This window comes from Jiulongibacter sediminis (assembly GCF_001306455.1).
Classification (GTDB): Bacteria; Bacteroidota; Bacteroidia; order Cytophagales; family Spirosomataceae; genus Jiulongibacter; species Jiulongibacter sediminis.
The window spans coordinates 979,658-1,095,000 of the sequence record NZ_LGTQ01000006.1 but is presented as its reverse complement, the minus strand read 5'-3'; the positions used below and the strand labels follow the sequence as shown (position 1 = coordinate 1,095,000).

Below are 115,343 nucleotides of genomic sequence, written 5' to 3'. Positions count from 1 at the left end.
ACCGCAATAAGACGAAAGGTTTATCGATGACAGATTAATTGTCAGTACGGTAGACAGTGTATTTATTGAGGAAATCTTAAAATACTAATGAACAAGTGAGCCAGGAAATGGCAATGGGAATCTATACCCAAAATGACATTTCTCCGTCTTTGGCGATTTGACAAACCGAGCGGTCGGGGGTTTTCAGAAAGCCGGACGGAGAATACCCCTCCCGGAAAAATACTCAAACCCGGAAAATTAATTTAAACCTTAAACAGAACCGTTATGAGAAAACTTGTACTCAAAACACTTCTGACGATGTTTGTACTCTCGGCGTTCAAGTCGATGGCCATAGATATCTCAGGTGTAGTTTCAGCACCCGGAGAAGGCCCGCTTCCCGGCGTTTCTATCGTGATAAAAGGTACCACCATAGGTACTATCAGCGATTTTGATGGAAAATTCAAACTTCAGGCCCCTGACGAAAGCTCCACTTTGGTTTTCAGCACCATAGGTTTTGAAACTATGGAAGTGCCTGTAGGAAACAAAACATATTTTGAGATCAGCATGGTAGCTGATACGAAAGTATTGAACGAGGTGGTGGTAACAGCCCTCGGTATTAGTCGCGAGAAAAAATCATTGGGCTTTTCTCAACAGGAGATTGGAGGAGAAAGCCTTACGGAAGCCCGATCTAATAACGTTGTCAATGCTCTTTCAGGTAAAATTGCAGGTGTTAGAATCTCCAGCAATGGTGGCCCGGGAAGCGGATCGTATATACAAATACGTGGAGCTTCTTCAGTAAGTGGTAATAACGAACCTTTGATTGTAATTAACGGGGTTCCTATGCAGCAATACAATAATAACACCTTTGGGGGTGGCCTATCAGAAATCAACCCTGATAACATCAAGGAGGTTTCTGTATTGAAAGGACCAAACGCTGCAGCCCTGTATGGCTCAAGAGCAGCCAACGGTGTAATTCTGGTAACAACCAAGGATGGTAGCGGCACGAAAGGACTAGGTGTGGATTTCAACTCAAACTACACCGTTGAAAGACCATTCATAAAGCCTGATTTTCAGGACATCTACGGTGGCGGTAACGGCTACCGTACCTGGTATTCTGATGGTTGGAGTGGTGTTATACAACCGGATGCTTATGATCAATACTTTGCTGCCTACGGCAACGTAAGCCCGAGTACCACAGGAACAGCCGGAACGGATGAAAGCTGGGGTGCACCAATGGACGGTAGATTAACACGTCAGTGGTGGACAGGCACAGATGTAGCCCCTTTAGTACCTCAGCCTAACAACTGGGAGGAGTACTGGGATACGGGTACCACTTTAACGAACAGTGTGGCTCTTTCAGGAGGAAATTCTTCAGGTAATTTCAGACTCTCCTACAGCAATATGTTCCAAAAAGGAATCGCGGCATTCAACGATTTCAAAAGAGACAACTTCTCTTTAACGTCTGGATATAATATCAACAAATGGCTGAAAGCTAATGTAAACGCCGAATACGTAAAATCAGGAGGAAACAGAAACTATCAGTCTGGTTCTCAGTTCATCTGGTCTCACAGACATGTTTCATGGGATCGCCTCGCTCAGTGGGAAGACTATCTGGACACTCACATTCAAAGAGGAAATGATACAGACCCACCTAACTGGCAGCACACATACTTTACAAACCCATTCTTTATGAATGAGTTATTGCCAACTACTAACGACAAAGATCGTATTCTGGGTAATATTGCATTAACTGCTACTCTTACAGAGAACCTGAAGTTGATGCTCAGATCAGGTACTGATGTTTGGACTGACACCCGTATTAATATCTCAAATTTTGAGAGGGTTCGTAACGGAAACAGATCTCCGGGAAGATTCTCTGAAGAGGTGCTGAGAAGACAGGAAACCAACCATGACTTCCTGTTATCCTATGACAAACTCTTTGGCAATGACTTCTCAGTAGCTGCTCAGGCAGGTGGAAACTTGAGAACCAACTATTACAAAAGAAACTACACCAGTGTAGGTGAGTTGGTTGTTGATGGCGTTTATAACCTATCGAATGCAAACCCAAGCCTTAATACTGCGGAAAGTAGAATAGAGCAGTCTGAGGTACAGTCAGTTTATGGTTCTGCCCAATTCGGTCTCAAAAATGCTTTATTCCTGGATTTGACGGCCAGAAACGACTGGTCAAGTACACTTCCAACCAATAACAACTCTTATTTCTACCCATCTGCTTCATTAAGTGCAGTATTGAGTGACCTGATGGATATCAGCGGTCCGGTTCTTTCATTTGCAAAAGTTCGTGGAAGCTGGGCACAGGTAGGTAATGATGCCAGTCCTTACCAGCTAAGTCAGACTTTCCGTTCAGGAGGAAGCTGGAATGGCTCAGTACCTCAATATTACGAGAACACAGAGTTGGCAAACGCCTTCCTGAAGCCTGAGATTACCACTGGTCTTGAGTTTGGTGCAGATCTGAGGTTCTTCAAAAGCAAACTTGCTTTGGATGTAACCTACTATGATCAGACAACCAAAAACCAGATTCTTGGTGTCGAAATCTCAAAAGCAAGTGGTTACAACTCCAGAATTCTAAACGCCGGTAGTGTAAACAACAAAGGGATAGAGATAACGCTAAGTGGTACAGCGATAGAAACCCCGACAGGTTTCAAATGGGAAACCAGCCTGAATTATGCGAGAAACAGAAACAAGGTACTGGAACTTGCCGAAGGACTTGACACCTACACTCTTCAAACCAGAAGAGGTTTGGCATCAATTGCTACCATCGGGCAGCCATACGGTACTCTTTTCGGCATAGGCTTCGCAAAAACGGATGACGGTCAAATCATTTACTCAAACGGCCTTCCTGTAGTAGAAAGCACTCCGCAAATCCTGGGCAATATCCAGCCAGACTGGACCGGCGGTTTCTCAAACACATTCACGTATAAAAATATATCACTGAATGCTCTGATAGACGCCAGAATAGGAGGCGACTTCTATGATGAAGGAACAGCTACTGCCCGTTGGACAGGCCAGTACGAAGAAACAGCCATTGGCAGAGAAGAAGGTGTAATCGGCAAAGGCGTAATGAATGTAGGAACTGCAGAGGCACCTGTTTACGTGCCAAATGACGTAATCGTGGCTGGTAACCAATTCTATGGTTATAATAACCCGAGACGTTACCACGAGGCTGCTATTTTTGATGGTACCTACGTAAAACTGAGAGAAGTTTCTTTGGGCTACAAATTCAGCCCTGAGTTCCTTGCTAAAGTAAAGATTCAGAATGCTAAACTATCTCTGGTAGGCAGAAACGTGCTGATGCTCTTCTCCAATCATCCGCATATTGACCCTGAGGTAGATGCATACGGCGGAAACTCTCAAGGCTTTAACTACGGACAATTGCCAAACTCCAGAAGTCTTGGTTTCAATCTTTCTCTTGGATTCTAAACCATAAACAAGACAGAAATGAAAAAATTTAAATCAATATATTCCTTGCTTCTGGGATCAACTTTGATCCTGAGTAGCAACTCTTGTACAGAAGATTTCGGTCAGATGAATACTGACCCAAATAACCCGACAACCATTGGTTCTCAGTATCTCCTTCCTTATGCGATGGAAAACTCTATCGACCGTTACTGGGGAGGTACTACCCGATTTGAGCGTTTAAACCTGGACGGAGCCATGCTTTGGATACAGTATCTGGCCAGAAACATCTACTCAAATGAAGGAGATAGTTACGGGATTACTCCGGCGTTTTACAATAACACCTGGGAGTCGCTTTATAACGATGGTCTGACCAATTTCGAGCGTATCATTGTCCTTACCGGCCCTGAAGGTGTGAACCCGAACAGTAATTACGAAGGCGTTGCCTTAGTGATGAAAACATGGGTTTATTCCCTACTGACTGATATGTACGGTGCTGTTCCATACTCTGAAGCAGTTTCAGGCTCTGCCAGTGAACCGGTATATACCCCGTCCTATGATAGCATGGAGAGTATTTATGCAGGTATGCTGGCCGACCTGAAAACAGCCAATGAAAAATTGACCGTTGGTGGTCCTGTAATCGCCGGTGATATCGTTTATAATGGCGATATCCTGAAGTGGAAAAAGTTTGCCAACTCGTTAAGACTTCGCCTTGCAAACAGACAGGCCGCGAAAAAGCCGGCAGAGTCGAAGGCTATCATGGCTGAGATTCTGGGTTCACCTGCCACTTATCCGATCTTCACCAGCAATGCAGATAATGCAACACTTGCTCATACAGGCACACGCCCAAGCAATAACAGCTGGAATGAAGTAATGGTTTTCGGCGGTCGTACTGACTGGAGCATGAGCAAAACTTTTGTGGATCTTTTGAGCTCTACAGGAGATACCCGTCTGGAGGCAATTGCCACTGACGTAAATGGCACTTATAGCGGAATCCCGAACGGCCTTCCTGATGCGATTGCTACTACGTATCTGAGCTCGGCTTCAATTATGCAGGATCGTTTTCGGGACGCTGGGGCTCCGAGTATTCTGATGACGTATAGTGAACTCAATTTTATCCTGGCTGAAGCCGCCGTTGACGGAGACATCTCAGGTGACGCAGCGGCCTACATGGAAGAAGGGATTAAGGCTTCTTATGACTACTATGGAATGGCTGTTCCAGATGGATTTGTTGAAGGCCTCGGTGGTGCTACCAAAGAGACTGTTATGACCCAAAAATGGATCGCACTTTTCGGTCAGGGAGTAGAAGCATGGACGGAGTACAGAAGAACAGGCTTCCCGAATTTCCCTCCTGCTGACCCAAGAGCCATCTTTGAAAACGACGGTATTATCCCGACAAGACTACCTTATCCTACAACAGAGTATTCGCTAAACAAAGCGAGCCTTGATGCCGGAGTGAGTCTCAACGGAGGACCGGATAATATGAAAACCAAACTGTGGTGGGCAGAATAATTTCAAAACTTTTTAACCGACCAATCATCATGAAAAATAGTATAAAAATAATATTGGCAGTGCTCGCAGGGTTTGCATTTACCTCTTGCGAAGAGCCTGATCCCTTTGTAGACAGAGTTGTTTCACCGGTACTGGTGCAGCTTGTTGGAGAAAACGGAGCTCCAAGCTCAGGATTATCAACTGACCCTACCATCAGCTCAACTTTTGGTGAGAGTACCAGTTTTGGAATTCAGGTGTTAGAACTTGATAAGACTAACATTCTGGATTACACCAAGGGAATTGACTCTATTCCGGTAACGTCTCTTTCATTAACCATTAAATACCGTGGTGGTGGAGATATCTCAACGCTACCAACGGATGGTAGTGGAATGGCCCTGGTAGAACTTCCATGGTCAGATTTCGGAATCACCGGTGCAGGCGAATCGGTATCGCTGATGGTAAGCGGAAGCTATAAAGACCAGTCTTTCTCAAAACTGTTCAAGCTGGCATCAAACTAATTATTTAACGAATTGATCAATTTTTTAAAATAAATAAAACTATGGAGAATACAGTAAACCGTAGAAGCATGCTTAAGTCAGGTTTGTTATCCATAGGCGGAATGGCCCTTGCACCACATTTGGTGCAGGGGGCTTTTGCTAACCAGCCATTCTACCTGGATACTCATAACAGACTTTACTACAGCCCTTTATCAAGAGAGTATTTTCTTGACGACCCTAAGGAAACAAAACTATTTGCAAAGCTGAATGCCAACGAGAACCCTTACGGGCCACCGGCTTCAGCCAAAAAGGCAGTTGCTGAAGCCGTAGATGGTGGCAACCGCTATGCATGGCGTGAAATGTACTCATTGGTTGATAAAATTGCCAAAAAAGAGAACGTTGACGTTAAACAAATCATGATGGGGCCAGGCTCTTCAGATCTTCTGGAGAAGGTAGCCATCGTAAAATTCATGGAAGGTGGTAACATTGTTTCGGCAGATCCTACCTACATGTCAATGATCAGAGTTGCTGAAAAAGCTGGGGGGGAATGGAAACCTGTGCCTTGTACCAAGGAGTGGGCTCATGACCTGGACGCTATGGAAGCCGCAATTGACGAAAACACAAAGCTGGTTTACGTTTGTAACCCAAACAACCCCGTTGGAGCAATGACTCCAGCCGCCGATTTGGAAGCCTTCTGTAAAAGAGTCTCTAAGAAAGTGCCGATTTTCATAGACGAAGCTTACATGGAACTAGCTGAAGGCCCTGAAGCAAAATCAATGGCTCACCTGGTTTCTGAGGGCTACGATGTAGTCGTTTGCCGCACCTTCTCAAAAATCATGGGTATGGCCGGTTTACGTGTAGGCTACATGTTTGGCAAGCAAGAGTTCATCGACGATATCCAGAAAATAACCAGAGGTGGAATGGGCATTTCTTTGACCTCAATCATGGCTGCAGATGCCGCTTTTGGCGATGATTCGTTCCAGACGATGACCAAGACTAAAAACACGGCCTGTAAAGAATATGTGTCTGCCGAGCTAAAGAAAATGGGCTATGACCCAATTCCGTCTTACACCAATTTCATGATTTTCCCTATTGATATGGACGGAAAAGAATTCCTCAAAAAAATGCAGGATCAGGGTGTTGGTGTCCGTGCCTTTAACATAATGGATAAAGACTGGTGCCGCGTTAGTATGGGTACGATGGACGAAATGAAGATGTTCGTCAGTGCTATTAAAGGCATTAGCTAAGAAATAAACCTCTATAACCTTCGGAGAGATTTTTCTCCGAAGGTTCACTTCTCAACCTTTCTAGTAATAACCCATGAATGAAGCTGTACTAAAAACCTTGGTTCTTATTCTTTTGATCGGAATAGGACTTATTCTCAAGGGCAAATTTGTCTCAAAAGAAAAAACTGACGGTATTAAAGAACTTGTACTGTCCGTCGCCCTTCCGTCCACGATTTTCATAGCATTGATGAAAATCAATCTGGACATTTCTTTGCTTTTTGTGCCCTTTGTGGCTTTACTTTTCAACTTCCTTTTATTCTTCATTACTCCTCTGGCCCTAAATGTTTTGGGCATCTCCAGCGACAGTGCCAATGGTCGAACATTAAAAATGCTCATACCATCGCTGGCACCAGGCCTTTCCAGCTTCCCGTTTATCTCTGAGTTTCTCGGAGAAGAAAGCCTTGCTCTGGCTGCAATGGCTGACGTAGGTAACAAATTCTTTGTATTAATTTTCCTTTACATCATTGCGATGAACATGTTCATCAAAACCAGTGGAGAAACAGCCAGCAATACAGGCGAAAAAATAAAATCACTCTTGATCAGTCTGGTCAAAGAACCCATTAACATCATTCTCTTTGCTGCCATTATGCTATTGTCTTTCGGTTGGAATTACGACACTTTACCGAATGTGGTAACGGGCCTTTTTGACAAAACCAGTGCACTAATGACACCAATGGTTTTGATCTTTATCGGCCTTGCCGTCAAACTTAAAGAAGGCAATAAACGCGTTGTTCTCTCCATTTTAACCTTCAGAGCCGGCGTAAGTCTTTTATTCTCTGCCGCATTGATTAAACTGGCTGGTTTTTCAGACCCGAACCATGTTTTATTAGCCGTAGCCCTCCCATTAAGCTCAGTGAGCTTCTGGCCTTTCGCACACATTTCATTGTTCAATGCTAAAGAAGAAACTACAGGAAAGGAAAAAAGAACTTTCAATATGGAACTGGCCATCATGATTCTGGCGATTTCATTACCCCTTTCCACTACTCTCATCCTTACCATTTTGAGTGCCGGTACATATTTCGTGGAGTTACATCGTATTCTTTGGTTAGGTATTGGTCTTACAGCGGTGGGCATCGTCCCTCTCCTCGCCAGTCGAATTTATGTTAGAGTTGCTCAAAGAGCCACCCATTAATTCCATTCATTTTATTGATTCCCAAAAAGCCCTTACGAGGGCTTTTTTTGTTAATTTTGCGAATTCATTCAAAAGATGAGAGGCTTCCACCTCTCAAATGATCAAAATTAAGGCGAATGTTACTCAGCGAACAAGAGATTTTAAGAAGAGAAAAAAGAGAGAAATTAATGGCTATGGGTATAGATCCATACCCTGCCGAAGAATTTCAGACCAATACAACGTTAAGAGATATCCTCAAACACTGGGAGCATAATAAGTTTGATTTCAAAGATGTAACAGTGGCTGGGAGACTGATGAGCTTCAGAATCATGGGCTCTGCGTCTTTTGCGGAAATTCAGGATCAAACAGCCCGTATTCAGGTCTATTTCAGACGAGATGATATCTGCCCGGGAGAAGACAAAACAATGTACAATACGGTCTTCAAAAAACTCCTTGACATCGGGGACATTATTGGCCTCCAGGGTTATGTTTTTGAGACACAGACCGGCGAAATCTCAATTCACGTCAATTCTTTCAAACTGCTGAGCAAATCGCTGAGGCCGCTACCAGTTGTCAAAGTTGATGAAGATGGTAAAACGCATGATGGTTTCACCGATCCTGAGCAGCGTTTCCGTCAAAGGTATGTTGATTTGATTGTCAATCCTGACAACCGTGAGATCTTCATCAAAAGAGCCAAGATCATTCGAACGATGCGGCACATCTTTGATGACAAAGGCTGGCTGGAAGTGGAAACTCCAATATTACAACCTATACATGGTGGTGCAGCGGCCCGTCCGTTTAAAACTCACCACAATACGCTTGACATGCCGCTATACATGCGTATTGCCAACGAGTTATATCTAAAAAGACTGATCGTTGGTGGTTTTGATGGCGTTTACGAATTCGGAAAAATGTTCAGAAATGAAGGGATGGACAGAACACACAATCCTGAATTTACGGCATTAGAGTTCTATGTAGCCTACAAAGACTACCAATGGATGATGAATATCACTGAGGAAATCTTTGAAAAAGTAGCTTTAGCTGTACATGGAGACACCAAATTCACTTTCGGAGAAACCGAGCTGAATTTTGCCGGTCCATTTACCCGTCTTTCCATTACAGAAGCCATTGAGAAATATACAGGCGTAAATGTAGAAACGGCCTCAGAAAACGAGCTAAAACAAAAGTGCCAGGAATGGGGAATTGAGATAGACGACAGCATGGGTAAAGCCAAACTGATTGATGAGATTTTTGGGGAAAAAGTAGAAGAGCATCTTATACAACCAACCTTCATCATTGATTATCCGGTTGAGATGTCTCCTTTGACCAAAAAACATAGAAGTAAACCTGGTCTTGTTGAGCGTTTTGAGTTGTTTGTAATGGGTAAAGAAGTAGCGAACGCCTATTCAGAGCTAAATGACCCATTGGATCAAAGAGAACGTTTTGAAGATCAGTTAAAACTTGCCGAGCGTGGAGATGAAGAGGCCATGGCTATGGATGAAGACTTCATCAGAGCCTTAGAATATGGTATGCCTCCTACCTCAGGCATCGGTATCGGCATTGACCGTCTGACAATGCTTTTAACCAATAACACCAGCATCCAGGAGGTTCTTTTCTTCCCACAGATGAGACCTGAGAAAAAAGTAGAAATGGCTACCGTGGCTGATTATGTAAGTATCGGTGTACCGGAAGTATGGGTCCCTGCTTTACAAAAAATGGGATTCATGACACTTGACTCATTGAAAGGAGCAAACCCGAATAAAATCTTCAATGATTTAGGTGGTATGCGTAAGAAGCTCAAGATTGACGAAAAACTGCCTGAAAAATCAGTGGTAGAAAGCTGGGTAGCCTAGGCCTTATTTAACTCCAATTCAAAAGCCTTCAGAGAGATGCTCTCTGAAGGCTTATTTTTTATCTGGAAGAACATTTTTCCAAAAAATGCAACTTTTCGAGTCTTTTTCAGGAAACAGAGATTACATTTACCCTCTTTAAAGAATAATATCCTATGGAGAACATGGATCCGGTTGACTTGAAAATCCTCAAAATTTTGGTCAAAGACGGTTTAGCAACGAACAAAGAGATTGCGGCTCAACTTAACCTTACCACCACTCCCGTTCATGAGCGAGTCAAGCGACTAAGGCGAGACGGCATCATTGACAAATACACCATTGAACTCAATAGAAAACACCTCAACAGAAATCTGCTGGTTTTTTGCAATGTGAGTTTAAAAGAACATGCGTTTGAGTATCTGGAGCGGTTTGAAAAAGATATTCAAACGCTACCTGAGGTAGTCGAATGTTACTGCATCTCCGGCGGGTCAGACTTTCTGTTAAAAATCATCGTTGCAGATATCGACGACTACAAATCCTTCATATTGAACAAGCTTTCTATTCTTCCAAACATTGCTAATACGCAAAGTCAGTTTGTGGTAAAGGATGTGAAACAAAGCAGTATTCTGGATTGATTTTTTTATTTTGCACTGAGTTCTTCATCAAAACCCATTGAAATGTCTTCTACCAAAATCGCCGGAGTCGGCTTCTATGTACCCGAGCAGGTTGTTACCAATTTTGACTTAATGAAAGTCATGGACACCTCTGATGAGTGGATCAGAGAGCGTTCAGGAATTGTTGAGAGACGATACGCCAAGAAACATGAGGAAACGCCAACCACAATGGCGGCTGAGGCATCTAAAATAGCCATTGAGCGGGCAGGGCTTCAGAAAGAAGACATTGATTTTATCATTTTTGCCACTTTAAGTCCCGACTATTATTTCCCGGGATGTGGAGTTCTTCTTCAACGAGAACTTGGTATCACTAAAACTGAAATAGGAGCTTTAGATATTAGAAATCAATGTTCAGGCTTTGTTTACGGACTTTCAGTGGCCGATCAGTTCATAAAATCAGGCATGTATAAAAATATTCTGCTGGTTGGTTCTGAAATGCATTCGATGGGGCTTGATTTCACCACACGTGGACGTGGGGTTTCAGTCCTTTTTGGAGATGGTGCAGGTGCAGTGGTCTTACAACCAACATTTGAAGAGGGGCGTGGCATACTGACTACACATTTACACTCTGACGGCACCCATGCTGAAGAGCTCGCCATGCTCAGCCCGGGCTCACACGGAGGGTACCATTTGCCGGATGTTGACTTTGGTTTCCCCACTGCAGAAGAATTGGGTGAAATCTTTGTATATGATAATTTATTGAACAATAAGACTTATTATCCGGTAATGGATGGCCAATTGGTTTTCAAAAAAGCAGTGACCAAATTTCCTGAAGTCATCATGGAAGCACTCTCAAAAGCCGGCCATATCCCCGAGGATATTGATCTACTTGTACCACATCAGGCGAATCTCCGTATTGCCCAATTTGTGCAAAAGTCGCTGAAACTACCGGACGAGAAGGTCTTCAATAATATCATGAAATATGGAAACACAACTGCCGCCTCTATCCCCATCGCACTTTCTGAAGCCTGGGAGGCCGGGAAAGTGAAAGAAGGCGATTTAGTATGTTTAGCTGCCTTTGGTAGTGGTTTTACCTGGGGAAGTGCTTTGGTCAGGTGGTAGAAGGCCCGTTTTCTAATTCTTTGAAATCACATATGGCTCGAATCCAACTCAATTGATCTTCACATCAATTCGCACAAGCTTTTTTGAGGTTTCACAATGCCACTATTACAGGACTCCCCTATCTTTGAAGATAAACCCATGATCTTTGATTCAATCTTTACTCGCTCAACATAGTTTTATCGATTGGTCGCTTGCCTTTTTTGCCACTTTTGTACTCGGCATTTCTAAAGCAGGGCTTAGAGGCATTGACATCATGAATGTTACAATAATGGCTCTTGTCTTCGGGTCAAAGGCCTCCACTGGTATTGTTTTACCCATTTTATGCGTTGCGGACGTGATGGCTGTCACTTATTATAACCGTCATGCCGACTGGAAACACTTCAAAAAGCTAATGCCGTGGATGATAGCCGGCGTTTTACTTGGCTGGTACATTGGCAAAGAAATCAACGAAGTCTTTTTTAAGCGAATCATGGCAGTTATCATTTTGGTGGCTACGGTTCTCATGATCTGGTGGGAACGACGTAAAAGTAATACTCTTCCGAAAGGCGACTGGTTTTCCGGCATCATGGGTGTAGCCTCCGGTTTTACCACCATGCTGGGCAATCTTGCCGGGGCTTTTTCCAATATCTACTTTCTTATCCTTAGATTCCCAAAAAATGAGTTCATAGGTACGGTATCGTGGTTATTTCTTTTTATCAATCTTTTCAAAGTCCCATTCCATATTTTCTCCTGGGAGACCATTGACTCCAAAAGTATCTTTACCGATCTCATCTTGCTTCCGGCAATGTTTCTGGGCTTTTGGGTGGGTATTCGGGTAGTACGAAAAATTCAGAATGATAACTATCGAAAAATTATTCTGGCACTTACGGTTCTAGGAGCAGTGATAATTTTCTTCAGATAAAAGCATCATGTCAACACAAAATTCAAAAGAAGTAAAGACTGAATTCATCACAAAATTGGGGATTCCCTTCGGAAACAACCTTTATTTTCTCCACAATAGATTAACCACATTGCATGTAATTTTTGAAGAGTTCAATATCCTCTACCACGAAAAAAATGGCAATGTGGGCACAATTAATAAGTATATGCCAACTATGGGTTTATATCTTCAGAATATTCTTTGGGATTATATGTTACTAGAAATTGCAAAATTCATGGATCCTCCGGCGTCCTTACAGAAAAAGAACAAAAATATATCCTTAAGCTCTAGTTTGGAATTTATTGAAGAGCCGAATCTTAAGAAAAAATTAGAAGACAAACTAAAAAACCTTAAAACCCAAACCGGATACGTTAAAGAGAAAAGAAATAAGTCTTTATCTCATTTTGATTTTGAATATAATACCGGTATTAAGAAGATTCATAATACTTCAATCGCTTCAATTCGAGAAACATTAAGGCTCTTTAGCGAATATTTGAATGAATACCATAATTTCTACTTTAATAGCACTTTTCATTACTCTGGAGATTTTATTTCAGGAGGAGCCCGTTCACTTCTTTACCACCTAAGACTATTAGAAAAGATGTAACATAACTCACCAAAAAAGTATACCTAATGGTACACCTTTGTCCCACTATTTTGATAAATTCATCTAAAAATTAATACTATGTTCAATTTTTTGAAAAAGCTTTTCGGCGGCGAGACCGTTGATTTTAAAGAATTAATGGCCAATGGAGCCAAAGTAATTGACGTACGTACTCCACAGGAATTTGCCGGGGGCCATATCAAAGGAGCAGTGAATATTCCGTTGGATAGCCTTGATCGTAATCTGAAGAAAATTCAAGGTTATAATAAACCCCTGATCATGTGTTGTGCATCGGGCATGCGTTCTGGCCGTGCCACCTCATTTCTAAAAAGCAAAGGAATGACAGAAGTCTATAATGGCGGATCGTGGGTTTCGCTCAGATAATACGATTTTTGAAAAGTCTGTCATTTTATTTTATGTTGAAAGTCTCCTTTACGGGAGACTTTTATATTTTTGAGAGAATTAACAAACAAGTCGCCCTATAATGAAATATTTTAAAAAGTCTTTCTTTCTCCTCTTTCTATCCATAGCAGGCCTTGCACAGAACAATATCATTCCGGCTCCGGTAAATTACGAGCGTACGGATGCCATGTTTATGCTTGATCAGCAAACGGCCATTGATGTTAAATCAGAAAACGAAGAAGTAAGAAGATATGCAGAACTTTTTCAGGCTTTTTTGACACAAGGTGGGCTGCAAATCCCATTAAAAAGTGTGGAAAGCCCTGATCGAATGAATAAGGCTATTGTCGTTCAGCTAAGCCCAAATGCAAATCTCGGAGAAGAGGGATACACCCTTGAGGTTCAGGAAAATGTCATTAACCTATCGGCCAATGCCCCGGCGGGTATTTTCAATGGTTTCCAGACATTGAGACAACTACTACCAAGACAATTTGAAAACACCGGCGATGGAGCCGTGGGTCTTGGAATGATCATGGGTTGTAAAATCACTGATTATCCCCGTTTTGGCTGGAGAGGTCTTATGTTAGATGTAAGTCGCCATTTCTTTACCGTTGACGAGGTTAAAGCTTATCTTGACAAAATGGCTCAGTATAAATTCAATGTTTTTCATTGGCACCTGACCGATGATGAAGGCTGGCGAATTGAAATTAAATCGTTGCCAAAACTTACTGAAGTGGGTGCCTGGCGAGTAGAACGTTTCGGCCGTTTCGGCGATACACGCCCATATCCTCAAGAAGGTGAGAAAGCGACATACGGTGGCTTTTACACACAGGAGCAAATCAAGGATATTATCCGCTACGCCGAAGACAGAAACATCACCATTGTTCCTGAAATAGATATGCCCGGACATAGCATGGCAGCCCTAGCGGCCTATCCTGAATTATCAGTAAATAAAGAGCCAAAATTCGTAAACCCGGGATCAAAGTTCGCCGAATGGTATGGAGACGGACACTTTGAGATGTTAATTGAAAACACGCTGAACCCTGCAGATGAAAAAGTCTATGAATTCGTAGATAAGGTAATGACTGAGGTGGCCGAGCTTTTCCCGGGTAAATACATCCATATGGGTGGCGATGAGTGTTATCAGGGCTATTGGGAAAAAGATGCCGAGGTTCAGAAATTCATGAAAAAGAATAAACTAGCGGACACCCATGCTTTGCAAAGTTATTTCGTGTCGAGGGTTAATGAAATCATTCAAAGCAAAGGCAAAACCATGATCGGCTGGGATGAAGTTCTTGAAGGTGGTGACTTACCTAAAAGTACGGCTGTCATGAGCTGGAGAGGTATGAAGGGGGGCATTGAGGCTGCTAAAATGGGCCATGAAGTGGTAATGACTCCGACTACATTTGCCTACATCGATTACACACAGGGTGATAAAAGTGTAGAAAATCCTATATATGCCAGTCTTAGTCTTGAAAAGACCTATTCTTTTGAGCCTGTACCTGATGAAGTGGAGGCTAAATACATTTTGGGTGGACAGGGTAATTTGTGGACCGAAGTTATCCCTAATCTGCCTTTCGCCATGTACATGACTTACCCTCGCGGCCTTGCTCTTGCTGAAACTTTCTGGAGCCCCAAAGAGAAAAAAGATTGGAACAGTTTTATAAACAGAACAGAGCAGCACTTTATGCGTTTTGAGGTAGCGAACACCAATATTTCAAAAGCCGTTTATGAGCCTATCATCAAACTCAAAAAAGAAGATGGTAAGTTGATTTGTGAGTTGGAGAACAATGTACCCAACACTACGATTTATTACACCATTGACAATACCTACCCTGTTCATTTCGGGCAAAAGTACATGGGGGCATTTGAAATTCCCGAAGGAAACTTAGGTCTTAGAACACAGACTTATCGTAATGGCCAACCGCTCGGTCGGGAGTTAAGAATTCATAGAGATGATTTGATCAAAAGGGTTGAATAAAAAGAGATCTTAATTGAATTCTGTCCTTCGAGAGTAACGACAGAAGCAAAAGAGATTTATTAGCAGACAAATTGAAAGAGCCTGTCTCCCACCAAGAAACAGGCTCTTTTCATTTATTCATCGAATATCTGCCTCTAATCAAGGTATAGTTTTATTCCGAAGCACAAGAAGGTCTACAGCTTCTTTACGCCATTTTTGGTATTCTTCATTTCCTACCATCAAGGGGATCATATGAGAACCTAAAACAAGGTCAATATCTCCATCACCATCGATATCTCCTTTGTCAAAAACGAGGTACCTTCCACAATCAGTTTGGCTTGAGAGGTATGGCTCAAATTCAAATCCACCCAGCCCTTTATAAAGCACAAAACCCCGCTGAGGACGTTCAGAAAATCGAGCATAATTTGCTATCACCGCTAAATCCGTGACTCCATCCTGATCAAAGTCTGCCAGCTCTAAACCACTGGCTCCGTTTAACGGCAGGAACTTAGCCTCCTTAAAATGAAATTGCCCATCGTTTTCAAAAAAACGAACGCCATGATAGGGTTTTTCTATAAATGAATAGTCGGCATTATCCCCGCAGGCAACAACAATATCCTTGTTCCCGTCATTATTAAAATCATGCCATGCAAAAGCCGTACTGCCATAAACCGCCGGCAATTGAAGCCACTGCTGCGGTTTAAACTCACCTCTTCCCAAATTCAGGAAAGAAACCACAGATTCATTACCCTGAGTAAATAAGGCAATAATATCCAACTTTCCATCTTTGTTAATATCATCAAGCTCTACCTGAATGGCACCTGAAACCGGCATTAAAATGTGTTCAGTAAAATCACCGCTTTCAGTAGCTTCATACCAGGCGAGCTTACCAATATGGTTACCGAAATTACAAATGATATAATCCTCTAACCCATCACTATTGAGGTCTTCTTTAACCATAAACACCGGCCTGTAAAGCCCCTGAATTTTAGTGGATGGCTTTTCTACCAAATTAATCAAAGACCCTAAAGGCTCATTATTTGGTCTGATTACACCGGCAAGAAGCACTTTTTTCATACCCTCTTTTTCCGGGATGATTCCGACTGGAGAGCTTGACAAAAAAGTCGAATCAACTACCTCCAAATCAGTATTGAGAGTCCTGAGAAAACCATTTCTTCTTCCAGCGTAGATTCGGCTATTCTCCTCATCAATACTCACTAAAGTGTTCATGGCTTCTGAAGAGGGCTCTTTCAGTTTAACTTGCTCAAAATCAAAAATCCCAGCTAAATCCTTATAGGCCTGAGGTTGGGTTTTTACTTCCAGTTTTTCCGGTGCGTTATTAATATAATAGGCCTGAACCCTAACCCAATTCTCATCTGAAATTACCGGTGATGTAGGTATAAGAGCTGTTGCTTCACTTTCATTAAAAGCTGAATTCCCTGTCATATCCATTCTTAAGATACCAGCGTCCTCCACCCCTAGCCAAGCCCCCATTCTTGGCAATATATGCTCTTGCCAGGTAGCTTTATCAAGCATGTCAGGCGTTGGTGCCAAATGACAACCTCCACAAGTACGTCGAGCCAAAGCCTCGTCAGTATCAATTTCTGAACATGAAAAATTGATAAATAGAGCAAATACAAAAAGAAAGGAAATTACCCTTGTCATAGGTTCTGTTTAAGGGCACAAAAAAAATGAATTGCATTAACTGAAACCAGTCATTTCCGATCTTTTAACGGAATCACATATTTCGTGGCAGTCCATGTCTCGTCAATTGCCGAAACTTTGACATCCACCAGACCATATTTTGAGACTACACCCTTTACCGAGTTGTAGTTTAAATCTGTTGCGATTTTAGAAGACTTTTTAGGCCAGCTAACCCAAATCATTCCATTTTGATGAATGCGATTGCAAAAAGTAGAAATGTCTTTTCGAAGATCAATAAGCTCTGTTCCAAACCAGTGAACGAAATCAGCCAACTCACCATCCTCACATTCTTCAACTTCAGGAACCTCCACGAGCAGATCAAAGTAATTCTCAGGGAAATTCAGGAGAATCACCTTTTGACCATCTTTCAGTCCCAGTTTTTTGAAAAGAGGAGTTGACATGAACCAAAATCAAGTTGATATTCAACATTTTAATCCTCCGAAAATAAGAATTCCAAAGCAAAATATTGATCTTAATTCTGGTTGATTTTCAAACTATTACGCTAAAATCATCAATACCCAACGCTCGTATTTTCGCTTCGTGGATCTGACGCACCTTCAAGTAAACCATTCGGGTGAACCATAATACAGTCCATTCGGCCGAGACTTCTCCCTATTTCAACCTGATAACCTGTATTGAGCAGATATTGCAAAGCTTCCATGTCAAAGGTTTCCTCTTCAGTGTAGGTTTTATCCGGCAACCACTGATGGTGAAATTTACGTGCATTAACCGCTTGCTGCATACTCATCCCATGTTCCATCACATTAAGTAGCGTCTGGTAAACCGATGTAATAATTGTGCTTCCGCCCGGGGTTCCTGCCACTAAAAACAGCTGATCATCTTTCTCTACAATTGTAGGAGTCATGGAGGAAAGCATGCGTTTTCCCGGTTGAATTTCATTGGCCTTATTCCCGACCAACCCAAACATATTAGGCACACCCGCTTTTACACTAAAATCGTCCATTTCATTATTCATGAAGAAGCCACCGCCATCAACTACAACTTTACTTCCATATGCTCCATTAAGTGTTGTGGTAATAGAAACCGCCATTCTGTTCTTGTCCACAATACTAAAATGGGTGGTTTGGTCAGATTCATAGTACGGCACTTTACCTCCTTCGATTTCAGAACTTGGTGTTGCTTTTGCTTCATTGAAACTGGCCCAACGCTCCTCTAAATAAGGCCTGCTCATTATTTCTTTCACCGGAACCTTAACAAAGTCTTCATCCCCCAGCCATTTTGCCCGATCGGCATAAACCCTACGTTCAGCCTCAATCATCACCTGAGCCGTTTTACCTGAATTAAAACCCCACTCTTTTAAAGGGTAAGGCTCAGTTAGCCGAAGAAGCTGGATCAAAGCCACACCTCCGCTGGATGGTGGTGGCATTGAGATGATATTGAAATTTTTATAATCTCTTACGATGGGTTCACGCCAAACAGCCTCATATTCCTCCAGATCCTGATGACTGATGATTCCACCACCTTTTTCCATTTCTTTAACCAGCAAATCCGCAGTTATGCCTTTGTAAAAACCGTCGGCACCTTCTTTTTGAATTCGCTTCAAAGCCTCGGCCAGGTCTGACTGAACAAAAACCTCACCTTCCTCAAAATCAGAACCATCTGCTTTGACGTAGTATGGAGTTTCCTGACCGTTTACCTCCCTGAAAGTTTCTTTATAACGATTGAGACCACGTGCCTGCCCGGCGGTGAGTTCAACACCTTTCTCAGCCAGATCGATCGCAGGCTGCAATAAACTACTCCATGATTTTGAGCCCAATTTTTCATGCAGAGACACCATTCCATCAACAGCCCCCGGTACGCCGCTAGCTAAATGGCCCAGAGTACTTTTTCCTTTGATCACATCCCCATTTTCATCGAGATACATATCTCGATGGGCTTTCAAAGGTGCCTTCTCTCTGAAATCAAGACTGTGCGAATTCCCATCAGCATCTCTAACAACAGCAAAACCTCCGCCACCGAGATTACCCGCAAAAGGATGAACAACCGCTAAAGCAAAGAACGTAGCCACAGCGGCATCGGCGGCATTGCCTCCTTTTTTCAGAATTTGAGTACCCACCTCTGAGGCCTTAAAATGAGCGGAAGCTACCATTCCTGAGGAGTTAAAGACACCTTTTTTGTCGCTGACAAAAGCGTTTTGATTTTCATCTTCAACGAACAATTCAAAAAGGCCATCACCGCGTTTAATTTCGGAAACGGGCTTTTGTGTTTTACAGGAGGCAAAAAACACGAGCAACAAAAGAAAGCGAGCTATTTTCATAGAAGAGGCTATTGATAATACTGAATTACTGTAATAAAATGTCAAAACATTCTGAATACATATTATTCAATTATTATCAGATACAACTGACTCTGTCATAAGAAAATTGATTCGGTTACACTTTTCCCCAAAATCATTCAAAAAGAGAATAATACATCGTATTAATTATCTAGCAGACTTGACTTTGAAAGCCCAATAATCATTCAAATGAACCACTCAAAAGTAAAAGAACTCGCCCTTAACAAAGCCATTGTGATTTGACCGTAAATTTTCTTCCTTTACCTTAACAATAAACCCGATGCTAGCATGAAGTTTCTTCGAATGGTTCTTGAGAGTTTTCGTTTCGCCTGGCAGGCTTTACGCTCTAATGTCCTCAGAACCCTCCTCTCACTTTTAGGTGTTACTGTTGGTATCTTCTCCATAATTGGAGTTTTGACCATGGTTGATTCTTTGGAGGCAAACGTGAAAAATGCTCTCAGCAGCATTGGAGAACGTACCATTTATGTTGACAAATTCCCATGGCTTTTTACTGATGGAGACTACCCCTGGTGGAAGTACTTTCAACGCCCACGGCCTAAGCACTCCGAATATGAGTACCTCAAAAGTAGGGTTAGAAATGCCGAGGCTATTACCATTATGGACTACTCTGTTGCCAATGCCAAATACCTGAACAGCAGTTTTGATGCCCTTATTCATGGAATTACCTATGACTTTAACATCATCACCGAAGTACCTGTAATTGAGGGTCGTTACTTTACTCAAGCCGAAGTAGATGGCGGCAGAAATGTGGCCGTACTTGGTGGCGAAGTTGCTCAAACACTCTTCGGTGACGAGGATGGTATCGGGAAAAACATCAAAATCAAAGGCCAAAGATTTACCGTTATTGGCATTCAGGAAGTAAAAGGGAAACAACTCGTAGATGTGGGCGGCAACCCTGATCAGAAAATCTATATACCGTTTTTACGTCATAAGCGTATGTTCTCTTCGGGTAACCTCTTTGGTATGATTGCCCTGCAAGCCCGTGAAGACGATGAAAATATGGTTATGCTTGAAAGTGAAATTACCGGCCTCATGCGTACCACACGCGGACTAAGACCATCAGAAGAGGACAATTTTGCCCTTAACAGACCAGATGCTGCCGCCAGTGCCATGAGTACTGTTTTCGATTCGCTGAGAGTTGGTGGTTATATCATAGGAGCTTTTGCCCTTCTTATAGGTGGGTTTGGAATCGCCAATATCATGTTTGTATCGGTAAAAGAACGAACTAACATCATCGGTATTCAGAAGTCGCTTGGAGCCAAAAACTACTTCGTTTTGTTCCAATTCCTCTTTGAATCCGTATTTCTGTGTATTATCGGTGGTTTGGTCGGTTTGCTTTTGGTTTACCTCATCAGTTTCATTAATCTCGGATCTCTTGATCTCATCCTGACCACGGGTAATATGGTTATCGGGCTGTTGATTGCCAGTTTTATTGGCATTCTGTCTGGTATAATTCCGGCATCACAGGCGGCTTCACTGAACCCTGTTATTGCCATCAGAGCAAAATAATTGAGAAAAAATGTTTTGTTTTGCAAGACAATAAAATAAACCTCAACTCATGAAATTCAGAATTTTCCTTTTCTTGCTTCTCCTGCTGTTAATAGGAGCATTTTACTATATCAGCACCGGTTATTTTAGTTCAGGGGAACGAGCCGGTACACTCTCAAAACTGAGTGAAAGAGGTTACATTTTCAAAACTTATGAAGGTGTTTTAAACGAAGGCGGGTACTCAGGAGAAACCGGCACATTACAGCCACGCTACTGGGATTTTTCGGCCAAAGAGGATTCGGTGGTGACTAAGCTTCGCAAAGCCTTAAGTACTGGCGAAAGAGTAACAATTATGTATCAGGAGAAATTTGTAAAATTCCCATGGAATGGTGACACCAAGTACTTTGTGGTGGATGTCATTTTTCTTCCGCAGCCAAGAGAACCGCAATACCAGTCTTATCCTGAAAGAGTACCTTCACCAGAAAGCCCTCAAGAAGAGGTAGTTCCTCAAAGAATCGACTCAACAGTTACTACCGAGCCTGTTTAAAGCTTAATAAAAGACTTCACGAGGCTTTTACCTTCAGCATTGATATGAATAAAATACCTTCCTGCGGGGAGGTATTTTACATTTAGTACCTCTCTATCAAAAGCAACGGACTGTTTTCGACCTCTTTGGTCATAAACCAAAGGTGATTCCAGCGACTCTATACCTTTCAGAAAAATCAGATCTGTAGTTGGGTTCGGAAAGGCCTTAATATTATTAGAAAAAGAAGAAAGCGGCTGTAATTCAGTTTCTGTCACATCTTTCAGGATCCAGTTTTCAGGATCAAAAATGACAGCCAAAACTTCGCCCTGAAGTCCGTTGATCTCAAAGAGTTGTTCGTTTTGATCCACAAAAACTCTTTGTCGTTCTGTAGAGCCATTGGCATATTGAATTTCTATTTCAACCGGCTGAATGAAGGTTTGTGTTTCTTCAGTGCCGTAGTGTTTAATTTCAAGCATTAACTGATCACCTTCCTGCCCCCAGCCATAAGTATAAACCGGGTAGCCGGTCCCGAAAAGCCATTGGTCAAAAAACCACTGCAGTGATTCCCCATAAACACGCTCTGCCACCAACTGAAAATCTTCAATGGAAGCAGCTCCGTAAGCAAATTCAGTATTTTGAAATTCTTTCAAGGTTGCGAAAAAAAGGTCGTCTCCCATGACCCCACGAAGCATATGAACTATTATAGAGCCTTTTTGATACGTTTTGGGGTAATTAAAAATTTCATTGACAGAGCCAGTATTTTGAATCGCCACTGTACCCGATACTTGCTTGGCTCCTTCCATATGGTTACTCACCTCAGCCAGATAAGCCGAGTTACCCTGTAGCTGCTCCCGGGCATATAAATCTGAAAACTCAGCAAAACCTTCGTTGATCCAGATATCCCGCCAGGTTTTACACGTCACTTTATCACCAAACCACTGATGCCCAAGCTCATGGGCAATGAGGCCAAACGAAAAGGTTCCCATACTACTGATGGTTTGATGCTCCATACCTCCACCAAAACCAAACATGGCATGACCATACTTTTCATTGATAAACGGGTATTCACCATAGGCTTCAGAAAAAACTTCAAGCATATCTACAGTTCTGTCCAGCAAGGGTGCCAGGGCAGGATTACCCACCAATTCCGGATAAACATAATCCACTACCGGCATTGTACCTCCGGCGTGCTCAAAGCTTCGTTCCAACTTCTGATAATTGGAGGCCGCTATTGAAATAAGGTAATGTGCAATCGGGTAACGATGTTTCCATTTAGCCGTTTGCGTACCATCCTGATTACTAACCGTTTCCTGAAGAATCCCCTGTGAAACTGCCGTATATAAAGTAGGAAGCGTTATCCAAACATCGCAGGAGTCGGCCTTATTAGCCGGATTATCAATACATGGCCACCAGGAAGGTGTATCATAGGGCTCACTCAAAGTCCAGATGACCGGCTGCCCACCTCCATGAGTTGTAAATTCAATGGTATAATTTTGAGGCGATTGAAGTGGCACACCCTGATAATAAATGGTAGTTGTAAACTGTTGACCTTTCAACAGCGGCTCATCCAGCGAGGTATTGATTTTGCCAGAACTATGGGAATAACTTACTTTCTTATCATTCACAAATACGGAGTCAACCCTCAAACTACTACTGAGATCTAAAAAGAAACTGCTGATTTGATCTGCTTCTACAGTAAAGGCACTTTCTACTCTACCTTTCAGCCATTTAGAGGAAGGTTCAATTTTTAAATCAAGAAAGTAATACCCCGCGTCAATTGTGGCATCTCCGGGAAATCTAAAGTTCTTTTTACTCAGAAATTCTGAACCCAGACTTTGTTTTCCTGTGGCACAGCTTATACCGCCGTTCAGCAAATGCTGAGAATGTCCATAAAAACTTGTGAGCAAAAGAAGGAATATAAAGAAGATATTTTTCATGTCTTTCAAATCAATCCTAACTATCAACGAAAGAATAGACTAACTTGGTTTATTCCAGCCAGCGTGGTTATATGAAAAAAGCCCTTTTAATAGGGCCTTTTCTAAATTCATTATTTGATGCATACAAACATTATACACTCATAATGTCTTTTTCTTTCTCCTCGTACATTTTTTCAGCCTTGTCAACGAACGTATCTGTCAATTTCTGAACTCTCTCTTCACCAATTTTGATGGCATCTTCAGAAACTCCATCATTCTTTAGTTTCTTAAGCTCATCATTGGTTTCCTGCCTTACCTTTCTGATGTTGATACGGGCGGTTTCAATTTCCCCTTTGGCTTGCTTGGCCAATTGCATACGTCTTTCCTCAGTCATTGGGGGCAGGTTCAGACGAATGAATTCTCCATCATTTGTAGGTGCAAGTCCCAGATTGGCGTTAATGATAGCACGCTCAATTTCCTGAAGAAGGCTTTTCTCAAAAGGTCGGATAGAGATAGTTCTGGCATCGGGAGTAGTAATAGAAGATGCCTGATTCAAGGGTGTTGGCACACCATAATATTCAATCACTATACCATCAAGCATGGCAGGGCTGGCTTTTCCTGCACGTATTTTTCTCAACTCAGAAGCCGTGTAACGCAGGGCTTTACCCATGCCGTCTTCGGCCATTTCGAGTAACATATCTATTTCTTCCATATTTGTGATTTTCTAATTCTTGTGTTTAGTTTGCTCAATATAAGAACTTTAATCTTTGACCAAAGTTCCCACCTTTTCGCCGGACACTACTTTAAGCAGGTTACCCTCTCCGTTCATATCAAATACAATAATGGGCAGGCTATTCTCCTGACAAAGCGTGAAGGCCGTTTTATCCATCACCTTGAGACCCTTGTTAATAGCATCTGTAAAACTAATTTCATCATATTTAACAGCATTGGGGTCCTTTCGAGGGTCCGCGGTGTAAACACCATCCACATTAGTTCCTTTCAAAAGAACATCGGCTTCTATTTCATTGGCTCTTAATGCTCCACCGGAGTCCGTTGAGAAAAATGGATTACCCGTACCTGCACCAAATATAACCACACGCCCCTTTTCAAGGTGACGAATCGCCCTTCTGCGAATAAACGGCTCTGCTATTTGTTCCATTTTAATGGCAGAAAGCAGACGTGTCTGAATATCATGATTCTCAAGTACTGACTGAATAGCCATACCGTTAATGACCGTCGCAAGCATTCCCATGTAATCGCCTTGCGTTCTGTCAATCCCCGAATCTGCCGTAGCTCCGCGATAGATGTTTCCACCACCAATAACAATGGCGATTTCTACACCGGCGTCAACAACTTTTTTGATTTCTTTGGCAAATTTGACCAGGATATCTGAGTCAATTACGTGGCTTTTATCTCCGCCATTAAGGGCTTCACCACTAAGTTTCAGAAGGATTCGTTTGTATTTGATTGACATGTATGAGCAGGTTTCCGCAAATATAGCTGTTTCTCAGATTTTGCAAACGCAATCTTACTTCCTGTTGATAAGATAAACTCCGATTAAAGTGATTCCCATTCCTGCATAATGCCAAACAGAAACCAATTCTCCATCGAACAAACCGGCAATAACAGCCACGATTGGAATGAGGTAAGTTACCGAAGAAGCAAACACCGGCGTGGTTTTTTGAAGTAAATAATTGAAAACCACCAAAGCCAGAGAAGTATTAATACCTGCCAGACAAAACATATAAACAACAAGCTTTCTATTTGCCGGATCTATCAGTTTTGAGAAGAAATCAGTGAATGGGAGTACACAAAAGGCCATAAGACCAACGATCAAAAAAGCTACCGAAGTCAGATAAAGCGGCTTGACATTTTTCAGGTATTTACTGATGATATTGACATTAAAACCATACATCATGGTACCGGCCATCGCCAGTATAGCATATGGATTAGCAAAATTCAGTTTCCCGTCATTACCCGAGAGAACCAGCAATAAACTGCCAGCAAAACCTAGCAAAATTCCGATCACCTGAAATCTCTTGATGCTGGCCGCAAAAAACAGTGCACCAATAATCATCACAAAAATAGGCGTGGTGGAGTTTAAGGTACCCGCTAAAGAACTGTTTAATTGAGAACCTACTTTGGCATACACAAACGCCGGAATAAAGTTTCCCAGTAAACCTGACAAACCGACCCAGGTCAGTTTTTCCCTTGGGATGTTCTTCAAACCTCTGTAAGCCCAGGGCAATAAAAAAACTCCGGCCAGAAATACACGTGCAGCCCCTACTTCAATAGGCGTAAACTCTACAACGATTTTTTTGATAAATAGAAAAGATAAACCCCAAATAACACTCAAAAAGAGAAGAATAGCCCATGCTATAAATTCCTGAGAAACAGGCTTTTTTGTCTTAATTTTCGGCATTCAGTTTGACCCTTTAGACGGGAGCTTTCAAAAATAGACAAATAGTTTGAATCGGTAGATTGGCCAATGTGAAATCGATTGTAACGGCCATTATTATTCCCTTATTTTACAATTCAACCTTAACAAATAACAAAATCAATCCATGATGAAAAAGGCCTTATTCGTTTTTGGAGCATTCGCTTTTGCAGCTTGTAACAGCTCCGGCGAAAATGAAAACTCAACCGAAGAAATTGTTGAAGTACCAGTAGTTAACAGCAAAGAAGTCAAAACTCTGGAGGTGGGCTCCCCGGCTCCTGACTTTAAGTTAATGGGTGTTGATGACGAATACCATACACTGGCAGACTATGACGATGCCGATATTCTGGCTATTCTTTTTACCTGTAACCACTGCCCTACCGCACAGGCCTATGAAGACAGAGTTCAGGCTTATGTGAATGAATACGAACCCAAAGGTGTAAAGTTGGTAGCGATTCAACCCAATGCTGACAAGGCGGTAAGGTTTGACGAACTGGGATACACTGACCTCAATGATAGTTTTGAGGAAATGAAAATACGAGTGAAAGACAAAAGTTATAGCTACCCTTATTTATATGACGGTGCTACGCAGCAAACCGCCGCTAAATACGGCCCGGTAGCTACTCCCCATATCTTTCTTTTTGACAAAGACCGTAATCTGCAATACCAGGGCAGAATAGACAATGATGAACATATTGGCAAAGCCACAGAATTTGACCTCAAAAATGCTACGGAAGCCATGCTTAAAGGTGAAAAACCAGAGGTAGCCTCAACCAAGGTATTTGGGTGTTCCATTAAATGGATGGAGAAGGCCGAATCAAAAATTGCGGAAATGGAAGGCTGGGCTGAAGAAGATGTGAGTCTTGAAAAGGCAAATCTTGACAAGTTGAAGAGTATTATGGCGAATAAAGACAGTGACAACTATCGCCTTGTGAATGTCTGGGCCACCTGGTGCGGCCCATGTGTAGCGGAGTTTGAAGGCTTGGCTCAAACGGACAAGATGTATCGCAACCGTGATTTTGAGTTTGTCACGCTCTCGAACGATGAAGCAGATAATTTTGACAACACCCTTTCTTTTCTTCAAAAGAAGTTTGCAAGCAATAAGAACTACATTCTTGAAGAAGGCATTAATAAGTATGACATGATTGAGGCCATTGACCCTGACTGGCAGGGGGCTTTACCATACACCGTATTAATTTCTCCAAGCGGCGAAAAACTATACACCCAAATGGGCGAAATTGACATTCTGGATTTAAGGAAAAATATAGCCGACAATATTGGCCGCTATTTTGATTAAAAGTTCGATTTTTTCCTTTAAAGTCTCGATGCAGACTAATCAACCCGTGGTCTGATTATTTTTTGGGAATAAGTTGAAAATGTAAGTTAACTCACCTTCAAACTTCAGTTATTTGAAGGTGTTTTTTTAACATACCCGGGTGTATTTTCAAACCCATTGATTTCTGCAATTACAAGCTCAGTTTCTAAGAGCCATTCCGGTCTGATTTTATTAGGACAAATCTCAGGCAAAACCAGACGAAAAGTAAATTCACCTCAGTATTTTACAACTTTTTCTTACCGTTCCTACATTTTTTTTGTAGCCAAAATCAGTCTGTTGGTGCCTCAGGTTGCCTTATTAGACCTCCAAAAATGCCTTTTCAGTACTTAAATAGCCCACTTTTAGTCTGGTACGGAAAAATAGTATCAGAATGGATCATGGACAGTGCAGCATGGCGATGAAAACATTTTGAGATAAACTTGTATTTAAACAATGTATACTCAAACATATTCTTGTATGTTTGAGATGTAGATTCAACCCTTTAATTAACTCTACAACCCTCTTTCAAACCAATTTTTTATTTCAACTTAACTCTATTTTAAATGAAAAAAACTAGACTAAGAGACACTGCAGGTCTTCTGAAGAGAAGGCTATGGCAGTCAATGTTAGTAAGAAGCAGCCTCGCTCTCTGTTTCTTATTTTTCGCGATGCAATCGGTTGCTCAAGTAACCGGTACTGTAAGTGATGAATCAGGCGAGTCGCTGCCTGGTGTAAGTGTAGTGGTAAAAGGTACCACGGTAGGAACAACTACTGACGCAACCGGAAGCTACAGTATTCAGGCCAACCCAAACCAAACACTATCCTTCTCTTTTGTTGGATACGTGGCTCAGGAGGTTGTTGTAGGAAACAGAAACGTAATTAATGTCAGCCTATCAACTGACGCTGCAGCTCTTGATGAAGTAGTAGTGGTAGGTTACGGTACTCAGAAAAAGAGCCAGTTAACAGGTGCTATTTCAACGGTTAAGGCTCAGGACATTAAAGACCTTCCTATTGAAAATACACAGCAGGCCCTTCAAGGACGTGTTGCGGGTGTTGACGTTATGCAGGCAGGTAGTAAGCCGGGTACACAGCCGAGAGTTGTAATTCGTGGACGTCGTTCTCCGAACGCCAGCTCTGACCCTCTTTACGTTTTAGATGGTATTCCTTTAGCTGGTGGTATCGGTGACATTAACCCGAACGATATTGCTTCTATGGAAGTACTTAAAGATGCCTCAGCGACAGCCATTTATGGTGCCAGAGGTGCGAACGGTGTGGTTTTGATTACCTCAAGAAGAGGAAGTACTACTGGCAAGCCAACCATTTTCTACGATGCTTATTATGGTATCTCTGAGGCCTTGAACACATTTGAGTTTATGAATGGTGAGCAGTTTGCCGCCGCTAAAAGAGAAGCTTACAGACTGAAAAATGCCGATGGAACACTTGGTGATCTAAGACCGGACAGTGAAGTTTTCACGGATGTAGAGCTTGACGGTATTGCTGCAGGTCGTTCTACAGACTACGTAAATGGACTTCTTCGTCAAGGTAACAGAATGAATCACTCATTTGGTGTTGCTGGTGGTAGCGAAAAGACTAAGTATTACATGTCTTTAAACTATTACAAAGACAACGGTATTATTTACAATCAGGATTATGGCAGAAGTGTATTGAGAGTAAACTTAGACCATCAGTTATCTAAGAACATCTCTATGGGTATGTCTTCTTTCATTAATTACTCTGTAAGAAACGGTGAAAGCTTTAACCCACTTGGAGGTGCAATGCGTGAGAACCCATTGGGTGTGCCATACAATCCTGATGGATCACTGAACTTCCTTCCTACAGAAGATGGTCTTCGTTCAAACCCATTCTCAGAAATTGTTGAAGGTGCCAACGTGGACAGAAGAAGAACGAACAGAATGTTCTCTGGTCTTTATGCTCAGGCTCAGATTATTGATGGTTTAACCTATCGTCTGAACTTTGGCCCTGATTTCCAGATTGACAAGAGAGACGTATTCCAGGGAAGATTCACCAATGCCCGTCGTTTGGCTCCACCTAGAGCTTTAACTGACAACGCCACTCGTTTCAACTATACTATTGAGAACATTCTTAACTATAATAAGAATTTTGGTGGTAAGCATGACTTGAATATCACTGCTGTACAGTCACTTCAGAAAGATAACTTTGAAACAAACGGAATTACTGTTCAGGATATTCCTTCAGAGACTCAGCAGTTTTATAACTTCGGAAACGCTGCCATCATTGAAAACGTTAGATCGAATCTGGAGCAATGGGCGATCTTGTCTTACATGGGTCGTATCAACTATGGCTTTAATGATAAGTATTTGCTGACAGCTACTTTAAGAGCTGACGGTGCGTCACGTTTCGGTGCTAACACCAAGTGGGGTTACTTCCCTGGTGTTGCCTTGGCATGGAACCTATCCAGCGAGGAATTCATGAAGAGTGTTTCAGCTGTAGATATGGCTAAAGTCAGAGTATCTTATGGTACCATCGGTAACCAAGCCATTAGCCCTTATCAAACTCAAGGTTTGCTAAGCAAAGTGCCATATAACTTTGGTGATGCTGCTTACTTCGGTTATGCTCCAAGCACTATTGGTAACCCTGATTTGAGATGGGAGTCTTCAACCACTTTTAACGTGGGCTTAGACTTCAGCTTATTCAGAGGTAGAGTTTATGGTACCTTAGAGTATTATGATGTAACTACCAGCGACCTTCTTCTGTCAAGAAACCTACCACCTTCAATCGGATTTACGCAGGTAACTACCAACGTAGGTGCTACCAGAAACAATGGTATTGAAGGTACTTTCAGCACAGTGAATGTAGATAACAGAAACGGTTTCAAGTGGTCAACAGACTTCCAGTTCTTTAAGAACAAAGAGCAGTTCGTAGAGTTGCCTAACGGTGATGATGAAGGTAATGGTTGGTTTATTGGTCAGCCACTATCAGTTATCTATGACTGGGAGAAAATTGGTATCTGGCAGTCAAATGAGTTTGACGAAGCAAGATCTTATGGAGCTGAAGTTGGTGAGATAAAGATCAGAGATGTGAACGGTGACGGAGCATACTCTGGTGCTGACCGCGTAATTCAGGGATCAGGTATTCCTAAATTCTCAGGTGGTATCACTAATAGATTTAAATTCAACAATTTTGATTTCTCATTCTTTGTGTATGCTCGTTTAGGTCAGAAAATCAGAAGTAACTTCCATACCAGCAACAACACGCTGTTTGGTCGTTATAACAACATTGTTGTGGATTACTGGACACCGTCTAACCCAACAAACGAAACTCCAAGACCTAATCAGAACCAAGAGTTCCCTGTAAGAAACTCTGCTTTGAACATCTTTGATGGTTCTTTTGTGAAAATCAGAAACATTAACTTCGGTTACAGATTTGCTCCTGAAGTTGCCAACAAAATGGGTATGCAGTCACTTCGTCTTTACAGCTCAATTCAACAACCATTCATCTTTGCACCGTTTGTGTCTAAGTACAATGGTATTGATCCTGAGACAGACATTGACGCCAGCCTTGACGGTAACGTAACACCTTCAGCCTGGACAGCTACCGTTGGTATAAATGTTACATTCTAATTTTAAAGCATCTGAAAAGAAATGAAAAATAAAATCAAAAATATACTAAGAAAGTCGGCAAGAGTCGCAAGACTGGCAGTACTTCCTTGTGCTTTGATGTTAACCACTCAGAGCTGCCAGGATGTACTTGATGAAAAGGTAATCAGTAACCTTTCAAACGACTACATCAATACTCCGAAAGGATTCAATGATGCGGTATCTGCCGCTTATGGTTACCTGCGTACATATTATGCCCAGGAAATGGGTATGACGATGTCTCAAATGGGAACTGACACCTATACCAATGGTGCAGATGGTAGTTATAAGAAGTACAACCAGTACACCTCTAACCTTGATGGTTTTGATAACTGGGTTCGTACACTTTGGAGAGAATTCTACAAAGGTATCAACACTTGTAACGCCATTATTGACAGAAGTTCACAGATCGAAGGATTATCTGCTTCAGAAATCTCTTCGGGTGTGGCCCAAGCTAAGGCTTTGAGAGCTTTGTACTACTTCACCTTAGTTCAGCACTATGGCGGACTTGATCTTCGTACCGAGGAAACAAACGGACCGATCACAGAGATCACCAGATCTACTGAGCAAGCTGTTTATGATCAAATCATCAAAGATTTCAATGATGCTTATAACGATCTGCCTGCAAATGGTGGAGAGTGGGGTCGTTTCACTCAAATGGCCGTTGATGGTTTCCTTTGTAAGGTGTATATCACCAGAGCTACACGCGATTTCGGTTCTGCCGCTGACTATGCTACAGCTGAGTCTTACGGTAAGAAAGTAATCAATAACTATGACCGAGCTCTTGTCTCTGATTTTTCTGACCTCTTTGAATTAGGTAATGATCAGAACACTGAAGCAGTATTCTCGCTTCAATTCAGCTATGACCTGCTTTCTGCCGGTGGTTTTGGTAACAGATGGCACTTGTATTATCTAATGGAGTATGATACTCAGCCAGGTATGAGCCGTGTGCTTGAAGTAGGTCGTCCTTGGAAGCGTCTGCGTCCTACCGAGTATACTTACAATCAGGTGATGGTTAACCGTGATGTTGATGCTCGTTTTGATAAGAGCTTCAAGAAAGTATTCTATGCTACAAAGACCGGTACGTTCCCTACTTTCCTGGATAAGTCAAAACCCTCGATTACTGTTGCAGCTGGTGATACGGCCATCTTTATGCCGGGCTACGAAATGTCTGAAGAAGAAAGAGCGAAGAGACCTTACCAGGTTTATACGCCAAGCATGTATCAGGAGAAGCAATTTGGTGTCTTAGCTAAATTCTTGGATCCATTACGTGCAAGTATCAACGAAGTACAGGGTGGTCGTGACTTTGTCTTGATTCGTCTTGCTGATATTCACCTTCTTGTCGCTGAATGTTTAATTCAGCAAGGAAAAGCAGCGGAGGCCGTAGAGCATATCAACCTTGTTCGTAGAAGAGCTGCGTATCCTGGTCATGAGGCAGAAATGGAAATTACTGCTGATCAGGCTACAATGGAGTTCATTTACGATGAGAGAGCTCGTGAGCTATTAGGCGAAGGCCATAGATGGACTGATTTGAAGCGTTGGGGTAATCTTGTGGAAAGAGTAAAAGCTTACAACCCTGAAGGTGCTCCTAATATTCAGGATAAGCACATGTACAGACCTATTCCACAGGAGCAAATTGACCTTGTGGATGGTGGAAGTTCAGCTTTCCCACAAAATCCTGGCTACTAGTTTAGTTAGTTTTATATTGAAAGAGTGAAAAGCACCCTCGGGAAACCGAGGGTGTTTTGTCTTTAAAGGAGTTCCAAGAATCTTTTGAATACGCTCCTTTCGTCTAATATTTATAAACTTTTTATGACCGTCCATTGCTAGTGAATTTTCCGTAGCTTTTACTTGCACCTAATATTCAGCCCATGGAGAATGAAGATATTAGTGATCGATGATGAGCCTAAGCTCACCGCGTTTCTGAAAGAAGGTTTGGAGGAGTTTGGTTTTAAGGTTACAGAATCAAATGATCCGGAAATTGGGGAGGTCCTCGCAACATCAGGTAAGTTTGACTTCATTATTCTGGATATCCATATGCCGGATATTACAGGCTTTGACATCATTAGAAGAGTAAGAGCCAAAGAAGTCTCAAGTGCTGTTATTATCCTTTCGGCTATGTCATCTATTGAAGACAAGGAAGAAGCTTTTGAGGCCGGAGCTGACGATTTTCTGGTTAAGCCATTTGAGCTCAAAGAGTTGGTTTTGAGAATAAAAAATATTTCAAAAAGAACCGGAGCGTCTACCTCAAAAAAAATCCTAATGATGGCCGACCTCGTTTTGGATCTTAACCTGAAAAAAGCAAAACGAAACGAAAAAGAAATTGCATTGACGAACCGCGAGTTTGAGCTTCTCAATTATTTATTTCAAAATCAGGGTAGAGTAGTTTCGCGGGCTGAGATCGCTGAAAAGGTGTGGGGCCAAAATTTTGATACCGGCACCAATACCATAGACGTTTACATCAATTTCCTCCGTAGGAAAATTGACACACACTCTGAAAAGAAACTGCTCCATACCGTTGTAGGCATGGGTTACCTGCTACATGAGAAATGAGAATCACTGAAAAAAGACCTCTTCAGGCTGGCTTGGTGGTCATCTGTACAATGAGCCTCTTTTCGTTCATCATCTATCGAATTTACGAAAGGCACAAAATCTCAACTTTTTTTGAACTTCTGGAAGAACGGGCCGACCTCCGCATTGCCCAAATTAAGGAAGATAAAGGACTGATCTCCTCCAACTTTCTCCCTTTGAGAAGTGAGCAATTCGCCATCTATAACGAGCGGGGGCAGGTTAGCTACTGTTTAGACGATGAGCCTAAAGAAATAGACCTGCCAATAATCCAGAGAGTAGCCACTGAAGGCCGCTTTTTCCTTACGACAGATAGTACACAGTGTATCTATAAATTGACCTCTAATAACGAGTCTTCCCTAATTGTTTACGAATCAGCCTCAGACCGCCTCGGTAACGCCAGACTCGCCTACCTCAGACAATTGCTGCTTATTGGGAGCATCCTGTGCAGCTTGCTTACGTATATTATAATGCGTTTCGTGGTTCATCAGGAGATGCAGCCTTTCCTTTCAATCATTCAAAAAATGAGACGTATTAATACGGAAAACCTTGCCGACAAACTGGATGAATCGGAGGTCCCAAATGAGGTTGGCGAAATGGCTCAAGTTTTTAACAACCTAACAGATAGGCTGAATAAAAGTATTAAACAACAGAAAAGCTTCATTTCTTCGGTAAGTCATGAGCTTCGCAATCCTTTGGCCATACTTCAGGGTATAACTGAGGTAGCCCTTCTCAAAAAACGAGAGCCCGAAGATTATGTCCTGAGCCTGCATAGGATTGGTAAGGAGATCTCAAAAATGACCCGACTAATCAATAACCTTCTTCTATTAAGTAAAACTCAGTCAAACCCTGAGGACATTAAATTTGAAGCCGGAAGAATAGATGAGGTGGTATGGAAAGCCAAGGACCAATTGATCAAACAAAACCCGCAGTACCAGATTCTGGTGACGTTTGAGGAGAACCCTGAATCTGATCATTCACTGATTTTACCCAAAATGAATGAGGATTTACTAGTGCTCGCATTCACCAATCTCATGGATAATGCCTGTAAATACTCGCCAGACAATTCGGTTGATATAAGCATCGCAGCCCTCAATACCAGCCTGAATCTCCTTTTTCATAATTCTGGTCCGGGCATTTCTGTCAATGATTTAGAGAATATTACAAAACCGTTTTTTCGCTCCTCAAATGCATCAAGAACTGAAGGTTTCGGACTCGGTCTTTCATTAGTTTCTCAAATTCTAAGTCTGCACGATGCCCCGTTTGACATCACCTCAAACCCGGAAGAGGGAACATTAGTTACTATCAGCTTCCCCATTTGAACCTTCTTTCTCCTCTATAATTACGACGAACAAATTGAGTTAAATCAGACATTTTAACTCAGAAAACTTCTTTGACACCAAGTCAAAACATTCCGAATTCAATTCAATATTAAAAAGTGATTAAAGAGCAATTAATGTTGCTTTAATTTTGAATTAAATAGTAGTTAAATTATTGATTAGCAGTACGCTACATAGAATATCGTTGAGTACTTTTCGAAGATTTTTTAAGACAAATCATTTAGTAGACAACCCTATCTCTTTTCAACCTATTCAATCACTTTTAACTTAACTTTTTTATTCTATGAAAAGAACTGAACTCAATCAGCCCAATTCAAACGGGCTTCTGATTGCTTTCAGAAGAGTCAGACTTTTGCTGATTCTTCTTGCCTTTGCTGCCAGTTCAGCAGTGGCTCAAATTAGCGGAACCGTCAGCTCAGACGACGGCTCTGTGCTTCCCGGTGTGAGTATTCTGGTGAAAGGTACAACCAACGGAACTTCGACAAATGCTGACGGTCAATACCAAATTAATGCCCCGTCAAACAGTACTCTTGTTTTTTCATTTGTAGGCTTTATGCCACAGGAGGTAGTTGTAGGAAATCGCAGTAAAATTGACGTAACAATGCAATCGGATGCAGCTGCTCTCGAAGAGGTTGTAGTAGTTGGTTATGGTGCTCAGAAAAAAAGCCAGACCACAGGTGCTATTTCTCAGATCAGCTCAAAAGAGATTACTGAAATGCCGATTACCAATCTTGGCCAGGCTCTTCAAGGCCGTGCTGCGGGTGTAGATGTTTCTCAATCAGGTTCAAAACCAGGCTCTGCTCCTCGTATCCTGATTCGCGGCCGCCGTTCTTTCAATGCCGGGAATGATCCACTTTACGTAGTTGATGGTATTCCTTTAGCAGACGGTTATGATGATTTAAACCCTAATGACATTCAATCCATTGAGGTTTTGAAAGATGCTACTGCCACAGCCATTTATGGTGCCAGAGGTGCAAACGGTGTTATCCTTGTAACAACTAAAAGAGGAGCCAGTAAAGGTAAAACCACAGTTTCTATTGACACTTATGGTGGGGTTTCAAATGCCTACAGCCAACTTGAGCTTTTCTCAGGAGATGAGTTTGCCGAATATGTAAGAGAAGCTTACCGAGCAACCGGACTTTACAAGGACGCTAACGGTAATCCGGTCCCTACCGGAGTGGCTGATGCTGCTGCCGATGCAAAGGTCGCTGTATTGGGGGGAGACCCTAACGTTGCTGCGGGGATTGCTGCAGGAAGAAACACTCAGTATCAAGATCTAATTCTACGAACAGGTACTATTCAAAATCATACAGTGGGTGTTCAAGGTGGAAATGACAGAACTTCATTCTATATCTCAGGTGGTTTCTTCCAGGATCGTGGTATTACTAAACTTCTTGACTTTACCCGTAATTCGCTTAGAGCTAATATTGATCACTCAATTAATAAGCGGATTAAAGTAGGAGTATCATCTTACATGATGTACTCCATAAGAAATGGTGAAAACCTGAACCCTTACGCCAATACTCTTAATGCGAACCCACTGGGCACACCTTATAATGAAGATGGTTCCTTGATTTTTGAACCTACCAATGACGCCCTTCTTTCAAACCCTCTTTCAGAAGTGGAGCCGGGCGTAAACATTGATAATACCAAAAGCTATAGAATCTTTAATTCCATCTATGGTGAAGTAAAAATTCTTGATGGTCTTACTTATCGCTTAAACCTTGGCCCAGATATCTCCATTTCTCGCTGGGGTAGATTTATTGGTTCACGTACCAATGCCCGTCGTAATGGAGATGCTCAGGCCTTCAATGAAAACAGATTTGGTCTTAATGTGACCATGGAAAACATCCTGAATTATAATAAGACTTTTGGTAAGCACTCATTAAACCTTACTGGGGTTCAGTCTATCCAGAAAGATAATTTTGAGTCATACAGAACAGAAGTACAGGGTATTCCTGCTCAAACGCAATCATTCCATAGCTTTAACTCGGCACAGTCTGTTTTGGGTGTAAGATCAAACCTGATTGACTGGACTATTAACTCGTTCATGGGTCGTGTAAATTACGCCTTTGATGACAAATACCTTTTGACTGTTACGATGCGTCGTGACGGTTCAAGCCGTTTCGGAGAAAACACCAAGTATGGTAACTTCCCGGGCTTTGCAGTAGGCTGGAACATCACCAATGAGCCATTCATGAAGTCTTTGACCTTCCTTGACCTTTTGAAACTTCGTGCAGGCTGGGGTAAAGTGGGTAATCAGGGTGTTGCTCCATATCAGACTCAGGGTCTTCTGGGCCGTACCACATACGCTTTTGGTTCTACAGGTGCATTTGGTTACAGACCTAACACTATCGGAAACCCTGATTTAAGATGGGAGTCTTCAGCGAACGCTAACATTGGTTTAGATTTCTCTGTTTTCCGCGGAAGAGTACAGGGTTCATTAGAGCTGTATGAAACCAATACAACTGACCTCTTATTGTCAGACTTTGTACCGGGTTCTACAGGCTTTGATGCTGTAACCAGAAACGTGGGACATACGCGTAACAAAGGCGTTGAATTTGGTGTAACCACCATCAATGTTAACTCAACGAATGGTTTCAGATGGAGTACTGATTTACAATTTACCCGCAACAAAGAGGAAATTGTAGAGCTTTATAACGGTGCAGTTGATGATGTTGGAAACAGATGGTTTATCGGCTATCCGCTAAATACCTATTTTGATTTCAAAAAAGAGGGAATCTGGCAATCAGACGAAGCTGACCAAGCCAAGGCATACGGTTCTGAAGTGGGGCAGATCAAAATTCAGGATACTGATGGAGACGGTCGTATTACTGCTGCCGACCGCGTGATTATTGGTAATGACGTGCCAAAATGGTCAGGTGGAATCACAAACCGTTTCTCCTACAAAGGTCTTGATTTGAGCTTCTTCCTGTTCGGTCGTTTCGGAAACACTATACTATCCGGGTTCCACCGAAACCAGCTTCAGTTAGCCGGTCGTTACCAGCAGATCAAAGTTGATTACTGGACACCGAACAACCCGACCAATGAATTCCCTCGTCCAAAAAGCAATCAGGAGTTTCCGGTGTATAACTCATCATTGTTCTACTATGATGGAAGTTTCATCAAGCTTAGAAACGTGAACTTCGGTTATACATTTAGTCCGAAAATCTCAGAGAAAATAGGTGCCGAGTCTTTGCGTTTTTATACCTCAATTCAGCAGCCTAAAATCTGGTCGACTTATATGTCTAAATACAATGGCGTAGACCCAGAGGCAGCTATTACAACTTCTGCTACAGGTACTACCGAGGTAACAAGTGGAATAACGCCATCTAAAACCGTAACCACGTTTGGATTAAACATTAAATTCTAATTCTCTGATTAAGATGAATATTAAAAACTTAAAAGTACTGGCATTTGGAGGCCTAATGCTCTTCAGCACCTCCTGTCAGGATTTACTCGAAGAAACCGTCGTTTCTAATATTGGAAACGACTATATGAATACCGCAGCCGGTTTTGAGGACGCCACCAAAGCCGCATACTCTTCTCTGAGAACATTCTATGGTACTCAGCTTGGTCTAACCTTTACCGAATATGGTACCGATATATATGCTACCGGTGCTGACGGAGGCTATAAAGGGTTTCATTTCTATGATTCTCAAATTCAGCCCACGGTAAACTATCTGGCCATTCTATGGGATGAGCTTTATAAAGCCATTAATACCTGTAATGCCATTATTGAGAGAGCACCTAATGTAGCGGGAGTTTCTGATGCCACCAAAACATTGAGAATTGCCGAGGCGAAATTCCTGAGAGCTCATTACTATTACATTTTGCATGAGCAATTTGGCCCGCTTGATTTGAGATTGACCGAAACAAAAGGACCAACCAAAGAAACCTCAAGAGCAAGCTCAGCAGAAGTTTACGCTCAGATTATCAAAGATTGTAATGAGGCTATTCCGAATTTGGAAAACAGAGCTCATTCAAATGATTATGGAAGAGCCACCAAAGCTTCTGCAGAAGCCCTTTTAGCCAAAGTATATCTTGCCAAAGCTTATGGCCCTTCAAAAGGTGCTGATGACTTCCAGAGAGCTGCTGACCTGTGCACCAGCCTGATCAATAACTATGGCTTCAGCCTGTTAAGCGATTTTGCTTCGGTACATGATGAAAACAATCAGCTGAATTCAGAGGTAGTTTTCGCAGTACAATACACCACAGACATGATCACCAACCTGACTAACGCCGGTGGTGAAGGCGGTGGAGGAAATAACCTCCACCTATATTTTGGAATGCAATACGATACCCAGGCCGGTATGGTACGCGATGTCTTGAATGGTCGACCGTTCAAGCGTTTGAGACCTACAGCTTACTGTGTTGACGTCGTTTTTGGAGAAAGAGAAAATGATAGCAGATACAAGAAGACCTTTAAGGACACCTGGTACTCAAACAACCCGGGCACTTTCAACACTTCTTTTGACCCATCAAAAGCAAAGGTTACTTATGCTGCCGGTGATACCACTATTTTCATCCCTGGCTATGAAATGAGTGCAGAGGAGAGAGCCAAGAGACCTTATCAGGTATTAGTACCAAGTGCATATAATGAGGCTCTTTTCCCAACACTTAAGAAGTTTTTTGACACCAAGAGATCTGATAGAACCGAGCCCCGTGGCTCAAGAGATTATTTCGTTTGGAGACTTGCGGATATCTATCTGATGCGTGCTGAAGCCAATCTTGCCCTTGGCAAAAAAGCCGAAGCAACCGCTGACGTCAACATCATCAGAGAAAGAGCAGGCTGGCCAGGTAAAAAGGAAAATATGAGAATCTCAGAATCTCAAATGACTTTCGACTTCCTTGTAGAGGAGCGTGCACGTGAGCTTGCCGGGGAGCAGATGCGTTGGTTGGACTTAAAACGCTGGAGACTATTGGTTGACAGAGTAAAGAAATATAATCCTCAGGCTCAGGCTGTGGCCGAAAAACATTATCTCCGCCCGATTCCTCAAACGCAAATCGACCGATCGGAGGTCGGATCGTTTGCTCAGAACGACGGATATTAAAGATAAACTCGAATAGAGTTAAGTTGAAATAACAGATAGGAGCATTCCTGAAAATTGGGATGCTTCTATTTTTTTTACTCAAAATGCACCCCTTCCGTCACGCCTTTCCAATCATCCGTTCGGAACGGGGAAGCAGGGAGATCAAAAGAGTTATACAAATTGGCATCAATCGGAGAATTTGACCATCCATATCGGACAGCTTTGGGGCTTTTGACTTCAGGATGAGAAACCACTACCGAATTGCCAACAATTTCGGCATTTGCAAAGTGAAACTTCTGATCTGCTCCAGCAATTTCAAAGCCCTCCAGATAACCGTACTTATTCGAAGACTTCAGGTAGTTCCCAACATAGTCGAAATCCAGTATTGCCCTATTTCCTTTGACTTTCATCGAATGATACCTTGGCCCAGAGCCCATAATTGGTTTAGCATATGTTTTCATCAAAGCATTTAAAGCCAGGCGTAATCCTACATCCTGTTTGTTTGTTGGGTGAATGTCGTTCGGATTGCCGATGTCTATAGTCACTGCCTCCCCGGTTTTGGGCAGCGAAAGCGTCATACTTTGTGCTTCACGAAGCTCGGCCCAATCAGAACCAGAATTGCTATCATTAAAGTCTCCGTAGCTCGATAATTGTACCCAGTAAAAAGGAAACTCTTCACCCCACTGGTTTCTCCAATCTTTAATTAAAAGAGGAAACGACTTGCGATAATCAGATGCCCGACCGGCGTTAGATTCGCCCTGATACCAAAGGGCTCCTTTGATGGAGAGATTGGTCAGTGGAGCAATCATGGCGTTATAACAGAGTGTGCCCTCATTATTCATCCATGGTTTATACTTTCTGGAGGATTGCCAACTCGGTCTGGCATACCAATCTTCCTCCATAAGAGGAATCGTTTTACCAATCACTTTCAGATTATAGTTTGACCGATTGCCGTATAATCCAACTCCCCAGCCCTCAGGATTTGTATTTTCAGAGAACTTCACCAAAATGGAGTTTTTGCCAATATTTAATACTCCTTCCTGAATCTTAAAATGAATCGGCTCTTCATGGTAGCCTTGGTGCACCAATCTCCCGTTAATATAAAACCACATTTCCCCACTACATTGACCAAAATTCATTTCTGTTACCCCGCTTATTTGCTCTTCAGTCAGTTCTATATCTTTTTGAATAAAAACCGTACCTCTGAATGACGGTACGCCTTTCCAATCCCACTGATACATGGGATGAATTTTGGTCCACGAACTAAAGTCATAGGACGGAGTCAGATAGTCATTTTCGTTTAGATTATAGATATCAAAATCCTTACTTCCATGAAAACGCTTTATGGTCAGCTTCTCCATTTTGGCGTCAGAATCTTCCCAGTTTGATGGCATATTTTGGGCATAATCTTTCAATACCTCAGAATCTAACATAGCCTCCTTACTGATCCAGGTTTCTACATGTGAGCCGCCCCATGAGGAATGTACCAAACCCACAGGAACACCGAGTTCTGCACTTAATTTACGGGCAAAGAAATAGCCTACAGCCGTAAAACCTCCAACGGTTTCAGGGCTACACACCTCCCACTCCCGATCTTCGAAATCAAATTGAGGAACAAACTCAAGGGCCTTAGGGATTTCAATGTGCCGAATCAAAGGGTGATTAGCATTTTCTATTTCTTCTTCAGCATTATCCACGCGGTTCACCTTCCATTCCATATTTGACTGGCCACTGCAAAGCCATACTTCACCCATAAGAATATCGGTAAACTCCACCGACTCATCCGCATCACTTACTTTCATGGTTAAAGGGCCACCTTCCGGGAGGGAAGCCAACTCAATAGACCAGTTACCATAAGCGTCTGACTCCGTATTCACAGACTGACCATTAAACTCAACACTAACCTTCTCTTTGGGATCATTCCACCCCCATACTTTGATAGGTTCATTACGTTGCAAAACCATATGATCGCCGAAGATATTGGCAACTTTGAGTTGTGCATACAATGAAGGACATATCAAAAAAAGGAGTACTATTGGTGTCAGTTTCTTCATGACAAGATTCTTGTTATTCATTCAATGCTATCCAATTATAACTTGTTTTAATCATCAATCGTTTGAAAAACCAACTGACGGAACATATCCCCTGTGTAATCGCCACCAACCCGCTGGGTTTGTTTCATGATGATACCGATAACTTTCTCCTTGGGATCAGCGAAATACTGCGTATTGAAATAACCGCCCCAGCGGAAAGTGCCCTCGCTACCCAGACCACCCATAGCGGCACCATTAGCGTTCAAAACCTCATACCCTAAGCCAAAACCAGCATGGTTACCAAAGAGCTCCCCGATTTGATTCGATAGCATAAACTCAACCGTTTTACGGCTCAGTAGTCTTACACCATTGGTTTCTCCTTGATTGAGATACATATTCAGAAAGATGGCATAGTCTTTTGCTGTGCTTGAAAGACCCGCTCCACCGGAGAAAAAGCTTTTTGCACCGGTTTTAGGATAATTGACATCGTAAAAAGCGTCGGTGAAATGAACCCAGTTTCCGTCTTTGTCTTTGGTCTGAACCTCCACCAAACGATCGGATTTTGCCACCGGCAGATAAAAGAAGGTATCCTGCATATTGAGTGGCTCAAAAATGTGCAGCTTCAGGTATTCATCAAAAGACTGACCAGACCATATTTCAATCAGGTAGCCAAGAACATCAAGTCCTTCAGAGTAGGTGAACTTCTCACCTGGCACATGATGAAGTGGCAGTTTTGCGAGTTTTTTTACACTTTCTTCAATAGTTACAGGCTCAGTAGTAAAAAGATCTGTGATACCTGCCTTGGCATATATGGCTTTAAATCGTTCGTCACCGTCAATTACCCCATAACCCAAACCAGAGGTGTGAGTAATCAGGTTTCTGATGGTAATTTCTTTTCCTGCTGGCTTTGTTGTGAACGAGCTATCAGCCATTCTGAAACGGTCAAGCACCTGAGGATTGGCAAACTCCGGAATGTATTTAGAAACCGGGTCATCCAAGCGAAATTTGCCTTCTTCCCAAAGCATCATAGCCGCCGTAGTAGTGATGGCTTTAGACTGTGAAGCAATTCTGAAAATGGAATTCTTCTCGAAAGCCTTTCCTTTCTCCACATCTGATTCTCCAAAAGCTTTGTGGTATACAATTTTCCCATTCCGGGCTACCAAAGCCACGGCTCCAGGTATCACATTATCATTAACAGCCTGCTGAATCATATCTGAAATGCGATTTAATCGCTCGGCTGAAATTCCGGCCGAAGCAGGCTTTGCTTCTGTTAATGGAGGTGTATTCTTTAAAGAAGGCGTTTGAGCCGAAGCTGCAAAAGAAATAGCGGTGAATAGCAGAAGTATTTTTTTCATGAGAAGAGGGTTGGTCTATTGACCAAAAATAAAGAAAAATATCGGTCAGTCAGGTCTCAATAGTTCAAACACTCGCACTCAAAGAAATAAGTTGTAATTTTGGCGAACTTTAACCTCGACCGATGACGCATTTTATGAAGACGAAAGTCAAAAAAACCGTGCTTTACGGCTTGGCTTTCATGGCTTCAAAATGGACGATAATTTTCCTTCTTTACCACTCCGGCTTCTGGACCTACTGGTTTCTTTTGCTCTTCCCCATCGCCGATACGGTTGCGGCCATTACGGCCGTTATTTACCTCAAAGGTAACTTCAAAAAATATTTTGCGGAGGAACTTGAGCGGGAATACCCGAACACATTCAAATTGATCATTGAGGAGGTTAATGAAGCCTTTGAATTAATTGAAGACAAGTCTAATCTCAAAGAAAAATCAAAAAATCCACTGGATAAAAGACTTCGTTTTTCAGCTTATTTTCTGGCTTTCATTCAGGTAATGGAGAAACGAAATTTGAGTTTTGACGAAATCAAAAAGCATTGTCTGTCTATTGCAAAGGAGTATGTCAAGCCTAAGAACAGGATTCACAAATGGTATCTCAAACTTGTCCCAAAACTTCTGGGTTTTCCGTTTTATAAAAGAATTCTTAAAAAACTAGACGACAAAGTAGGCTCTAAACAGCGGGAAGGGGGTTTCAGAGCCAAAATTCTAATTGATAAGAATGAAACGCTGGGCTTTGGTTACGGCATTGACATTCTGGAATGTGGAATTTGCCACCTTTTCCAACAAAACCAAGCGAGCAAATATCAAAATATCCTATGTGAAGTGGATCATTTGACTTCAGAACTCGCGGGACTTCAATTGATTAGAACTTCTACCATTGCCGAGGGGGCATCAAAATGTGATTTCCGGTTTCAAAAATTGGCGACTCAGTAGCCCAAATTCTTTTAAACATCCAGGTATTAATAGGCTACCGTTCCGGGCTTCTCATAGCCTTTTGAGGCATCATCCACCACCAGAATCCAGTCGTTACCTGATCCTGATGAAGGACAAACAGCACTGAAAGAGCCGAAATTCTGCGTTTGCCCAAGCATGAAAGTAGCTCCGGTTCGTGGATCATACCACCACACATTAAGCACCTGACCTCTGAGTTCTTTCGTGTTGATATTGATGGTTTTACCGGTGGGTACATAAACGAAGGCATAGGTTCCGCTTTCATCACGTGTACCGATGGCGTAAGTTTCATCATCTTTCTGCTCGCTCTCAATCAGTGTCTGATCAGGAATCCGGTCAAAAAACGGACGGGAAAGCATGAGATGTTTCAGGTGTTTCATTTGGTTCGCCATTGGCAGATTCAAAGCCACATCCCACGGGCGAAGCGGACCATTAACGCCCTTATCTTCCACTCTGTGCATTTGCCAGACATCATGGCATCCGTAAGTCTGACCAAAAGCCCCCGCGAATACATTCCAGTACATAATTCTCCGGATATCGTCAGGCACAGAATACCCTTTGTGTTTGGCATCAAAACAATAGGGATGATCTTCGTACAAAGGTTCACCGTCAATTGTCGGTTTCACAGGTGTTAATTGATAATCATGAGCAATTTTCTGATAGCTCTGCCCCGGGCAATGTCCGGTTTGATGCATATTAAAACTCAACCATTCGTCTTTATGAAACCAGTTTGAGCTGCCACCCGGTGAGGTAGGTTGAGGGTGAAAAGAGAAAATTCCATCTACAAAAAGGCCCAGACCTTCCTTAATACCCTTTGCCATAGATCGCCAAACCTCCACATCTTCTGAACCTTCCCGAGGCAAACGGTCGCCGCCTAAAACCCAGATGATATTGGATTGTGAACGCAATCGCAAAGCCAAAGACTTTCCGAATTGATAAGCCTTTTCCTGATCAAAAATCTCAGGTCCGTCACCCCATGAATCTTTAAACAGTTTATCACCCCAGGTTGGTAAAAAGGCAACATAGATACCCAAAGAATCCGCCTTTTGCATGACCCAGGCCACATGATTAAAATATTGGACATTAATTTTTACCGGGTCTGTCTTATCCAGTGGTTTATAACCGTAGGCGTTTGGCGTATTCAGGCCATCAAGCTCAGCCAAACCCACAGCCTGAATCACATTAAAACCTTGTTTAGCCCGGGTTTCAAGGTAGTAGGCGGCCTGTTCTTTATCGAGTTTATGAAATAATTCCCAGGCCGTATCGCCAGTCCAAAAGAAAGGCTTTCCTTCTTCTGTTTGAAGAAACCTTCCGTTGTCGGAGACTTTCAGACGAGGAAGTTGAGCAAAAGTGGTGATGGTACACAGTAAAAGAAATAGCGAAAAAAGGCTTTTATTCATGAGCTTGGAAAGTTTTCAAACTGCACGAAGATAGCCGAATTGAGAAAATGCAGGAAGTTTTGCTGCGATTTAACGACTCTTTTTATTTGGCGGCTGATACTCAATCACCATATCAGTAATTGGATTTTTCTTCACCATTTTTACTAACAAGCCATTCTCAAAATGGTATTCATCAAAATTTTTATCCAATTCGCCAAGGTAGGCGTTCGGTTTCAGGTCTTTTAGCTCAATAAAGTCTGCATAAAACTCGGCATAGATATTTTTGAGTTTACCTGGCTCATTGAAAAATAGATGAGCAAAAGTGCTGACTATGGGCAAGTCAATAGTTTTGTTCACTTTCTTCTTTTCCAATTGATGTGAGAAGACTCTATAGCCATCGCCTAACCTTTCTGTTTTTGTGAAATAATTGCCGCGATTGGAGATCACTTTTACTTCGGATTTTTCAAAACGATCGTTCAGGAAGACGCTTTTCACCCGGTAGTCCACTTTGAGGTGATAAACCAGAAAGTTTACATCCACTTTACTCGTCAGATTATAAATTGTCGAATCCAGTTTTTGAGATTTGGTAACATGAATTTCTCCAACCTTCAGCCCGATGACCTTAACCTGGTAGGTACGGGTTTGGGCAATGGCACCAAAAGACCAAAGCAAAACAATAATAGTGATTGTCAATTTTTTCACAATGAACTTACGCCCAACATTAAGAAAAGGATTTATAGTTCATAAAGAAAAGAGTAAGCTAGTCGATCCCCGCATACTCCACCTTCTTAGGAATCTTCTCCAGAAAGTAGCCGTCAAACTCTGCGAGGACTTCATCAAGAATAGAGAAGAGTTCATCGGGTTCAAGGCTTTGAACAAGTCGCATGCGGTAATCTTTAAAATGTGGCAAGCCACGGAAATAATTGGCATAGTGCCTTCTCATTTCCAAAACACCCTGCCGTTCATTTTTCCATTCAATAGAAAATTTCAGGTGGTTTTTAGTAGCCTCTACCCGCTGACGAATTGTTGGTGGCGGAAGATGTTCACCTGTAGCAAAAAAGTGCTTGATTTCATTAAAAATCCACGGATAACCGATGGCTGCCCGACCAATCATGTGGCCATCCACGCCATATTTATTACGATATTCTAAAGCCTTTTCGGGCGAGTCAATATCACCATTCCCAAAAATAGGAATCTTGATTCGTGGGTTATTCTTAATCTTTGCTATGAGTGTCCAGTCAGCTTCACCTTTATATAACTGGGCCCGTGTACGGCCATGAATAGTCAAGGCCTGAATACCTACATCCTGCAATCTTTCGGCTACCTCCTCGATATTTTTAGTTTCCTCGTTCCAGCCTAATCGGGTTTTGACTGTCACCGGTAAATCTGTAGCATCTACCACGGCTTTGGTCATTTCCACCATTCGGGGGATATCTTGTAAAAGACCAGCACCGGCACCTTTGCAAGCTACTTTTTTTACCGGGCAACCGTAGTTGATATCGATCAAGTCAGGATTAACAGCAGCCGCAATTCGGGTACACTCCGCCATGGTTTCCACATCAGAGCCAAAAAGCTGAATTCCGATAGGCCTCTCGTACGGAAAAATGTCGAGCTTCTGCTTGCTTTTCCAGGCATCACGTATGAGTCCCTCTGACGATACAAACTCCGTGTACATCATGTCTGCTCCGTTTTCTTTACACACCTGACGAAAAGGAGGATCGCTCACATCTTCCATAGGTGCAAGTAAGAGAGGGAATTCACCGAGTTCTATGTTTCCTATTTTGACCAAACCGAATAGGTTTTTTGTTTTCTAAAACGCAAATTTACACCAAATTAACCGATTCGTATGTCATTTGATTCCATCCTTGATAAACTCAAAAATGAAAGAGGGGCTCTATCCTCCATTCTTATTATCATCGGCATTCTCCTTTTGGCCATGGTGGTGGGTAATATCATCGCTGCAGTCTTTATGATTCTGATAGGTGGAATCGGCGTGGATGACCTGACTGATATTAACGGTGCCTTAATGAGTTCATCCTCTGGCTGGTGGGCCTTGATGATCGGGCAGGGTGTGGCTTCTATTCTGACTTTTATTCTGGCCGGTGTTTTTTACTGGAAAGTTGTTGAGAAAAAAAATCTTGACGAGCTGAATTTTGAAAGCGTTAACAATCTCAAAGTTTTTGGACTGGTCATTTTAACTCAACTCTGTTTTCTTCCTTTAAACAGCTGGTTTCAGGAAATCAATGCAGCCATGCAACTCCCTGAGGCTCTTTCAGGTGTAGAGAAGTTCATGAAGAGCATGGAAGATTCTCTGGCTGAAATGACGGAATACCTCACTCAATTTGACACCCTTCCTAAAGTCATTTTTGGCTTCTTTGTGATTGCAATTGTAGCCGGCGTGGGTGAAGAATTGATCTTCAGAGGTTTAATCCAGCGAAAACTTTATAAAGGATTAAAGAACCCACATACAGCTATATGGCTCGCAGCCTTTATTTTCTCAGCCATTCATTTTCAGTTTTATGGCTTTTTGCCGCGTTTGTTTCTCGGGGCAATGTTTGGCTACTTTTTCTTGTGGACAGGTAATCTTTGGGTGCCGATAGTTGCTCATATTTTCAATAATGGTTTCGCCGTAATCATGTATTATCTGGCCAATACTCAGGTCATGGATGCTGAAGTAGCTGAGATGGAGCACTTCCCTACCAGTATGGTTGTCGGCTCAGCTTTTCTTACCGGAGCCTTACTATGGTATTTCAATAAGATGGCTAAAGAAAGCCGAGTATAAGGTAAGGCCCTATTTTCCAGAAAATGGAACTTCTTCCGAAAATTATCCAGATCAAACTCACCTTCAATTTCAAAAAGGGCTTACTATCAAACACTTATATGTCTTCAACCTATTGGCACAGAAGTTGAAATTTGTAACTCATTAATATTTGTTCAGGAAAATAATGATGAATTACGAAATCAACTCTACCTATCTCTCAGTGCATTATGGTGAAAACCCAGCCGCTTTACAAAAAGCTTTTGACAGCTTTTTAAATAACACCAGACTCAACTGGGTTGAAGTGGCTCAGCTCATGGAGCATGGTCAAAAATCAAAGGCTGTGGAAAAACTAAATGCCTTACAACCTGCTGTTAAGAAGGTTGGCTTTACTGAACTGGCCGGAAAGATCACTCAATTTTCTCAGGCTATCAGAATGAATTTACTTGGCCCGGAAGCTACTCAAATTCGGTATGAAACCATTGATTCAGAAATAGCCGCTGCCCGTAGCCGGGTCAAAACGGAGTTAAGCTGTTTGCTCTAACAAATAAAGAACATCTAATCAACGGAAATTACCTCCTAAGGAACCTCAAAGCTTTCTTGTAGAAGATTTGTATTGATTTTCAGCTCAACCTTATAAGTGCCTTTTGGAAGACGGTTTGTTGGAAGATACTTGGTGTACGTTCCCAAAACTTCGAGTTCCTCATCAAGAATGATGACGATGGTATTTCCTGAATTGTCTTTCAAAGTCAACTGCACATGGCCAGGCTCATTGAGCCTGAAAATCACCTCTTTTCGCTGACTGACCTCCTCTGAAGAAGACAAAATACCCCCAGAAGTCTTCTCATCTCCTTTCTTACCTGTCAGTTGATTTTCTACGAAAGCCTCTTGCAGACAGTTGGCGATTTCTGCCTTGAAGACTCCTTGATTTGAAACTTCAAAACCAGGAAGCAGTACGATACTATTTCCTGCCGTAAAGCTGATATTTTCGGTAGACGGCACCAGAGCCTGTGCCTGAATGTGCATTTTAGCTTTAAACTCGGGGTCTGCCAGCGTTTCTCTGGCCAAGTGAATAGTATCTGAAGCACAGCGAATATCTACTCCTTTACAGTTACAATCAGCATCAAACTTATCGTATGAGGTCAATGGATCATTATCGTCACATGGAGTATCCTTATCATCGCAATGAATAGCATCAATTGAAATATCACTGAAACCCGAACAAAGCGGATCACCGTGATTATTGACTGAGGAAAGTAAAATGTAACGAGCTTTGACATCATTGAAATTTGGTCCGATAAATCCTCCGTAATCTACATTTCCCGGGGCTTGCGGCCAGTTGTAAACTCCTCCTAAAGCAGTCCAGTTCACTCCGTCCACTGAATAATCAACATATACCTGACGGAATCCCTTGTCGGTCTCTCCAGTCACATTATAGTTCCAAACTCTACTGCCCTGAAACTTATACTTCTTATCAAAGTCATACATGATCCAGTGCGAATTCCCAGCTCTGGCCAAATTGGGGTTTGACCCCAAACCTGTCCCACACGACTCCCATGAGTTCTCGGTAGTGGTAATATTATTTCCGGTGGTACCTGCCGGATCATAAAAGCTGTATTTAGCAAGCGTATCGTCACAATCAGGGCCTGAGCATGGTGTTCCTACGCAATTACAATTGGCATCGTACTGGTCGTTATTGGTATAAATATTACCATCATCGCAAGGCGTCCCTTGAGTTATACAAGAGATTTCACAGTCGTAATCGAAGAGGTAGAATTTCGGAATTCTCTTCCAGTTTTGCTGCCATGGAGTTTTCCAGTGCAGACTAAAAAAGTCTCTCCAGCCATTTTCTTTGTGTCTGAATTCGTAATAATAGTATTTACCCGCCTCCATGGTCAAAGGACCAATCGTCTGAAAGCTTGAATTCGCATGATCAGCCTCACTAATTCCATAAAAAACGAGAGCTTGGTGGCTTTGTTTATTGGCAATATTATGATCGCTGCTGAGATAGAAAAAAGTTTGATTGTCACCCGTAATATTAAAAGAGTACTGACCGGTAACCGGTACTGTCAAATAACCCTGAACGAGGGAACCATATTGATCACGGGTATAGGGCTGCAAAGGGCCGTAGGCACCTGCCAGAGTCTCAGCCCTATCAGGAACCAATGGAAAATTGGGAGAATTAACGAGATCATACTCCACATAATTTCCTTCAATATTGTCAAAATAATAGGCCTCTACTTTTCCAGATTCCCCTACGCATGAAGAAGGCTTGGGATATTCACCAACACAATTACAGAAGCCGTCCTGACGGTCGTTGGTCGTTTGAGCATTACCATCATCACAAAGCGTACCTCTGGGCGGGCAACTGCCATCGCAACTATAAGCTTTCAGATAATTATAGTCAATGACCTGCCAAACGGTGTCAATATCAGGGGTATCAGGAATTCTCCAGTAAACGGTGGCGTGATCTGAGCCGCCCCCTTCGTAATGATGTAACTCAAAATAATAGTTCTGGCCCGCATTTAAAGTAATCAACCCTGAGGTTTGTTCAGGGTATTTATTATGCTGCCCCGAGCTCGTGTACCCGGTAACTCTTGCTCTTTCAATCAGATTATTTCTGCTCTCATTTGAACTCAGATAAAAGAAGGTATCGTCATCACCCACTACATTGAAATAGTAAGTGGCTGTAACTGGCACTGAGATGTAGCCTCTTATCAAAGATGCGTAATAATTATTGAAATTGGCCGGTGTTTGTAGCGAGCCCAAAATATTTTGCTGATCAGGGTATTCCGGATAGTTTTCCATAACCGACAAATCAGCGGAATCAGGCTGACTGGAAAAATTCATCCATAAACTCCAATTAACATAACCTGACTCGCCAACGCAACTTTGAGCTGAAAGCGAATGAGCAAAGCCAACCAATAAAAACAGACTGAGTAAGGTTCTTTTCATGGCTAATAAGTCAGGCAGTTTTGAGGTTGATCTACGGTAGATATTCCACCGGACATGTTCATTAAGCCAAGCGGATAGTTGCCTGCAGAATAGGAATAGAAATTACCAATATTCGGCAAAGCATAACACAAATCAGAAGGGCTCACACCATACCAGAGAGCCAGCTCGGCGTAAAGTTCATCAGTAGAAACTGCCGGAATAAAGTTTCCCCGATTTGAAATGTTCCTTGCATTCGTTTCGATTTCCATTTGAGGGTAACCACCGTAGATTTTACGCCCGTTTACCGAACCACCCATTACTATAGAATTACCACCCCAGGCATGATCAGATCCTTGCTGAGTACCTGTACCGTTTGAAGTCAATGTTCTCCCAAAATCAGAGATTGTAATGGTAGTCACCTTGTCTGCAATACCTAATTCCACGGTGCTGTCATAAAATGCTTTAAGAGCCTGACTAACCACAGGTAAACGTCCATTCAAACTGGCGATAAGGTTGTCGTGCATATCCCATCCACCATAGGTTACAAAGAAAATCTGACGCTTCACACCAAGCTCATTTCTGATACTCATCACTCTGGAAACAGCAAAAAGGTCTTCTGCCAAACCAGTTTGTGGAAAAGAAGTTGTAAATGAAGGCACCTTCAAAAGGGCCTTTTTGAAAGTCTCAAACGCCGCAATAGACGACTGAGTATTTACACCATAGGCCGTATGCAAAGCATTTCTGTATGTTTCAGCCACCAGATTATCTACAGCCTGATTTCTTAATTGAGTCATATATCCCGAGTTTGACCAACCGCCCGGCAAGCCTTCAAAACCTACATTATTGGCATTGATGTTATTGCGAATTGCGTATTCAGAAACTTCTTTGCCTCGCTGAAAGATATTTTTACCTCCCAGAGAGATATTCATACTCAGGTTAACATTGTCGTTTCCGGCATGTAGCAGATCAGCAATTCTCCCACCGAAGCCCAAAGAATCTCTACTCTGTGGCACACTCGTTTGCCACTGCTGAATCTGATCTGAATGAGAATAAATTCCCAGCGGCTTTTTCTTCAAGTCATTATCATAATCGGCTTCATTAGCCAGAGGTTCTACCAGTGTACCGATGTTTGACATAAAGGCCAGATTACCGGCATCGAATAATTGCTGTAACTCCGGCATTTGAGTATGTACCGCAAAAGAATCGTAGGCATTTGTTACACCTCTTACACCCACATGCTCCAGAATATTCAAATTGTGAAGAGCGTTTACATCCTGAAGTGCCAAACCACCCCTAACGGTCTGATAATTAGCAAAACCGTTATCGCCTCCACTACCGGTTCCGTTCGGAATAAGCATGTTGTAAGAGTCCATCCCGCCGGCCAGCAAGACACAAACAATGGCCTTATAATCATCAGGAGGAGCATTATGAAACGACTTATTAGCCATGGCACCATTGACCACACCAAGATTAGCTAAGGTGCTCAGCAAAGTGGTAGAGCCCATAGCTCCGCAACCTACATTTCTAATAAAATCTCTTCGGTTCATTTTTCAACGGTTTATAATGTATTCAGGGCTTGACATGATCAAAAACAGAGTCAGGGCAACTCTTCTGCGAGCATCAATTTCATCTATTTCTCCATTGGAGTCATAGATATCCGGCATAGCTTCTATCGCCGTTTTGATATGATTGATGTTCGTTTCGGATATGCTGCCATGAGCCAAAAGCATATTGTATTTATCCAGAAGAATTGGAAGGTTCTTATTGCTGGCAAAGAGATAATCCCCTGAAAAGTCAAATTCAGGCACTTCATCTTCTTTGTAAACGGTATCTCCTCCATACCAGTAATAATCAATGGGATCATTGTCTATCAACCATTCAGCAAGGGCATTGAGATAGCCTGTGAGCGTTATTGAATTAAGAATTTGAAACTCAGGAGCCACCTTACCCTGTTCAGCCAGTTCTCCATCAGGTGTATATGAAGTCTGGAAAAAGTTAAATACTGACGGTGACTGAAGCGGTCGCTGTCCCATCTGCTCATAGACCTCATCCATGTCATTACGGTAAACACCAATAGAAGAAGTCAGATTCAAAGCATTAACAAGGTTGGTATATCTCACAAAAGGTTCACGAAGCATTCCGCTGTACCGCTCATTTCTTTCTTCAATAACACGTGCTTCACGATCAAGCAAAATGGCCTGCAGAACCGCTTTGAAATCTCCACGAACTCCCGAACCATTATTATTGAAAACTTCAGCTACTCTTTGCACATAAGAAGGAGAAGGGTTCGAAGTCACCATTCGCTGAATCAATTGCTTGCAAATGAATGGACCCACATTCGGGTGATTAAAAATGACGTCTATAGCATCCTGAAAATCCTGTAAACCCAAAGAAGGGTCTCTTGCCGGAATGGTTTGACCTAAAAATGTTTTGGGGCCACGATCATGACCATCCACGATATCAGGCTCGCTTCTCCACGGTCTACGGTATGCATCACTGCTATCAATCGGAAAAAACTTCAGCGGATGCGTGTAAGCTTGTTCATTGCTGGTATTATCACCCAGATAGTCGCTATTATGCCAGGAAAGGCCTGTAAATACTTTGGCCAGGCCGCCAATGTCGTCATTATCATACGTCGGAATCGGATTGCCATTGACGTCTTGCTTTTCGGTTCCGTCCGTATTTAGTTCAAACAAACCTATACTAAACAGCTGCATAACCTCCCGGGCATAGTTTTCATCCGGGAAAACGTGATTACCTCCCACGATGCCTTCTGCATGATTATTCATGTACGTCAAATAAACCGCCATGGTAGGATGAAAAGTTACGGCCTCCAGCAGGTCGCGATAATTACCGAGAGAATGCTCCAGCAAAACGTCATAATAGCTCGCTAAGGCATAAGGATTATTATCGAAAGAAGAAATCCGAGAAGCCACAAAGATCTCACTGAGGGCAAAGGCCATTCGCCACCTGAGACGATCCGGTGAAGTCATACTCCCCTGAAACCATGCGATGTCAAAGTAATCATGGTTCAGGTTGAGGTTTTCAACAGTATACGGCTCCTCTCTATTAGGGTCCTGTAAATTTAACGTATCCGCGACTTGTTGAGCAATAGACCGGATGTAGGCCTCAGTGCTAAAGGAGTTTGGCAATGCAAGCTGTTGATTCATCCAGGCCTCCTCTCCTATTACAGTTACGTTTTCTATTTCAGCCGGCCTAGGGCCCAGAGTAGCCTGCGATAAAAATCTGGAAGCGGAATTATGATTAGGCAGAAACCCATCAAGCGTTAATGTTTTAATACCGTTAGGAGAATTAGAACTGGCAGTAACGCTCACATTACCAACATGCCCAAGACCAAAAGTCTCGGTTTTCTGAGCAAAACAGGAATTTAAAGCAAATAGAATTGCCAGGGGTAGAGTTAGTCTCATAAAACGGTACTGGGTATTGCTTTAACAATTTCAAAAACTATGCCCTACTACCACTTAAAACTAAAAAACGGGATTCTCGGTACGAAAACGCGTTTTAACAATTCCTGTTCAAAAAAGAGAAAAAATTTGGTGAATAATTTTGAGGAACGGTTTCCTCAAAAAGCCCCAAGAGCTTAGTACTCAAACGTGCCAAACTCACTCTTTATCGTCAGTTTCTTTTCAGATGAAGCTTCTACCCGACCTACTATTTGAGCATCGATATTGAACGATTTTGAGATTTCAATCACCCGGGCAGCATGCTCTTCAGGCAAATAAACCTCCAGGCGGTGGCCCATATTGAAAACCTTATACATCTCTTTCCAGTCGGTCTTGCTTTCCTCTTGAATGAGTTTGAACAAAGGCGGAATAGGGAATAGATTATCTTTAATTACGTGAACATCATCCACAAAATGTAATACCTTGGTCTGGGCACCACCACTGCAATGGACCATGCCGTGTATCTGTGAACGTAACTCATCAAGCAGCTGCTTGGCTACCGGGGCATAGGTACGGGTAGGAGAAAGAATAAGCTTTCCAGCATCTATTTTGACGCCATTACCAATATCAATCTTTTGCGTGAGGTTCTTACTACCTGAATAAACCAGAGAGCTGTGAATTTCAGAGTCATAGCTTTCAGGATATTTTTCGGCATACGCATTATCTAAAACATCATGACGAGCAGAGGTAAGTCCGTTACTCCCCATGCCTCCGTTATATTCGGTTTCATAGCTGGCTTTACCGTAAGAAGCCAAACCAACAATGACATCACCCGGCTGAATATTATCATTTGAGATGACCTCAGAACGTTTCATTCTGCCGATTACTGTTGTGTTTACCGTGATGGTTCTCACCAGGTCTCCAACATCGGCGGTTTCGCCACCGGTGCTGTAAATTTCAACACCGTTTTCCCGAAGCATTTCAAGAACCTCCTCACTACCATTAATCAAAGCCGCCAGTACTTCGCCCGGGATTTTATTTTTATTTCTGTCAATAGATGAAGACATCAAAATCGGGCCGGTAGCTCCCACACACAGCAGATCATCCGTATTCATGATGATGCTATCCTGAGCGATGCCTTTCCAAACACTCAAATCGCCGGTTTCTTTCCAATACAGGTAAGCCAGCGAGGTTTTGGTACCAGCTCCATCGGCATGCATGATATTGCAATAGTCCGGATCGCCGCCCAGCGTGTCAGGAGAAATCTTACAGAACGCTTTCGGGAAAAGGCCTTTATCCAGTTTTTCAATGGCTTTATGGACATCTTCTTTTGAGGCCGAAACGCCCCGCTGCATATATCTTTCAGACATGCCGGTCTTCGTAGTTTTGATTAAGGGGCAAAGGTAGCGAAAAATGAGACTTTAGTTTTGCTTCATGACTGCGATTTGCGGATGTTTTTGAGCCTCAAAGATCAATTTGAGTTTATGCAGACTTTCGGGCAAAAACCTGAATAAAAAAGAACGCATGATCAGGTTTCTGCGAAACCAAAAGAGGATTTCAAACAGGCTTTTATTAAAAATTTGAGTCCGCCAAAGTGTCTTATTGAGTAACTTTTGAGGTAAAAACGCTTTGTAAACAAACTTCAAAGCCCCAAAAGTGAAAGAACCAAGATTCCTTTTGTAAGCATCAAAAAGCTTGTCCGATTCGTGGCTGAAGCTATAGTTTGCTTGCATTGCAATAGCTCTCCATTGTTGACATTCTTCCCAAGTGTTTGGCAAATTCTGAATTTGCATTCCTTCGCCGATACTCCTGAACTCGAGGAAAATTTCTTCTTTTTCAATTTCAGAAAGCTTCTCAAAGCAGGTTTCATACGCCTCAATAGTTTGAAAAATCAACATATTCAGCACATCCATAAAAGCTTCATTCGGGATTTGAAAACCTCTTTTTTGACCCACTCCTGCATGAACTTCAACCAATTGCTGAAGGTGTAATTTTCGAGTTTCAGGATCAGTGAAGAGTAATTTTTGAGCATAGCTCAATGTAGAAACCATGCGGTCAATCGGCTGGTTTGGAATTTTACCCGTGAAAAACAGCCAATCCACATGTTTGCTCAAAGCAAATTCAGCAGAGCAACCGGCGAAAATCAACAAAATGGCATCCGGGTCAGACCAGACTCTTTTGATAGGATCTGGCCCGCCATCAGCCCGGATACCTGAGGAGACATCCAGACTAACAGCCAGCAGACCACCGATAGCATAAGCCCACAAATCGGCAACAGAAAATGAGCTACCCAACACTGTTCTCAACCAACGGATATCATACAAACCGGCCCATTCCAGGAAGTGTAGATATTGCAAAAGCTCAATCACAAAAGATATCGATAAAGCCGAAAACAGACTTTTTGCTTTAGAGAGATCAAAGATTCTCAACAGGCAATATACTCCTGCAGTAGCCAGCACATCACCGACAAAAGGCCGAATGAATCGGTCATGGAAAAACAGGGCAATGCACAACTCCAGACAAAAAATGAACAGAGCTATCAAGGCATAGTTTCTTTGGAATTTCAACTTCATTTTTCAGGATTTAATAGTGAGAACGGCTTTTAAATGCTTTTCCAATCCACCTTTCGGGAGAAATACATGGTGAGAGCCAGAATACAGAAAAGTCCCAGACTACCGACCAGCAAGGCACGATCTTCCAACTGAATGATGGAAAAAACATAGGTGTACAAACCCGTCATGATAACGGTTACTAAGGTGGAAAGCCTGAATGCTCCAAAAACTGATTTGGCATAGAGCCAAATCATACCTAGAATCATCAATGAGCTGATCAGGTAAGCATAGTTGAATAACAGAACCTCCGAAATAGCCACGAGCAAAACGTAGAATAAGCAAAGAGCCACTCCCACCAAAACGTACTGAAAAGGATGCACTTCAAGACCATTTAGAAGCTCCACAAAGAAGAAGCTCAAAAACGTCAGGGCGATCACAAGCAAGGCATATTTGGCTGATCGATCGGCTTTTTGGTAGTTATCATTGAGTTGTAAAAGCGACACGCCGAAAGCAGCCAGCTCGTAGTCCTGTTTTGCTTCTTTTTTCCAGGTTTCAGGCAGGTTTCTGTTAAGATGTGAAATGCTGTATTCGGCAGAGAAGCCATCTTTTTTCACCTCATGGGTATCCGGTAAAAAGGCTCCGTCAAAACCCGGATTTGACCAGTTCGAGGTCGCGAGAAATTTATTTTGTTTGGCCAGCGGCACAAAACTTAACCGCTCAGAGCCTTTGACAGAAAAATCAATTTCAAAATTGAGTTTACCGTTCTCAGCCAACGTTTTGATTTCGGTTTTTACGGCAGAGCCAAAATTGGCATCAACCGCTCCACTACCTGAAAAAGACAAATTTTGACCATTCACTTTTATTTGAGAATCAGATTTCAATCCTCGCAGATCAGATAAACCGATGTAGAGCTCAGTTTTCTGCCAATCAATGCTTTCTGGTTTAAGAAAATAAAGTCGGTCTTTCAAATCGCCGAAATTACCTTTCATCGAGAGATCAGCATTATAAATAACCGTCTCAAAAATGCTGATATTTCTGATGGAAGGATTGATATTGGTTTTGACCCTTAGGTTTTCGGGTATGAGGTAGGTGACCTCGGGATCGGTCTCAGTGCGGGTATGAGGCTTTCCGTCCCGGTCTTTATACTCTACAGTGTTTTCTTTGGTGTGATGAATTGCCAAGATCGGGCCTTTGATTTGCTGCTCCAGCCCCCATTTTGAACCGATTTCGGAGACGACTTCCATCTTTCGTTGCTGGCGTTCTCTGATGAGTCCGCGAATCATACCCATTGGTAAAAGTAAGAGCAAGAAAAGGCCCGAGGTGATGAGTCCTTTTGTCAGGGTCTTTTTTCTGTTTGGACTGAATTGATCGTTTTGAGACATAATTATATTATTTAAAAGCACTTTGCATTTCAAAGTTAAGTGATAAAAAAATTTACAGGTGTTCTTTGATAAGCTTTTCTAAAGCGGCCAGATGCTCCTCAAAAGCAGTCTTTCCGGCCCTTGTTGACAAATATGTGGTGTTGGGCTTACGGTCAATAAACTCCTTTTTGACCTCAATGAACTTAAACTTTTCAAGGGCTTTCAGGTGAGAAGCCAGGTTGCCATCGGTAAGTTCTAACAACTCTTTGAGTTGATTGAAACTCACGGCGTCATTGACCATCAGCACCGACATAATGCCGAGACGAACCTTGTTCTCAAAAGCCTTATGAAAATTGTCGAGATTCATTCTTACTTCCTATCGTATTTCAGATGCATAATTATACCATATAAAATGTGTAAAAGTCCGAAGCCCATCGTCCAGAGCAGTAAAGAATAACCATTGATACCAAGGCCCAGAACCCCCAAAATAAGCTCACAAAGCCCAAGATAAAAAACATCACGATAGGTATATTGAGAAGCACTGATCAGGGCCAGCCCGTAGAAGATGAGCGTTAGCTCAGGAATCAGAAAATAAACATGGTTAGCCAAAAGAGCCAGAATAACAGCTCCACCGGACAATAGAGGAATGGCCATATTGAGTACCAGCTTTTTAGACACCGGATTCCAGAGCGAGCTTATTGATTTTTTGGCTTTTCGCCAAGTAAAGAAAATTCCGGAGACAATGGCCAGAATCAAAGTGATAACAGCCAGTTTAATCAAAAAGTCCACATAGGCTGGTACCACTTTGCCTGCATAGGTAAAACCCTTGCCCACCAAACTACCCATGAGTTCTTCTCTCTTGAAATAGGCTAAAGCAGCAGCCACAAGGGCCACCACACCGGCAGAAACACCTGAAAGGCCACTTAGGGAGAGAAACCGTGATGATTTCTCCATCATTTTTCTAATTTCCTGGAGATCGTTTAAATGACTGGTCATAGGGTAAAAAGTTCTGATTCTAAAAGTCGTTTTCCGAACACAAAAAAGGCCACTATCAAAGCCCCTACGGCGGTAAGCAAAACACCCGTAGCCGCAATATCCTTTATATCTTCAATTTCCTGTAATCGCTCTTTGCTCACAAGGTCGCAAAGTTTCTCAATAGCGGTATTAAAGGCCTCGGCTGTAAAAACAGCCGCAATACTGATACAAACTACCAACCACTCCCACCGGGCCAAGTTGCACAGCGAACTCAACACCAAAACCAGCACCGCCGCCAGAGCGTGAAACTGAAAATTATTCTCAGATCTCAGTAGTTTGGTAAAACCCACCCCCGCATAGCGGAAACTCTTTAGCATTTTAGGCAGATTCATAGCTTTTATCTTTTTGTAACCAATAGGCGAAATAAACTACAAACTGCATGGCCGCAAACAACATCGTCATTTTAATGGCTAGTGGATTTCTCAAATGTAAAACGGATGTCAGCAGCAGCTCGCTCGGCGACGAAACGATATCCCAGGAATTAAACCGCAGAAAACGGCCGAGATAGATGCCATAACCCGAAAGTCCCATAAAAAAAAGAATAACCGGCCAGATAAACGCCGGAGAAAGTAATTTACTGAGTACCCGGGTGTGGATGATCCAGACCGAATACAGACCCAGAATAAGGCCGGTCAATGCGGTGTGGAAAATCCCGAGCGAATCAAACCACCAAAGCGATTTGGGCAGATGGTCGAGGTGAATTAAATCCGTAATGATATAGGCTGAATTGGGATAAAACAGCAGCCATAAGGCTGTAAATAGGTAGGCGAATTTGTGTTTACCGGCCTTCGTAAACCGACCGGCAGCTAAAGCAAAAGCCACCGGAACACCAGCCAGAAAGAGATTCCACAATAAACCAAAACCCACATGATCTGAAGTCCGCAGGTATCTCACTCCCAGCAATAACACACTAAAAGCGGTTAGAAGAATAAATCCTCTGGTTTGACGACTGATTTGCATTCAATAAAAGTACTTTGAAATTCAAAGTAAATAAATGAAAATAAGCTCACCAAACAATTGACAAAAAAAATGCCCTGCCGCCGAAGCGACAGGGCCTATGGATTCAGGGGTTATAATCCCTTTCTTATACTATTGAAACAGTTTAGCTTCACGCTTCTTTCAATATTAAGACGAAAGCCTATGAAGAAGACACGACAGTTTTCAAAAATCAAAAAGAGTGTGGTCTTCCCGATAAAATTCTAGTTTTGTAAAAACACCTCAATCAAATGCCAAAACCGAAAAAAGTCTCTGAGAGCCTATCCATAAAATCTGAAATGATCATGCCCAATGATACCAACACGCTGGGTAATTTGATGGGGGGCAATCTGATGCGAATGGTAGATGTGATTGGGGCCATTGCCGCCCAAAAGCACTCAAACCGTATTGTGGTGACGGCCTCCATAGATAATGTGTCTTTCACCAATGTAGTGCCACTAGGTGATGTGGTTACGCTTGAAGCCAAGGTGACCCGCTCTTTTAATACCTCAATGGAAGTAGTAGTAACTGTATATACTGAGAATATTCCGGCCGGAACTAAGAAACAAACCAATCAGGCTTTCCTGACTTTTGTGGCCGTAGACCAAAGCGGAAGACCCATAGAAATAGCCGAGGCCATTCCCGAAACTGAAGAGGAAAAAGCATTCTATGAAGCGGCTTTGAGAAGGCGTCAGCTACGTCTTATTCTTGCCGGACGAATGAAGCCCAATGACGCCACCGAACTCAGGGCTTTATTTGACCTGAAATAATTCTGGTTTAAATAATCCTGTTAATTTTGCAGCCTCATGGATGGCTCCGTAGTTCAATGGATAGAATGTGGGTTTCCGGTACCCAAGATGAAGGTTCGATTCCTTCCGGAGCTACAAAATCTCAGGCGAAAGTCTGGGATTTTTTTGTTTAGCACAAAGAAGTACATCCTAACCGAAAGTTCGAAGGTAAAACATCAACCACCTCCCGCTCCATCAGTGCTCTTTGATTTCTCCGATTTTATCCTATCCATATTTATGAACGGACTTTTCATCAGATACAAAAAAGATTGCCTCTTTTCTTCTTCAAATTCAATTAAACCATACCGCATTTGATCAACTGGTATCAGTTTAAACGTACCAAAAATTCTATCCCAGAGTATAAAAATATCGGCAAAGTTTGAATCTGTGTAAAACTGTTCTTTATGATGATGTACTCGATGATGATCAGGCATTACAAAGACCAGCCCTAAAGTGTGATTTAGCCAATTTGGGTAATTAAGGTTTGAATGTTCAAGAAAGAAGAAAATATAAACGACGAAATAATAAAGTGCCAGCGAAGTTATATCCAGTCCAAATAAACCTGCAACAACGATGTTACCGGCTTGGTATACAATGGCCAATTCAACCGGGTGAAACCTGAACGTGGTGGAGGAATCCATCGTGGTATCGCTATGATGTACTCGATGTAGCCTCCATAAAAGAGGTATTTTGTGCGAAGCCCTGTGTAACCAATAGGTAGCAAAATCATAAAGGACTACGCTCAAAAATAATTTTACCCAAAAGGGCAATTCTACAAGATATAAGAGACCTATTTCTCCGGCATTTAGTCTTTCGATCAGATAGACTAAAATTGAAAAGAAGAATAAATTAAGGCCAAAAAACACAAGCTGAAAAAGTATGTTTTGAAACAAATGCCTCCCTCTTTGCTTGAATTGAAAAGGATTTCCGGCGACCTGTTCCATGGTAAAGAAAAATGCCAATAACCCGATTATGATATAATTAGGGTCCGTGTCTAAAATAGTATTTAGTACTTCCATTTTCTTTTCCTCCGTGTAATAGATATCCTCCAGATATCAACTTACAAATAAAAATCTAACTATTAAATAGTTACAACCTTCACAACCTAACAATTATGGTTTAGCATCAGTCTTTACTTTAAGTTCATATTATTACCTTCTCAATTGTTTACCGTATTATTTGCCACTGAAGGGTTTACTGAAGAAAACGAAGGCTCTTCTACTTGTAAATTGAACAAGAAATAAGGGTACATTCTGATTTCTGATCAGGGAGTAAACAAATTCCACATTTTTAGGAGAAAAGGCTCAAGAGATAACCGCCATAAGCATGAACTTCTCAAAACCATTGTAGTAGACGCCAAAGAAAGTGATGGATCGGAGACTATAGCGGTCCGTTTGATTGATACATTCAAACATAGGTTATTTGTTACCATAAGTAACGACAGCACTTTCCATTTCTACAGGCGAGAAGATATTACAAAAAAAAATGAGTTGAAAATGATCAAAAAGTAATGGAGAAAACGATAAAAACTATTGATCAAACCCCATTAGTTAAATTCAATTATGAATAACAGTTAAATTATCTTTCAAACTTAGTCTCCAGCAAAAGCTTCTCTGTGTACACGCCTCCTTCAGGCACATCACTTCTCAGCTTTTCAATTTCGCTGGCTCTGATACGTTTACCTTCTTTCGCAAAAGCATTTTGAAGGAAGCCTATTATATCAGCAATATCCTGATCGCTAATATCCGGGTTATTAACCAGGCCTGGCATATCATTATTAAGCTCGTAGAGTTCGCCGTTGACATGAAGTGGTCCACTTATTCCGTGTAACAGAACAGAAGCTAATCGTTGGACAGAACCATCGATATACTCCGAATTTTTCAACGGCGGGGCAAGATCCGGAATCCCGGAACCATCAGCTCCATGACAGGCACCACAAATGGTACGGAAGAGCTTCAGTCCATTGGTACGGCCATCGTCTTTTCTGCTCTCCACCACATAAATGGAATTCATGTCGTTTTTCTCACGGCTCTCTATCGCCTGGCTTAGGTATTTGCCAAGCACAGCATTAACATCAAAATCTTCATTGAAATTCTGCTCTTTGCCATCCAGACTGCTTACAATTACCTCCTGCACTACATTATCATCCGGGTATCTGGCAGCGATTTCGTTCAGCTTTGGCAGAAAAGTTTCTGGTGATAAATCAATCCATGGCTTCAGCGAAGAGGCCAGATAAAGATCAACCAACACATCATTTTGGGTCAGAAGCTCTGTACTCGATGCAGCCATTTGAGTAATGTATTGAGGCGAAGCAAAACTTTCCATTAATCTCAAGATATGAGCAGAGGTTTCGCTGTTCGGGCTCACTTTGAGCAAAGCGTTTAACTCCTCAAAAGAGAGAAGATTGAGCCCCTCAAGGGTGTAAAGAGCGTGAACAGCCGAGGCGTATTGGTTATCGGTTTTAGTCAATTGCCAAAGTTCATCCTTCACTTTTTTGCCTTTACCACGAATCAGCAATTGCTGTGCACGGTCTCTCAACCAGCCATTTTCGTGATTCAGATATTTGACGAGGTCCTGCGGTTTTGCTTTTGACAAATCAGGAATACCTTTATTCGAATTCCCTGTAGCGGTAACCTTCAGAATACGCCCCTGATGTTGTAGTGTATCCAGCTTTCTGTCAGAGAGCATTTGAGTCAGATATTGAGAAATAAAGGCTTTATGCTGGATAATTCCGCGGTGCATATCCACGATATACATGGCACCATCCGGCCCATTGAATAAATTAACCGGACGGAAACCTTCATCTGTTGAAGCCAGAAATTCTTTACCGTCCCAAGCCTGGTCGGCTGAAACCTCTGTCGGCTTAATGGTTAATAAGTTTCTTTTGATAAGGTTAGCCTCCGGCACACAGACAAAAGCATTCTGATCATACCCTGCGGGGAAAGAACCACCACGGTAAACCATTGGTCCGCAAGAAGCGGTAACGGTCGTAAGCTTGCCTTCTTCATCTAAAACTCCCTTCATGTAACCGCGGTTTACCGCCGTGGCATGTAAAGGATATACTTTTTGATTGGGTGTCAATCGCTGATTAACCGAATATCTCGGCTTAAAAAACGGATTGCGAATTACAGTGTTAGGCAACACATGATCACCCTGCAGCTGGGTCGAGTTATTATTGACATACAAGCGACCAAAATTGTCTTTTGAAATTCCCCACTGACCACGGTATGACGTCGGCTCCTTTATCCATTCTCCATCTACCATGCGGTATCTGAAATGGGTATTCGCATTATAAATCCAGTTGTCAATATTCATCATCAGTCCGTTCGGCTGATGTTCTACATTTCCGCCATCGGCGTAAATAGGGTCTACCAAAACGCGTTTGCCCGGTTTGTCATTTTTTATTTTCACGAAATACAAAGCCGGACCATCCGTATAAAGTAGTCCGCCATAGACATGGGCAAGGGCTCGTGGCAGTACCAGGCCATCCAGAAAGACCTTTGAGTTATCCACGATACCATCTTTATCAAGATCTTCGAGAATGGTAATCCGGCCGTTTGGCATATCCTCCCCTATGCCCTCAAGATTTGGCATATAACCTCTCATTTCCACAACCCAAATTCTTCCCTGATCATCAAAATCCATGGTAACGGGTGCTTCAAAATGCGGGGCTTCGGCCACCAGACTAAGGTCAAAACCTTCTTCAATTTTATAGTCTTTCAATGAAAACTCAGAGCCATCAAAAAAGAGCTGTCCAACGAAGGAGAATAAAAGAAGAGATGAAAAAGTTATACCTAAAAACTTAATTGTTTTTGCGATTTTCATAAGGTTGAGAATAAAGACTTTTGGTTCAATCTATGCGGTAAAGATACCAACTGATTTACGGCAAAAATTTGCAATTATTGTCAAAAATCTGTGCTATACTCTCACAATCGCCCAATCAAAGCGATAAAATAATAGCCGAAAACAAATAAAGAAACGAGCAAAAAAATAAGGCCGGTCAAAAAGTTGACCGACCCATTTTAACTTAAACTTAATTTTCTATATCACCTTATTTCTCAAAACTCCAATTCCTTCAATTTCAAGCTCTACTACATCACCCGGCACAATGGGCCTGTGAACGCTGAATTTATTTTCAATCAGACTACCCCACCCTACTGTTCCTGAACCCAGAATATCACCGGGCATAAGCTGTACACCATTCTCAGAGGCTCGCTCTATCATCTCACCAAAAGAGTGGTAAACTGTTTTATAATTACCTTCACAAACAGTTACACCATTTATTCTGGCTTCCATTTTTACATTGAAACGATCGGCTTTGCGTTCAGGAGTTCGCAACGGCTCATTGAAAAATTCTTCAGAAAATGGTACCCGGTATTGTTCGAATTCATCGGCTGTTACAATGCAAGGACCAAAGGCATTGGCAAAGTCCTTCCCCTTGCAAGGCCCTAAAGGCATTTCCATCTCTCGTTTTTGGATGGCCCGGGCTGTCCAGTCGTTAAAAATGGTATACCCGAAAATATGAGCATCTGCCTTACCGGCTTCGATGTCCTTACCTCCTTTACCAATAATAGCTGCGATTTCCAGCTCCAAATCCATTTTGGTTTCTTTTGGAGGCCGTGCAATTTCATCCTCCGGTCCGTAAATCGCCTGATGATTGGTGAAATAGTAAATAGGCATTTCATACCATACTTCGCTGATGCTATGTCCAAATGAACGCGAAGCATTCAGCATATGCATTTCAAAACCAATATAATCGCGTACACTTCGCGGGTTTGGTAATGGCGGAAGCAATTTTACCTCATCGATTGAAAAATGAGGCTCAATTTTGCCAAGCTTTTCGATGATATCAAAATATGTTTCGTGATGATCAATAAACGTCAACATATCACCCGGAAGCTCCGGACTTGCCTTTTGCATATCCACAACATCATTTCCCTGAAGCCATCCTATGCTGGTTTTATTGTCTTTCTTACGAAATGTAATAAGTTTCATTTTTTTGTTTTTTTTGCCCTTCAACAAGCTCAGGGACCTCGGATTCAAACACTAAATCGGTGCCCCCAAGGCTCCTACAGTTCTCCCGATTAAAGCTCCGGGGTTAGCACCTTCGGGCAAAGGCTTTCCTTCAAATTCTAAAAGCTCCCATTCGCCGAGGGTTTCGGAAGCATTGACCACCATCATACATCGATCATAACGACGTTTCATGAAGGCTTCTAAAGCTATGTTTACTTCCGGATTCTTTTGTAACTCATCTGCTAATACTACTGCATCTTCAATAGCTAGAGCCGCTCCTGAACCCAATTGAGGAATGGTGGCATGAGCCGCGTCTCCAATAATAACCACCCGGTTTTTATACCAGGGGTTCGAAAGCCGAAGAGCCTCCAAAGGCCGATAATTGACAAGCTCAGCCCTTGTGACTTCTTTGATGGCATCCTGAGCAATTTTCACCGGGTACTCAGACATGTAATCCACCAGCTTAGGCACCAATTGTTCTTTGGGAATCGAGGGGTCTACACCTTCTGCAGAAACTAAAAACATGTACATGCTCTCTTCATTCATGGGGATAAACCCAATCTTGCTCCTGCGACCGTAATAAATATATCCTGTGTCTAAATCTTCATGTCTTTTGAAGGGGTATCGCCAAACCGAAAGGCCGACGTACCGCGGTTGCAAATCTTCAAAGACCATTCCCCGAACTTTCGAATTGATACCATCAGAAGCTATCAACAAATCATATTCTCCTTCAGAACCATCTGTAAAAGTGACGCTTACTCCATCTTCCCGGTTTTCAAGGTTTTCAACAGTTAAACCCATTCTAAAGGGAACTCCAAGTTTAGATGCTTCCTCAAACATCACTTCGTGAAGTACTCTTCTTGAAATACCGTTATGGCTCGGATATTTTTCATTGGCCGGAGCACCTGCCAGACCCACAGGATGCCCTCCTGCTGTAAACATTTTCACCTGACCATAAGGTGATCCTCTGCGAAGGGCCTCCTGCCCAATGCCCAGATCATCAAGTGCTCTTAGTGCATTTTGCTGTTGGATAATTCCAACACCATAAACATTGAATTCGGGAAGAATTTCAGCAATTTCAACATCAATACCGGCACGTCTGAGACCAATGGCTACAGATTGTCCTCCAATGCCACCTCCGACAACAAGTACTTTTTTTACAGCATTCATTTTTCAATTCTGGGTTGAGTTTGAGATCAGGCTTTTATTTTTTCTGCAATCCAATCGTACATATCTAACGTGGGCATAAAATCATCGACCTGACAGTGTTGAGCTCCGCTTTGCCCTTCGGGCACTATTTTCATTTCATGTTCACAGGTCAGGTGTTTCTCTAATTCAATGGCATGTGACACAAAATTCTGTTTATCTCCACCACCGTGCATAATGAAGGTCGGCATGGAAATTTTTTCAGCAACACCATTTTCCAAAGTGTATCCCTTGAGTTTCTCAAGTACTTCTTCGTACGACTCAGCATCCATGATATGCATGACAATTTCAGCCAGTGGATGTTTCCCGCTGCGACCGGCCCATACCGAATAGTAAGACCAGACTGCACCAAAAATCATACATACCTTAAATCGAGGCTCAAAAGCTGCACAACGAGCCGCCATATAACCTCCCATAGAGACGCCGGCAATACCAACACGGCTGGTATCCACTTCATCTCCGAGATTTTCCAGAATCCAATCAAGTACGGCAGTTCCTGCAACATTAAAGTCATAACGCGAATGAATATGATTTAGCCTTAATGCTGCTCCTTGTCCCGGCCCGTCTACGGCTAAAAGAGCAATCCCCCGCTCATTTAAATGATTTCCAATGCCAAAATACAATTCCTCCGCCAGGCTATCCAGACCGCCAAACATCAGCATCACCGGTGGATTTTTAACACCCGTAGGTTTGAATAAATACCCGGGCAAAAAAGAACCTTCAAAAGGAACTTCTATCTGCAAAGGCTTTTCGTCAAAGTATTTGATCGCTCTTAAAAATGCCTCCCGGGCTTTGATATAAGTTTCGTTTTTTCGCTCATCATGCAGATTCATAAAAAACTCTGCACTTCGTAAATAATTGAAAGCCCTCAGGTAGGTTCTTCGAGCTGAAACGAAGGCTTTTTTTTTCTCATACGCCTCTGCCCACTCAAAAACCTCATTGCCTTTTTTAAGCCAGGCGAGATTAAAAGTTTCTCTGTTTTCGGGATCAATTTCACTTGCAACTTCCAGTATTTCTGCAAACTCACCTCCACCATAATGGGCCTGAGTAAGAGCTCTGTTTACCTGATAAGAAGGCATGTAATGCCCGGGAAAATAATGCCACATATATTCTTGATATTTTGAATTTCTATTGTGTAAAAACAGGTTGACTTAAATGTCAACCGGCTTTACGGTTCCATCCTCTGAAAGCCCCAGTTTTTTCCCTTTCCCCATTTCTGCAAACGGGTTGGCCGATCCCCAGGCGTCATTCGGATTATCTTTGAGATAATGAACATCCAGATGGTCAGGAGCAAAAACCAGGCGGGCACAAGCGTAATACTCAAACAGAATTCCGCTTCCCGGATCAGTGATGTAAATGAAGAAACCTTCGTCAGCCTTATGGCGGGTAGGTGCTCCCATCACACTTTTGAAGCCCTTTTCGATGAAATAGTCGAGAGCCAATAGCACTTCTTCACGGCTATCAACATTCCAGCAAATGTGGTTTAGAACTGCCTCGTTTTCGCCAATATTTGGATCAGTAAAGACAGCAATATCATGAGAAAGGTTAGCAATTGTGTGTAACCCCCCGATAGGTGGCATGTCATCTGTCATTCTGATTTCATCCGGATTTTTCAAACCCATTCCCTTCCAAAAGGCCTTTTCTGCCGGGTATTTCCCTTTAGCCACCATATAAGTGACGTGGTCAAACCTTCTCGGGTTTGCACCTTTCAGTCGATTGCTTGAGTAACGGTCCGCATAAATACTTCCTCGTTCACCTTCTTCTCTCAACCAAACCACATCCCAGAACACCTCGTGCATGTGGCCGTCCGGCGATTGAAACCGATAGGCCTTCCCATGCCCCAAATCACCATCATGCCAGCCGCGACCAGCACCAATATTTTCAAGATAGGCGACACATTCTTGCAAAGCTTCCGGGCTATCGGCACGCCAGCCAATATGTCCAAGGCCGGATTGTTCACTTTGAGTTAATTTAAGTGTATGATGAAAGTAATCTCCCCAGGCTCTCAGGTAAACTGAATTTTCCTCTCTACCGGTCTCATCCATTCCTACAACGTCTCTAAAAAACTCAACAGACTTCTCCAAATCTTTTGTGAGTACCTCAACATGGGCCATTTGAGATAGGAAATGCGGGTTCTTTGCCATATAAATGATACTATTTGCTTTTTGAATTGTACAAATTTAAGTCATAGACCTGTTTCTTTTGAATCAGATTCATTCCTAAAATATTCACTATCAATCCAATTTATTTAAATAGTTTTCATTTTGAGCCTCCTGATATTCAATTTTGGCTTTAACTAATCGAAACTTCTATTTCAGAAATCTATGACTTATGAGTATTGAGTCAACGGAGAAAAGAAACTCAGATCTTACTCGGTTTTAAAATAAACCATCCCTTTCCGTGTGAAGAATGAAATCTTCCATGATTACCGTATATTTCATGGCTCAAAATTTTCAAGCCAAGGCCCCGCCATCAGCGGCAAAAGCTACCCCGGTTATAAAGCTTGATTTCTCGGAACAAAGCCAAAGAATGACATTTGCAATTTCTTGTGGGGTTCCCATTCGCTTCATGGCCTGAAAATCAATCGCTGCCTGACGGGCCTCCGGGTTATGGGCGAGTTTTCGACGTCCTTCCATGATCATTGGAGTTTCAATTGCTGTAGGACAAACAGCGTTAACCCGAATATGATCAGTTGCGTATTCTTTGGCCGCAGTTCGGGTTAAACCAACCACCCCATGTTTGGAAGCGGCATAAGGAGAGTTTTCGGGCTGAGCAATCAGCCCCGCAGCAGAGGAAAGATTGACAATGGAACCTCCGCCATTGACTAACATCTGAGCAAGTTGATATTTCAAGCAATACCAGGTTCCTGTAAGATTTACCTCGATCTGTTGTTTCCAAAATTCTTCAGGGTACTCATGAATTCTTTTTGAAACCGGCCCAGCTATACCAGCGATGTTGGCCGCACAGTCTAATCGGCCAAACCTCTCAACCGTTTGCTGAATCGATCGCTCAACTTCGTCGGGACGGGCAATATTTAAGGGAAGACAAAGGACTTCTCCTCCCATATCCGAAATTTCCTTTCCGGTCTGGGAAGCACCTTCAGCGTTAATATCACAAACAACAACATGAGCTCCATCTCGTGCGAATGCTAAAGCCGTAGCTTTACCAATACCTGAACCCGCTCCCGTTACGTAACAGACCTTATTCAAAAATTCCATACAAATACGAATTTGACCCCATTCTTTTTAATGCTCCATTACCTCGGGTAATGGCAATCCATTGACTTCAAAAGCTTTGGCCTCTGTGAGCACAAAAATGATTCGGCAAATATTATTATTACTTGGATTCCTCCATTTATGAATGGTGCCCCTCTGAACAATAACCTCCCCGGCATTTACGGTCTTAAAAACACCGTGATCTAACTCCAGCTCAATGGAACCAGAAATTACTATTCCATAATCTATACTACTGGTGCGATGCATTGGAGAAGAAGCTCCCGGAAGCATATCTACTACTCGAAGTACTGAACCTTGCTGAATGGTTGTCCCGGCATCCCGAAGTCGGCCATCTGTTTCGTCATTACAGTCTGCAGGTAAACTTTCGGAAGTCCAAAGAGTGGCCATGGCTGCATCTCCAGTAGGTATGACTAAAGGTTCAATTAAATCATCATCTCTGAAAATTGCTGATCCGTCACTATCATGACCTGTTACAATTCGTCGAATTTTATCCATGACTTTACTCCAAAGAGATCAATTTCACTTTTCCTAGAATACCCGCTGGATAAAGAGGGCTGTTTGGAGCATAAAATGGCATGGTCGTAAACGTCTCCTTTTCTTCACCTTGTTTCGCAGCATCGCCAACCAACTTGTTTACCCAGGTGTTGGTGACTTTAATTTCCAGCGTGTTTATTCCTTTTTTGATAGCTCCGGTTAGGTCAGCTTGATAGGGCTTCTTCCAGATGGTGCTTACAACCTGACCATTCAATGAAACCTCAGCAATATTTTTCAAATCCTCCAACTCTAACAAATAGGTCTCATTGGAATTAATTTTCTTCTTTTTGAAGCTTAAGGAGTATACTGCCGTACCGCTGAAATGTTTAGTATTCTCGTCTTCCGTCCACGAAACCAGATGCGTCATTTGTTTTGAGAGTCCATCAAAATTGACATTCCACTGACCAGCAATCACCTGCTCCGATTTTTTAACGGGCAAGGCCACAGCTACCTGATTTTGAGCCGAAGGCTCATCAAAAACAACAAATACGGCATCCCAGGATTTCAAATGAAGAGGCACTTCCGTTCTGCCATCTTTTTGGGAATACGCCAGTTCCGTAATTTCACCTGTTTCCGCATTCCAAAGTTTTGGAGTTTTGTTACTAACATTGAAGCTAATCGTCGCTTCAGTTGGCTCTACATTTCGGTTATTCAACCAATAAATATCAGCATCTTCTGTTTTTCTATGACGGAACAAAACCTTATGATCTGTTCCGTTCACTAAAACATCCGGCGATGAATCTATACTTACATTTGGCCCTACATTACTTCTGCTCCAAATAGCATTGGCCAGTTTTTCAAAATACCACTGATTATCAACCAGAGATGGAGATTTTACAGGTTTTTTACCAATAATTTTTACCCCATTGGTAGCCAACTCTCCAATTTTCTGCAGAGTGGAAAGTGTCATTTCGCTCGTACTTTCATCCAGCATTAAAACCTTATATCGATTTCCGGAAGGAGCTACCAATTCTCCCTGATCATTGGCCTTGATCGCCTCTTTCAAGATAGAAGCACTCACAAAATCCCATTCATACCCTTCAGGGGTTTCAGGAAGTTTCTCACGACTCACCCATGTGGCATTTGTATTTTCTCCATACAGATAAAGGATGTCAGCGACATTCTGACCTTGTTGCATCATGTAGGAGCTTCTGCCCAGATAACCTATCCAGGCTCTGGCACCTGCTCCACTCCAGGTTTCCAAACGACTGAAATATTGCCCGAATGGTCCTAAAGAAAAACCCGGGCCTTTATCCAGAGGCTGGTGAACTGAAGTGTGAATTACAAAACGATTCAGACCGGAAGCCAGCTCGAGATCAGCCGTTCTTTTGAGCTTCTCCGGGTATTCCTGAAAAGACTTACCAACAGAAGTCATCGACTCTGCCGCTACATACGGTTTACCATAAATATTGGCCACAGATGCTGCCTCACGAATATCAGCCTCACTGCGTGGTTCTTCATCTTCTCCTCCGGCAAGGCTGCCCGGAGTCCACATGGCTGACATAGGAATGTCTGCATTCTTTTTCACATCCATACCGTCAGCCAAATAAATCCGTTTGTTTTCGTGTGATTCGGTATAACGTTTCATCCCTCTTTTATGCAATTCTTCACCGATCACCTCATAATGATTATCAACAATCATTTCACCAATGGTTTTACGGAAATCCCAAAGGAATTTTTCGCTGGCTTCCATGCTTTTGACCACCCGGCCGGTTAAAGCAGGCAGCCATGGAAGCAGATCATATCCTCTTCTTCTTTTAAATTCTTCAGGAAAATCATGCGTCCAGTTCATATGACCTGCTTCGTAGCTATCCAAGATCATATAACCCAAACCATTCTCTCCCATTTGATTTCCGGTGGCATCCTGATACATATCTAGGTAAGCATTGATATAGGTTCTCACCGCGTTTTCATCCAGCTTATCCACTTCCAGACCTGTAGCTTCGGGTGATGCCGGATGATTCTCACGCCCGGTCAGGGAATAGCCCAATCTCAGAATCATCCATTCTCCCGGTGGAACCTCCCAGGTTAAACTACCATCTTCCGCCATTTTGGAGCTAAGGTTAATGATATTTTGTGGAGCAATGACGTCATCTGATGCTGAACCACTTTCCAGACCTGTTTCTGTCCATGGCATAAATCCGGCCTTATCTTCCCATTGATCAATTCGGCTTGTATTAAATAGGACAAACTCCCCAACTTTTACTCCTTGCGGCTTGGCCTCGGTAACGCCCATCATTCGCATAATCGGGCTCAGCTCAGGCTTCATGGTTGTAAAACACATACGCCAGTATTTTGCCGTGGTTTCAGGAATTGACATCGTATTGAAAGCCACATAGCTGCCGGTCATCCGAACCACCTCTCTGAAATTAATCCCATCATCCGAGACTTTCAGAGACCTGTTCAATGGAACTCCGTTAAACTGAGCCAGACGATCTTCTGATGCCCCGGCAACTCCAAATGCTTTGAATGTTTGTGGTTCATCAAAAGCATATTGAATATACATATCCTGACCTACTTCTGTTGGTGGAATTTCAAATCGGGTGACAATGTCATGATCCAGCAATTTACTCACATCAAAATCACCTCCGCTCACAGAAATTTTAGGATGAGCATCCATCAGATGTTTTTCCGTTTCAGGTAGTTTGTAGGCGATTACATAGGCATCCCTGTAAAAATGTGGCAGTTGATGATTGCTCTCATCACTCAGCACCGCTTCTCCAACCATGGGCACATCCTGAAAAGGTCCCGCCACATCAGAAGGTTGAGGTATTTTACCCGAAAATGTTTGACCACCTTTCAGTAAAACTTCTGACCAGACATATTTCTTCATACCGTGCTCCGGCTTTACCCAAGGGCCTCCGGTAACACTCCAACCCGGTGAGCCGGCGATGGCCATTTCCAAATCTTTTTCTTTGGCAAGATCAGTTGTGAACTTAAAAGCCTCCTTCCATTTGGGTGTCATGAAAACAAGCTTTTCTTTCACCACTGGTGGAGTCATCAGGTTGGCATCAAAATTTTGGAAGCCGCCTATGCCTGTTCGTTCCATCCAGTCGAGGTCTTTTTGAATGCCTTCTTTGGTGACGTTGCCATTCATCCAGTGCCACCATACTCGAGGTTTGGCCGAATTTGGCGGGTTTTGGAAATTTTCAGGTGATTGAGCTGTGGCCGTAAGAGCCAGCAAGGTCAAGGCCAATGCTGATTGTAAATTTTTCATAGGTTAAGGTTTTCATTAGGTCATAGCAAAACTACGCATTCCCCCTTCTTAAGCTGTCCTGTACTGAACCGTATTTATTAAAACAAAAAAGCACCGCCAATGCAGTGCTTTTTATCGATAGTTTTATCGGATCAAATATCTGAATACTCTGTGGGATAGAGGTAATACTGCGTGTTCTTTGACACATTATGCTGGTATTTCGGGTCAGATTTTAGTTTGTCCCAAACCGGCGAATCTACGAATGACTTCCAATGAGCATCACGGTCTTCCTTATTTTCAAAGGTGGTCATATACATTAGGTTTGGCATATGACTACCGGTAACCACCTCACCGTAGAAAACGGCGTTAAAGTTCAAATCTTTAAATAAAACGACTTCTCCGCCCGCGTTAAACATATCCACTTTGTTCCGATACAATTTTTCAGTCGGGCCTTCGTAACTTCTCAATTCATAGAATCGCTCACTTTTAGGCCCCTTTAGGTTCGGAACAGCCATTTGAGGAGCATCAACAAAGGCTTTCAGAATAATTGACTCAAAACGATCATAAGGGGCATCATTATATGCGGCATTGATATAGTCATTTCCGGCGGCCTGATAGGCTTTATCCACGGCCAGCTTTTCTTCAATTTTCATCACATCAGAAGGAGCTTTAAGTGGTGTAAAAACATACACTTTTTTGCCGGCATCGTCGGTATCTTTTCTGGGCTTAAAAACACCAACAGTACTGATACCCATTCGGTGTAAGGCTGGCAAATAGGCCTCCGAGAGGTAGGCATCCAGGCGGTCTTCCTGGTCTTCAGAACTAATTGAATAAATTTTGATTTCGTAAAATTCTCTTTTGGCTGCCTGCGTAACCAACACACTACTGATCAGCAAAAGGATTGTCAGACCTAAAGACTTTTGAATTATTTTCATCGGTTTCAATATGGGTTTATTTTCTACTTTAAGGGAGGACAAGTTAGTCATCTCCTTTCAAGAATCCATGACAGGCAGGCATCTATCCATTGCACTTTGGCTTCAGGGTTGGTCATTCCGAAACCGTGTCCCCCTTTTTCGTAGAAGAAAGATTCTACCTCAACCCCATGCTGCAGCAGTGAAGAAATGAATAACAGGCTATTTTCGACGGGCACCACTTTATCATCAACGGCATGCATGATGAAAGTAGGCGGGGTATCTTTTGTCACCTTAAGTTCATTTGAATACTCTTCAATTTGATCCAGTGCCACTGGATAATATTTCAGCGACTTGCCAAATTTTTGTTCATAAGAACCAAGGGCCATTTCTCCAACAAGATTATATCGTGAACCGTTATGTGCTACTCCATCCTTAAAACTGATGACTGGATAATTCAGAATCAAAAAACCTGGCCGAAGGCTAGTGTTCAGCGGATTAGATATTTGTGCTTTGCCAAAATGGGTACCTACCGTAGAAACCAGATGCCCTCCGGCAGAGCTGCCCATGATGCCGACTTTCGTTGGGTCAATACCCCATCCTCCAGCTTTTTCACGTACAAGTTGAATAGCCCTTTGAGCGTCCTGCAAAGGCACAACTTCTTTGTTTTTTACATACTTAGGGTTCGGGAGCCGGTATTTCAAAACAATGCCTGCGATTCCGTTCTCCTGTAATTTTTTGGCGATATCATGACCTTCATGTTGCATCGCCAGCCCGGTGTATCCGCCGCCCGGGGAAACGATAACCGCGGTGCCTGTATTTTTACTTTGCTCAGGCAAATAAAGGGTCAATGTTGGAGTCAAAACGGTGGTAAACCATCCCGGATTTTCTGCTCCGGTAGACTCCTCATCTGTTGTTTCCAATGAATTGGGTGGCAGGCCATCGTATAGGGGAACTACTTGCTGGGCAAAGGTAATTTCAGTTGCCAGTAGTAATAGAATGATTAATTTTTTCATGTTCGTCAATTTAGTCTCAGTATAACTCTTTTCGTCGAATTTGGAAACACAGAGGACACCATGGAGGCAAGGAGGGCCACGGAGTTATTTAAGAGCTTCAAGGACCAGTTTTTCCATGATTTTGAAGCCTTCGGCGGTAGGGTGCACACCGTCTGCGGCCAGTTCAGGGCTAAGGCCGTTTGACTCATTTTTCATGGCAGAGTGGTAGTCGATGTATTTCAAAACTCTCTCCTTAGCCAGGCTTTTCAGACGTTCATTAAGCTTTACGATTTCTGCGGAACGGTCACCCAAGGCCAACCTCCACTCAAATTTGGTTGCGGGTAATACCGAAGCAATCAACACCTGAATACCGTTTTGTTCAGCAATGTCAATCATGGATTCGATATTGCCGATGGTGAAATCTTCATCATACGGACCGGTGTTTTCGGCAACGTCATTGGTTCCGATGTGAATGATCACCTTCTCAGGATGTAAATCCACAACATCCTGTCTGAAACGAACGAGCAGTTGCGAGGAGGTTTGACCACTGATCCCACGACCTACAAACTGATTTCGTTTAAAGAAATCTTCATCCTGACGGTACCATCCTTCGGTGATGGAATTACCGAGAAATACGACTTTTTGAGCTTCACCATTGAGTTTTGCATTAGCCTCTTTGTATCGATCCATTCCTCCGAAATTTCTTCTCAATCTTTCGGCTGCCATTCGTTCACCTTTCTCTACTTCAGCTTCGCCAAATTGCTTTTCGTATTTGCTGGGTCTGATTTTATCTCTCAAACCTTGATCCCTTAGCCAGTCACCGAAACGATCATACCAGCTATCTACCGGCAGCTTCTGCTCCCGCATCCCGAAACCATGGCCTCCTTTCTCATAAATATGTAGTTCAGCCGGTTGGCCAGCATCAAACCACTTTTTATAGATGGATATACTCATAGGCATCATTTTTAGTTGATCATCACCGGCTACACAAACAAAAATAGGTGTTTTCTCTACCGGGATTTTTGAACCAATCACTGCTGGCTCATAGGCATAAATGGGAGCCACAAAATTAGGTCTGTCTTTCTCGGTGCCATTATATACCACCGACATGGTCAGCGTACCACCGGCAGAAAAGCCCATGAAGCCAATTTTATCAGGATTAATCTCCATTTCTTCAGCATGCTTTCTCACATATTCAACAGCTTTAAGACCATCGGCTGTTGCCAGCCTTACATAGGGTTCATTTTCTTTATCCAAAGCATCGAAGTTTGCCATTTTTGGCATGAGCTCTTTAACCGGATCATCCGTAAAACTGGGAGCAACCCTATATTTGAGCACGAAAGCAGCTATTCCTTTACTATTGAGCCATTTGGCCACATCCACTCCTTCATTATTGATACTCAAGGTGTGGAATGCCCCTCCGGGAGCTACAATAATCGCTGTGCCGGTATTGAGGTGTTTTTCGGGAAGGTAGGCCGTTATTGTTGGTTCCTTCACATTATACACCACCTCCGTGTTAAACATATTTTTCGTAGAAGTAGCTTCACTCCAGGTGGCATTTTCGGAACCGGGAGGTACGCCATCGTATAGCTTGATAACTTCCTGAGCATTGACAAATTGACTTCCGAAAAGAAGAAGCAGACATAGAAAAGATCTCATTATTTTAAGATAGAGTTGATTTGGAGTCCAATTTAAAAGAAAAAAGAAAGGTTAACACGGCTAAAGCCGCAGCCACCCAAAGAAATGCCGAGGCATCATAGGTATCTGAGAGCATTCCGGCCAAGGCTGGCACCAAAACTCCACCAATGATTTCGCCCACGGCGGTGATTAATCCAATGGCCTTCGCTTTTAGCCGTCCCGGAACAGCTTCTGATGGAATGACGGCCGCAGCTACCGGGATTAATCCCATCATAAAATAGGTCAAGAACATTGCAGGTAAATGAAGACCTGACCCACTCAAAGAATAAACAGCAAACGGATAGAAAGCTCCAATGAGACTAAAAATGAGTAGGATTTTTTTCCGACCAAATTTATCAGATAAACCCGGCACTAAAACTGATGAAAGCAGGCCTGAGACCCCGAGAAGCCCCATTGTTTTTCCCATTTCATCGCCGGTCATCCCTTGTTGATTTACAAAATAGTTTGAAATAAATGGCAGAGTGGCAAACCACCAGCCAAAAACACAGCAGGCAATGGCCATACCCCAGCGAACATTGGTATAGCTCCATAATTCTTTAAGATTCAGGCCCTGGTCACGCTCCGCTATTCCTTCACTTTCTGTGGTTGATTTTTTCAGTAAGAACCAGCTTAAAAGACCCATCATCAAACCGGGAACACCAGCGATATAAAAAGCCGAACGCCAGCCCATATTCTCGGCAATTTGAACCAGAATAACCGGTGCCAGAATAGACCCGAAGAGAGCTGAACCTACCGCCTGCAAAAGGCCGGTGTTCAGTCCAAGTCGACCCGGTGAAGACTCTTTCTCAACAAAATTCTGAGCCAAAGGAATGACAGGCCCTTCGGCAAAACCCATTACCATTCTGGCCAGCAAAAGCCCGCCAAAAGTCATGGCTAAGCCGGAGCCAAAAGAACAGAGCGAAAACACAAAAACCCCCGCAAGAAAAACCAGCCGTTTTCTGTTTTTTGCCTCCGCCCATGCGGTAGAAAAGAAACTGGAGAAGGCCCAAGCTAAAGACAGCACTCCGGCTAAAAGGCCTATCTGTGTGTTGTTCAGATTCAAATCCTCTGACACATAGGGCATCAGAAAATTGAGCGAGAGTCTGTCAAAAAACAAACAACCGAAGGTGAGTGCCATCAGCAGCACCACCCTGTTTTCATAGGTGAAAAGTTTTTTCATTTCAATTAAGGGTTGAAGGGTGCAAAGGGTGTGGAATTGGTAGCTTCAGGAAGTCACAACTCTATCTGAAGAGCAAGGGAGCTAAATCCAGCAGGTTTCTTCTCCACTCCCTGAACGTATGGGCATAGCTTCCATTCTGGTATTGATAGCTAATACCGAAGCCATCAAACATTTCCATCATATTCAGATTGTTTTGATAAGCGATGTCTGTCTCCCCTCCCATGTAGATTTTGAAGACTTTGAAATTATTAATTTCCTTGTTCGTCATCACATCTACGTGCTTATCCTTTATCTCTTGAATATTAGGCGGGAAATACCCCGTACTCATCGGGAAGACATAGCTGAATAATTCTGGGTTCCATAGGGCCGTATTCAAGGTTTGAACTCCACCCATTGATAATCCGGCAATAGCCCGATGTTCACGATCTGACAAGGTTGGATAATTGGAATCAATAAAAGGAATTACAGTATGGACCAGGTCCCGGCAAGCAGGATCTTGCCAATAACCCGCTCCCATAAAGAAGCCCGGGATACCGGTATGCCCGGCAGGCATTACAACGATCATGGGTTCAATTTTACCTTCGGCATAAAGGTTGTCCAAAATCAAATTGGCCCGGCCAGCGGTTGTCCAGCTGGCATCATTATCGCCTCCGCCATGTAGAAGATAGAGTACCGGCAACTTCTGAGTTTTGCTTATTTCGTCATAATTTGGCGGGAGATAAACATGAAGTCTGCGGGTAACACCATCTAAGGTTTCAGATTTGTACCAAACTTTTTCTACCCTTCCATGAGGCACGTCCTGCAGTGTTTGAAATTCATTTTCCTCACCTGATATCTCAAAAAGATTTGAGTAGCCGCTGTTACTTTCTTTTGAAAGAGAATTCTTTGGATCAAAGACCTTCAGGTCATCAACATAAAAATCATAGGTGTACACATCAGGGCTTACAGGCCCTGATGTGGTCGCTGACCAAACTCCAATTTCTGACTTCTCCAGAGTTAAACCCGGAAAGCCGCCGGTAAAATCACCGGAAACCCTAACTTCGGAAGACTTTGGGGCATAAATGCTGAATTTCAGTTTACCATCTTCCTGAATCTGAACTGATTTTAAGGTATCATTAGGTGTTGGAGTACGGTTGGGAAATTGGGCAAAAGCCAATGAACCCAATAAAAAGAATAAGGCGGTTAAGGTATTCTTCATTGATATTTATGTTTTAAAAACTTGTCAATCCTTCATCAAACTTGAAAAACTCATAGCCGGCACCTTCCAGATAACCTGGTACATCCGACTTTTGATTTTGAGCGGCTTCATCATTAACAGGGGTTGAGAATGGCATTTTACCACCCGGTGTAAACTTTCCGGACACCACATCTAAAATGGCTTCAGGTGTATTACCAAAGGTGGCCAGCACTGCCGGAATATTCTCTTCGCCGCCTGTGTATAATTCATCAATCGCCCATGGATTGGTATAATTGACCACCAAAACAGTTGGCTTCTCAGTCAGTTTTTTCAGATAATCCAAATCGACCCCATTATTGGAGAGATTGACATGAAGCGGATCACCCTGCGATTGAAACAGAGAAGGAGCTTTAGGAATCAACCAAAGTAATACCACATCAGCCTCCTCAGCAGTGCCTACAAAGTCAACATCCCAGCTGTTATTTTCCGGTTGATAAACATTTGATGGTGAGCCATCTCTACTCTGCATATAAGTCTCAAAATAGACCTTCGTTCTGGCCTTAATTGGTAAAGCCTCTTTTTCGTTTCTCAAAAGCACAATTGACTTTCTCAAAGCCTCATCAGCCGCCTTTTGAAAGACTTCATTTCCAACAATTTTACTCGCTTCAGCCTCATCTACGTAAGGGTTTTCAAAAAGACCCAAACGGAACTTTTCAGCCAGTATTTTCTGAACTGACTCATCGATAAGAGGCATCAGCTCCGGATAAGTATGAATGGTTTCAATCAAAAGAGTGGGGTCTGCTGTTCCCGAAAAAAGATTAACACCTGCTTCCAAAGCCTTTTTATATCGCTCAATTATAGACAAATCTTCTACGCCCCAAGGCATCATTTCAATAGGACCTGTATCCGAGTTAATAATCCCTTTGAAGCCCAATTCCCCTCTCAGAATTTCCTGAAGGATTCGCTTATTGTAGGCAAAACCAACCTCTTCATATTCTGTTCCTGAAGGCAAAGAATAGTAAGGCATTATGGCCGAAGTACCGGCGTCAATAGCCGCTTTAAAAGGAATTATGTTGTTATCAAACATTCCACCCGGGTAAACCTCTCTTTTACCCCAATCAAAATGCGGGTCTTGTCCGCCTTCTCCCGACCCCCCTCCGGGGAAGTGTTTCGTCGTCAAAGCGACAGAACCAGAGCCCAGGCTCACGCCCTGAAAACCCAGAACTATTTCACGCATTACTTTGGCCGAGAGTTCAGCATCTTCACCAAATGTACCTTCGATTCGCTGCCAACGCGGTTCAGTGGCCAAATCAGCCATGTACATATAACCCTTGTTTATCCCAACAGCTCTCCATTCCTGCCGTGAGATATCCGCAAACTCCCTAACCATGTCAAAATCTCGCATTGCGGCCAATCCCAGTTCTCCGGGGAAAGCCGTAAAGGCAGTTCTGCCCATGGTCAAACCAATGGAAGCGTCAATAGAGATATGATTTCGTGGGTTAGACGCTATCGTTGCAGGAATTCCGAAATCGTCCTCCTCACAAAGTGCTTGTAAGTTATTCGCCCATTTAGCCAAGGTATCAACGGCTGTATTGGCCCTTAGAATAAAACTTCTTTTGTAAAACTCTGTAACGTCTTTAGTCGTACCTGCCGATGACATCATGGGCACAGGAAGTGGCTTTCTGGTAAAGAAATTCACCTCACTGACATTATCATTTTCATTAAAATTGCTTGTAACCGGCTTTCCGGCCTGGCCACGGCCAAACATAGCATCATTTTCCAGCTGAGTGGTACTAATCAGCATCAAGCCCACTTTCTGCTCCGTGCTTAAACGGGCAGTTAGATCTGCACTTCGTTCTTCTGCTGAAAGCCTCCAATCTTCATAGGCATCCAGCTCTCCGTTCCGATTGAGGTCTTTAAACTGTAAACCTTCAATTTCGATAACGTTTACCGACCGGGAACCTAACTCAGGCTGTTCCACCTTGTCTGTGCCATTATTCTGGCAGCTAAAAACACCATAACTCAGGGATAAACTCACAAGAGCTATACTTTTAATTCTCTTATTCATGTCTTATTTCTATAGGGTTATAACCAATTCTATGAGCAACTACTACAAACTCCTTCCCAGGCACCGCATCAACCGGTTTGTGATAGATATTCCAATGCTGATTGTCAGGATTTCCCCCTCGTTCCACAATTTTATAAGCCAGAGTAGCTCCGGGAGTAGAACAGGTTACAATAAACTGACTTCCGGAACCATCAGCTTTGGCCACTTTCTTTATTTCCGGGGTAGCTGTTTGCGGCTTATGACCTTCCGGCCAGATTTTGGTCAGGAGTGAATCTTCAGGGATTAAGTTGAGGTCATTGGTGGAGCTGATCCAGTTTTCCAAAGCCTTTTTTAATTCAGTTTTCTTTGCCTGAAGAGCAGCCTCTCCGGCAATATCATGCAACTGATGGGGATCATTCCAGGTATCATACAGTTCCTCCTCAGGCTTTGTTTCAGCAAACCAAAGAGCTTGCTCCGGAGTCAGTTTTCCTTCATCCCGCAGGCGATAAAGCTCCTGCATGATTGGCATTTGGTCACGATAGCTGACATGAAGAAAACGGGGCAACTCAGGTTTGAAATTTCTGACATACAGATACCGGCTATCCCGAACAGCACGAAGGGCGTCAGTCGACTCATCATAACGATCTGATGCGGCATAAATGTATTCTCTTTCTTTAGCTTCATAAGATCCGGCAAATGCTTTTCCATTCATGTAGGCAGGCGGCTCAATTCCAGCCATTGACATCGCAGTAGGGGCGAAATCAACAAAACTGATCAGTCGGTCTTCGCGGGTTCCTGCTCTTTCTTTATTGGGGTATCGAATAATCATGGGTACCTGCAAACCGGAATCATAAATCAGCCTTTTCTGACGCGGAAGCGGACCGCCATGATCCGTAAACCAGACGATAATGGTGTTCTCCAATTCACCGGCATCTTTCAACTCCTGAATCATTTCTCCTACCTGAGCATCCATTTCTTTAATATTGGAATACATCCGTCGGATATCTTTTTTGGCAACCTCAGTATTTGGCAAATAAGGCGGAACAGGCACTTCCAAGTCCTCATCTACCCAGAGAGAATCTTTGGCTTTAGCCCAGATTTGGGACTCATGCGTGACCATAAAAGTCTTCATGGCAAAGAAAGGCTGTCCTTCCTTCCTGTTTTTCCAATGAGCCTGAGGGCTGCATTCATCCCAGGCGGTAAGGGTACGTCTGAACTGGTAATCTTCCTTTGAATTATTGGTACAGTAGTAACCGGCTTTTCTCAAATACTCGGTGAACATCTTCACCTCAGGAGCCGGGACGGCCTCATAAAAACGAGCTCCATCTTTTTCCTGCTGTTCAAACATTTTTTCAGCAGCCGGTGGTAAAGGCCACATAAACCAAGGGCCTGTACGCATATGATTCGCCCCCATTTGCGTCGGGTACATCCCTGTCGCCAGAGCAGATCTGGAAGGAGCACAAACCGGGGAAGGAGAAAATACATTTTCATATACCACACCCTCACTGGCCAGCCAATCAAGGTTAGGTGTAGAAACTGTGGAGTCTCCGAAGGCTGCAATATAAGGACTCAGATCCTCTGCCACCAGCCAGAGAATATTAGGTGGCTTCTCCGAAGAATTTGGTTTCTCACTCTGATTAAAACTAAAAAAGGCAAACGCAAGCAAAAAGAGGACGAGTGCCTGTCGGATTGATTTCATTATTCAATAGGTTATTATTCCAAAACAGTTGATTACAACTAAAATACAGCATTCTCACCAAGGGGCAACACCTTTACCAGCCCAATCAACAGAATACTCTACCACCATTCACTTTTGAAGGACTCTTGGAGCCTCCTATGCGTCAAATCAGCTCGTTTGATAGGCCTTGGGGCTATAGCCGGTCTGGCTTTTGAAAAAACGAGAGAAATTACTCGGGTTTTGATTACAGAGCCTCACAGCCACCTCTGCTACCTGCAAGTCAGTATATTTCAACAGACTTTTTGCTTCCATAATAATCATCTCGTTCAGCAACTCCTGAGCCGTTTTATGCGTGATTTTTTTGACACATTTATTCAAATGATTGGGCGTAACGTTCAGCAAATCGGCATACTCCGAAACCTTTTGCAACTGATAAATCTTTTGAGACAAGGCATCTTTATAATGGTTCACTAAATACGCAGCAGCCGTCTTACTCACTTCGCCTTCCTCCTGGTAAAAGGCATTGGCCTCTGTCAGGATATCAAGAATTTTAAAAATCACCTGATCGTAACCTTTCCGGTTAGGATCCTGATACACCTGCAGCAAGTCATTCAGACTACGACAGATTCTTTCTTTGGCAGCCTGGTCAACCTCTACTAAAGGATACGTCAGAAAATCATAGAAACTAAACTGTTCAATGACCTTCATCTGGCCGGACTCCTGAAAAATATCGGGACTGAAATGCACGTAAAAACCTTCGACATCTTTACTCATCGACCGATGCTCCGTTATTTGGTATGCAGGCAGAAAAAAGAAGCTGTTTGCTGTGATTGTAAATTCTGACAATCCCTTGCTGCGAACTGAACTTCCTTTAGTCAGAAAAATAAAATCATATGTGATTTTACGGTGAGGTGGCAGAGGAAAAACCAGTTTATCTCTATATGTTTCCACCCGATTAATATGGAAAAGATGATGCCCGGTTGACCTTACAAAAGAGGACTGATTGTCTCCAAAATGAAAACGATCTGTCTCCTCAAGGGTTAAAACCGGAACTTCGTTTCTGTTCATCTCTTTCAATCATTTAGAATAGCTACGGCCCGGGTCCATCCGGCACTTGCATCTTTTATTTTGGCTGGAAAACAAGCTACTTTAAAGCCAAAAGGAGGCAATTGATCAAGATTTGCCAATTTCTCAATTTGACAATATTCCTTTTCAATTCCTACATAATGAGCTTGCCAAATGATGCCCGGTCTTGGGTTTGCTTTATAATCCTCTGCCTGAATGTGAAGCGGAATATCCCAGCCCCAACCGTCGGTTCCCATTACTTTGATACCCTGATCAATAAGCCAGTGGGTAGCTTTGGCCGAAGCTCCGACATGAATTTTCACATAATCATCGTCATGAAGTCGCTTATCCGCGTCGCAACGAATCAAAACGATATCATAAGGTTTGAGGGTGTAATTAATAGCTGCCAACTTTTCAATGAGATCCTCAGGCTCAAACATAAAACCATCAGGTTTATCTGTAAAGTCAAGCACCACTCCATCATGAAAAAACCATTCGAGTGGCATCTGGTCGATAGTCCTTGCGGGTTTGCCCTCACTGGTCGGAAAATAGTGATAAGGTGCATCAACGTGCGTACCGCAATGACTCGTCACCGTCAACATTTCACCTGCTGGCCCTTTGTTGTCAATAAAGCAATCTGTCATACCACCAAAAAGACCGGCTCCGATTTTCTTAGCCCCTTCCTCATGATTTTCGTAAACAATCTTTGTCGGCAAAGGCTCCTTTACTTCTTCAGAGATGGTAATGGAGAGGTCAATAATTTTCATCCGGTGTAATGTTATTGGTTAAAGTATTAATGAAGACTTGCGTATTCATCATTTTCATTCATAAATATCTACTTCAAAAGTCTTCCTCCGTCAACCGTAAGAATTCCCCCGGTTGACATTTTAAGATGATCAGCCAGAGCAAACACAGCATTTGCCACATCTTCTCCTGTTGCAAAACGCTCCATAGGTGTATGGTCAATTTGATTTTGCAAAAATTCTTTTGGAAAGTTCTTAGTGTATTCTCCCTCTACAAAACCAGGCGAAACAGACATGACCCTGATTTTTGGGGCCAGTACCCGGGCGAGCGATCTGGTCATTGAATCCAGAGCAGCCTTTGAGGCACAGTAGGCAACATTTGACCCGATACCGAAAATTCCGGCTATGGAAGAGATGTTGACAACTAAAGAGGCATTTTGAATTGAGATTTCCGATTGTTGATTTTTCGAAACCGCTTGTTCCAGCAAACCTCTCATCGCCCTTACCATTGCAAAACTACCCCTGAAGTTGGTTTGCATTATTTTGTCTATCCATTCATCTGTCAATCCTTCCAGGTCGTCATGTGCTACAGGTGTGGTGATACCGGCATTATTCACAAGCACATTTAAATGCCCGAATTTTTCGCTAACAAAATCGACCAGTTCGAGTAAAGCCTGTGCATCTGTTGAGGGGGCCTGAATAACAGCATGCTCCGTCCCGGGAAGGGAACGGAGCAGCCTTTCGGCCTTTTCTCGGTTAGCATTATAGGTAGCAATGACCACATACCCGTTCTCGGCAAATTTCTGACAAATTGCCGAACCAATCTCTCCTGCCCCTCCGGTTACGAGTACTGTTTTCATTATTTATTTAGTTCACTGGTTATTGGCTATTGGTTGATTAGTTATTGGTTTACCCATCACATAACGAATCACCAATCACCAAGTCTTCTCACCCGAATATCCGCTTGCTCTTTATGACCGGCAAAGTTTTCAATTTCGCAAAGGCGGGAGCAATATTCACCAATCATAGCACTGGCTTCCGGAGTTCTAACCTCCTGATAGGTGCATGTTTTCATAAACTTCCCAACCCAAAGGCCGCCCGTGTATTTGGCTCCATGTTTAGTAGGTAGTGTATGATTTGTTCCTATAACCTTATCGCCATAAGCAACATTGGTATATTTCCCTAAAAACAAGGCTCCGTAATTGGTCATATTTTCGAGGAAATACCTCGGATTTTCAGTCATTACCTGAACATGCTCACTTGCAATCCGATCTGCCTCTTCTACCATTTCTTCAAGCGTATCTACCACAATTACTTGTCCGTAATCTCTCCAACTGATGCTGGCCACATCTGCCGTAGGCAAGGTTTTTAGCTGTCTTTCTACTTCGGCTATCGTCTCTCTTCCCAGCTTTTCAGAGTTTGTCAGTAAAATAGCCGGTGAGCCGGGCCCATGCTCGGCCTGACCCAGAAGGTCAGTTGCACATATTTCGGCATCACTGCTTTCATCAGCGATGACCAAAGTTTCCGTTGGCCCCGCCAGCAGGTCAATTCCAATTTTACCAAAAAGCTGACGTTTTGCCTCGGCAACATAAGCGTTTCCGGGACCCACCACCATATCCACTTTTTCAATGGATTCAGTACCCAGTGCCATAGCTGCGATAGCCGGAACACCTCCTAAAAGATAAATCTCATCAGCTCCCGCCAGATGCATCGCAGTAACCGTTTCAGCCGGAATTTTCCCCTGAATTGGCGGGGTTAATGCCAGGACCTTTTTCACTCCGGCCACCTTTGCCGTTAACACGCTCATATGAGCCGAGGCCACCATCGGATAACGACCTCCGGGAATGTAGCAGCCTACTGAATTTACGGGTATATTTTTATGCCCAAGTATTACACCCGGTAACGTTTCCACCTCAATATCCTTCAAGGCATTTTTTTGATGAGTGGCAAAATTCCGGATTTGAGTCTGTGCAAACTTGATATCTTCTATTGTTTGTGGATTCACCGAAGACACGATTTCTTCAATTTCCTCTTTCGAAAGCTTGAAACTCTTTGGTGACCACTTATCGAAACGCTCTGAAATCGAACGAACAGCTACATCACCGCCAGCTCTTACCTCCTCTATTAATCCCTCGACTGCGTCTCTGACCTTCCGATCATTGGTGTCCGCCTCAAAAAGGCCAATGGCTTCCTTTAATATTCTTTTCATTCAGACAATTGAAAAATGTTCAACTTCAGGTGCAGCACTAAAAAATGGAGAAATCACAGCCCTCCATTGCGGAAAAAGATCTGATTCCCGAAAGCCAATGGTATGATCCTCCAAAGTCTCCCATTCAATCAGGGCGACTACGGTATTCGGATTTTCAACCGAACGTTTAAAGTTGATCGCGATGAAACCTTTGGATTGAGAAATAACGGCTTTCGCCTTCGGAATGGCGGCCAGAAAGCTTTCCATTTTGTCCTCAAGGATAGAAAGCTTAGCAAATTCAAGAATCATTCTTCGACAGTTTTTGAAGTGGTACTTTACCTATTTTAACTAGGACAAATTTAACCAAAGTTAAAACCTGACATTTATCATAAATGATCTATTATTATTCATTATCAATCCATATCAATGAATATCATCAAAAATAGGTGTAAAAATTTGTCAGTTAACCTCTATAAGAGGTATCCAAAGTCAACTCACCTTCAAATACCCTCGATACGCAAGCACAGAGTTTTTTGTCACAAGCTCGCTCCTCTGAGCTAAAGAAGGCGTCACGGTGATCTATTGTGCCGCTGTATTCTATAATATCGACCTGACACAGGCCGCATTCGCCTCGTTTGCAGTCGTACATGACTTCAATTCCTTCCTCTTCCAGAGCATCCAATAAGGTTTGGTTGGCACTGACCTCCACGGTTTTGTTAAACCTTGGCAGGTTTACTTTAAAGGCCACTGTAGGATATAAACCGGTGGTACCGAAGGTCTCGTAGCGTAAGTCTTCGGCCGGCAGGGCCGACTGGAACCAGGCCAACTTGGCCGCCTCCAACATGCCCATAGGGCCGCAAACATAGAGTTGTGATCCTTTTTTCATCGAATTCACCAAGGCGGGAATATCGACCAGGCCGTGCTCATCTTGCACAAACAATTGAAGTCGATCACCCAGAAGGGTATTCAAGTCCTCCGAGAAAGGCATATCACTGCGTTTTTGAGCCGCATACACAAATCTGAAATTTTCACCTTTGGCCAGTAACTCTTCCGCCATTGAGACCATTGGCGTGATGCCAATTCCGCCGGCAAGAAGCACATATTCGGAACTTCCGTATGTCAGTTCAAAATGATTTTTAGGTTGAGAAACCCTTATTTTCTGCCCTTCTTCCAGCGTCCACATATAAGCAGAACCCCCTTTACTTTCGGGCAATAATTTGACCGCAATTTTCAAAACCGAAGTACGACGAGGCTTTCCCACAAGCGAATAACTTCTGATCTCGGGATGCCCTTTAAAATACACCTCCACATTGATATGCGAACCAGCCGAAAAAGAAACCTCAGCCGGAATGTCAATCTCAAACTGCCTGACCGTTTCGCCGACCTGCTTTATGCTTTTGATTCGGCCCTCAGACCATTCATTGGAAAATCTCATCAGCTTCTTTCTTTTTCTACCAGTTTGTCAATGATACGACGTGTCCACATGGCTCCGCCATCAATATTGAGATTATAGAACTCCCGGCCCGGATTGGCCTCAATGGCCTTTTGCTGGGCCTCTAAAATATCCTCGTCCTGACTGAAAATGCGGGTAACCCCTGCCCTAAGCTGATGTGTTCGGGCCACGTTTTTTAAATTATAGTTCCGGCAAAAAGCCCAGAAATAGTGGCATGTGGTATCGGTCTCTGGAGTGATGGTATTCACCACGCAACCATTAACACCCTGTGAGCGATCGCCCTCGGGAGCACCCGTACCTTCCGGAGCTACACCCACATCGATAGCAATGCTCGCCGGAGCAATGAAATTGATGATTTGCCAGCGATCTACCTTTACGTCTTTCCCCAGCTGAGCCACCCAGAAAGGCGGTGCATCAATATTCTTCATCCATCGGGTTACGGTAGCCGATTCATCGGTATGGGTTACATCAAACGGGGCCTCGGCCACTGCGTCGTTCCCGATACTCTCACTGTGCACGAAAGTCTCGTGGGTGAGATCCATCAGGTTATCAAGCACCAGTTTATAATTGCATTTCCCGTAGATCACATCACCGTCGCCGGTCCATTCGGGATGATCATTCCAGAATAAATCCGGCACCTTGGATTCATCGGCCTCCGCCGGATTACCCATCCAGACCCAGATATAGCGGTGACGCTCCACCACCGGATAGCTCTTGACACAAGCCGAAGGATTGATGGTTTCCTGAGAAGGCATGAAGGTGCACCGCCCGTCTTTATTATATCGCAAGCCATGATAGCCACAGCGTACTTCGTCATTGATCAGTGTTCCTTTGGAAAGCGGTAACAGACGATGCCAACAGGCATCCTGAAGTACCACAGCCTTGCCGGCTTTATTGCGGTACATCACCAAAGGCTCATTGCAGATTTTTCTCGGGAATAAAGAATAGCCAATTTCCACATCTCGGGCCGCGGCATACCAGGCATTTTTCGGGAAACTGTAATTCATTGTAAACTTTGACTGATCCATGTTCAAATTTTCTATATTTGTTCGCAATTCGCACACATGTTCGAATAACAGCTTAAACTTAACAGATCAATTGCATTATTCGCACTTGATTTTAAACTTTTAATTGAAATATGGAGATCAAAGCCTCAGATTATGTGCAATCGTTGGACAAAGGATTGCGGGTTTTACTCGTCTTTTCAAAAGAGCAACGCCCTCTTACGCTCTCTGAAGTAGCCGCCCAAACACAGATGAGCCGGGCCGCGGCTCGCCGTTTTTTGCTGACGTTTACCCACCTGGGGTATATGCAAACCGATGGAAAGCGTTTCAGCCTGACTGCCAAGGTGCTGGATCTGGGCTACAGCTATATTTCGTCGATGGACATCATTGATATCGCCAAACCCTACATGTTAAAACTTTCTCAGGAGCTGAACGAATCCTGCTCAATCGGCGAAATTCAGGATACCGACATCGTGTACATTGTACAGGAACAAGTGGCACGCGTGATGACAGTTTCGCTCAAAGTAGGCTCTAGGATTCCTGCCCATGTGACCTCGATGGGCCGAATGATTCTGGCCATGAATGAACAAATGCAGGAAGAGCTGCTGGACAAAATTGACTTTACAACCTACACGAGCCACACCATTACCGACAAAGACAAACTCAAAGCCGAACTGGCCATCATTAAAATACAAGGCTGGGCCTTTGTGGATGAAGAGCTGGAATATGGCCTCCGGGCTATTTCCACCCCTATTTTCTCAAAAAACGGTTCGGTAAAATATGCGATGACCATTGTAAGTACCACCAACCGCACCGGCAAAGAAGAAATGATCAACCGTTTTCTCCCCGCCATGCAAAAAACCTGTCAGGAGATCAGTTTAGCATTGGGGATGATGTGAGCGGAGTTAAAAAGACGAGTATCTGTTCGTTACGGATTTTTAGGCGATCAGGTGGTTTATTTATGGCTTTTCCTGCACCTACTAAGACCTATCGCCCACCTTTCTTAAGCCTACTCACGCATACATTTCAAAGTAGCTGGAATAGCAGTAAAAGTAGAGGCAGAAGTCTTCCAAAACACTTTACTTTGTCATCTTCATGCCTCCGAAGAGAACAATCCTTTTAAAGAAAATCCTTTTCTTTGATTATTAAAATATCAGGACAACAGTACATGAAAACATTTTATATCTTTCTTTTAATATTAGCTGTTCCGCTCATTTCAGTATTCTCCCAGAATTTAGACATCAGTGGAAAAGCCAGAGTCAAAGTTATGGAGCCCGCTAGTAATTCAGCCAAAATAGTGACCAGAGAACCGGATGGCACCTTATCTCAGTTGACTGAAAACTCAGCAACTTATACAGTTGGAGATTTTGCTCAGGGAGGAATAATTTTTTGGGTAAGCCCGGACACGAAACATGGCAAAGTAATAAGTCTTTATGACGCCGGTTCAACGACCTGGAGCAACATCACAAATACTCAAATTGGGTCCACTGCACAGAGTTTAATTAATGGAGCAGGCAATTCCGTGGCGATAACATTACAGGATGGCCATATAGTCTCCGCAGCAGAACATTGCCTTAAACTTTCTTACAGCGGCTATAACGATTGGTATTTACCATCACTGAATGAAATGGGTTTGGTGGACAGCGTAAAGTCAGTAATTGATTCTTCCTCCACGGCCAACGGAGGAGAGTCATTATCAACAAGCAAGTTATATTGGACTTCAACTGAATACTCCTCCACTGTATACTATTATGATTTTTCTTTGGGATTTGCATCTTTGGCGGTAAAATCAACCAATCAGCTTGTTAGAGCGATACGTAGTTTTTAGCCATTTATCTACCCTCTACGAAACTCCCCGGGCGGCACACCGACCTTCTTTTTGAATAACCTGTTAAAATAGGCGGGGTCATTGAAATTGAGGAAATAAGCAATTTCTGCGATGCTGTATTGTGTGTTGAGCAGATAGTTTTTGGCTTCCTGTAGGAGCACTTCCTGCACGACTTCCAAAGCCGACTTACCCACCACCTCGCGGCAAACCCGGTTTAGGTGCACCACTGTAATACCAACATCCGCCGCGTAAGCCGATACCGCTATTGATTGGTTCATTTGTCTTTTCACAGAGGTCAGAAACTGCTGGTAATAGGCCAACGAGCGGTGGCTGGTCAGCAATTCCAGGCGTTCGGCCTCAAAACTACTACGGTATAATTCGGTGAGAATTAACTCCAGCAGAGATCTCACCACCGCCCACTTTTCAATTTTATGCTCGGGCAGCTCGGCCTCAATGCATTGGTAATACACCAATAGCCGATCAAAACATTCTGGCTGCTGCTGAAAATTCAACTGATTTCTTGAAAGAATAGACTCCTGCATTTCAGGTCGCCCCTTCATCAGATTCTCCGGAAAGCGGGTCGAGAACGTCATAACTTCGCCCTCCACCCCTTCTTCAAATTGAAAACCATGCAGGGTATTGGCAGGAATCAGCAATACCGATTTCTCTTCAATAAGAAATTGCTTTTTTGACAAAGAAAACCGCCCGCCACCGGATCGGATAAAAAATAGCTGAAGCAGGTCTGAATGAAAATGCTCGGTAATTTCCCAATTATAGGCCTTACTACGAACCTCCAGCGATTCACATTGAAAAAAATCAGAAGAGGCGTCCAATTGCTGGTCCCCAAAAAGTCCATCAAAATGTTGTAGCCTCGTTCTCATTTGTTCCTTTATTACAAGCTAAAAGTGAACTAACCTTTCTCAAAACCTATATAAACCCTATTGAGAAAAATATAATGTTTCAAATGTACAAGATATTCATTTCATATATCCAAGAGGTTGTAGGATCTTTTTGAGAACTTTGTATCACAAAAATAGTTAAGCATGAGCGAAATCATTTATAATAAGTTCGACTGGGATGTGCAGCCGCCAAGGCTTTCGCCCGAATATAAGTCGACCGTCCTCAGGGCTCCAACGAAGCCCTTGATCTTAACCAAACAAACATTGTCAGAGCTTTCCGGACCCGTCTTCGGGGATTTCAACCTGGGGCCACTTGATCACGATCTTTCCAAAAACTCGATCGTTAACGGAGAACCTCTCGGTGAGCGGATTCTGGTTCATGGAAGAGTTCTGAACGAAAACGGTCAGCCCATTCCGAATACCCTCATTGAAATCTGGCAAGCCAACTCCTGCGGGCGATATGTGCACAAGGTTGATCAACATGATGCTCCGCTGGATCCTAATTTCCTGGGTGCCGGACGCTGTATGAGTGATGCCAACGGTAACTATAAGTTCTATACGATCAAGCCGGGAGCATATCCCTGGGGCAATCACTATAATGCCTGGAGACCCAATCACATCCATTTTTCACTTTTCGGAGCCAATATCACCAATCGTCTGGTGACCCAAATGTATTTCCCGGGAGATCCGCTCCTTCAGTACGATCCGATTTTCTTGGGAGTACCACCAAAAGGAAGAGACCTCCTGATTTCAAAATTCGACATGGATGCGACCGAAGAAGGTTATGCCCTGGCCTACCGTTTTGACTTTGTGCTTCGAGGTAATAATGCGACTCCTTTTGAGAATATTTGATCTGGTTGGAGAAAGGAAAATGGAATAAGGGGAAAGGAGAGCGTATAAGACAGAAGACGGTACGAGACGTTTGATGTTCGATACCAGTAATACATCCCTTTAAAGCTGAGAGCAAAAATAAATCAATAACCAGTTTCCCGATTATCCAATTTCCCAATCAACCAAAAAAGAAAAAAATGAAACAAACACCTTCACAAACCGTCGGGCCTTATTTCGCTTATGGACTTACGCCCGAGCAATATTTATATGATTTCAAGGCTTTGGTCGGAAACGAAATGGTGAGCCCGATGGACGACCTCAACTGTATTCAGATCAGCGGACAAGTTTTTGACGGAGAAGGGAAATTAATCCCCGACGCCATGTTGGAAATCTGGCAAAATGATGGCGAGAAGCAGCTTTTCGGTCGATTTGGAACAGGAACCGACCCAAAGAACAGATACGTTTTTCATACCATCAAACCAAAATCAGTTGACGGCCAAGCCCCGCACCTATCCGTTATCGTTTTTATGCGTGGTCAATTGATTCACTCGTACACACGTCTGTATTTTGAGGACGAACCCGGGCTAAACGCCAAAGATAAAATACTGAATCAAGTGCCGGAAGATCGCCGAAATACCATCATCGCCAAAAAGACCAGCAATGGTTATCAAATGGATATCCATATGCAGGGCGAGAACGAAACCGTCTTTTTTGATATCTGATCATGGGTTTATATCAGCACACTTTTTACAGTGAGGAACTCGGACGCATCATGGACAAAGAGTCGTTCATTGAGCAGATGCTTAAGGTAGAAGCGAGCCTGGCAGAGACTCAGGCAGCTGCGGGTATTTTTCCTGAAAGTTCTGCAGAAACGATTCAAACGTGTGCTAAAATCGCATTTATCGATCTGGATCGTCTCAAAAAAGACATCATCCTGGGCGGCAATGCCGCCATACCGCTGGTCAAACAACTGACCACTCTGGTAAAAACCAAAGACTTTGAGGCCTCAAAACATGTACATTTTGGAGCCACCAGCCAAGACATCATTGATTCGGCCACCGTTCTACAACTGATTCAGGCCGCAGCCTGGATGGACAATCAGCTGAAACACTTGGAATCTGTCTTGGAGCAACTGGTCGAAACGCATCGCGATACACTCATGATTGGCCGCACCTTACTGCAACAGGCCAAACCCATTACTTTTGGTTTTAAAGCGGCCCTTTGGTTGAAAAGCATTCGTCAGGATCGTACACGACTTCAGCAGGCGGTTGAGAACAACAAGATCCTGCAAATGTACGGAGCTGTAGGGGCAGGTCATGCCAGGATGAATGCCGAAGTACTTGAAAAGCTGGCTGTTGCCCTAGATTTAAAAACCGAAGGTAGCTGGCAATCGTCCCGTGGAAATCTGTGCGAATTCGCTTCGGCTCTGGGGATTTTATCCGGTAACCTCGGAAAAATAGCCAAAGACATTTCTTTGCTGATGCAGACCGAAATTGCCGAAGTTTTTGAGGGAGCCGCCGAAGGCAAAGGAGGGTCCAGCACTATGCCCCATAAACGAAATCCGGTCAATTGTGCTCTCATCCTTTCCAACGCCACCAGAACACCGGCTTTGGTAAGCACCATGCTTTCGGCCATGCTACAGGAACATGAGCGTTCGGCCGGGCTCTGGCACGCTGAATGGGAAACCCTTCATGACCTCATCCAACTTACCGGAGGTTCTCTGGAAAAATCGGTCGACCTGCTTGCCCATTTGGAGGTAAACCAAGATAAAATGAGAGAAAACCTGGAGGTCACCCAAGGCCTTATTTTTGCCGAAGGCGTTTCTCTGGCTCTGGCTCCTGAAATGGGAAAATTGAAAGCTCATGAATTCGTGCAAAAAGCCTGCAAAACGGCTCTTTACGAGCAGAAACATTTAAAGCAAGTTCTGGAGGAGCAGGGCGTAAAACTACCCAATCTCGCAGAATTATTCAAACCTGAAAACGCCCTGGGTTTAGTCCACGAAATGATTGACGAAATACTCAAAAAATGAACTATAAATTAGAAGGAACACCCAACAGTCCGGTGCTGATTTTCTCCAATTCCCTGGGCTCTACCATGGATATGTGGGAAGAACTGGTGCCTTTTCTCTTGCCCTATTTCCGGGTCTTGAGATACGACACGCGTGGTCACGGAGGAAGCCCGGTAACGACAGAACCTTACACCATTGATCAACTGGGGCAAGATGTAATTGACCTGATGGATCGTCTTTCCATTGAAAAAGCTTTTTTCTGTGGACTTTCCATGGGAGGTTTGATTGGTCAATGGTTAGGCATTCACCGACCTAAGCGATTTTATAAAATTGTTTTGAGCAATACGGGAGCCAAAATCGGCGATGATGAGCGGTGGAATACCCGAATCAGCACCATTTCTGAGAATGGCATGGAGTCGATCGTCGATGCCTCCATAGACCGTTGGTTTACCGATGAATTCAAAGCTAAAACCCCGAAGAGAGTGGCTCAAACCTACGATATGTTTTTGAGTAGTCCGGTGATAGGCTACAGCAATTGTTGTGCGGCCATACGGGATGCCGATTTTAGGGATAGCCTGTCGAAATTTTCGGCAGAGGCCTTGGTGATCACAGGCGATCAGGATCTTGTCACTAATGTGGAACATGCTGAATTTCTGGTAAGTCAAATACAAGATGCTGAACTTAAAATTCTGCCTGCCAGACATTTAGCAGCTACCGAATTACCCGAGGAATATTCAGAAGCTTTAATCGATTTTTTTGTTGGAGAGAGCACTTTTGAGAGGGGAATGCATGTTAGGCGAACTGTTTTAGGCAATGCCCATGTAGACAGAGCAAATAGCAAAATCAATGAGCTCAATGGCGACTTCCAGGAGTTCATCAGCCATTACGCATGGGGAGAAATCTGGACAAGGCCGGGCCTTTCAAAACCAAACCGAAGCCTGATTACGCTGGCCATGCTTATCGCCCTGAACCGAGAAGCCGAGTTCAAAATGCACGTGAAGGCAGCCTTTAATAATGGTGTTTCACTTGATGAAATTAAAGAGGTCATCATGCAGGCATCACTCTACTGTGGACTACCGGCAGCTAACGAAGCATTTCATAAAACGGAAGAAGTACTGAAGGAAATAGTTGAAGGTTAATTTGACGAAAATTGCAGTTGGTGCCTGAGCCTCCCGAAGGCAAAACCCTTAAAAGCCAAAAATCATAACATGAAAAACCTTAAAACTCAAGTAGGAATCATAGGTGCCGGTCCAGCCGGACTTACTTTGGCACATTGGTTAAAGAAAAATGGCATTTCTTCTGTAATTCTTGAAAACCGAAGTCGGGAGTATGTAGAAGGTCGGGTCAGAGCAGGTTTACTGGAACAAAACACGGTTGATATCTTAACTGAATTAGGATTAGCCAACAGACTTCGGAAAGAAGGACAAGAACATCATGGTGTTTATCTTAATTTTGACGGAGAACGAACCCGCGTACCGTTTGGTGAACTAACCAGAGGTAGAAACATCTGGATATATGGACAACAAGAAGTTGTCAAAGACCTCACAGATGCCTGGCTGGAAGCCGGTGAAACACTGCTTTTTGAAGCCGAGGCCACCGAGCTTAAAAACTTTGAAACAGATTCCCCGGAAATTGTTTTTGAGTATCAGGGTGAAAATGGAATACTTGAATGTGATTTTATTGCCGCTTGTGATGGCTTTCATGGCATTGGCCGAAAGACCTTACCAACTGAAAATTTTAGAGAATTTACAGTCACCTATCCGTTCAGTTGGTTGGGCATCTTGGCCAATGTAGCTCCATCTTCAGATGAATTGATCTATGCGTACCATGAAAGAGGTTTCGCCCTTCATAGTATGCGATCTGAGACTGTTAGTCGTCTGTACATTCAGGTCGACAATGACGAGGACGTATCCAACTGGCCTGACGAAAAAATCTGGGAAGAACTGGCTACAAGACTGGGAACTGAAAACTGGGAACTGAAATCAGGCCCTATTTTTGAAAAAAGCATTACGCCAATGCGTAGTTACTTTATTGATAATATGCAGTTTGGAAATCTTTTTCTGGCCGGCGATGCAGCTCATATTGTCCCACCCACTGGTGGAAAAGGACTTAACCTGGCCATTGCAGATGTAAAACACCTTGTAGACGGCCTTACAGATTTCTATCAAAATAACTCCAGAGAATCTCTTAACAATTACTCCAAAACAGCTCTGAAAAGAATCTGGCGGGCACAGGATTTCTCCAATTTTATGACTACCCTTTTTCACAAACAAGGTGAGCATGGAGCATTTAAATATCAATTACAAAAAGCGAAATTTGACTATATAAAAACCTCAAAAGCCTATGCTACCACCATTGCAGAAAACTACGTTGGCTTACCTTTTGAGGCGTTTGAAGATTAATTTATGAAGCAGGTTAAAGTAATTTCGGCCACTGAAGCCGCAGCGTTAATAAAAGATGGAGATGTGGTCTTAGGTGGCGGTTTTGGTATGACCGGAAACCCTGTCAACATCTTGCACGAACTCGCCAAAACGAGTACGAAGAATTTAACTTTTGTGGCCAATAACGTGGGCGAGCCCAATATGGGTGGTGGCAGACTTCTCAATAACGGTCAATTGAAAAAAATGATCGGTTCCTTTTTTACCTCAAACCCCGAGGCGGTGAAAGCAGCACAGGAAGGAAAAGTTGAATACGAATTGATTCCTCAGGGCACCTTGGCAGAAGCCATCAGAGCCGGCGGGGCGGGTATTGGTGGATTTTACACCGTCACTTCAGCCGGTACAAAAATCGCCGACGGGCATGAAACCAAAGTTATAGACGGCGTAGAGCAGGTCTTTGTCAAAGGCATCCGGGGCAACGTAGCCATCATCAGAGCCTGGAAGGCCGATACCGCCGGAAACCTCCAATACCGTATGACCGAGCAGAACTTTAACCGGGCTATGGCCACAGCGGCCGACCTGGTGATCGCCGAGGTTCAGGAAATCGTACCCGTAGGCGAATTGGATCCGAACGAAATTCATACGCCCGGCTGTTTTGTCGACTATCTTGTGGAACGAAAACTCACCGAAGAAGACCTCGGAAGCTCGGCCTCTACAGGTTCAAAGAAAGTCGATGACCTTCGGATGAACATGGCGAAAAGAGCTTTTGCCGAGTTGCAGAAGGGAGACGTCGTGAATCTGGGCATCGGCATTCCTACCCTGGTGGCAGACCTCATCAAACCCGAAGACGGCATCATCCTCCATACCGAAAACGGCATGCTCGGAGTAGGTCCGGAACCCACCGATGGTGGCGGGGCCATGAAATACCCGGTGAACGCCGGCAAAGTACCCGTTACAGCCTTACCCGGTAGCAGCTACTTCGACAGTGCTGATAGCTTTGCGATGATCCGTGGCGGCCATATCGATGTCGCTATTATGGGAGGACTGGAAATTGATGAGGCCGGCAACCTGGCCAACTGGGCTGTTCCCGGAAAACCTTTGCTTGGGGTAGGCGGGGCAATGGATCTGGCCAGTGGAGCCAAAAAACTGATTATCACATTAAGCCATACTGACAGAGCCGGAAATTCGAAAGTAGTGCCAGAATGCACCCTTCCTTTGACCGCCCATAACTGTGTAGATATGTGTATCACAGAACTGGCAGTATTCAAATATATCAATGGAAAACTAACCTTATTAGAGGTTATGCCGGGCAGTAGTTTGGAAGAAGTAAGAGCGAAGACTGCAGCAAAATTTGAAGAGAAATTGTCATAATTATGAAAGAAGCATACATCATTGACGCCATCAGAACGCCCATTGGAAGTTTCAGAGGAAGACTTTCGCCAGTTCGGGCTGATGATTTGGCGGCCATTCCAATCAAGGAGCTGATTCGTCGAAATCCGAATATCCCTGTTGAGGAAATAGAGGATGTGATTCTGGGTTGCCATAACCAGGCCGGAGAAGACAACCGGAACGTCGCACGAATGGCTCTTTTACTGGCCGGATTACCTCATACCATTCCGGGTGAAACGGTGAACAGGCTTTGCTCTTCAGGCATGTCAGCAGTGGTGCAAGCCAACCGGGCCATCAAAGCCGGTGATGGCGACCTTTTCATTAGCGGAGGCATGGAACATATGACCCGTGGACCTCTTGTGATCTCGAAAGCCTCGGCTTCTTTCGGGAATGATGCCAAAATGGAGGACTCGAGTTTCGGCTGGAGATTTGTCAACCCAAAACTCCATAAAATGTACGGCACCGACGCCATGGGTGTTACCGCAGAAAACCTGGCCGAGCTGTACAACATAAGCAGAGACGATCAGGATTTATTTGCCTACAATTCTCAACAAAAGGCCTTCAAAGCACAACAAAATGGAATTTTAGCAGAAGAAATTGTACCTGTTGAAATGACTGACCGTAAAGGAAATGTTACCGTTTTTGATCAGGATGAGTTCATCAAAGGCAATTCCACCCTGGAAAAATTGGCAACCTTAAAAACAGTTTTCAAAAAAGAAGGCGGAACGGTGACTGCCGGTAACGCTTCAGGGCTGAACGATGGGGCGGCAGCCATGCTGATCGCCTCAGAAGAAGCCATCAAAAATCATTCACTAAAGCCTATGGCCCGCATTATTAGTTCCGGAGTGGTGGGTGTAGAGCCAAGAATCATGGGTATCGGACCAGTGGGTGCAACTCAAAAGGCTCTGAAAAAAGCAGGTTTAAGCCTTGATCAAATGGATGTAATTGAATTCAACGAGGCCTTTGCAGCCCAGTGCCTTGCTGTGAGCCGAAATCTCGGTTTGGCCGATGATGATCTACGAATAAATCCGAATGGAGGAGCAATTGCGATCGGACACCCACTCGGCATGTCTGGTACCAGAATTGTCCAGGCTGCTGCTAACCAACTTCGAAGAACTGGTGGCCGATACGGTCTAGCCGCCATGTGCGTTGGCGTGGGAATGGGTTATGCCGTGGTTATTGAGAATGTTTCTTAAAAGCTGAGAAACTTTTCAATCTGCTCGTTAACAAACTTTTCGTAAAGTGGGTGGCTGATCTTATTGGCGTCAAAATGACGGGCAATCTCCCCAAGTTTGACACGCAGACCGAGCACATTGGCTCCCATGTAAGACAAAACATCATTGAGGTGACCAAGCCCCACGGCATTACCTTGTACGCCATTAGCAAGGCCAACCAAAGCCACTTTCTTATCGCGAAATGAATCGGGGTATCGAAGACCATCAATAAAAGTTTTCAGGACACCCGGGTACGACCCGTTGTATTCAGGAGCAAGAATAATGCATTTATCAACAGAATCAAGCATGGCCTGAAATCCATTATAGCCTTCACTTTTGCCTTTGTTGGCATAGAGAGCTGAAAAAGCAAAATCTTCGGGCAATTGACCAAGATCCATAAGTACAACTTCCTCTCCTATTTCTTCCAACTTTTCTTTGTAATACATAGCCATTTCCAGAGTCATGGCTGAGGGGCGATTAGTACCTACTAAAATTCCTACCGGTTTTTTCAATGTCCTTAAATTTGATCAATATTACGAGCTTAAAACAATCTCAGCCAAATCTGGTTCCATTTTAAAACTCTGCCATGTCTGCTCTTTACCCTCTTTTCGAACTTTTAAATGCTCATGCCGACGACGAATACAAAGAAAGCATGAAACGCTTCTTCAAAACCGGCAAGGGCGAGTATGCCGAACATGACGAATTCATGGGTTTGAAAACTACCGCTATCAGAAAAATCATCAAGCCTTTCTACCATATTAATCAGTCTGACCTCTCGGTCTTGATAACCCATCCTATCCACGAAATCAGAATGGCGGGGCTGCTGATTCTGGTCAAGCAATACCAGAAAAACCGAAAGAAAGACCCAGAGCCATTTGTGAACCTGTACCTTGATCACCTCGACTATGTCAATAACTGGGATCTGGTTGATGGTTCCTGTCGTGACCTATTGGGTGATTACCTGATAACGCGACCGAGAGACATCCTATATAAGCTTGCCAATGAGGAAAACATTTGGAAACAGAGGGTTGCTATTGTAAGCACTTACGCTTTGATAAAAACCGGCGATTTTACCGATACCTTCGAAATAACCAAACGAATGTTCGATAAAAAAGAAGACATTCTGCTCAAAGGAATAGGCTGGATGCTTCGGGAAATCCATAGTCGTGGAGGTCAAAAAGAACTGGAAGAGTTCTTGACGCAAAATATAAGTGATATACAAGGTAAAGTACTTACCATAGCCATTCAGGATTTTAGTCAGGAGCGTAAGCAGTTCTTCAAAAACCTTAAAGCGGAAGCCGCTTAAGCTCAATTGTTTTTTTAGGCTATTAAATGTACTTTTGTCCCTCTTTTAAAGGCTATTAAGCCGTCATATTGAGAGAATCAAAAGAAATCTAATTTAAATACAAAAAAACTTATTCATGAGTCAATCTTTGATTAAGCCGGGTGTAGTAACAGGTGAAGCTTTGAACGAATTGCTGGCCTACGCTAACAAAAACAATTTTGCTCTGCCAGCGGTAAACGTGGTAGGTACAAACTCTATCAATGCCGTTTTGGAGACAGCTGCTGCTGTAAATTCACCGGTTATCATTCAGTTTTCGAATGGTGGCGGAGTGTTCTACGCCGGAAAGAGCTTATCAAATGAAGGCCAGAAAGCGGCAATTGCCGGTTCCATCTCCGGTGCCATGCACGTACACCAAATGGCTGAGCACTATGGTGTACCAGTCGTATTACATACTGACCACTGTGCCAAGAAACTTCTCCCGTGGGTTGACGGCCTTCTGGATGCCGGTGAAGAGCATTACAAAAAAACAGGTAAGCCGCTTTTCAGCTCTCACATGATTGACCTTTCTGAAGAGCCTTTGGAAGAGAACATGGAAATCTGTGCCAAATACCTTGAACGTATGGCTAAGATTGACATGACCCTTGAAATTGAATTAGGTATCACAGGTGGTGAAGAAGATGGAGTTGACAATACTGATGTTGATAGCTCGAAGCTTTATACGCAGCCATCTGAAGTAGCTTATGTTTATGAGACACTGATGAAGATTTCTCCGAACTTTACGGTAGCGGCTGCTTTTGGTAACGTTCACGGTGTATATAAGCCCGGTAATGTATCGCTTCAGCCAATCATTCTGAAAAACTCCCAGGACTTTATCAAAGAGAAATTCAATACAGGCGATCTTCCTGTAAACTTTGTATTCCATGGTGGTTCTGGTTCTTCAAGAGAAGAGATCAGAGAAGCTATTGATTACGGTGCGATCAAAATGAACATCGATACCGATATGCAATGGAGTACCTGGGAAGGTGTTTTGAAATACTATCAGGCAAACGAAGGCTACCTTCAGTCTCAGTTGGGCAACCCGGATGGCGAAGATGTACCAAACAAAAAATACTACGATCCACGTGTATGGCTTCGCAAAGGCGAGCAAAGCATGGTTGATCGTTTGAAAATTGCTTTTGAAGACCTAAACTGTATCAACAGATTGGAAGGACTGCTTTAAGCCTTAATCGTTTTGAAATTAAAAGGCCCCGGATTGAAAGATTCGGGGCCTTTGCTTTTGAACGAGACATCAGAATTAACAATTACTTGGCAAAGTTTTCATAAATCGGATTAAAGAAAGACTCCCAAAACAATGCATTTAAAAGTACATTATAGTCAAAAAGAACTTCTGAATCGGCCGAAATTCTCATATAATTTTCATGTTTCAAAAGTAAGGCATTTTGTTGATCAGAAAATCCCGAAAAGGATTCAATAAAACCAGGAAAATCAACATCTTTCTTACTAACTATAAGCTGTATTGCAACATCTTTAGCTAATTCTAAATTCGCATTAACTCTTGTTTTTAAGTCGGAACATTTCAGAGGCATTTGATAAGAAATCGCCATTTCAAAAGCGGAGGCAACTTTGTGTATACAGATGTTCACTCCTTCATTATATACCGGCTTTATACCTTCGATCAGCAGATTTTCATAATCATTAATCACAATCCCTAGTATATTGTTATCTAAGCTAACATTAGGGTACTTTTTCAAAATTGGTGGCACGACTACCTTAAGAAGAATATCGAATTCTTCCGTTCGCTTTTTTCTGTCAAACATTTACAATAATATTCAGCTATCCCTTTTGATAGAAAATTTTTGGCGGATTATCTCGCACTTATCTTTCGAAATAAAGTCAAGTTCCGATAAGTCCACCTCAGTGTTTGAAAGTTTTCCGAACAGTTCCAACCTTTGGTTCGAAACTTCTTTCAATTTTGAGATACTATTTTTCATAAATCGAATGGTGTTTATTTCTTTCAATCAAAAAACGAGCCGCAAAATTATATATTTTTCTCTTTTACAGCAATTTAGGGTTGTCAATTCTTTTCAATGTTAGTTAGTTTAGGTCTTTTTTCCAAAGTATATGGATAACATTCTTGTTAGAAGGCGTTTCCTAACTTTAATATTATAAAAGAATACAAATGTAATAGTATAGGATACCACTATTCAAAAAAGGAATAACCCCTGTCTTGAGATTCGGGGCTTTTTCGTTTCAAACCGCCCCACCGACTAAATCTAATCAATTTTAACACTCTGCTCAGCGAAGTTTCCGGCGTCGTTGGAACGTTAACAATCTTCTGGATTGTCGCCCCAACTATTCATCTATTTCAAAATTTCACATTACATAGTACCAAAATACAGGTACCCAGCCATAGACTGCCCTACACCTCCAAGAAGCAGGTTTTTGTTTGAATAGAATAAATATCTAATTTAAAACATTAATCTAACATTTCACACGTGAGACATTCAGCTCGTCAACAGTTTTTAAGCCTTACAGTAGCTTTTCTTTTCTTATTAAACCAAAATCTTTTTGCTCAATGGAAGACCTCGAAAGGAAGTAACCCTTTTGATGGTAACTATAAGGCCGCTTGGGTTATTGGGGCTGGCAATAATTGGCCATATACGGCACCTAGGTTGACTTTTAATCTTTTTGATTCCGAGTTGAACTCAAATTTCTATTTATCTGAAGTAGGATATACAGGGTGCGATAATAACAAATTATTCTTCAAATTTAGTGGCAATGACACGACCTACTTCTCCTCGAGTTTAACCACCAATGCCGATAGAGATGCTGTATTCTTTTCCAGTCTCAATTCTTACGAATTCAAATCGCCATCGAAAACAAAGTGGGATGTAATCGATTTATTTAAAAAATACAGTTCTGTTCAAATCCGTTATTCTAACGATTGTTCTCAAAAAGATTACAAATTTAGTCTGAAAGGTTCCTCAAGTGCTCTTGATTATGTTTTCGATAACGACTCATTTAAGTCTGAAAAAGAAAGAGCTTTAAAGCAACTTTTCTTGCATAGAGAAGAGGAAAAGCGACTTAAAGAGGAAGCAGACAAAAAAAAGAAAGATGAGATAGAAAAGGAGAATTTAGAAAAAACAGCCCTTCGAGAATTAGCTTCCAGTTACAACCGACTTAGCTCAACAAACGAGAACTTAACGGTAAATCTGAAACAGAATATTCTGGACGATAAAGACTGCTTCCCCATTTTTGTAGCAGTTAGAAAGCATGATTTAAACAATGTTGAAATTTATTATTGTGGCGAGGATAATTTGAGATATATGTATAGCTCTACCCATGAAATGAAAAAAATAACCAACTGGAGCAACTTCTTTCACCAACAATTAAATTATGGCCATTTTGACACCACAAAGAATTATGTTCTAAAAAACATAAATGGAATTAAAGATTTCTTAGTGGAAATTAAAAAAGAAATAGAAGAAGAACAAATCGATAAAGCCCTTACATCTGTCCAAGACTTCTACAAATCTTACACCCCGATTTTTAAAGGAAAAGAATTGCTAAATGGTAAGGAAACCCTTTTTGATTTTGAAGTCAGTAAATCTCAAAACATAAGTCTTTATTCGACTCCAGATGCTACAAAACCTGTAAAGCATATATTAATAGAAAAAGGAAAACCCATCTCAATACTCAACCACTACCAAAATTTTAGAATTCTAGTTGAACACGATGGTGCCAGCTATTATGTTGAAAAATTTGAAATAGTTTCCAGCACATCAAAATATAAGCCCATATTTGATAAAATCTCTGACGTTTGGATTAAAATATATCAAAGTAGGATTTAGTATTTCTACTAACTACTTTCAGCGAATTCTCCGGCTTCGTTGCGGTTTTAACAAACCTCTGGTTTATAGCCCCAATTAATAATCCATTTCAAACTTGGGTCGCTCTATTTAAAAGATTCGAACTCCCTGCCAGAGGCTGCCAAACACTTCCATGAAGCTGGAAACTTTGCGGAGCTCAAGCCCCCAAAAGTTCATTTTGCACTATTTGGTGTCCTTTTTGGCCTTATTCCCTGAATAGTCCTACCTTTTTCTTGAAAATCTGTAAGTGACTGATATTAAGCAAGTATTAAATACCATTGCACTTTTTCAAGTACTTATAACAACTTATACCTATTCATGGTATTATTCCAAGTTTATCGTAGGATCGTGAGATGAACTTTCATTTTGACCAACACAGTCTATTGCATCGCATTAGCCACATACGCTATGTTTGCAATGAACAAAGTGATGGACGGAAGCAAAATCCAACTAGAACAAAAACAAGAATTAGTAAAAGAATTAAAAAATACAAAAATGAAAAAACTATTAACAATCGCTGTAATCTTGATGGGAGTATCAACTACAGCAGTACACGCAGATGATCACATGTATTTCAGAAACATTGCAGAGTCAGACCTAACGGTAAAAGCCATGAGCGGTCTGAAATTCAAAGTAACTGCAGTTAACCTTCTGGAGAAAACATATGTAGAAGTGAAAGACGAAACAGGTCTAACACTTTACAAAGAAGTTGCCACCAGCGATTTCGCCAAAGTTCTAAATCTATCTTCTCTTCCAGACGGTGAGTATGTAATTGTACTTACTACGGGAGATAAAGTGGTAAAAGAACCGTTTGAGATTAAAACGGAAACAAAAGTGATAAGAACAGCGACTCCTGCTAAATAATCAAACGATTATGAAGCAAGACGAGCAACAAGGGTAAGCTTCTGCCCATACACTTAGCCTCTGCAACATTTTGCAGAGGCTTTTTTTTGTTTCTTATCATCAGTTAAATAACTAAATTTGCAGCCCATTTGAATAAAAGGAAAAACCATGTTTGAGAGCTTACAGGATAAACTGGCCGGTGCATTTAAAACCCTTAAGGGCAAAGGCCGCATTACTGACGTCAATATTGCCTCTACTGTAAAAGAGATTCGTCGTGCATTGATGGATGCCGATGTAAACTATAAAGTTGCCAAAGAAGTAACTGATCGCGTAAAACAGGAGGCTCTTGATCGTGATGTAAAAATCGCTGTAGAACCAGGTCAACTCTTTACCAAGATTGTTCAGGAAGAATTGACTCAATTGATGGGTGGCAAAGCTCAGCCGGTTAATCTCCAAGGTTCCCCTGCCATTGTTTTGATTGCCGGCCTTCAGGGTTCAGGTAAAACGACTTTCTCAGGGAAATTCGCCAGTTACCTCAAAAAGCAAGGTAAGCAGGTGATGTTGGTTGCTGGTGATATCTACAGACCTGCCGCCATCACACAGCTTCAGGTTTTAGGTGAGCAGATCGGAGTTGATGTTTATGCTGAGCCTGAGAACAAGAATGCCGTCGATATTACACAAAATGCCCTAAAAGAGGCCAAAAGTAAAGGCAAAAATATTATCATCGTCGATACCGCCGGTCGTCTGGCAGTTGATGAGGTGATGATGAAGGAGGTGGAGAATATTAAAAAAGCCATCAATCCTACCGAAGTTCTTTTTGTGGTGGACTCTATGACGGGTCAGGATGCTGTGAATACAGCAAAAACCTTTAACGAGCGTCTTGATTTTGATGGTGTGGTTTTAACCAAACTTGATGGTGACGCCCGAGGTGGTGCGGCTCTTTCGGTAAAAGCTGTGGTTGACAAGCCTATAAAATTCATGTCAACCGGAGAAAAAATGGAAGACCTCGACATCTTCCACCCGGATAGAATGGCCAACCGTATCCTCGGCATGGGTGACGTTATCTCCCTTGTGGAGCGTGCCCAGCAAGCCTATGATGAGGATGAAGCCAAGAAGCTCAATAAGAAAATGCGTGAGAACAAGTTTGATCTCAACGACTTCCTAAGCCAGCTTCAACAAATCAAGAAAATGGGTAATGTAAAAGACTTGATGGGCATGATCCCTGGAATGGGCAAAGCTATCAAAGATATTGACATTGATAACGACTCTTTCAAACCAATAGAAGCCGTAATTCAATCCATGACCCCGGGCGAAAGAGAGAATCCGGATATCATTAATGGTCCACGTAGAAAACGGATTGCCAATGGTAGCGGTACCTCTATTCAGCAGGTAAACAATCTTTTAAAGCAATTTGAACAAATGCGTAAAATGATGAAACGCATGAACAAAATGCAGGGGTCTGGTAAGCTTGGCAAGTTGTTTGGATAAACCTCGAAAAGGCCAACATACTCTTTTGAAAGACTTACTGATCTGTTACCTTCCGCTCATAGTGGTAGAGCGTTCCTGATGGATTGTCAAGACGTTCTGAAAGCGTGTAGTAACCAGAATCGTTATAGTCAAAACATAAAGCTTCTCCCTGCTCTTCGGGGTAATAAGGCAAGCCGACATCTCTGTTTCTTCTCAATGCCTCAAAAACTGTTTCGTTTTCAGAGAGACGCCAGTAAAAGATGGCATCGTAGTTTTTAATCATCAGCTGCCTTCCGTCTTTTGAAATATCAGCGGCTGTAATGAAGCTATGAGGAATTACACCTTGAAATTCGGCTACATTTTCTTCTGTAATACTTTGAGGATAAGGCAATTTGTACACCCGAACAGTAAAAAGCTGCCTTTTTGAAATCAGATAAATATCTTTTGTTCGTGGATCCACTAACATGGCTTCAACATCCAGTCCGTTGCTACGATCTTCGTATCTGAAAGAAATCACATCTTGCTGAATGCCATCAACCAGTTCCACAGGTTCTTTCATCCGATAGATTTGATAGGTACCGTATACTTCAGCGTTATCCCCGATATCCCCAACATATAGATAATTGACACCTTCTTCAGGACCCGGCCCGTCGGCGATATCTTCCCAGTCTCTGTTTACAGATGGCCACATATCTACCGAACCTAAATAATTACCTGTATTAGAAAGCAAATGTAAAGCTGCCTTGGTATTACCATCATTAATAACCCAAAGATTTCCTGGCATACTTTGCGAAGCAACCATTCCCGAGGCCTCATCTACCTTTCCACGCTCAACACTAAAACTCGATGGTGTTGAAAGAAACTCCGGCAAAGGCTCTTCGGTTGCCCCCGGAGGGTCAGGAGTAGGCCCTGTAAACAAAAAGCAGGATTGACAGAGGAATGCAATGGATATGTATAAGAGTGCTTTAGGCATCCAAAAAAGAAAGGTTATCACAGAACAAACGACAAAACTATGCCATTCATTTACGATAACCTTAAAAATCTTGGAATTAGCCTACTATTTATCTGTAAAGATCAGACAAACAGGCATGGAAACCTTAATTTCTCCCCCTGTTGGTGACAATTTCCCTGTTTCTTTATCTCTTTTGAAAACGATAATATTATCAGACTCCTGATTAGCCACCAACAAAAATTGACCGTCGGGTGAAATCGCAAAATTTCTCGGCACCTGCCCCAAAACAGAATGATGACTCACTGCCGACAAGCTTCCACTTTCCTGATCAATGGCAAAGACAGCGATATTATCAATAAAGCGATTAGACGCATACAGGAAACGGCCATCTGGTGAAATATGAATGTCGGCCGAGCTGTTATCACCTTCAAAACCCTCAGGAAGGGTGCTAAATTCTTCGACCTTTTCTAAGCCACCATTAGCATAATTAAACTGTGTTACGCTACCAGTAAGCTCTTGTACCACATAAGCAAATTTACCATTCGGATGAAAAGTAAAATGACGCGGCCCTGAACCCGGCGTTACTTCCATGTGATCACCCGGAGTAAGCTGCCCTGTTGTTTCATCAAAGGCATAAACCATAACTTTGTCCATCCCTAAATCAGGAACAAAAATGGCTTTGTTATCCGGAGAAACATTTACCGAATGAACATGCGGACTTTTCTGACGCTCTTTATTAGGGCCGGAGCCCTGATGTTGAATTACCTGTACCGGCTCGCCTACCCCTCCATTTTCCAGAATTGGTAATACTGCCAAAGAACCAGAAGTATAGTTACCCGCAAAAATCCATTTCCCGGTTTTATCAATCGCAACATGACAAGGGTGTATTCCACCGGAAGAAGACTCATTTATAAAAGTTAATGAAGAATCTCCACGACTAAACGATCTGATACTCCCGCCATTTACTTCGCTGACAGCATACAAATGTCCTCCATCAGGGGATAGTGCTAAAAAAGAAGGATCATCTGACTCGGCGGCAGGTTTTGCTTCCATGAGCTCGCCCTTTTCCGGGTTAAACTCGGTTTTATAAATACCCTGACTCCCTTTTGAGGTATAGGTTCCGATGTATAATTGAAGGTTTTCAACCTCTTCGGTTTCAGTTTCTTTTTCAGTAGGGTTAGAGCATGAAGCTAAAGCGGCCACAGCCAGCAACAGGCTTAGTTTTTTAATCATTGAGTTTATTTTAATACTTTATCTAATTCTTCTTTAATGACTGCCGCCCAGATATCATAACCCTCTTCATTCAGGTGTAATTGGTCACCGACGAATAGCTCTGACCGCGGCATTCCCTGCTCATTCAAATATTTAGCAGAAGGATCTATATAATACATATTATCATGCTTTTGGCAGTAATCTGCAAAGGCTGCATTGAGTTTCTGAACCTCAGGCCACACCTTCCATCTTGAATTTGTAGGGGTAATGGCTATTTGAAAAATTGGCACTTCAGGATATCTTTCTCTCACAGTTTTCACCACCTCTTTAAAGAGACGCATCACCTCTGGTATCGATTTATCATTCTCCCCACCGGTAATATCATTGGCTACGAAGATGCATAAGGCCTGAAATTTATGAGGCCACACCAACCTTTTCGTAAAGTGGATCATATCCGTAAAATGGGCCCCGCCATATCCTCTTTTAATAGGAATGTATGGAGCCATGTCTTCGTCGATCCAATCCCAACGTCTGATACTGGAACTGCCGATAAACAAAATGGCATCATCAGGGTACTTTTCATTATCATCGCGATACTCAAGATTGGTAATTTCTTCCTCCCAGCCCTCGGCAGTATCAGCGTATTTTTTGTAGAGATTACACGAGCCCACAAAGAAGCCAAGCAAAACAAGTAAGGGTATCAGTCTTTTCATTTTTCTATTCTTATTTCAAAGTCTATACGGACTTCAATTACTCAAAGTTGATCTATGCAAGTTAAGCTTATTTGGTTACAAATAGTCCATCGGATCATCCGCTACACGTGTACCATCGTGAAGTGTAGACAAAGCTTTCAAATCGTCTATACCTAAGCGAAAGTCCAGAACTTCAAAATTATTTCTGATTCTTTCAGAAGAGCTGCTTTTAGGAATCGTAATCACTCCATTGTCTAAGGCCCAGCGAATCAGAATCTGAAAAGTAGATCGTTGGTGCTTTGCCGCAATTTCTTTCAAGATCGGGTGATCCTTCTTCAGTCCTCTCACCATGGGCGAGTAGCTTTCAAGAGCAATACCCATCTGTTTGCACTTTAAATGCGTGGAGTTCATATTACAGAAAGGCGTATGCTCAATCTGATTTACAGCAGGCACCACATTCGCGTAGGTTTCCAGCTCTTCCAGATGAGGCACCAGATAATTTGAAACACCTATCGCTCTTACCCTGCCCTCCTTGTAGATTTTCTCCAGAGCTTTCCAGGTATCTTTTCTTTTTTCTTTAACCGGCCAATGCACCAGATAAAGGTCAATATAATCTAGCTGTAAAGCTTTCAGGCTTCTGTCATAAGCTTTAAGAGCGTTATCAAAACCCTGATCGGTATTCCAAACTTTGGTAGTGACAAAAATCTCTTCCCGAGCCACATCGGCTTCTTTCAAAGCCTTACCCACTTCTTCTTCATTCCGGTAAACGGCGGCGGTATCTATATGCCGATATCCGACTTCCAAAGCTTTTTTTACAGCTTCTTTGGTTTTTGAAACGTCAAAATCTTCTTCAAAAACCCCAAGACCAAGCTGAGCTATTTTTATTCCGTTATTGAGAGTAATTAGAGGGGAATGCATACAATATTCAACGATAATAATCCAAGTTACTAATAATCAGAAGTCATTTTAAATTGTGGGATAATTCGTTCAAAATTTCTCGAATTCGCTTATCAGAGGGCCTTGGTGCATCCATTTCAATTACCTCCCCTTTTCTATCGAAAATGACATATCTGGGTATCATTTTGAGATTGAACCGTTCTCTAATTGAAGAATTTTTTGGAAGTAGAAAACTTCGGTTATCTCCTAAACCTTCATTCAGAGAGGCCTTCTTCCAATTAATTGGGTTTTCATCAACCGATAAATAAAGAAAGTTGACACCCTCATTAGCGAAATCAGATGCCAGCTGTTTAGAAGCCGGCATTTCTTTTCTGCAAGGTAAACACCAACTGGCCCAAAAGTCTACATAGGTGTAATTTCCTTCCAAAATAGACTTTAGTGAATGATTTTGACCTTTTGAGTCAATAACCATCCTGTCAAGTACAGAATCGTTTGAAAAATTAATTATCTCTCGTACTTCTTCTTTATAGACCATAGGCACCTCTTTTAGGGCCAAATAATTATCAACTTCCTCTTGAATTTCACTTGGACCCTTCTCATTGATATGATTAATAATTAACCTCTTGAGTACATATTCCTTGGACCTACCAGAGTAATATTTTTTTACTAGTTGAAAAGCTGACTCATTAGCATGCCTTTTTTGGAGAAAATCTAATGTCATAAATAAAAGATTTCTGTAAAAGTCAAAAGCCAAACATTCGTCACAATTTAGATTTTCAATGATTTGATAATTGAGCGAGTCCAAATATCTCTGAGGAGCAGTTTTAGAGTTATTGATAAACAATAATTTACTCAAAGCTTTATATTGCATACCCTTTGAAATCAACCCCTTGAACTCATCCCCGACGTCTTCCTTTTTTATATAACCCCTTAAAAACTCTTGCTGATCAGCTTCTTCCTGTTCGATCAATTCTTCCCTTTTATATAATTCTTCGGTCAAGAAAGCATTCTGAAAACTCCACTTATCGTAAGAATCTATATCAAAACGCTGAAAATGAAGATTAGAATAGGCCAACTCTTTATCTCTTCTTTCGTCTCCTGAATGAAACTTTACAAATTCACCATCAACAATGCCATAAAGGCTGTCACCGGGAAACAATAGAAATGGAATTTTATATTGAGCATCAAAAAGCTGAAAATATGATTCTGAGATATTCAGAGAATCTTTGAGCTTCACCATAACCGCATTACCCAAGTCATCCTTGTAATACAATCTATTTTCGAGATCAGAAGAAAGAGCAATTCGTATTATCGAATTCTTTTCCGGTTTTGATAAATCTTCATTCTGTTGAGATTGCTTGCATCCCGCTAACAAAAATCCATTAAAAAGGAAAAAGCAGAGGGTGAGAAGGTGTGAATTCATGATTTTTTAAGGTTGTATGGTAACTGTCTTACATTTGGACTTCCCAACTTCCTATTCACAGCGGAAATATTTTATTCCGTTATTGAGAGTGGTTAGAGGTGAGTGTATAGGAAATTGGTTAAGGTTGAACCTTAACAAAACTACACAATAAAAAAGTGGTTTAAAATCAAACCTACGCCTCTACCTTCTCCAGATTGAAAAGGTCGTTGAGAACGTCAATGAGAGTTTCGGCTTCGCCGCGTTTGCAGGCAGCCTTTAATTGTAGAACCGGAAGCTTGATGATTTTCTGCATCATGCTGGCCGTAATTTTTTCCATTTTGGCAGCTTCTTCCTCAGTAAGCGACTTCATGTACTTAGCCATTTCGTCCTTCCTGATTTGCTCTAAAGCATTTTTGAGTTTGTGGATGGTAGGAGAAACAACCATTTGGTTCGACCAGTCATTGAAATCAACAAGGGCCTCATCAATAATTTGAGAAACGTGTGGTATTGCTGCTTTTCTGGCTTCCAGAGCCTGATTGGTTTTTTGTTGAATTTCATCCAAATCATAAACCACCATTCCCGCAACATCTTCAATAGCCTGATCAATACTTCTTGGCACAGAAAGATCAATAAAGTATTTCACCGACTTATGCTCAAAAGAGTTTACCAAATTAAGATTCAAAAGCGGTGATTCTGCTCTTACCGATGAAATAATAATATCAAAACGATGAACTTCTGAAAGAATATTTTCAAAAGGAACCACCTCAAAATCCATTGTTTTTGAAAGCTCTTCAGCTTTTGAAAGCGTTCGGTTAGAGACTGTGAAGTTGTCGTAGCCTTTATCGTGAAGGGTTTTCACAACGTCCTGGCCCATTTCCCCAAGACCTAAAACCAAAATCTTTGGATTCTTCAGTAAAGGAAGGAAGGATTCAATGGTCTCCACAGCCGCATAGCTGGTAGATGCCGCTCCGTCTCTGAAAGCTGTTTCCTGAAAAACACGCTTATTTACAAAGAAAACTGTATGCATTAAACGATGCAGAAACGGCCCTGCCATCTGCATGTCGGCACACCATTGATATGCGTCTTTAATTTGACTTGGTAGCTGTACATCACCCACCACCTGAGAATGCAAACCAGTACCTACCTCAAATAAATACCTTACTGCCTCAGCCTCATTATTGAAAGTCTCACAATATGGCTCAAGGTTTGAAGATAAAGTACCTTTTTCTGCCGCAAGCAGCTTTAAAAGACCTGAGCTCAAATCTTCAGAAGAGAGATAGTAGATTTCTGTGCGATTACAGGTAGAGAGAATTAAAGCCTCAGAGATTTCGTAAACATCTCTGATTTTCATCAACAAAGCCTTTACCTCGCCTTCATTAAGTGCAATATGCTCTCTTAACTCAAGCGGTGCTTTTTTAAATGAAATAGATATGGCTTTAAACTGTCCTGTCATCATGAAATTTAATGCGATGCAAATTTACACATCTATTGGGTAATCATTGGTATGACCAAAATCACAAAAATCAATTTAGATTTATTCTAAATAACACTCTTAATCCATTCGAAATGAGTTTTCTTGATCTAAAAAAAATCCATTATTTGCATTAATCACCAAGATGTAAGACGTTAGTTTGTTATAAAAGGTTGGCTAATCTCCAATTATGTATCAAAATCGCCTGTTTTTCAATCTGAATCAGCAGCTCTCAAGAAGCAGAATCATTGTTATTACTGTCCTTCTCACCATTGGAGCCGGTGTTCTATACTATTTCAATCAATTGGGACAAGCCCTGGAAGAAAGGGAAAAAACTTATGCATTTCTTTACGCTGAAAGTATTCGTTTCACCATTGAGCAAGGAATAAACAGCCC

The 115,343-nt window shown here is 42.6% G+C and carries 94 protein-coding genes and 1 tRNA gene (1 of these 95 cut by a window edge); 41 read left to right on the top strand and 54 right to left on the bottom strand.

Features of this window, described 5'->3' with window-relative positions:
* Window positions 1–297 precede the first annotated feature (297 nt).
* The 12 genes from AFM12_RS10585 to AFM12_RS10530 all read left to right on the top strand — a co-directional run bounded on the left by AFM12_RS10585 (window position 298) and on the right by AFM12_RS10530 (window position 15,246).
* Window positions 298–3,417, top strand: a complete 3,120-nt coding sequence (locus tag AFM12_RS10585) for a SusC/RagA family TonB-linked outer membrane protein (RefSeq protein ID WP_229308493.1) — start codon at window positions 298–300, stop codon at window positions 3,415–3,417.
* Window positions 3,418–3,435: 18 nt separating this feature from the next.
* The gene (locus AFM12_RS10580; RefSeq protein ID WP_055147737.1) at window positions 3,436–4,905 is read left to right on the top strand and encodes a SusD/RagB family nutrient-binding outer membrane lipoprotein; all 1,470 of its coding nucleotides are present in this window, start codon (window positions 3,436–3,438) and stop codon (window positions 4,903–4,905) included.
* Between the two features lie 29 nt (window positions 4,906–4,934).
* Window positions 4,935–5,402 carry a hypothetical protein gene (locus AFM12_RS10575; protein WP_055147734.1) on the top strand — a complete coding sequence of 156 codons (468 nt, stop codon included), beginning with the start codon at window positions 4,935–4,937 and terminating at the stop codon, window positions 5,400–5,402.
* A gap of 41 nt (window positions 5,403–5,443) precedes the next feature.
* On the top strand, window positions 5,444–6,628 hold the full coding sequence (locus tag AFM12_RS10570; protein ID WP_055147731.1) for a pyridoxal phosphate-dependent aminotransferase: 1,185 nt from the start codon (window positions 5,444–5,446) through the stop codon (window positions 6,626–6,628).
* Between the two features lie 73 nt (window positions 6,629–6,701).
* On the top strand, window positions 6,702–7,799 hold the full coding sequence (locus AFM12_RS10565; protein WP_055147729.1) for an AEC family transporter: 1,098 nt from the start codon (window positions 6,702–6,704) through the stop codon (window positions 7,797–7,799).
* Window positions 7,800–7,915: 116 nt separating this feature from the next.
* Window positions 7,916–9,631, top strand: coding sequence for a lysine--tRNA ligase (gene lysS, locus AFM12_RS10560; RefSeq protein WP_055147726.1), 1,716 nt, complete (start codon window positions 7,916–7,918; stop codon window positions 9,629–9,631).
* A gap of 152 nt (window positions 9,632–9,783) precedes the next feature.
* Window positions 9,784–10,242, top strand: a complete 459-nt coding sequence (locus tag AFM12_RS10555) for an Lrp/AsnC family transcriptional regulator (protein ID WP_055147723.1) — start codon at window positions 9,784–9,786, stop codon at window positions 10,240–10,242.
* 42 nt (window positions 10,243–10,284) lie between these two features.
* Window positions 10,285–11,343 carry a 3-oxoacyl-ACP synthase III family protein gene (locus tag AFM12_RS10550; RefSeq protein ID WP_055147720.1) on the top strand — a complete coding sequence of 353 codons (1,059 nt, stop codon included), beginning with the start codon at window positions 10,285–10,287 and terminating at the stop codon, window positions 11,341–11,343.
* A gap of 145 nt (window positions 11,344–11,488) precedes the next feature.
* On the top strand, window positions 11,489–12,244 hold the full coding sequence (locus tag AFM12_RS10545; protein WP_055147717.1) for a sulfite exporter TauE/SafE family protein: 756 nt from the start codon (window positions 11,489–11,491) through the stop codon (window positions 12,242–12,244).
* 7 nt (window positions 12,245–12,251) lie between these two features.
* Entirely contained in the window at window positions 12,252–12,869 is a 618-nt protein-coding gene (locus AFM12_RS10540; protein ID WP_055147714.1) for an AbiU2 domain-containing protein, read from the top strand.
* 78 nt (window positions 12,870–12,947) lie between these two features.
* Window positions 12,948–13,250, top strand: coding sequence for a rhodanese-like domain-containing protein (locus AFM12_RS10535; protein WP_055147711.1), 303 nt, complete (start codon window positions 12,948–12,950; stop codon window positions 13,248–13,250).
* A 100-nt stretch (window positions 13,251–13,350) separates the two neighbouring features.
* Window positions 13,351–15,246, top strand: coding sequence for a beta-N-acetylhexosaminidase (locus tag AFM12_RS10530; protein WP_055147708.1), 1,896 nt, complete (start codon window positions 13,351–13,353; stop codon window positions 15,244–15,246).
* Between the two features lie 138 nt (window positions 15,247–15,384).
* Here AFM12_RS10530 and AFM12_RS10525 read toward each other — a convergent pair whose 3' ends face one another.
* The 3 genes from AFM12_RS10525 to ggt form a co-directional block, all read right to left on the bottom strand.
* Window positions 15,385–16,890 (bottom strand): FG-GAP repeat domain-containing protein, encoded by a 1,506-nt coding sequence (locus AFM12_RS10525; RefSeq protein WP_055147704.1) that lies wholly within the window; start codon window positions 16,888–16,890, stop codon window positions 15,385–15,387.
* A 50-nt stretch (window positions 16,891–16,940) separates the two neighbouring features.
* On the bottom strand, window positions 16,941–17,330 hold the full coding sequence (locus AFM12_RS10520; protein ID WP_055147701.1) for a DUF3052 family protein: 390 nt from the start codon (window positions 17,328–17,330) through the stop codon (window positions 16,941–16,943).
* 110 nt (window positions 17,331–17,440) lie between these two features.
* Window positions 17,441–19,207, bottom strand: coding sequence for a gamma-glutamyltransferase (ggt, locus tag AFM12_RS10515; RefSeq protein ID WP_055147698.1), 1,767 nt, complete (start codon window positions 19,205–19,207; stop codon window positions 17,441–17,443).
* A 306-nt stretch (window positions 19,208–19,513) separates the two neighbouring features.
* Between ggt and AFM12_RS10510 the strand changes: the two genes are divergently transcribed.
* Together AFM12_RS10510 and AFM12_RS10505 are read left to right on the top strand one after the other, a co-directional pair.
* Window positions 19,514–20,755: an ABC transporter permease gene (locus tag AFM12_RS10510; RefSeq protein ID WP_055147695.1), complete on the top strand. Its 1,242-nt coding sequence runs from the start codon at window positions 19,514–19,516 to the stop codon at window positions 20,753–20,755.
* A 49-nt stretch (window positions 20,756–20,804) separates the two neighbouring features.
* Complete coding sequence (locus AFM12_RS10505) at window positions 20,805–21,281, top strand: hypothetical protein (protein ID WP_174721304.1); 477 nt, start codon at window positions 20,805–20,807, stop codon at window positions 21,279–21,281.
* Here the strand turns inward: AFM12_RS10505 and AFM12_RS10500 are convergent.
* The 4 genes from AFM12_RS10500 to AFM12_RS10485 all read right to left on the bottom strand — a co-directional run bounded on the left by AFM12_RS10500 (window position 21,278) and on the right by AFM12_RS10485 (window position 25,598).
* A complete protein-coding gene (locus AFM12_RS10500) occupies window positions 21,278–23,197 on the bottom strand; it encodes a M1 family aminopeptidase (protein ID WP_055147692.1) in 1,920 nt (639 codons plus the stop codon). The genes AFM12_RS10505 and AFM12_RS10500 overlap by 4 nt on opposite strands.
* Window positions 23,198–23,327: 130 nt before the next feature.
* A complete protein-coding gene (gene frr, locus AFM12_RS10495; protein ID WP_055147689.1) occupies window positions 23,328–23,888 on the bottom strand; it encodes a ribosome recycling factor in 561 nt (186 codons plus the stop codon).
* 48 nt (window positions 23,889–23,936) lie between these two features.
* A complete protein-coding gene (gene pyrH / locus AFM12_RS10490; protein WP_172678812.1) occupies window positions 23,937–24,650 on the bottom strand; it encodes a UMP kinase in 714 nt (237 codons plus the stop codon).
* 54 nt (window positions 24,651–24,704) lie between these two features.
* Entirely contained in the window at window positions 24,705–25,598 is an 894-nt protein-coding gene (locus tag AFM12_RS10485) for a DMT family transporter (RefSeq protein WP_055147687.1), read from the bottom strand.
* A gap of 142 nt (window positions 25,599–25,740) precedes the next feature.
* On the opposite strand from AFM12_RS10485, the gene AFM12_RS10480 reads away from it, so the two are divergent.
* The 7 genes from AFM12_RS10480 to AFM12_RS10445 all read left to right on the top strand — a co-directional run bounded on the left by AFM12_RS10480 (window position 25,741) and on the right by AFM12_RS10445 (window position 39,507).
* The gene (locus tag AFM12_RS10480) at window positions 25,741–26,910 is read left to right on the top strand and encodes a redoxin domain-containing protein (RefSeq protein WP_229308488.1); all 1,170 of its coding nucleotides are present in this window, start codon (window positions 25,741–25,743) and stop codon (window positions 26,908–26,910) included.
* A gap of 581 nt (window positions 26,911–27,491) precedes the next feature.
* A complete protein-coding gene (locus AFM12_RS10470; protein ID WP_082391276.1) occupies window positions 27,492–30,530 on the top strand; it encodes a SusC/RagA family TonB-linked outer membrane protein in 3,039 nt (1,012 codons plus the stop codon).
* A gap of 21 nt (window positions 30,531–30,551) precedes the next feature.
* Window positions 30,552–32,234, top strand: a complete 1,683-nt coding sequence (locus AFM12_RS10465; protein ID WP_055147681.1) for a RagB/SusD family nutrient uptake outer membrane protein — start codon at window positions 30,552–30,554, stop codon at window positions 32,232–32,234.
* Window positions 32,235–32,423: 189 nt separating this feature from the next.
* Window positions 32,424–33,098: a response regulator transcription factor gene (locus tag AFM12_RS10460; RefSeq protein ID WP_055147678.1), complete on the top strand. Its 675-nt coding sequence runs from the start codon at window positions 32,424–32,426 to the stop codon at window positions 33,096–33,098.
* On the top strand, window positions 33,095–34,435 hold the full coding sequence (locus AFM12_RS10455) for a HAMP domain-containing sensor histidine kinase (RefSeq protein ID WP_055147675.1): 1,341 nt from the start codon (window positions 33,095–33,097) through the stop codon (window positions 34,433–34,435). Before AFM12_RS10460 ends, AFM12_RS10455 begins: the two co-directional genes overlap by 4 nt.
* Window positions 34,436–34,736: 301 nt before the next feature.
* Window positions 34,737–37,826, top strand: a complete 3,090-nt coding sequence (locus AFM12_RS10450; protein WP_055147672.1) for a SusC/RagA family TonB-linked outer membrane protein — start codon at window positions 34,737–34,739, stop codon at window positions 37,824–37,826.
* Between the two features lie 13 nt (window positions 37,827–37,839).
* Window positions 37,840–39,507, top strand: coding sequence for a RagB/SusD family nutrient uptake outer membrane protein (locus AFM12_RS10445; protein WP_095533212.1), 1,668 nt, complete (start codon window positions 37,840–37,842; stop codon window positions 39,505–39,507).
* Between the two features lie 74 nt (window positions 39,508–39,581).
* Here AFM12_RS10445 and AFM12_RS10440 read toward each other — a convergent pair whose 3' ends face one another.
* Both AFM12_RS10440 and AFM12_RS10435 read right to left on the bottom strand, forming a co-directional pair.
* Entirely contained in the window at window positions 39,582–41,540 is a 1,959-nt protein-coding gene (locus AFM12_RS10440; protein ID WP_165492342.1) for a sialate O-acetylesterase, read from the bottom strand.
* Between the two features lie 47 nt (window positions 41,541–41,587).
* Window positions 41,588–42,874, bottom strand: a complete 1,287-nt coding sequence (locus AFM12_RS10435; protein WP_055147663.1) for a serine hydrolase domain-containing protein — start codon at window positions 42,872–42,874, stop codon at window positions 41,588–41,590.
* A 122-nt stretch (window positions 42,875–42,996) separates the two neighbouring features.
* Between AFM12_RS10435 and AFM12_RS10430 the strand changes: the two genes are divergently transcribed.
* Complete coding sequence (locus tag AFM12_RS10430; protein ID WP_082391274.1) at window positions 42,997–43,803, top strand: L-2-amino-thiazoline-4-carboxylic acid hydrolase; 807 nt, start codon at window positions 42,997–42,999, stop codon at window positions 43,801–43,803.
* A gap of 26 nt (window positions 43,804–43,829) precedes the next feature.
* Here AFM12_RS10430 and AFM12_RS10425 read toward each other — a convergent pair whose 3' ends face one another.
* The 3 genes from AFM12_RS10425 to dusB all read right to left on the bottom strand — a co-directional run bounded on the left by AFM12_RS10425 (window position 43,830) and on the right by dusB (window position 46,989).
* Complete coding sequence (locus AFM12_RS10425) at window positions 43,830–45,221, bottom strand: glycoside hydrolase family 140 protein (RefSeq protein WP_055147657.1); 1,392 nt, start codon at window positions 45,219–45,221, stop codon at window positions 43,830–43,832.
* Between the two features lie 69 nt (window positions 45,222–45,290).
* Window positions 45,291–45,902 carry a DUF6134 family protein gene (locus tag AFM12_RS10420; RefSeq protein ID WP_055147654.1) on the bottom strand — a complete coding sequence of 204 codons (612 nt, stop codon included), beginning with the start codon at window positions 45,900–45,902 and terminating at the stop codon, window positions 45,291–45,293.
* A gap of 58 nt (window positions 45,903–45,960) precedes the next feature.
* A complete protein-coding gene (gene dusB, locus AFM12_RS10415; protein WP_055147651.1) occupies window positions 45,961–46,989 on the bottom strand; it encodes a tRNA dihydrouridine synthase DusB in 1,029 nt (342 codons plus the stop codon).
* Between the two features lie 57 nt (window positions 46,990–47,046).
* Between dusB and AFM12_RS10410 the strand changes: the two genes are divergently transcribed.
* Both AFM12_RS10410 and AFM12_RS10405 read left to right on the top strand, forming a co-directional pair.
* Entirely contained in the window at window positions 47,047–47,982 is a 936-nt protein-coding gene (locus tag AFM12_RS10410; RefSeq protein WP_055147649.1) for a CPBP family intramembrane glutamic endopeptidase, read from the top strand.
* Between the two features lie 163 nt (window positions 47,983–48,145).
* Window positions 48,146–48,502 carry a hypothetical protein gene (locus AFM12_RS10405; protein WP_055147646.1) on the top strand — a complete coding sequence of 119 codons (357 nt, stop codon included), beginning with the start codon at window positions 48,146–48,148 and terminating at the stop codon, window positions 48,500–48,502.
* A 35-nt stretch (window positions 48,503–48,537) separates the two neighbouring features.
* Here AFM12_RS10405 and AFM12_RS10400 read toward each other — a convergent pair whose 3' ends face one another.
* The 10 genes from AFM12_RS10400 to AFM12_RS10355 all read right to left on the bottom strand — a co-directional run bounded on the left by AFM12_RS10400 (window position 48,538) and on the right by AFM12_RS10355 (window position 60,204).
* Window positions 48,538–50,913, bottom strand: a complete 2,376-nt coding sequence (locus tag AFM12_RS10400; RefSeq protein WP_055147642.1) for a PA14 domain-containing protein — start codon at window positions 50,911–50,913, stop codon at window positions 48,538–48,540.
* A 2-nt stretch (window positions 50,914–50,915) separates the two neighbouring features.
* Window positions 50,916–52,439, bottom strand: a complete 1,524-nt coding sequence (locus tag AFM12_RS10395) for a DUF1501 domain-containing protein (protein WP_082391273.1) — start codon at window positions 52,437–52,439, stop codon at window positions 50,916–50,918.
* Between the two features lie 3 nt (window positions 52,440–52,442).
* Window positions 52,443–54,320, bottom strand: coding sequence for a DUF1800 domain-containing protein (locus AFM12_RS10390; protein ID WP_055147636.1), 1,878 nt, complete (start codon window positions 54,318–54,320; stop codon window positions 52,443–52,445).
* A 173-nt stretch (window positions 54,321–54,493) separates the two neighbouring features.
* Window positions 54,494–55,666: an AIR synthase related protein gene (locus tag AFM12_RS10385; protein WP_095533211.1), complete on the bottom strand. Its 1,173-nt coding sequence runs from the start codon at window positions 55,664–55,666 to the stop codon at window positions 54,494–54,496.
* 51 nt (window positions 55,667–55,717) lie between these two features.
* Complete coding sequence (locus AFM12_RS10380) at window positions 55,718–56,869, bottom strand: DUF2809 domain-containing protein (RefSeq protein WP_055147631.1); 1,152 nt, start codon at window positions 56,867–56,869, stop codon at window positions 55,718–55,720.
* A gap of 29 nt (window positions 56,870–56,898) precedes the next feature.
* Window positions 56,899–58,230, bottom strand: a complete 1,332-nt coding sequence (creD, locus tag AFM12_RS10375; protein ID WP_055147628.1) for a cell envelope integrity protein CreD — start codon at window positions 58,228–58,230, stop codon at window positions 56,899–56,901.
* Window positions 58,231–58,282: 52 nt separating this feature from the next.
* Entirely contained in the window at window positions 58,283–58,576 is a 294-nt protein-coding gene (locus AFM12_RS10370; RefSeq protein ID WP_055147625.1) for a winged helix-turn-helix domain-containing protein, read from the bottom strand.
* A gap of 2 nt (window positions 58,577–58,578) precedes the next feature.
* Window positions 58,579–59,205 (bottom strand): hypothetical protein, encoded by a 627-nt coding sequence (locus AFM12_RS10365; protein WP_055147622.1) that lies wholly within the window; start codon window positions 59,203–59,205, stop codon window positions 58,579–58,581.
* The gene (locus AFM12_RS10360; protein WP_055147619.1) at window positions 59,202–59,576 is read right to left on the bottom strand and encodes a diacylglycerol kinase family protein; all 375 of its coding nucleotides are present in this window, start codon (window positions 59,574–59,576) and stop codon (window positions 59,202–59,204) included. Before AFM12_RS10360 ends, AFM12_RS10365 begins: the two co-directional genes overlap by 4 nt.
* Window positions 59,563–60,204: a DUF1361 domain-containing protein gene (locus AFM12_RS10355; RefSeq protein ID WP_055147616.1), complete on the bottom strand. Its 642-nt coding sequence runs from the start codon at window positions 60,202–60,204 to the stop codon at window positions 59,563–59,565. Before AFM12_RS10355 ends, AFM12_RS10360 begins: the two co-directional genes overlap by 14 nt.
* Window positions 60,205–60,470: 266 nt before the next feature.
* Here AFM12_RS10355 and AFM12_RS10350 point away from each other — a divergent pair, with 266 nt between their 5' ends.
* Together AFM12_RS10350 and AFM12_RS10345 are read left to right on the top strand one after the other, a co-directional pair.
* On the top strand, window positions 60,471–60,989 hold the full coding sequence (locus tag AFM12_RS10350) for an acyl-CoA thioesterase (RefSeq protein WP_055147612.1): 519 nt from the start codon (window positions 60,471–60,473) through the stop codon (window positions 60,987–60,989).
* Window positions 60,990–61,031: 42 nt separating this feature from the next.
* Window positions 61,032–61,103, top strand: a tRNA-Arg gene (locus AFM12_RS10345).
* 80 nt (window positions 61,104–61,183) lie between these two features.
* On the opposite strand, the gene AFM12_RS10340 is transcribed toward AFM12_RS10345, so the two are convergent.
* The 23 genes from AFM12_RS10340 to AFM12_RS10230 form a co-directional block, all read right to left on the bottom strand.
* Window positions 61,184–62,026, bottom strand: a complete 843-nt coding sequence (locus tag AFM12_RS10340; protein ID WP_055147609.1) for a sterol desaturase family protein — start codon at window positions 62,024–62,026, stop codon at window positions 61,184–61,186.
* 559 nt (window positions 62,027–62,585) lie between these two features.
* Window positions 62,586–64,832, bottom strand: a complete 2,247-nt coding sequence (locus AFM12_RS10335) for a DUF7133 domain-containing protein (protein WP_055147606.1) — start codon at window positions 64,830–64,832, stop codon at window positions 62,586–62,588.
* Between the two features lie 216 nt (window positions 64,833–65,048).
* Window positions 65,049–66,002 (bottom strand): fumarylacetoacetate hydrolase family protein, encoded by a 954-nt coding sequence (locus AFM12_RS10330; RefSeq protein WP_055147955.1) that lies wholly within the window; start codon window positions 66,000–66,002, stop codon window positions 65,049–65,051.
* A gap of 51 nt (window positions 66,003–66,053) precedes the next feature.
* Complete coding sequence (locus AFM12_RS10325) at window positions 66,054–67,190, bottom strand: FAD-dependent monooxygenase (RefSeq protein WP_055147603.1); 1,137 nt, start codon at window positions 67,188–67,190, stop codon at window positions 66,054–66,056.
* A 26-nt stretch (window positions 67,191–67,216) separates the two neighbouring features.
* The gene (locus AFM12_RS10320) at window positions 67,217–68,332 is read right to left on the bottom strand and encodes an alpha/beta hydrolase family protein (RefSeq protein WP_055147600.1); all 1,116 of its coding nucleotides are present in this window, start codon (window positions 68,330–68,332) and stop codon (window positions 67,217–67,219) included.
* A gap of 45 nt (window positions 68,333–68,377) precedes the next feature.
* Window positions 68,378–69,370 (bottom strand): VOC family protein, encoded by a 993-nt coding sequence (locus tag AFM12_RS10315; RefSeq protein WP_055147597.1) that lies wholly within the window; start codon window positions 69,368–69,370, stop codon window positions 68,378–68,380.
* Between the two features lie 309 nt (window positions 69,371–69,679).
* On the bottom strand, window positions 69,680–70,444 hold the full coding sequence (locus AFM12_RS10310) for an SDR family NAD(P)-dependent oxidoreductase (RefSeq protein ID WP_055147594.1): 765 nt from the start codon (window positions 70,442–70,444) through the stop codon (window positions 69,680–69,682).
* A gap of 27 nt (window positions 70,445–70,471) precedes the next feature.
* A complete protein-coding gene (locus AFM12_RS10305) occupies window positions 70,472–70,957 on the bottom strand; it encodes a cupin domain-containing protein (RefSeq protein WP_055147591.1) in 486 nt (161 codons plus the stop codon).
* Between the two features lie 4 nt (window positions 70,958–70,961).
* Entirely contained in the window at window positions 70,962–74,213 is a 3,252-nt protein-coding gene (locus tag AFM12_RS10300; protein ID WP_055147588.1) for a glycosyl hydrolase, read from the bottom strand.
* A 131-nt stretch (window positions 74,214–74,344) separates the two neighbouring features.
* The gene (locus tag AFM12_RS10295; RefSeq protein ID WP_055147952.1) at window positions 74,345–75,127 is read right to left on the bottom strand and encodes an NIPSNAP family protein; all 783 of its coding nucleotides are present in this window, start codon (window positions 75,125–75,127) and stop codon (window positions 74,345–74,347) included.
* A gap of 47 nt (window positions 75,128–75,174) precedes the next feature.
* A complete protein-coding gene (locus AFM12_RS10290; protein WP_055147586.1) occupies window positions 75,175–76,119 on the bottom strand; it encodes an alpha/beta hydrolase in 945 nt (314 codons plus the stop codon).
* Window positions 76,120–76,203: 84 nt separating this feature from the next.
* Window positions 76,204–77,757 (bottom strand): GDSL-type esterase/lipase family protein, encoded by a 1,554-nt coding sequence (locus AFM12_RS10285; RefSeq protein WP_055147583.1) that lies wholly within the window; start codon window positions 77,755–77,757, stop codon window positions 76,204–76,206.
* Between the two features lie 4 nt (window positions 77,758–77,761).
* Entirely contained in the window at window positions 77,762–78,955 is a 1,194-nt protein-coding gene (locus AFM12_RS10280) for an MFS transporter (RefSeq protein ID WP_055147580.1), read from the bottom strand.
* A 61-nt stretch (window positions 78,956–79,016) separates the two neighbouring features.
* Window positions 79,017–80,153, bottom strand: coding sequence for an esterase (locus tag AFM12_RS10275; RefSeq protein ID WP_055147577.1), 1,137 nt, complete (start codon window positions 80,151–80,153; stop codon window positions 79,017–79,019).
* 13 nt (window positions 80,154–80,166) lie between these two features.
* Window positions 80,167–82,200, bottom strand: coding sequence for a glycoside hydrolase family 3 protein (locus AFM12_RS10270; protein ID WP_055147574.1), 2,034 nt, complete (start codon window positions 82,198–82,200; stop codon window positions 80,167–80,169).
* Window positions 82,193–83,878 carry a sulfatase family protein gene (locus tag AFM12_RS10265; RefSeq protein WP_055147571.1) on the bottom strand — a complete coding sequence of 562 codons (1,686 nt, stop codon included), beginning with the start codon at window positions 83,876–83,878 and terminating at the stop codon, window positions 82,193–82,195. The genes AFM12_RS10270 and AFM12_RS10265 overlap by 8 nt, the downstream gene beginning before the upstream one ends.
* Window positions 83,879–84,025: 147 nt before the next feature.
* Window positions 84,026–84,925 (bottom strand): helix-turn-helix domain-containing protein, encoded by a 900-nt coding sequence (locus AFM12_RS10260; protein WP_055147568.1) that lies wholly within the window; start codon window positions 84,923–84,925, stop codon window positions 84,026–84,028.
* 5 nt (window positions 84,926–84,930) lie between these two features.
* Window positions 84,931–85,689, bottom strand: a complete 759-nt coding sequence (locus tag AFM12_RS10255; protein ID WP_055147565.1) for a cyclase family protein — start codon at window positions 85,687–85,689, stop codon at window positions 84,931–84,933.
* Window positions 85,690–85,757: 68 nt separating this feature from the next.
* On the bottom strand, window positions 85,758–86,525 hold the full coding sequence (locus tag AFM12_RS10250; protein ID WP_055147562.1) for an SDR family NAD(P)-dependent oxidoreductase: 768 nt from the start codon (window positions 86,523–86,525) through the stop codon (window positions 85,758–85,760).
* 68 nt (window positions 86,526–86,593) lie between these two features.
* A complete protein-coding gene (gene hisD / locus AFM12_RS10245; RefSeq protein WP_055147559.1) occupies window positions 86,594–87,874 on the bottom strand; it encodes a histidinol dehydrogenase in 1,281 nt (426 codons plus the stop codon).
* Entirely contained in the window at window positions 87,875–88,162 is a 288-nt protein-coding gene (locus AFM12_RS10240; RefSeq protein ID WP_055147556.1) for an antibiotic biosynthesis monooxygenase family protein, read from the bottom strand.
* Between the two features lie 154 nt (window positions 88,163–88,316).
* A complete protein-coding gene (locus tag AFM12_RS10235) occupies window positions 88,317–89,288 on the bottom strand; it encodes a PDR/VanB family oxidoreductase (RefSeq protein WP_055147553.1) in 972 nt (323 codons plus the stop codon).
* Window positions 89,288–90,334 carry an aromatic ring-hydroxylating dioxygenase subunit alpha gene (locus AFM12_RS10230; protein ID WP_216598502.1) on the bottom strand — a complete coding sequence of 349 codons (1,047 nt, stop codon included), beginning with the start codon at window positions 90,332–90,334 and terminating at the stop codon, window positions 89,288–89,290. Before AFM12_RS10230 ends, AFM12_RS10235 begins: the two co-directional genes overlap by 1 nt.
* A gap of 110 nt (window positions 90,335–90,444) precedes the next feature.
* Between AFM12_RS10230 and AFM12_RS10225 the strand changes: the two genes are divergently transcribed.
* The gene (locus tag AFM12_RS10225; protein WP_055147550.1) at window positions 90,445–91,209 is read left to right on the top strand and encodes an IclR family transcriptional regulator domain-containing protein; all 765 of its coding nucleotides are present in this window, start codon (window positions 90,445–90,447) and stop codon (window positions 91,207–91,209) included.
* A gap of 269 nt (window positions 91,210–91,478) precedes the next feature.
* On the top strand, window positions 91,479–92,138 hold the full coding sequence (locus AFM12_RS10220) for an Lcl domain-containing protein (protein WP_055147547.1): 660 nt from the start codon (window positions 91,479–91,481) through the stop codon (window positions 92,136–92,138).
* 8 nt (window positions 92,139–92,146) lie between these two features.
* On the opposite strand, the gene AFM12_RS10215 is transcribed toward AFM12_RS10220, so the two are convergent.
* A complete protein-coding gene (locus AFM12_RS10215) occupies window positions 92,147–93,019 on the bottom strand; it encodes a helix-turn-helix domain-containing protein (RefSeq protein ID WP_055147544.1) in 873 nt (290 codons plus the stop codon).
* A gap of 162 nt (window positions 93,020–93,181) precedes the next feature.
* Between AFM12_RS10215 and pcaH the strand changes: the two genes are divergently transcribed.
* The 7 genes from pcaH (at window position 93,182) to pcaF (ending at window position 100,839) form a co-directional block, all read left to right on the top strand.
* Window positions 93,182–93,889: a protocatechuate 3,4-dioxygenase subunit beta gene (pcaH, locus tag AFM12_RS10210; RefSeq protein ID WP_055147541.1), complete on the top strand. Its 708-nt coding sequence runs from the start codon at window positions 93,182–93,184 to the stop codon at window positions 93,887–93,889.
* A 176-nt stretch (window positions 93,890–94,065) separates the two neighbouring features.
* Complete coding sequence (gene pcaG, locus AFM12_RS10205; protein ID WP_055147538.1) at window positions 94,066–94,590, top strand: protocatechuate 3,4-dioxygenase subunit alpha; 525 nt, start codon at window positions 94,066–94,068, stop codon at window positions 94,588–94,590.
* Between the two features lie 2 nt (window positions 94,591–94,592).
* Entirely contained in the window at window positions 94,593–95,897 is a 1,305-nt protein-coding gene (locus tag AFM12_RS10200; protein ID WP_055147535.1) for a class-II fumarase/aspartase family protein, read from the top strand.
* Window positions 95,894–97,015: a bifunctional 3-oxoadipate enol-lactonase/4-carboxymuconolactone decarboxylase PcaDC gene (pcaDC, locus tag AFM12_RS20090; RefSeq protein ID WP_055147533.1), complete on the top strand. Its 1,122-nt coding sequence runs from the start codon at window positions 95,894–95,896 to the stop codon at window positions 97,013–97,015. Before AFM12_RS10200 ends, pcaDC begins: the two co-directional genes overlap by 4 nt.
* Before the next feature lie 69 nt (window positions 97,016–97,084).
* Complete coding sequence (locus tag AFM12_RS10190) at window positions 97,085–98,278, top strand: 4-hydroxybenzoate 3-monooxygenase (RefSeq protein ID WP_055147530.1); 1,194 nt, start codon at window positions 97,085–97,087, stop codon at window positions 98,276–98,278.
* Window positions 98,279–98,281: 3 nt separating this feature from the next.
* Window positions 98,282–99,625 (top strand): 3-oxoacid CoA-transferase, encoded by a 1,344-nt coding sequence (locus tag AFM12_RS19470; RefSeq protein ID WP_082391272.1) that lies wholly within the window; start codon window positions 98,282–98,284, stop codon window positions 99,623–99,625.
* Between the two features lie 2 nt (window positions 99,626–99,627).
* On the top strand, window positions 99,628–100,839 hold the full coding sequence (gene pcaF, locus AFM12_RS10180; RefSeq protein WP_055147527.1) for a 3-oxoadipyl-CoA thiolase: 1,212 nt from the start codon (window positions 99,628–99,630) through the stop codon (window positions 100,837–100,839).
* Here the strand turns inward: pcaF and AFM12_RS10175 are convergent.
* Entirely contained in the window at window positions 100,836–101,369 is a 534-nt protein-coding gene (locus AFM12_RS10175) for an NADPH-dependent FMN reductase (RefSeq protein ID WP_229308487.1), read from the bottom strand. The two genes, pcaF and AFM12_RS10175, sit on opposite strands and share 4 nt — an antisense overlap.
* A gap of 74 nt (window positions 101,370–101,443) precedes the next feature.
* On the opposite strand from AFM12_RS10175, the gene AFM12_RS10170 reads away from it, so the two are divergent.
* Together AFM12_RS10170 and fbaA are read left to right on the top strand one after the other, a co-directional pair.
* Window positions 101,444–102,163, top strand: coding sequence for a DNA alkylation repair protein (locus tag AFM12_RS10170; protein WP_055147524.1), 720 nt, complete (start codon window positions 101,444–101,446; stop codon window positions 102,161–102,163).
* 115 nt (window positions 102,164–102,278) lie between these two features.
* On the top strand, window positions 102,279–103,361 hold the full coding sequence (gene fbaA / locus AFM12_RS10165) for a class II fructose-bisphosphate aldolase (RefSeq protein ID WP_055147521.1): 1,083 nt from the start codon (window positions 102,279–102,281) through the stop codon (window positions 103,359–103,361).
* An 82-nt stretch (window positions 103,362–103,443) separates the two neighbouring features.
* Here the strand turns inward: fbaA and AFM12_RS10160 are convergent, their stop codons facing one another.
* Window positions 103,444–103,959, bottom strand: a complete 516-nt coding sequence (locus AFM12_RS10160; RefSeq protein WP_055147518.1) for a hypothetical protein — start codon at window positions 103,957–103,959, stop codon at window positions 103,444–103,446.
* Window positions 103,960–104,637: 678 nt separating this feature from the next.
* Between AFM12_RS10160 and AFM12_RS10155 the strand changes: the two genes are divergently transcribed.
* From AFM12_RS10155 to ffh, 3 genes are all read left to right on the top strand, one after another.
* Entirely contained in the window at window positions 104,638–105,993 is a 1,356-nt protein-coding gene (locus tag AFM12_RS10155; protein ID WP_055147515.1) for a hypothetical protein, read from the top strand.
* 513 nt (window positions 105,994–106,506) lie between these two features.
* Complete coding sequence (locus AFM12_RS10150; RefSeq protein ID WP_131458300.1) at window positions 106,507–106,875, top strand: hypothetical protein; 369 nt, start codon at window positions 106,507–106,509, stop codon at window positions 106,873–106,875.
* Window positions 106,876–107,022: 147 nt separating this feature from the next.
* Window positions 107,023–108,342: a signal recognition particle protein gene (gene ffh / locus AFM12_RS10145; RefSeq protein WP_055147509.1), complete on the top strand. Its 1,320-nt coding sequence runs from the start codon at window positions 107,023–107,025 to the stop codon at window positions 108,340–108,342.
* Window positions 108,343–108,376: 34 nt separating this feature from the next.
* On the opposite strand, the gene AFM12_RS10140 is transcribed toward ffh, so the two are convergent.
* From AFM12_RS10140 to hemA, 6 genes are all read right to left on the bottom strand, one after another.
* The gene (locus AFM12_RS10140; RefSeq protein ID WP_131458298.1) at window positions 108,377–109,294 is read right to left on the bottom strand and encodes a PE-PGRS family protein; all 918 of its coding nucleotides are present in this window, start codon (window positions 109,292–109,294) and stop codon (window positions 108,377–108,379) included.
* Window positions 109,295–109,378: 84 nt separating this feature from the next.
* The gene (locus tag AFM12_RS10135; protein ID WP_055147503.1) at window positions 109,379–110,506 is read right to left on the bottom strand and encodes a lactonase family protein; all 1,128 of its coding nucleotides are present in this window, start codon (window positions 110,504–110,506) and stop codon (window positions 109,379–109,381) included.
* 5 nt (window positions 110,507–110,511) lie between these two features.
* Window positions 110,512–111,198, bottom strand: coding sequence for a GDSL-type esterase/lipase family protein (locus AFM12_RS10130; protein ID WP_055147500.1), 687 nt, complete (start codon window positions 111,196–111,198; stop codon window positions 110,512–110,514).
* A gap of 75 nt (window positions 111,199–111,273) precedes the next feature.
* Window positions 111,274–112,095 carry an aldo/keto reductase gene (locus AFM12_RS10125; RefSeq protein ID WP_055147497.1) on the bottom strand — a complete coding sequence of 274 codons (822 nt, stop codon included), beginning with the start codon at window positions 112,093–112,095 and terminating at the stop codon, window positions 111,274–111,276.
* A 43-nt stretch (window positions 112,096–112,138) separates the two neighbouring features.
* Complete coding sequence (locus AFM12_RS10120) at window positions 112,139–113,497, bottom strand: TlpA family protein disulfide reductase (RefSeq protein WP_082391271.1); 1,359 nt, start codon at window positions 113,495–113,497, stop codon at window positions 112,139–112,141.
* Window positions 113,498–113,669: 172 nt separating this feature from the next.
* The gene (gene hemA / locus AFM12_RS10115; RefSeq protein ID WP_055147491.1) at window positions 113,670–114,929 is read right to left on the bottom strand and encodes a glutamyl-tRNA reductase; all 1,260 of its coding nucleotides are present in this window, start codon (window positions 114,927–114,929) and stop codon (window positions 113,670–113,672) included.
* 208 nt (window positions 114,930–115,137) lie between these two features.
* Here hemA and AFM12_RS10110 point away from each other — a divergent pair, with 208 nt between their 5' ends.
* Window positions 115,138–115,343, top strand: partial view of a sensor histidine kinase gene (locus AFM12_RS10110; protein ID WP_055147488.1) — the 5' end (the start) only. It continues 1,009 nt past the right edge of the window; only the first 206 of its 1,215 coding nucleotides appear in the window; the start codon lies at window positions 115,138–115,140; the stop codon falls past the right edge of the window.

Excerpts from the sequence above, each read along its gene's own strand:
- AFM12_RS10325 (WP_055147603.1), bottom strand. The coding sequence starts at position 67,190 with ATGAATGCTGTAAAAAAAGTACTTGTTGTCGGAGGTGGCATTGGAGGA.
- AFM12_RS10230 (WP_216598502.1), bottom strand. The coding sequence starts at position 90,334 with ATGGATCAGTCAAAGTTTACAATGAATTACAGTTTCCCGAAAAATGCC.
- AFM12_RS10550 (WP_055147720.1), top strand. The coding sequence starts at position 10,285 with ATGTCTTCTACCAAAATCGCCGGAGTCGGCTTCTATGTACCCGAGCAG.
- AFM12_RS10440 (WP_165492342.1), bottom strand. The coding sequence starts at position 41,540 with ATGAAGAAACTGACACCAATAGTACTCCTTTTTTTGATATGTCCTTCA.
- hemA (WP_055147491.1), bottom strand. The coding sequence starts at position 114,929 with ATGACAGGACAGTTTAAAGCCATATCTATTTCATTTAAAAAAGCACCG.
- AFM12_RS10280 (WP_055147580.1), bottom strand. The coding sequence starts at position 78,955 with ATGAAAAAACTTTTCACCTATGAAAACAGGGTGGTGCTGCTGATGGCA.
- AFM12_RS10570 (WP_055147731.1), top strand. The coding sequence starts at position 5,444 with ATGGAGAATACAGTAAACCGTAGAAGCATGCTTAAGTCAGGTTTGTTA.
- AFM12_RS10565 (WP_055147729.1), top strand. The coding sequence starts at position 6,702 with ATGAATGAAGCTGTACTAAAAACCTTGGTTCTTATTCTTTTGATCGGA.
- AFM12_RS10450 (WP_055147672.1), top strand. The coding sequence starts at position 34,737 with ATGAAAAGAACTGAACTCAATCAGCCCAATTCAAACGGGCTTCTGATT.
- AFM12_RS10500 (WP_055147692.1), bottom strand. The coding sequence starts at position 23,197 with ATGAAAAATATCTTCTTTATATTCCTTCTTTTGCTCACAAGTTTTTAT.
- AFM12_RS10400 (WP_055147642.1), bottom strand. The coding sequence starts at position 50,913 with ATGAAAAGAACCTTACTCAGTCTGTTTTTATTGGTTGGCTTTGCTCAT.
- AFM12_RS10125 (WP_055147497.1), bottom strand. The coding sequence starts at position 112,095 with ATGCATTCCCCTCTAATTACTCTCAATAACGGAATAAAAATAGCTCAG.
- AFM12_RS10200 (WP_055147535.1), top strand. The coding sequence starts at position 94,593 with ATGGGTTTATATCAGCACACTTTTTACAGTGAGGAACTCGGACGCATC.
- AFM12_RS10335 (WP_055147606.1), bottom strand. The coding sequence starts at position 64,832 with ATGAAAATCGCAAAAACAATTAAGTTTTTAGGTATAACTTTTTCATCT.
- AFM12_RS10425 (WP_055147657.1), bottom strand. The coding sequence starts at position 45,221 with ATGAATAAAAGCCTTTTTTCGCTATTTCTTTTACTGTGTACCATCACC.
- AFM12_RS10385 (WP_095533211.1), bottom strand. The coding sequence starts at position 55,666 with ATGTCTGAAAGATATATGCAGCGGGGCGTTTCGGCCTCAAAAGAAGAT.
- AFM12_RS10530 (WP_055147708.1), top strand. The coding sequence starts at position 13,351 with ATGAAATATTTTAAAAAGTCTTTCTTTCTCCTCTTTCTATCCATAGCA.
- AFM12_RS10540 (WP_055147714.1), top strand. The coding sequence starts at position 12,252 with ATGTCAACACAAAATTCAAAAGAAGTAAAGACTGAATTCATCACAAAA.
- AFM12_RS10215 (WP_055147544.1), bottom strand. The coding sequence starts at position 93,019 with ATGAGAACGAGGCTACAACATTTTGATGGACTTTTTGGGGACCAGCAA.
- creD (WP_055147628.1), bottom strand. The coding sequence starts at position 58,230 with ATGTCTCAAAACGATCAATTCAGTCCAAACAGAAAAAAGACCCTGACA.
- pcaDC (WP_055147533.1), top strand. The coding sequence starts at position 95,894 with ATGAACTATAAATTAGAAGGAACACCCAACAGTCCGGTGCTGATTTTC.
- AFM12_RS19470 (WP_082391272.1), top strand. The coding sequence starts at position 98,282 with ATGAAGCAGGTTAAAGTAATTTCGGCCACTGAAGCCGCAGCGTTAATA.
- AFM12_RS10225 (WP_055147550.1), top strand. The coding sequence starts at position 90,445 with ATGGAGATCAAAGCCTCAGATTATGTGCAATCGTTGGACAAAGGATTG.
- AFM12_RS10255 (WP_055147565.1), bottom strand. The coding sequence starts at position 85,689 with ATGAAAATTATTGACCTCTCCATTACCATCTCTGAAGAAGTAAAGGAG.
- ggt (WP_055147698.1), bottom strand. The coding sequence starts at position 19,207 with ATGAAAATAGCTCGCTTTCTTTTGTTGCTCGTGTTTTTTGCCTCCTGT.
- AFM12_RS10580 (WP_055147737.1), top strand. The coding sequence starts at position 3,436 with ATGAAAAAATTTAAATCAATATATTCCTTGCTTCTGGGATCAACTTTG.
- pyrH (WP_172678812.1), bottom strand. The coding sequence starts at position 24,650 with ATGTCAATCAAATACAAACGAATCCTTCTGAAACTTAGTGGTGAAGCC.
- AFM12_RS10405 (WP_055147646.1), top strand. The coding sequence starts at position 48,146 with ATGATGAATTACGAAATCAACTCTACCTATCTCTCAGTGCATTATGGT.
- AFM12_RS10355 (WP_055147616.1), bottom strand. The coding sequence starts at position 60,204 with ATGCAAATCAGTCGTCAAACCAGAGGATTTATTCTTCTAACCGCTTTT.
- ffh (WP_055147509.1), top strand. The coding sequence starts at position 107,023 with ATGTTTGAGAGCTTACAGGATAAACTGGCCGGTGCATTTAAAACCCTT.
- AFM12_RS10250 (WP_055147562.1), bottom strand. The coding sequence starts at position 86,525 with ATGAAAACAGTACTCGTAACCGGAGGGGCAGGAGAGATTGGTTCGGCA.
- AFM12_RS10445 (WP_095533212.1), top strand. The coding sequence starts at position 37,840 with ATGAATATTAAAAACTTAAAAGTACTGGCATTTGGAGGCCTAATGCTC.
- pcaG (WP_055147538.1), top strand. The coding sequence starts at position 94,066 with ATGAAACAAACACCTTCACAAACCGTCGGGCCTTATTTCGCTTATGGA.
- AFM12_RS10380 (WP_055147631.1), bottom strand. The coding sequence starts at position 56,869 with ATGAAGTTGAAATTCCAAAGAAACTATGCCTTGATAGCTCTGTTCATT.
- AFM12_RS10575 (WP_055147734.1), top strand. The coding sequence starts at position 4,935 with ATGAAAAATAGTATAAAAATAATATTGGCAGTGCTCGCAGGGTTTGCA.
- AFM12_RS10240 (WP_055147556.1), bottom strand. The coding sequence starts at position 88,162 with ATGATTCTTGAATTTGCTAAGCTTTCTATCCTTGAGGACAAAATGGAA.
- AFM12_RS10320 (WP_055147600.1), bottom strand. The coding sequence starts at position 68,332 with ATGTGGCATTATTTTCCCGGGCATTACATGCCTTCTTATCAGGTAAAC.
- AFM12_RS10525 (WP_055147704.1), bottom strand. The coding sequence starts at position 16,890 with ATGACAAGGGTAATTTCCTTTCTTTTTGTATTTGCTCTATTTATCAAT.
- AFM12_RS10480 (WP_229308488.1), top strand. The coding sequence starts at position 25,741 with ATGATGAAAAAGGCCTTATTCGTTTTTGGAGCATTCGCTTTTGCAGCT.
- pcaH (WP_055147541.1), top strand. The coding sequence starts at position 93,182 with ATGAGCGAAATCATTTATAATAAGTTCGACTGGGATGTGCAGCCGCCA.
- fbaA (WP_055147521.1), top strand. The coding sequence starts at position 102,279 with ATGAGTCAATCTTTGATTAAGCCGGGTGTAGTAACAGGTGAAGCTTTG.
- AFM12_RS10275 (WP_055147577.1), bottom strand. The coding sequence starts at position 80,153 with ATGAAGAATACCTTAACCGCCTTATTCTTTTTATTGGGTTCATTGGCT.
- AFM12_RS10410 (WP_055147649.1), top strand. The coding sequence starts at position 47,047 with ATGTCATTTGATTCCATCCTTGATAAACTCAAAAATGAAAGAGGGGCT.
- AFM12_RS10510 (WP_055147695.1), top strand. The coding sequence starts at position 19,514 with ATGAAGTTTCTTCGAATGGTTCTTGAGAGTTTTCGTTTCGCCTGGCAG.
- AFM12_RS10340 (WP_055147609.1), bottom strand. The coding sequence starts at position 62,026 with ATGGAAGTACTAAATACTATTTTAGACACGGACCCTAATTATATCATA.
- AFM12_RS10290 (WP_055147586.1), bottom strand. The coding sequence starts at position 76,119 with ATGAAAAAATTAATCATTCTATTACTACTGGCAACTGAAATTACCTTT.
- AFM12_RS10270 (WP_055147574.1), bottom strand. The coding sequence starts at position 82,200 with ATGAATAAGAGAATTAAAAGTATAGCTCTTGTGAGTTTATCCCTGAGT.
- AFM12_RS10330 (WP_055147955.1), bottom strand. The coding sequence starts at position 66,002 with ATGAAACTTATTACATTTCGTAAGAAAGACAATAAAACCAGCATAGGA.
- AFM12_RS10135 (WP_055147503.1), bottom strand. The coding sequence starts at position 110,506 with ATGATTAAAAAACTAAGCCTGTTGCTGGCTGTGGCCGCTTTAGCTTCA.
- AFM12_RS10260 (WP_055147568.1), bottom strand. The coding sequence starts at position 84,925 with ATGAACAGAAACGAAGTTCCGGTTTTAACCCTTGAGGAGACAGATCGT.
- AFM12_RS10310 (WP_055147594.1), bottom strand. The coding sequence starts at position 70,444 with ATGGAATTTTTGAATAAGGTCTGTTACGTAACGGGAGCGGGTTCAGGT.
- AFM12_RS10150 (WP_131458300.1), top strand. The coding sequence starts at position 106,507 with ATGAAAAAACTATTAACAATCGCTGTAATCTTGATGGGAGTATCAACT.
- AFM12_RS10520 (WP_055147701.1), bottom strand. The coding sequence starts at position 17,330 with ATGTCAACTCCTCTTTTCAAAAAACTGGGACTGAAAGATGGTCAAAAG.
- AFM12_RS10305 (WP_055147591.1), bottom strand. The coding sequence starts at position 70,957 with ATGGATAAAATTCGACGAATTGTAACAGGTCATGATAGTGACGGATCA.
- AFM12_RS10235 (WP_055147553.1), bottom strand. The coding sequence starts at position 89,288 with ATGAGATTTTCCAATGAATGGTCTGAGGGCCGAATCAAAAGCATAAAG.
- AFM12_RS10300 (WP_055147588.1), bottom strand. The coding sequence starts at position 74,213 with ATGAAAAATTTACAATCAGCATTGGCCTTGACCTTGCTGGCTCTTACG.
- AFM12_RS10350 (WP_055147612.1), top strand. The coding sequence starts at position 60,471 with ATGCCAAAACCGAAAAAAGTCTCTGAGAGCCTATCCATAAAATCTGAA.
- AFM12_RS10465 (WP_055147681.1), top strand. The coding sequence starts at position 30,552 with ATGAAAAATAAAATCAAAAATATACTAAGAAAGTCGGCAAGAGTCGCA.
- AFM12_RS10315 (WP_055147597.1), bottom strand. The coding sequence starts at position 69,370 with ATGGCAAAGAACCCGCATTTCCTATCTCAAATGGCCCATGTTGAGGTA.
- pcaF (WP_055147527.1), top strand. The coding sequence starts at position 99,628 with ATGAAAGAAGCATACATCATTGACGCCATCAGAACGCCCATTGGAAGT.
- AFM12_RS10285 (WP_055147583.1), bottom strand. The coding sequence starts at position 77,757 with ATGAGATCTTTTCTATGTCTGCTTCTTCTTTTCGGAAGTCAATTTGTC.
- AFM12_RS10220 (WP_055147547.1), top strand. The coding sequence starts at position 91,479 with ATGAAAACATTTTATATCTTTCTTTTAATATTAGCTGTTCCGCTCATT.
- AFM12_RS10160 (WP_055147518.1), bottom strand. The coding sequence starts at position 103,959 with ATGTTTGACAGAAAAAAGCGAACGGAAGAATTCGATATTCTTCTTAAG.
- AFM12_RS10370 (WP_055147625.1), bottom strand. The coding sequence starts at position 58,576 with ATGAATCTCGACAATTTTCATAAGGCTTTTGAGAACAAGGTTCGTCTC.
- AFM12_RS10470 (WP_082391276.1), top strand. The coding sequence starts at position 27,492 with ATGAAAAAAACTAGACTAAGAGACACTGCAGGTCTTCTGAAGAGAAGG.
- AFM12_RS10265 (WP_055147571.1), bottom strand. The coding sequence starts at position 83,878 with ATGAAATCAATCCGACAGGCACTCGTCCTCTTTTTGCTTGCGTTTGCC.
- AFM12_RS10140 (WP_131458298.1), bottom strand. The coding sequence starts at position 109,294 with ATGCCTAAAGCACTCTTATACATATCCATTGCATTCCTCTGTCAATCC.
- AFM12_RS10430 (WP_082391274.1), top strand. The coding sequence starts at position 42,997 with ATGACGCATTTTATGAAGACGAAAGTCAAAAAAACCGTGCTTTACGGC.
- AFM12_RS10390 (WP_055147636.1), bottom strand. The coding sequence starts at position 54,320 with ATGAGACTAACTCTACCCCTGGCAATTCTATTTGCTTTAAATTCCTGT.
- AFM12_RS10395 (WP_082391273.1), bottom strand. The coding sequence starts at position 52,439 with ATGAACCGAAGAGATTTTATTAGAAATGTAGGTTGCGGAGCTATGGGC.
- AFM12_RS10295 (WP_055147952.1), bottom strand. The coding sequence starts at position 75,127 with ATGAAAATAATTCAAAAGTCTTTAGGTCTGACAATCCTTTTGCTGATC.
- AFM12_RS10435 (WP_055147663.1), bottom strand. The coding sequence starts at position 42,874 with ATGAAAAAAATACTTCTGCTATTCACCGCTATTTCTTTTGCAGCTTCG.
- AFM12_RS10485 (WP_055147687.1), bottom strand. The coding sequence starts at position 25,598 with ATGCCGAAAATTAAGACAAAAAAGCCTGTTTCTCAGGAATTTATAGCA.
- AFM12_RS10585 (WP_229308493.1), top strand. The coding sequence starts at position 298 with ATGTTTGTACTCTCGGCGTTCAAGTCGATGGCCATAGATATCTCAGGT.
- AFM12_RS10505 (WP_174721304.1), top strand. The coding sequence starts at position 20,805 with ATGAAATTCAGAATTTTCCTTTTCTTGCTTCTCCTGCTGTTAATAGGA.
- AFM12_RS10360 (WP_055147619.1), bottom strand. The coding sequence starts at position 59,576 with ATGAATCTGCCTAAAATGCTAAAGAGTTTCCGCTATGCGGGGGTGGGT.
- AFM12_RS10120 (WP_082391271.1), bottom strand. The coding sequence starts at position 113,497 with ATGAATTCACACCTTCTCACCCTCTGCTTTTTCCTTTTTAATGGATTT.
- AFM12_RS10365 (WP_055147622.1), bottom strand. The coding sequence starts at position 59,205 with ATGACCAGTCATTTAAACGATCTCCAGGAAATTAGAAAAATGATGGAG.
- AFM12_RS10130 (WP_055147500.1), bottom strand. The coding sequence starts at position 111,198 with ATGAAAAGACTGATACCCTTACTTGTTTTGCTTGGCTTCTTTGTGGGC.
- AFM12_RS10460 (WP_055147678.1), top strand. The coding sequence starts at position 32,424 with ATGAAGATATTAGTGATCGATGATGAGCCTAAGCTCACCGCGTTTCTG.
- AFM12_RS10535 (WP_055147711.1), top strand. The coding sequence starts at position 12,948 with ATGTTCAATTTTTTGAAAAAGCTTTTCGGCGGCGAGACCGTTGATTTT.
- AFM12_RS10190 (WP_055147530.1), top strand. The coding sequence starts at position 97,085 with ATGAAAAACCTTAAAACTCAAGTAGGAATCATAGGTGCCGGTCCAGCC.
- AFM12_RS10455 (WP_055147675.1), top strand. The coding sequence starts at position 33,095 with ATGAGAATCACTGAAAAAAGACCTCTTCAGGCTGGCTTGGTGGTCATC.
- hisD (WP_055147559.1), bottom strand. The coding sequence starts at position 87,874 with ATGAAAAGAATATTAAAGGAAGCCATTGGCCTTTTTGAGGCGGACACC.
- lysS (WP_055147726.1), top strand. The coding sequence starts at position 7,916 with ATGTTACTCAGCGAACAAGAGATTTTAAGAAGAGAAAAAAGAGAGAAA.
- AFM12_RS10555 (WP_055147723.1), top strand. The coding sequence starts at position 9,784 with ATGGAGAACATGGATCCGGTTGACTTGAAAATCCTCAAAATTTTGGTC.
- frr (WP_055147689.1), bottom strand. The coding sequence starts at position 23,888 with ATGGAAGAAATAGATATGTTACTCGAAATGGCCGAAGACGGCATGGGT.
- AFM12_RS10170 (WP_055147524.1), top strand. The coding sequence starts at position 101,444 with ATGTCTGCTCTTTACCCTCTTTTCGAACTTTTAAATGCTCATGCCGAC.